Raw genomic sequence first — 115,343 nt, 5'->3', positions numbered from 1 at the left:
TGATACGCGGTGTCTAAGCCGCTTGCAAACCGTACGGCTTCACCCTGTTAGTGTAATATCAACAATAAAGTCAACTGGGAGCAACACGACTTATCCTGGCCTGTTGGCCGAACGAATGGAAATAGCACTCAACGAGCAGAAAAAGCTGGATCTGCGGATCTACTACCCGTTAAATTCCCGACGTTAGTGTGGCCTGTAGCTTGCGTGCAAACTCTTTCTTTCCCCATTTATTACGACTATTTTTGCGCAGCTTAGTGATTTAGATCATATTTTTATGTCACTTTTAATTAAATAAAAACGACTTTATGTTACATTAATGCCACATTTTCGGTGGGGGCAATACAACCTCAGGAGCGAAAAATGAAAAAAGAAATTATCGTGATAACTGGTGCGTACGGTACCGATACTGTCCGTCAGCTTGGTGGTCAGGCAGCTATATTGCCCATTATCTCTGCTGCGGGAGCCGATGGCGTGGAAATTCGCCGCGAATTGTTTTCCGAACATGAATTGGCGTCTTTGCCAGAACTGGCGCAGGAAATTGAACGCCAGCAGCTATTTGCCGTCTATTCCGCTCCAGAAGCATTGTTTACCGAGCAGCATGGGGTGAACCCTAACCTGCCGGCGTTGCTGGCTGAGACCCAGACACTGAACGCACGCCAGTTGAAGCTGTCTCTCGGACACTATCAGCCAGGTTTTGATTTTACCGAACTGAAGGTAACGCTGGAGCAACACCCGGTTAAACTGGTGGTGGAAAATGACCAGACGCCGGACTGCGGTAGCTTGTCGCTGCTGAGCGCCTTTTTCCATGAAGCGGAAAATAACTGCCTGCCAGTTCGCATGACCTTCGATATGGCCAACTGGCAGTGGGTGGGGCAAGATGCGTTAGCCGCCGCTGAACACCTGGCGCGCCACGTTAGCTATGTGCATGTCAAAGCTGCCACCCTTGGCCATAGTGGCTGGCGTGCCATTGCGCTGGCCAAGGGGGGCCATTGGCGTGATCTGCTGGCTCGCCTGCCGCAGGAGGCACCACGTGGTCTCGAATTCCCATTGCAAGGCGACGACCTGGAAGAGGTGACCCGACACTATGTTAACCTTCTGCGTGCCGAGTAGATCATGATGACAACGCTATCAATGGTGTGTACGCGTCGTTGGATGTGATCACGCTGGGTGAGGCGGGGGCAATGTTCGTGGCGGTTAAAACCGGTGATCTCGCAGAAGTGGAAATCTTCACCAGGTGTATCGCTGGTGCTGAGCTGAACGTAGTCATCGGCCTGGCGCTGGCATAACCTGTACATGTTGGTTCTGACATGCCAGTGCTGTAAAACGCGCGTCGACCCCATGTACAAGCCGAACAATGTTTTAGCGTCCCTCATTGTGATCTGGACTGTGGCGCGGTAGTTGATGAGTAAGCGCTGATTAGAGCTTTGCAAAACAGTACGCTTCATGTCAGCCGGGTTGGCTGTCGTCGAGAAAGAGCTGTTGCTGATATCTTCCACGCTGCTGCGGCTTCCAAACGTAGTGGCGGGTTCTTCCACCCCTGAAATGCGCTAAGCATGGCAGAATGTGCGTTAGATAACCTGACCGCTGCGCTGACAGGCACGGTGAGAGAAAACTTATTGCAAAAGTAACTCAGCATGGCCGCTTATCTGTAGATAGCTGGCTATGATATTCTGCTTGCTCCGCGTGTCCAACCATTCGGCGATCGACCACTACAGCAAGCAACGTAATATCATATGCTATGAGGACATATTTATCGTAATTTATGCAAAGTGTTTGATTTATTAGCTGTATTGCGCCGGAATTTATCTGGCGGTATGATGGATAAATCCCTACTAAAAACACTATTTCTATTTATGACTTTTTCACTTTTCGGCGACAAATTTACCCGTTATACGGGTATCACACGCTTGATGAATGATCTAAACGAAGGCTTGCGTACCCCCGGTGCTATCATGCTTGGCGGCGGCAATCCTGCGCAGATCCCAGAGATGGAAAGCTACTTTAAACAATTATGTCAGGATATGCTCGATCAGGGCAAACTGAGCGAAGTACTGTGTAACTACGATGGCCCGCAAGGCAAGGACGCGCTGCTGAAAGCGCTTGCCAATCTGCTGTGCGATGAACTCGGCTGGCAGATCTCTCCACAGAATATTGTGCTAACAAATGGTAGTCAAAGCGCGTTTTTCTACTTGTTCAATCTGTTCGCTGGCCGCTACGCCAACGGTTCATGCCGACGCGTGTTGTTCCCACTGACACCGGAATACATCGGTTATGCCGATGTTGGGCTGGAAGAAGAATTATTCGTCTCAGCCAAACCTAATATCGAACTGCTGCCGGAAGGCCAGTTCAAATATCACGTTGATTTCGAACACCTGAGTATCGGCGACGATATCGGCATGATCTGCGTTTCGCGCCCGACCAACCCGACCGGTAACGTGATTACCGATGAAGAACTGATGAAGCTGGATTTACTGGCGCAGCAGCGCAATATTCCGCTGGTGATCGACAACGCCTATGGCGTACCCTTCCCCAGCATCATCTTCAGCGAGGCCACACCACTGTGGAACTCGAATATCATTCTGTGCATGAGCCTGTCGAAACTTGGTCTGCCAGGCTTGCGCTGCGGCATCGTGATCGCCGACGAGAAAGTGATCAGCGCGCTGACCAATATGAACGGTATCATCAGCCTGTCCCCTGGCAGTATGGGGCCAGCGATGGCAATCGAAATGATCGAACGTGGCGATCTGTTGCGTCTGTCGAAAACGGTGATCCGCCCGTTCTATAAACAACGCTTGGAGCACACTATCGAAACAATCCGCCGCTACCTATCGCCAGAACGGTGCCTGATCCACAAGCCGGAAGGGGCGATTTTCCTCTGGCTGTGGTTCAAGGATCTACCGATTACCACTGAAGTGCTATATCAGCGCCTAAAGAAGCGCGGCGTGCTGATGGTGCCAGGGCATTACTTTTTCCCTGGGCTGGAGCATGAGTGGTCGCACACCCATCAATGCATGCGTATGAATTATGTGCCGGAGGCAGAGAAGATTGAACGTGGCGTGGCGATTTTGGCGGAAGAGATCGAGCGCGCTCATAAGGAAGCCGGGTTCGGAGTGCCAGCGCTGTAAAGAACCACGTTTATGAGCTAACTATTACCGCTCTTTTTGTCGATTATTCGGTGTGCTGTTGATGCGCTGCGGCAGCAGCGCTTCCGGTTCGGTGTAGCAGATTGATGTGCAACAAGCCGTCTTCAAATTTAACGTCGGAGACATCTCTACAGCCTGGGTGACCATGGGCACAATAGCGTAAAATCATTAACGGAATGTTTTAGACACGGTGTTCAGGAACACCATGGCGTGATTTACCTGAGCGATATGGCCCACGGAAAACCCTTTACAACCGTTTTAATCGGTGGTCGAAGTCGGGAGTGATTAAATTTATTTTTAACTGGTTACTTTTATACCTTGATGCTCATGGTCTTGTTGACTGCTCTGCCAGCGCTCTGGATGGTCGCTCACGCGATGGTTATGGCACCAAAATCCATATGGCAACAGATGGAAGCGGTATCCCGTTAACTATCGTGCTGAGTCCCGGACAGGCCCACGAAAGTCAGTTCGCGTTACGCCTTCTGGACGGCATTGGCGTGCAGCGTGAAGACGGCAGCATGAAATATCGTGGACGTGCGGTACTGGCTGATAAAGTTTACTCCGGGCATACACAGCGTAACGGGCTGAAACGCAGAGAGGTAAAACGGTTATCCCCCCGAAAATCGAACGAAAAATGGTTTCAGATGGACGTTAAAAACTCGTTCATAATGCTTATCGCCACCGCAATATAGTGGAGCGGTGTTTTGGTCGATTAAAGGAATATCGTCGTATTGCCACACGTTACGAAAAAACGGTACGGAATTATCTGACGATGGTGAAACTGGGCTGTATCCGGTTCTTTTACCAAAAGCTATACATTTAAGGGACATAGCCTAGTGGCGGAACGGTATAATAGGGAAAGATAAAGTTGCGCATAAGGCAGCCTCCTAAGGCACTTTAGCGAGGTCTCGATAATAAGCCTGCTACTATTCTGGACAAGCCAATGAGTCGGAACTCCCTTGCGGCGAATGCTTAATCTTGTCTTGTGGTGAAAATGGAGATGAGCCTCATCATTTCATGATAGTGAGCGGCAAAATTGACAATCGGTACTGCGAATATTTTTTTATCACTTACAATAAAGTGAGAGAACCGACACAAAGTGGGGCTTTGTTCCTTCTAAAACGTCAACAGATGTTGTAAATCAGCATATTTCTGGGGAACAGCAACCCTGTAGGATGGATTCATGGCAACGATAAAATTGATAGTGGCCAGTTGCATGCTGTTAGCAACCAGCGGTTGCTCCAGTGTGATGAGCCATACTGGCTCGAATCAGGGTTATTATCCTGGCACGCGAGCCTGCGTGGATATGCTGAAGAGTGACAACACCAGTTGGGTGATGATGCCACTGGTGGCGCTTGATCTGCCGTTCTCAGCACTGGTGGATACCATTTTGTTGCCTTATGACTACCTGAATTCCGGCAACGATGGCACCGCAGACTCGCCGAAAGCGCGCATCCTGCACGGTGAAGAACCAAACCTGGTGACACCCCATAGCACCGACTCTGCGACGTATTAATTATCGCTAGCCTCCGCCACTTTGCTTTATCACCATTGAGTTGTTATAGATTTTTACCTCCATGGTGCGAATATTTTTCGCGCTGATAGACTTGGTTATACAGTTCGCGCGCCCTCCATTCGTGGATTTCGTTGATTGAGTTGTGCCTACATTAACGGAGGCTTCTGGTATCGACCGTATAGCTGAGTACTGAAAGCTTTTATCCCTATGCCATCAGCTGTTTTAGCAAGCAGGAATAATTGTATCCTACAAACTATTATCTACGTCTTTCTTTTTTTGCTTTATGTCTCACTCAATCTTCCCTAATAAAAGAGTAAATAGTGAGTAAAATCATATCAATACATTATCCTATAATAGGGTGCTATGGGATTCAAAACGCCTCATGTAATAATCCATTATCAGAGCCAAGTATTATATTTAATGAAAAAATCCATATAAATAATAATTTATTTCTAGCGTGGCTGTCAGAATGGGTTTAAGTATAGATATGACTAGGGTGATAATTAAATTAATATGGCTTCATTGCCGAATAAAAATAGTCTCACCATTCTTTAACTCGATACGCGTACTGTTTCTATACAATAACCAATCAAGTCCTATCCCAAGAAAAATTCCTACAGTCATTTACGAGCGCCGATAGTGCGGTGAAAAAGGTTTCATCTTTAACCCCAGCCCCCTTAAAGGCTATATTAACGATTTGCTCTTTAACGCTGGACTTATAGGTCAGTTGGAATACGGAGCGGCATTCACGGCAGTGGAAGCGCACCAGATCTTTAGGGTTCTGACCATGGCGATAAACCAGAGTAGGATCACAGCGGGGACAATGAACGTTAACGTGTAGTGGTCAACTAAAACTGGCCACCGCGTTAGAGTTTTTCCAGTATCGGTTTTCCGATTCGTTTGGTGGTAACCCACCGTTATATTCATGCGGCCTGAGCGCGCTGTAATACCCAACGATATAGTCCGTTATTGCGTGGGCTGCATCGCTGAAGTTTATGTAACCCGTCACCGGTACCCATTCGTTCTTCAGACTCCTGAAGAAGCGCTCCATTGGGCTATTATCCCAGCAGTTTCCACGCCGACTCATACTCTGTCTGATCCGATACCTCCACAGTGACTGCCGGAACTGTCTGCTTGTGTAATGGCTGCCCTGATCGCTGTGGAACATCACTCCGGCTGGTTTTCCCCGGGCCTCCCACGCCATCTCCAGCGCTTTGATGGTCAGCCTGCTGTCCGGTGAGAACGACATTGCCCAGCCCACCGGTTTTCTCGCGAACAGGTCGAGAACAACGGCGAGGTAGGCCCAGCGCCTGCCTGTCCAGATATAGGTCACATCGCCACACCACACCTGATTAGGCTCTGTCACTGCGAACTGCCGCTCAAGGTGATTCGGGATAGCGATGTGTTCAAGGCCACCGCATTTATACCGATGAGTGGGCTGTTGACAACTGACCAGCCCCAGCTCTTTCATGAGCCTGCCGGCGAGCCATCGTCCCATCCTGAAGCCCTTCATGGTTGCCATAGTTGCGATACTCCTTGCGCCAGCAGAGCCATGGCTGACGCTATGCAGTTCCAGTACCTGGCTGCGTAATACAGCTCGTCTGCCATCTGGTTTTTCAGGACGGTTTTTCCAGTATTTGTAGCTGCTGCGATGAACCCCGAACACGTGGCAGAGTGTGACCACCGGATAATGCGCTCTGAGTTTCCCGATTATCGAGAACTGTTCAGGGAGTCTGACATCAAGAGCGCGGTAGCCTTTTTTAATATTTCGTTTTCCATTTCAATACGTTGTATTTTTTTCCTCAGCTCACGTATTTCAATTTGTTCAGGAGTAATGGGAGAGGCTTTAGGTATTTTTCCCTGCCGCTCATCACGCAACTGCTTCACCCATCGCGTCATTGTGGAAAGGCCGACATCCATAGCACTGGCTGCATCTGCCACGGTGTAGTTCTGGTCAACGACCAGTTGAGCGGATTCGCGTTTGAACTCTGCACTGAAATTTCTTTTTTTCATTGAAGCACCTGTAATGTCCTGAGGTGAGCATATCACCTCTGTTCAGGTGGCCAAATTCAGTGTGCCACTACACCATGAACGGCGGTTCTTGCCCATAGGGGCAGGAGTGTCAGGGCCGTCCCCCACAACGTCGCCTATAATGCGGAGCAGCGACATATCCGCAAGCTGGAGAAACAAGTTCGCCGCCTGAGCGTGTAGGCTACTTAAAAAGATCGCTCTGTTGTTGTAGATCGTCACTGTATCAGCGCCAGACATACTCAATACGAGATTAGGGCTTTGCCCCTATTCACTGTTTGTGGCCTAACAATTGAAAATCATTCGCCATTGTTTTGGGAAAACGCTTCTTTTTCTGGGCAGTAGCGCGCTAACGGACGATGAAAAGTTGCTCTGACGTTGGGAACGTCGCAATATCTTGCACACAGGCCGGTAACGCAACGAGAGCACAAAAAGCGAGGTGAGCAAGCCGTGGGTGGTTTGGTCGGGAGGAACTGCCATTGGTGCCAGTAAGAACCTATCCCATTAGGCTATTTTATTTGCCATTTTCGCCCTGGGCAGTGTTCACCCTCCTCACGGACTCCCTATAGGCTGCGGTTGTTGCACGCAGTCCTGGTTCAAACTGGCTGCAATAATGTACGCCTACCGGGATAGGCTCTAAGCTGATTAAAATTTATGTTGATGTTATCCAAGCACTATGGTGGTGACAACCCAAAATCGTAGCAGTAATGTGGGCAGATTAGCTAGAATTTGTTAATCTAGCCGAAAGCAGTGAAGCACCTTGAAATCAGACAGTTAAATAAATGTAGGTCAAAATAAAGGTTTTCTCATGAATGCATTAACGCATTTAAATCTACTATGAATCAACGGTGTAATGGCTTGCATGAAATACCGTGACTTACGTGATTTCCTCTCATTGCTGGAAAAGAGAGGGGAATTAAAACGCATCAGCCAGCTAATCGATCCCTATCTGGAAATGACAGAAATTGCTGATCGCACGCTGCGTGCGGGTGGCCCGGCACTGCTGTTTGAAAACCCGAAAGGCTATGACATGCCAGTATTGTGCAACTTGTTTGGCACCGCCAAACGCGTGGTGATGGGCATGGGGCAAGAAGATATCAACGCGCTGCGCGAAGTCGGCAAGCTGCTGGCGTTCCTCAAAGAGCCTGAACCGCCAAAGGGTTTCCGCGATCTATTCGCCAAAATGCCAAAGTTCAAGCAAGTGCTGAATATGCCGACTAAAGTGCTGGGGTCTGCACCGTGCCAGCAGCAGGTGTGGCAGGGCGATGATGTCGATCTCAGCCGCATTCCGGTGATGCATTGCTGGCCGGAAGACGCTGCGCCGTTGATCACCTGGGGGCTGACAGTCACTCGTGGCCCGCATAAAGAGCGTCAGAACCTGGGCATTTATCGCCAGCAGGTGCTGGGCAAGAATAAAGTGATCATGCGTTGGCTGTCGCACCGTGGCGGCGCGCTGGATTATCAGGAATGGTGCCAGGCGCATCCCGGTGAACGCTTCCCGGTGGCGGTGGTGCTCGGTGCCGATCCTGCGACCATTCTCGGTGCGGTAACGCCAGTGCCGGATACCCTGTCCGAATACGCCTTTGCAGGGTTACTGCGCGGCAGCAAAACTGAAGTGGTCACTTGCCTCTCCTGCGATTTGGACGTGCCCGCCAGTGCGGAGATTGTGCTGGAAGGTTACATTGAACCGGGTGAAATGGCCCCAGAAGGCCCATATGGCGATCATACTGGTTATTACAACGAAATTGACAACTTCCCAGTGTTCACCGTTACTCACATTACTCAGCGCCGCGACGCGATTTATCATTCCACCTATACTGGCCGGCCGCCAGATGAACCTGCGATTCTGGGCGTGGCGCTGAACGAAGTGTTTGTGCCGCTTTTGCAAAAACAGTTCCCGGAAATCGTTGATTTCTATCTTCCGCCAGAAGGGTGCTCGTATCGCCTGGCGGTGGTGACCATCAAAAAACAGTATGCCGGTCATGCCAAGCGCGTGATGATGGGGGTCTGGTCATTCCTGCGCCAGTTTATGTACACCAAGTTTGTCATCGTCTGTGATGATGATGTCAATGCACGTGATTGGAATGATGTGATCTGGGCAATGACGACCCGTATGGACCCGGCAAGGGATATCGTCTTGGTAGAGAATACGCCGATCGACTATCTGGACTTTGCTTCGCCGGTTTCCGGATTGGGTTCAAAAATGGGGCTGGACGCTACTAATAAATGGCCGGGTGAAACTGAGCGCGAATGGGGCCGTCCGATTCGGATGGATGAAAAAGTGCGGGCGCGCGTCGATGAAATCTGGGATGAGCTGGCAATTTTCACTGGTAGGGAACCGACGCTCTAATGTCAGGCTCTGTTCTCAGTTTTGTATTGATGACCCGATAGAGGGAATGCATGGCAATATTGAGTTGTAAAGTGACCTCGGTAGAGGCCATTACCGATACGGTCTATCGGGTACGTTTAGTACCTAAGATGCCGTTTTCGTTCAAGGCTGGGCAATATCTGATGGTGGTGATGGATGAGTGCGACAGGCGCCCATTCTCTTTGGCATCAACGCCATCTCAGCAGGAGTACATAGAGCTGCATATCGGCGCTTCGGAACTGAATCTGTATGCCATGGCGGTAATGGAGCGCATTTTGAAAGAACAGGCGATCACTGTCGATATACCGCATGGTGACGCTTGGCTGCGTGAAGAGGGCAACCGTCCGCTGGTGCTGATCGCCGGAGGTACTGGGTTCTCCTATGTGCGTTCGATTTTGCTGACCGCGTTGGAACAACAGCCGGATCGTGATATCTCAATCTATTGGGGGGGACGAGAACTGAAACATCTGTACGATCAAAGCGAATTGGAAGCGCTATCACAGCAACACCCACACCTAAAGGTGATCCCGGTGGTGGAGCAGCCGACAGATGAGTGGCATGGTCGTAGCGGAACTGTACTCAGCGCGGTGCTGCAGGATTTTGCTACCCTGGCGGATCACGATATCTACATTGCGGGTCGTTTCGAGATGGCAAAAATCGCTCGCGAACGTTTCTGCACCGAACGCGGCGCACAAGAGGCGCACGTGTTCGGCGATGCATTTTCATTTATCTGAGACATGGGATGAGTCTAGAACGGGGAACTGCCCCGTTTTGAAACACCACTCATACTGATTTATATTAGATTTTTCATCAGGCCGTTCTGGTCATCAATAATTGGTCTTCGCAAAGTTATGTGCTATCTGCATTTGCCCGAATCAGTGTTTCATGACGGGGATCAGAATGAGTCAAGTGACATGTGTGACGCGGTGCTGCTTGAACATTCATGGGAGCTGGCGATGGCGTGACTCGGCTTGTTCAACAGGCTGATTGTTAAGCTGTGGATGTCGCGTTGAATTGCGAACTGCTCTGCATGCTATAACGTTGTATGGGGCGCGCCTGGGCGCTGTGTTAAGATGATTTTTTCGTGCTAAGGATACTGTGATGGCAACGCTGGCTTCTTTGTATAACGACCACCTGGCAGAGTGGCAGAAACGTACGCGCGAAGTGCTGAAACGCCACGCACTGGATGCGCTGCTGATTCACTCTGGAGAACTGCAAAAGGTCTTCCGCGACGACCGTAGCTATCCGTTCAAAGTAAACGTGAATTTTATAGCCTGGGTACCGATAACCGCAGTGCCGAATTGTTGGCTATGGGTTGACGGCGTTAACAAACCGAAACTGTGGTTCTATTCACCGATCGATTACTGGCACAGTGTCGAGTCGCTGCCAGACAGTTTCTGGAGCGCATCCTTCGAGATGATGCGGTTGGCTAATGCCGATGACATTGCACAGCAACTTCCGGCGCAGCGTGGACGCGTGGGCTATATCGGTTATGCGCCGCAGCGCGCCCGCGATCTTGGTATTGTCTCGGAGAACGTCAACCCACAAGCGGTGTTGAACTACCTCGACTTTCACCGTTCGATCAAGACCGGCTACGAGCTGGCTTGCATGCGAGAAGCGCAGAAAACTGCGGTCATGGGGCACCGTGCAGCACATGAAGCCTTCTTGTCTGGCATGAGCGAGTTCGATATCAACTTGGCTTACTTGACGGCAACCGGCCACCGCGATACCGACGTGCCTTACGACAACATTGTGGCACTGAATGAGCATGCCTCGGTACTACACTATACCAAGCTGGATCATCAACCACCGGCTGAAACGCTGAGTTTTCTGATCGACGCGGGTGCGGAGTATAACGGTTACGTCGCTGATTTAACTCGTACCTATGCAGTGCACGGTAGCAGTGAGTTCGCCTGTCTGGTGAAAGACCTCAACAACGAACAGTTGGCGCTGATCGCTACCGTCAAAGCTGGTATGCATTATACCGATTATCATGTGCAGATGCACCAGCGTATCGCCAAACTGCTTAAAAGCTACCAGCTAGTGAGCGGTATTAGCGAAGACACGATGGTTGAGCAAGGCCTCACCACGCCATTCCTGCCACACGGCTTGGGACACCTTTTGGGGTTGCAAGTGCATGACGCTGCCGGTTTTATGCAGGATGAGCATGGTACTCACCTGGCAGCCCCATCCAAATATCCATTCCTGCGCTGCACCCGCGTATTGCAGCCGGGCATGGTGTTGACTATCGAACCAGGTTTGTACTTTATCGAATCACTGCTGGCACCGTGGCGCAGCGGAGAGTTTAGCCGCCATTTTGCCTGGGATCGCATCAATGCGTTGAAGCCGTATGGCGGTATCCGCATCGAAGACAATATCGTGATCCACGAGCAGCGTATCGAGAACATGACGCGCGATCTGAATTTGGCCTGATGCAGTCTTACCCGATAGCTACCTCCCCGATCAGCATCAATGGAGCAATTAAGACGCGTCGCTTTATCATCTTGCTGACCACGGTTAATCGTGTAGAGGCAGCAAAAACGTTTATCCAGCAAGTTCGTATGTTTTGCCATGTGGCTGGCGTTGGTGGGAAATTTGTTACAGAAAGCCAAAGGTCGGATACTACAGGATGAATATGGCAGCACTTTCTTGCTACATCTGGATTTATTGGCAACCTGCGTTGCGCTGTTTGGCAATAAATTACGTGCTCTCAGTCGCAGTAATTTGCAATGAACGCCTATTTCACAATAATTCCTCCCAACTGAATTACTAAGGATCGTGCTGAAATGCATTTTCGCGCTATAACCCGTATCGTTGGTTTGCTGGTCATCCTGTTTTCCGGGACGATGTTTATTCCCGGGCTGGTTGCATTAATATATCGCGATGGAGCAGGGCGGGCATTCAGCCAGACTTTCTTTGTGGCGGTGACTATTGGGCTGATACTGTGGTGGCCCAACCGCAAGAAAAAACATGAGTTAAAGCCGCGCGAAGGTTTCCTAATCGTGGTGCTGTTCTGGACTGTACTGGGCAGCGTGGGGGCGTTGCCGTTTCTGTTCTCGGATCGACCCAATCTGTCACTGACAGATGCCTTCTTTGAGTCTTTCTCCGGCCTGACAACGACTGGCGCTACTATGCTGGTGGGGTTGGACTCATTGCCAAAGGCTATTCTGTTCTATCGCCAGATGCTGCAATGGATGGGCGGAATGGGGATCATCGTGTTGGCGGTGGCGATACTGCCAATCCTTGGTGTCGGTGGTATGCAGCTGTACCGGGCGGAAATGCCCGGTCCGCTGAAGGACAATAAGATGCGTCCACGTATTGCAGAAACCGCCAAAACTCTGTGGCTTATCTATGTATGGCTGACTGTCGCCTGTGCGGTAGCACTATGGGGGGCGGGAATGCCAGTGTTCGATGCTATCAGTCACAGTTTTTCGACCATTGCTATCGGCGGTTTCTCCACCCATGATGCCAGCATCGGCTATTATGCTAGTCCAACCATCAACACTATCATTGCCATCTTCCTGCTGATTTCCGGCTGCAATTATGGCTTGCACTTCGCGTTATTGAGTGGACGTAGCCTTAAGGTCTACGGGCGGGATCCTGAATTCCGCATGTTCATCTTGGTACAACTGACGTTGGTGGCAGTGTCTACGCTGGTGCTTTGGGAACATGGTGTCTATAAGACCGGCATGGAAACGCTGAATCAAGCATTTTTTCAGGTGGTATCGATGGCGACGACCGCAGGCTTTACTACCGACAGCATTGCCAAATGGCCACTGTTTTTGCCGATGTTGTTACTGTGTTCCGCTTTTATCGGCGGTTGTACTGGCTCGACTGGCGGTGGCATGAAGGTCGTCCGCATGCTGCTACTGTATCTGCAAGGTTCCCGTGAGTTGAAAAGGCTGGTACACCCGAACGCCGTTTACACTATTAAACTGGGCAACCGCGCACTGCCGGAGCGTATCCTTGATGCGGTATGGGGGTTCTTCTCGGCCTATGCGCTGGTGTTTATTGTTAGCATGCTGGCGATTATCGCCACCGGCGTTGACAATTTCTCTGCTTTCGCCGCCGTAACGGCGTCGCTGAATAACCTAGGGCCGGGGCTAGGCGTAGTGGCGGACAACTTCACCGCCATGCCGCCAGTGGCTAAGTGGATACTGGTGGTGACGATGCTGTTCGGGCGTCTGGAAGTGTTTACACTGCTGGTTCTGTTCACGCCGACGTTCTGGCGTGAATGATCCTGACATTAAGGAGTAACGTCATGAAAGCACTGATACTTTATTCAGGTCGTGATGGGCAGACACTGTCTATTGCTTCTTATATAGCAAGCAAATTGCAGGACAGACTTCGTTGTGAGGTCATTGACCTGCTGCAAGCAGAGAACGTTGACCTTAGCCAGTATCAGCAGGTTATGATCGGCGCTTCCATACGCTATGGCCATTTTAATTCGGCTTTGGATAAATTTGTGAAGCATCGTGCTGAGCAGTTGAACCAAATGCCAAGTGCATTTTTTGCCGTTAACCTGACGGCCCGTAAACCGGAAAAGCGTTCACCACAGACTAATGTCTATACCCGTAAATTTCTGCTTGCCTCACCTTGGCAGCCAAAACAGTGTATGGTGTTTGCTGGAGCACTACGTTATCCGCGCTATCGATGGTTCGATCGCATCATGATTCAATTTATTATGTGTATGACGGGTGGAGAAACGGATACCAGCAAGGAAGTAGAGTACACGGATTGGCAGCAAGTCGAACGCTTCGCTCAGGAGTTTAGCCAGATTAAGTACGAAAAGCGACCTAAATTCGTCACTTTCACCCCTCTTGCTTAAAAAAAACGCGCTTGAAAAGTTTTTTGCGTTTAGGGGTTGCGGGCTGCCGAGAACGCCCTATAATGCGCCCCCACTGACCCGGTATTTCGGCAGATACGCCGCCGGATCAGCAAGGGAAAAGCCAAAATAATGGCTTGACTCTTCAGAGGGAAAGCGTAGTATACGCCACCTCAAGTTTGCCGCCGTGCTGCGGCTGACTTACCGCTCTTTAACAATTTATCAGACAATCTGTGTGGGCACTCCACAAGACAATATCCCGTCCCTGTTGGGACGAAAAAATATCAAGTCTTGAAGAGTGACTACCTGAAGTAACATTCATGCAGTAAATCTTTGAGCAGCGCTTCACAAGTTGAAGCATATCAAGCTTTGAATTGAAGAGTTTGATCATGGCTCAGATTGAACGCTGGCGGCAGGCCTAACACATGCAAGTCGAGCGGTAGCACAAGAGAGCTTGCTCTCTGGGTGACGAGCGGCGGACGGGTGAGTAATGTCTGGGAAACTGCCTGATGGCGGGGGATAACTAGTGGAAACGGTAGCTAATACCGCATAACGTCGCAAGACCAAAGTGGGGGACCTTCGGGCCTCACGCCATCAGATGTGCCCAGGTGGGATTAGCTGGTAGGTGGGGTAACGGCTCACCTAGGCGACGATCCCTAGCTGGTCTGAGAGGATGACCAGCCACACTGGAACTGAGACACGGTCCAGACTCCTACGGGAGGCAGCAGTGGGGAATATTGCACAATGGGCGCAAGCCTGATGCAGCCATGCCGCGTGTGTGAAGAAGGCCTTCGGGTTGTAAAGCACTTTCAGCGAGGAGGAAGGGTAATGTGTTAATAAGACATTGCATTGACGTTACTCGCAGAAGAAGCACCGGCTAACTCCGTGCCAGCAGCCGCGGTAATACGGAGGGTGCAAGCGTTAATCGGAATTACTGGGCGTAAAGCGCACGCAGGCGGTTTGTTAAGTCAGATGTGAAATCCCCGCGCTCAACGTGGGAACGGCATTTGAGACTGGCAAGCTAGAGTCTTGTAGAGGGGGGTAGAATTCCAGGTGTAGCGGTGAAATGCGTAGAGATCTGGAGGAATACCGGTGGCGAAGGCGGCCCCCTGGACAAAGACTGACGCTCAGGTGCGAAAGCGTGGGGAGCAAACAGGATTAGATACCCTGGTAGTCCACGCTGTAAACGATGTCGATTTGGAGGTTGCGCCCTTGAGGGGTGGCTTCCGTAGCTAACGCGTTAAATCGACCGCCTGGGGAGTACGGCCGCAAGGTTAAAACTCAAATGAATTGACGGGGGCCCGCACAAGCGGTGGAGCATGTGGTTTAATTCGATGCAACGCGAAGAACCTTACCTACTCTTGACATCCAGAGAACTTTCCAGAGATGGAGGGGTGCCTTCGGGAGCTCTGAGACAGGTGCTGCATGGCTGTCGTCAGCTCGTGTTGTGAAATGTTGGGTTAAGTCCCGCAACGAGCGCAACCCTTATCCTTTGTTGCCAGCGATAAAGTCGGGAACTCAAAGGAGACTGCCGGTGATAAACCGGAGGAAGGTGGGGATGACGTCAAGTCATCATGGCCCTTACGAGTAGGGCTACACACGTGCTACAATGGCGTATACAAAGAGAAGCGACCTCGCGAGAGCAAGCGGACCTCACAAAGTACGTCGTAGTCCGGATTGGAGTCTGCAACTCGACTCCATGAAGTCGGAATCGCTAGTAATCGTAGATCAGAATGCTGCGGTGAATACGTTCCCGGGCCTTGTACACACCGCCCGTCACACCATGGGAGTGGGTTGCAAAAGAAGTAGGTAGCTTAACCTTCGGGAGGGCGCTTACCACTTTGTGATTCATGACTGGGGTGAAGTCGTAACAAGGTAACCGTAGGGGAACCTGCGGTTGGATCACCTCCTTACCGAAAGATATTGATTTGTGTGGCGTGCTCACACAGATTGTCTGATGAATGTCGATGAGCAAGAAAACCCTTTCGTTGAAAGGCGCTAGAGGCGACTGAGTGGTTAACACCGTGGTTGCTTGACTTTGCCAGCAGAGTTGCGCCTTTACACGGAAATAGCCAATCAGCGATTTGCCAGGCAATTTCTGTGTCCCCATCGTCTAGAGGCCTAGGACACTGCCCTTTCACGGCTGTAACAGGGGTTCGAATCCCCTTGGGGACGCCATTGTGATAATGAGTGAAAGACATTATCACCGACTATCTCAAAGCTGACTTGCGAGTCGGATTTGAGATAGTGCTCTTTAACAATCTGGAACAAGCTGAAAATTGAAAAATGACGGCTGAAGCTTATCCCTGCGTAGAGGTATTGGGGTAAGGGTCAAGCTGTCATGGTGACACTCACCTGTTTGCAATGCGAAGTGAGACACCTTCGGGTTGTAAGGTTAAGTGACTAAGCGTACACGGTGGATGCCTAGGCAGTCAGAGGCGATGAAGGGCGTGCTAATCTGCGAAAAGCACCGGTAAGGTGATATGAACCGTTATAGCCGGCGATACCCGAATGGGGAAACCCAGTGTGATACGTCACACTATCGTTAAGTGAATACATAGCTTGACGAAGCGAACCGGGGGAACTGAAACATCTAAGTACCCCGAGGAAAAGAAATCAACCGAGATCCCCCCAGTAGCGGCGAGCGAACGGGGGCCAGCCCAGAACCTGAATCAGCGGGTGTGTTAGTGGAAGCGTCTGGAAAGTCGCGCAGTAAAGGGTGATAGCCCCGTACACAAAAATGCACTGGCTGTGAGTTCGATGAGTAGGGCGGGACACGTGACATCCTGTCTGAATATGGGGGGACCATCCTCCAAGGCTAAATACTCCTGACTGACCGATAGTGAACCAGTACCGTGAGGGAAAGGCGAAAAGAACCCCGGCGAGGGGAGTGAAAAAGAACCTGAAACCGTGTACGTACAAGCAGTGGGAGCACCGTTGAGGTGTGACTGCGTACCTTTTGTATAATGGGTCAGCGACTTATATTTTGTAGCAAGGTTAACCGCATAGGGGAGCCGTAGGGAAACCGAGTCTTAACTGGGCGAAGAGTTGCAAGGTATAGACCCGAAACCCGGTGATCTAGCCATGGGCAGGTTGAAGGTTGGGTAACACCACCTGGAGGACCGAACCGACTAATGTTGAAAAATTAGCGGATGACCTGTGGCTGGGGGTGAAAGGCCAATCAAACCGGGAGATAGCTGGTTCTCCCCGAAAGCTATTTAGGTAGCGCCTCGTGAATTCATCTTCGGGGGTAGAGCACTGTTTCGGCTAGGGGGCCATCCCGGCTTACCAACCCGATGCAAACTGCGAATACCGAAGCATGTTATCACGGGAGACACACGGCGGGTGCTAACGTCCGTCGTGAAGAGGGAAACAACCCAGACCGCCAGCTAAGGTCCCAAAGTCATGGTTAAGTGGGAAACGATGTGGGAAGGCCCAGACAGCCAGGATGTTGGCTTAGAAGCAGCCATCATTGAAAGAAAGCGTAATAGCTCACTGGTCGAGTCGGCCTGCGCGGAAGATGTAACGGGGCTAAACCATGCACCGAAGCTGCGGCAGCGGCGCTGATGCGTTGTTGGGTAGGGGAGCGTTCTGTAAGCCGTTGAAGGTGTCCTGTGAGGGGTGCTGGAGGTATCAGAAGTGCGAATGCTGACATAAGTAACGATAAAGCGGGTGAAAAACCCGCTCGCCGGAAGACCAAGGGTTCCTGTCCAACGTTAATCGGGGCAGGGTGAGTCGACCCCTAAGGCGAGGCTGAAAAGCGTAGTCGATGGGCAACAGGTTAATATTCCTGTACTGGGTGTGACTGCGAAGGGGGGACGGAGAAGGCTAGGCAGGCCGGGCGACGGTTGTCCCGGTTTAAGCGTGTAGGGGGGCGTTTTGGGTAAATCCGGAACGCCATACAGAAACCCTGAGGCGTGATGACGATGCACCAAGGTGCAGAAGCTGTTGATGCCCTGCTTCCAGGAAAAGCCTCTAAGCATCAGGTCACCTTTAATCGTACCCCAAACCGACACAGGTGGTCAGGTAGAGAATACCGAGGCGCTTGAGAGAACTCGGGTGAAGGAACTAGGCAAAATGGTGCCGTAACTTCGGGAGAAGGCACGCTGGCATGTAGGTGAACTCCGTATCGGAGGGAGCTGAAGCCAGTCGCAGAGACCAGCTGGCTGCAACTGTTTAATAAAAACACAGCACTGTGCCAACACGAAAGTGGACGTATACGGTGTGACGCCTGCCCGGTGCTGGAAGGTTAATTGATGGGGTTAGCCGCAAGGCGAAGCTCTTGATCGAAGCCCCAGTAAACGGCGGCCGTAACTATAACGGTCCTAAGGTAGCGAAATTCCTTGTCGGGTAAGTTCCGACCTGCACGAATGGCGTAATGATGGCCAGGCTGTCTCCACCCGAGACTCAGTGAAATTGAACTCGCTGTGAAGATGCAGTGTACCCGCGGCAAGACGGAAAGACCCCGTGAACCTTTACTATAGCTTGACACTGAACATGGAGCCTTGATGTGTAGGATAGGTGGGAGGCAGTGAATCGTGGACGCCAGTCTGCGAGGAGCCACCCTTGAAATACCACCCTTTAATGTTTGATGTTCTAACTTTGCCCCGTGACCCGGGGTGAGGACAGTGTCTGGTGGGTAGTTTGACTGGGGCGGTCTCCTCCCAAAGAGTAACGGAGGAGCACGAAGGTCAGCTAATCACGGTCGGACATCGTGAGTTTAGTGCAAAGGCATAAGCTGGCTTGACTGCGAGAGTGACGGCTCGAGCAGGTACGAAAGTAGGTCTTAGTGATCCGGTGGTTCTGAATGGAAGGGCCATCGCTCAACGGATAAAAGGTACTCCGGGGATAACAGGCTGATACCGCCCAAGAGTTCATATCGACGGCGGTGTTTGGCACCTCGATGTCGGCTCATCACATCCTGGGGCTGAAGTAGGTCCCAAGGGTATGGCTGTTCGCCATTTAAAGTGGTACGCGAGCTGGGTTTAGAACGTCGTGAGACAGTTCGGTCCCTATCTGCCGTGGGCGTAGGAAGATTGAGAGGGATTGCTCCTAGTACGAGAGGACCGGAGTGAACGCACCGCTGGTGTTCGGGTTGTCATGCCAATGGCATTGCCCGGTAGCTAAGTGCGGAACAGATAAGCGCTGAAAGCATCTAAGCGCGAAACTGGCCTCGAGATGAGTCTTCCCTGGGTCTGAGAGGTCCCTGAAGGCACGTTTAAGACGAAGACGTGGATAGGCTGGGTGTGTAAGAGCAGCGATGCTTTGAGCTAACCAGTACTAATGAGCCGTGAGGCTTAACCTTACAACACCGAAGGTGTGTTATAGGCAGGGGTGGAGTTATTTTCAGCGAGTTCCGAGATTGGTTCTGGTGGTTACGTGAGTAACGGCCGAGAATGAAACAGACTTTGCCTGGCGGCGATAGCGCGGTGGTCCCACCTGATTCCATGCCGAACTCAGCAGTGAAACGCCGTAGCGCCGATGGTAGTGTGGGGTCTCCCCATGTGAGAGTAGGACACTGCCAGGCATCAAATAAAGTAGAAAGCCTCATGCGAAAGCATGGGGCTTTTTGCTTTGTGAGTTACCGAGAGTGAATGGCCTGGGCCTGTGCAGGTGAAACGAAAGAGTCGGGAAAACGTTAGGCGTTGCTTGACAGCGACCTGAAGGGGAGTGAGCAGGAAAGCCCGCTGACGGGCCTTCACCTGCGGCGATATCCGGTAGGTGTGAGCTTAGAATGAGCTGAACACTGTTGGTATCAAATAGAACGAAAGCCCACGTGAGAGCCTGGGGATTTTTGTTTCGGTGCCGAAAAACGTAGCTACGGTGTTCCCTGCCCCTGCCTGTCCAATATGCTCAGTCCGGTTTGTGAACGCACAAACTGGGAGCGAAAGTGTTGGCGCTCCTGTTGTCCGGCGAACGAGCTGTCGGTAACAGAGAATAGCCAAGTGCCGACAAAGGCCACGAGCATTGAAAACAGCGCAGGGTATTCGTAAGGGTAAATGGGTTTTTCATGGACAAGGATTTGCACCCAGATGGTTGGTCCAATAATCATCAGGATCACAGCGGTTAACAGGCCCAGCCAGCCGCCAATCATGGCCCCACGGGTAGTCAGGCGTGACCAGTACATCGATAGAATGATAATCGGGAAGTTACAACTGGCGGCAATGGAAAACGCCAGCCCGACCATAAAAGCGATATTCTGTTTCTCAAACAAGATCCCCAGCGCGATAGCTACAACACCTAGTACCACTACGGATATTTTGGATACCTTCAGTTCGTCACGTTCGGTTGCCTCGCCGTTTTTAATCACGTTGGCGTATAGATCATGGGATACCGCAGAAGCGCCTGCCAGTGTTAGGCCAGCAACCACCGCCAAAATAGTGGCGAAGGCGACTGCCGAGATAAAGCCGAGGAAGAGGTTGCCTCCGACCGCATTGGCCAGGTGTACCGCCGCCATGTTAGTACCACCCAGCAATGCACCGGTGGTGTCTTTGAACGCCGGATTAGCGCTGACTAGTAGGATCGCGCCGAAGCCGATAATAAAGGTCAGGATATAGAAGTAACCGATAAAACCGGTGGCGTAGAACACACTCTTACGGGCTTCTTTGGCATCACTTACGGTAAAGAAGCGCATCAGAATATGCGGTAGGCCGGCAGTGCCGAACATTAGCGCTAACCCCAATGAAAGCGCCGATATCGGGTCAGCGACCAGTCCGCCGGGGCTCATGATGGCGATACCCTTCGGATGTGCTTTTACCGCTTCGGCAAATAATGTGTTGAAATCGAAGCTGACCGATTTCATCACCATCAATGCCATAAAGCTGGCACCCGCGAGCAGCAACGCCGCTTTGATAATTTGTACCCAGGTAGTGGCTAGCATGCCGCCGAACAGCACATATAGCACCATGAGAAGGCCAACCAGAATTACCGCCACATGGTAGTGAAGCCCGAATAGTAGCTGAATCAGCTTGCCAGCGCCGACCATCTGTGCGATCAGATACAGCGCCACTACCACCAGGGAACCGCAGGCTGACAGAGTGCGAATAGGCTTCTGCTTTAACCGGTAAGAGACGACATCGGCAAAGGTATAGCGGCCGAGATTACGGAGGCGTTCGGCAATCAGGAACAGAATGATCGGCCAGCCGATCAAAAAACCGATAGAGTAGATCAGGCCATCGTAGCCAGAGGTATACACCAGGGCGGAGATACCGAGGAAGGAGGCGGCAGACATGAAGTCGCCGGCGATCGCCAGCCCATTTTGCAGGCCGGTGATGCGTCCGCCTGCGGTATAGTAATCTTGGCGTGAACGGGTGCGTTTGGAGGCCCAGTAGGTGATATAGAGGGTAGCGCCGACAAATAGGACGAACATCATGATCGCTTGGATGTTTAGCGGCTGGCGATGCACTTCACCGCTAATAGTGTCGGCGTAGGTTAGCCCCGACAACATCAGCAAAGCAGCAGCGGAGAGTAAAGGCTTCATTGTTTCACCTCTTGTAAAATCTCTGTCGTCAGGCGGTCAAATTCCCCATTGGCACGAAACACGTAGATCCCGGTCAGTACAAAAGAGATTACGATAAGGCCAACGCCTGCCGGGATACCACGGGTAATGGATGATCCTGTGGTGATTGGTGTGCCCAGCCACTGAGGATCAAAGGCGATCAGTAAGATAAAGCCAACGTACAATGCTAACGTAATCAGCGAAAGCAGCCAGGCGAAGCGGCCACGTTTTCTCACCAGTTCCTTAAAGCGCAGATTTTCCTCAATCCGTTGATAAATAGTGTCATTCATCAGATCATCTCCAGTAGATGTTGGCAGGGTGCGAACTATGATGGTAGTTTTACCGATTGTTTTTCTTCCAACAGCTTGTCAACTACGGCTGGATCAGCCAGCGTTGAGGTATCCCCTAGGTTGCTAGTATCATCGGCAGCGATTTTGCGCAAAATACGCCGCATGATCTTGCCGGAACGCGTTTTGGGCAGTGAGTCTGTCCAATGCAGCATGTCCGGTGTGGCGATCGGCCCTATCTCTTTACGTACCCAGTTGCGCACTTCGGTATAAAGCTCTGGCGTTGGTTCTTCACCGTGGTTAAGCGTGACATAGGCGTAAATTGCCTGACCTTTAATGTTATGTGGGATACCAACTACTGCCGCCTCGGCGATTTTCGGGTGTGATACCAGGGCGGATTCAATCTCGGCGGTGCCTAGACGGTGGCCAGAAACGTTCAGCACGTCATCAACGCGGCCAGTGATCCAGTAATAGCCGTCCTCGTCGCGGCGTGCACCATCACCGCTAAAATACATACCTTTAAAGGTGGAGAAATAGGTTTGCTCGAAGCGTTCGTGATCACCGAACAGGGTGCGTGCCTGACCAGGCCAGGAGTCGATGATCACCAGGTTGCCTTCGCAGACACCTTCTTGCGGCGTGCCAACATTGTCGACCAGCGCGGGTCGCACGCCAAAGAATGGCTTTGTAGCGGAACCGGCTTTCAGCTCGGTAGCTCCCGGTAGCGGAGTGATCATGAAGCCGCCAGTTTCGGTTTGCCACCAGGTGTCGACGATCGGGCATTTGCCATTGCCGATCTTGTTGTAATACCATTCCCAGGCTTCTGGGTTGATCGGTTCGCCGACTGAACCCAAGATGCGCAACGAATCACGCTTAGTGTGCTTGATCGCTTTATCGCCTTCGGCCATCAGCGCGCGGATGGCGGTTGGCGCGGTATACAGGATATTGACCTGATGCTTATCGATAACCTGCGACAAGCGGTTAACGTCAGGGTAGTTAGGCACGCCTTCGAACATCACAGTGGTAGCACCACAGGCCAGTGGGCCATACAGCAGATAGCTATGACCAGTGACCCAACCGACATCGGCGGTACACCAGTACACATCGCCATCGTGATAGTCGAACACGTATTTGAAGGTCATGGCAGCATACACCAGATAGCCGCCAGTAGAGTGTAGTACCCCCTTTGGCTTGCCGGTCGAGCCGGAGGTATACAGAATAAACAGCGGATCTTCTGCATTCATCTCTTCCGGTGGACAATCGGCAGAAACGCCGTTGGTCAGCTCATGCCACCACAGATCGCGTCCTTCCTGCCAGTAGTCCAGCTTGCCTGTACGTTGGAACACCACCACGTTGGTAACGCTGGTCATGCCGGGAGCCTTCAGCGCGTCATCGACGTTTTTCTTCAGCGGTACAGCACGGCCTGCACGTCGTCCCTCGTCGGCAGTGACCACCAGTTTGGCATGGGAATCAATGATGCGCCCGGCGATCGCCTCTGGCGAAAAGCCGCCGAATATCACCGAGTGCACGGCACCAATGCGTGCACAAGCCAACATGGCGACGGCCGCTTCCGGTACCATCGGCATGTAGATAGCCACCACGTCGCCTTTCTTAACGCCTAGCTTTTTCAGCACGTTGGCGAATTGGCAGACATCGTGATGCAGTTGTTTATAGGTTATTTTTTTCGACTGGGCGGGATCGTCGCCTTCCCAGGTAATGGCTGTCTGATCGCCGTGTTTGGCTAGGTGACGATCAAGGCAGTTAGCTGCCAGGTTGAGGGTGCCATCTTCGAACCAGCGGATGCTAACGCACCCCAGATCGAACGAAGTATTTTTTACTTTGGTATAGGGTTTGATCCAATCTAGGATCTTGCCATGTTCCCCCCAGAAATCCTCCGGGTCTTGCACAGACTGTTGATAGTACCGCTGATATTGTGCTGGAGTAATCAAGGTGTGCTCTGCAATTGCAGAAGGAACAACGTGTTTGTGCAATGGGTTCATAACTTTTCTCCTTAAGATTGTTAATGATATGTCAACTCAAGGTTAAGTATAGTTTGCTATGATTGTTTGTTTCTTTTTTGCGCAGTAGATCACGTAAATTGTGATATTGATTTGTAATTAATGAACTGGATTCGATCATTAATAAATATATCATTTTTATAATATTAATTATCACCATGACAATATTCGATAAGAATATACCTCCTGACTGAGTAAATTAAAGCGACTGAATAACATAGTCAGTTATTGCTAGCATGAATGACACATGATCCGTGCACTTATTAAATACCGAATTGTTCATTTTTTACTCTTTGATTAAAGATTCGCTTTACTGTTCAAGGGAATGTTACTCGTTCATCCCCATTGCCAGCACCTTCTTGTAACAAAATAAAAACATCTCCTGTAGACTAAATATGCAAAAAGTGCAAAAAATAACGCATGCTAGTTTTGTATAAAAAAACATCTAAATGGTATATTGAAGTTCACCCTAAGTAAAATTACATGTTTAATAACAATGTATTATATTTTTTGGGGTGCGGTGCAATATTTGTGTGATTCGATGCAGTACAGGGGCCTAACAAATCAAAGCTTGCAGACGAGGCCTCTCAGATGGTACAGATTTGTACTGCGTCACACTAAAATGGCAGGTGAACGCATTCATTGAATTAACATAGGCCTGTATCAAATAATTAAGTATTCTCTTTGTCGCACGGTGGTTAAATGTGGGGAGGAGAGTCTCTAAGGACTTTTGGGTATGAAAAGTGTAAAAATTAGCCTTGCATGGCAAATACTGATAGCGTTGGTGTTGGGTATTATTGTCGGTGCGGTATTGCATAATCAGGTCGAGTCGCGTGAGTGGTTGGTCAGCAATATTCTCAGCCCTGCGGGCGATATTTTTATTCGTCTGATTAAAATGATTGTCGTGCCGATTGTTATTTCCACGTTGATCGTCGGCATTGCTGGGGTAGGAGATGCGAAGAAGTTAGGGCGCATCGGATTAAAAACGATTATATATTTCGAAGTGATCACCACGATCGCCATAGTGGTAGGGCTAACACTGGCCAATTTTTTTCAACCCGGTCACGGCATCGATATGTCGACGCTGACCACAGTGGATATCTCGCAGTACGAGAAAACCACCGAGCATGTGCAGAGTGGTTCGCATAGTCTGGTGGTCACCATCCTGTCGTTGATCCCATCTAACGTCTTCTCATCAATGGTCAAGGGGGACATGCTGCCGCTCATCTTCTTCTCGGTGTTATTTGGCCTAGGCTTATCTTCATTGCCGAAGGAAACCAAAGAACCGTTCCTGAAGATGTTTAAAGCGGTTTCAGAGAGCATGTTCAAGGTCACCCACATGGTTATGCTTTACGCGCCAATCGGGGTGTTTGGCTTAATCTCGGTGACGGTGGCGAACTTCGGCTTCACCTCGCTGCTGCCGTTGGCTAAATTGGTGCTCTTGGTGTATTTCGCCCTCGCCTTTTTTGCTTTCGTGATATTGGGCGTGGTTGCGCGTTTATGCAACCTACGCATCTGGATGCTGATCCGCATTCTGAAGGATGAATTGATCCTAGCCTACTCTACCGCCAGTTCAGAAACGGTGCTGCCGCGCATCATTGAAAAGATGGAGGCTTATGGCGCGCCTAAGTCGATCGTCAGCTTTGTGGTGCCTACCGGATATTCCTTCAACCTGGACGGATCAACCCTGTATCAAAGCATTGCCGCTATCTTTATTGCACAGCTGTATGGGATTGAGCTGTCGCTGGGCCATGAAATCATCTTGGTACTGACCTTGATGGTCACCTCAAAGGGTATCGCGGGTGTACCCGGCGTTTCCTTTGTGGTGTTGCTTGCCACATTGGGCAGCGTTGGCATCCCGTTGGAGGGGCTGGCGTTTATCGCTGGTGTTGACCGTATCCTTGATATGGCGCGTACTGCTTTAAACGTGGTGGGTAACGCATTGGCGGCGCTGGTCATTGCCAAATGGGAGCACCAGTTCGATCGCAAGAAGGCGCTGGCTTATGAGCAGGAACTCCTCTCGGATAAAGCCCAATCGGCCAATTAGCCTTAATCCGCGAACGCCCCCAGCCTCACTCTGGGGGCGTTTTGTTATCCGCTATTCCCCCATTAAAAAACTGAGCGGAGGTCGGCATGAAAAGGGGCAATGCCCCTTTTCATTGGTTTATGGCTATCGGAAATGGCTGTTAATGCTAAGGTAATAGGTTCGGCCCGGTTCGTTGTTGGTAGCCGCACCTGCACCGGCAATGTTAATTAAGCCGGTTGTTGGGTTACCGGTGTTCTGCGCGTTGCCAGCGCGGAACTGGCGTTTGTCGAACAGGTTCTCGATCCCGGCGGTGACGCTAACGTTTTTGGTCAGGCCATCGCTGGCACTGGCCCCCACGATGGCGTAAGGGCTGACTTCATGTTTTTCAGATCCAGTAAGCGGTTTGCCCTGATAATTGTACTTTTTCGGCTTTTGACGGCCGTACCAAGTCAGAGTGGATTGTATCGACAAATCCTGGGTGGCCTGCCAGCTCAGGGGCGATTTGAGGGTGAACTTAGGGATCACCGAGAGGTAATCGCCGGTGCTCTTGTTCTGGTTTTCGATCATGTAGGTGGCGTTGTTGCTCCGGGAGACGCTCTCGCTAACAGGTACGTTCAGCGTACCTTCCAGACCTTGGACTACCGCTTTCGGCACGTTTTCCCACGGATAAACTGCTGTACCGGAGCTGCTGGTGGCGATCCTGGCCCTGCCCGCTTCGTTTTTTTTCGTGATAGTCGTTGCCGAAGTAGGTTACGTCAGCCAGCGTTATGGAACTCCAGCCCGAGTTCCTTATTGACGCTGGTTTCCGCTTTCAGATTGTCGTTGCCAATCAGGTAACAGCTATTGACGATATCGCTGCCCACGCAACCTTGGCCTTGGCTGTACAGCAAATAATTTTTGTTGGTCTGGAATAGGTTAGGTGCCTTATAGGCGTGGGCGATGCCCATTTTCAGGGTGAAGTTGTCGCCTACTTCCTGCGACAAGTTCAGTGATGGGCTGCAGTTGTTGCCAGCCTTGGAGTGCATACCGTAACGCAGGCCCGCGTCAACATGGTACTGTCGGTCAGTTCCAGATTGTCTTCGGCGAACAGTGAAAAGACATGGGCAGAAGCATAAGGGCTACGAGTGCCGCTCTCTCGGCCGGGTAAGGTTCTTCCCACCAGCTTTTGACTGGTTGACGATGCATCTTTCATGTGCTGCTGGTTCCATTCGGCACCCAGAGTAGCGGTTTGTGTTACGCCGAGTTCAAGCGGCATATTGACTTCGCTGTGTGCCAGGAAACTGTCCAGTTTGGTGGTCCTGAAACCAGGATCCTTGAGATTAAAGATGCCCTCGGGGCCGCCGGCCAACCCTTCGTTCAGGCGGGTATTGCGGGTGCGCTCAAATTGCACGTAGTTGTTGGTGCTGACGCCATTGTGCACCGTGGTAGTTCAAACCGTAGTTTTCGCGATAAATGCGGTTGGTCTCTTTACCGGAGTTACTTTGCACCAGCGCAATGGTGTTGGTGTTCTGGGTATCCCCGGCATACAAATTGCCCTGGCGGTCATAGGCATATTCGAACTCCAGCGACTGCAAATGGGCGAAGTCCCAGTGAAGCAGTGCATCAATGTTTTTATTGATGACGCCTTCGCGCCCAGCGGGAATGCTATTGATATGGGTAGGTACACGTTCAGATTTATAGGGTGCATTGATATCCCATGCATCGGCCTGCCTTTTGCTGTAGCCGCCAAACAGACGGAAACTCAATTGATCACTCAATGGGCCGGACAGGCTGAAGTCGGTGCGCTTAGCGGCACCTTCCTGCTTATGCTGGGGTAGGTTGAAATAGCCGTTCAGCGTACCGTGTAATGCGTTGCTGGTCTTCTTGGTGATGATATTGATCACGCCGCCAGCAGCACCACTGCCATAACGCGCTGCTGCGGGGCCGCGCAGCACATCAATGCGTTCGATCATTTCAGGCGGCACCCAGGCGGTATCACCGCGTGTATCATGCTCTCCGCGCCAGCCTTGACGCACCGAGTTGCGGCTAGAGGCGGGTCTGCCGTCGATCAGGATCAAGGTATTTTCTGGCTCCATGCCGCGAATATCGATCTGGCGGTTGTTGCCACCTTGGCCACTGTTGGCGTTGCTCGTCAGGTTAACCCCTGGCATGGTGCGGATCAATTCGTTGATATCACGCGCCGGCGGGCGTTTCTTGATGTCTTCGGCGGTGATGGTGGAAACCCCTGGTGCCTGCAAGTTCTGCCTGGCAGCGGCCACCACGATGGTGTCTTCCGCTCGTAGTTTTTTATCGGCTGAACTGGTGTTTTCTTCGGTGGTGGTGTCTGTCTGCTACGTGGCGTTGGCCATCGCTGATGTTAGCCCTAACCCAATGATAGTGGCTAAAGAATAACGAGATAATGTGCGGTTCGTTGGTGTGTCCTACTTTGCTGCTATAACCCGCGCGAAGCGGGAAGAGTGGTGGTAGTTTTTGCGTGGTTGAGGCATTAAGAAATCAGCTGCGGCAGGGGATATAACCTTGTGTATCTAGCATCCCTCGCCATTGTGCAATTTCTGCACGGTTTCCAAGGTTAATACACCATTGTAAATGCAAATAAGTATCAATATTATTCTTCTTATTGCGTTACATTGCGTCTAGGCTAGTTCTCCTATCGTTACGGATAAGACCAATGTTTATCTGAACCGCCAACGACAAAACGGATAGGCATTGTGAATATAGAAAGCAGCAAATTATTGACCAGCCCCCATGCCGGTAGCCCGGGCTGGTGGTTGCAAGTGGTTCGTCGCGGCACCCCGTGGATGGAACCAGCGGATAATGGCCGATGGCGAGTTACGTTTTTCTGGCGTGATCCCCAGGGATGCGAGTTAACTTCCAACTGCCAGCGGGTATGGGTGCACATTAACTGCCTGACTGACCATCATCAGCCGAATCCCCCACAGAGCTTGCAACGTCTGAATGGTACCGACGTCTGGTATTGGCAGACAGAGCTGAACGGTGACTGGCGTGGTAGTTACTGTTTTATTCCCTGCTTTGATGAGTGTCTGCCAGAGCTCAGCAGCGATGACGCCCACGGCAACATGCACAACATGCGCCACTGGTGGTATCAGGTGTCTGCCAGCGCCACGCATGATCTACTCAATCCTCGCCGTGCTTGGTCGGGTACTAGCGGCCACTTTCTCTCTGGCCTGCATCTGCCGGAAGCGCCGCCGCAGCCGGCATGGCGCGCATTCGATGAGTATGAGATCACCAGCGGGCGTTGTACGCCAGCACCGCCAGCGCGTCTGCAACGTCATACCTGGTGCAGTGAGCGGCTGGGCAACAGCCGCAACGTCTGGATCTATACCACCGGCGATAGCCAGCCAACCGAACGCCCACTGGCTATTCTGCTCGATGGTCAATTCTGGGCGCAGCAGATGCCGGTGTGGGAACCGCTGATGCAACTGACACGCGGGGGCGCGCTGCCGCAAGCGGTATATGTGCTGATCGACGTTATCGATCTGAAGCAGCGTGCGCGCGAACTGACCTGCAAAGAAGATTTCTGGTTGGCAGTGCAGGAAGAACTGATGCCGCAGGTGGCCGAGTGGGCGTCATACAGCGACAGCCCCGCCAACACAGTAGTCGCGGGGCAGAGCTTCGGTGGGCTGTCTTCCCTGTATGCCGGGTTGCGTTGGCCACAGCGCTTTGGCGCGGTGATCAGCCAGTCCGGTTCATTCTGGTGGCCACGGCGCGACATGCTACAGCAGCCGACCATGCCGGACGATGCTGGTTGGTTGATACAACAGGTGGAAAAACATGGTTTGGGTCATTCCGGTGCGCTGAAAGTGTTTATGGAAGCTGGCTCGCATGAAACGCTGGTGTACCGAGTCAGTGGCCAAATGGCGACGCTGTTGAGCCATGCCGGGCATCGGGTGCATTACCGGGTAGTAGAAGGAGGACACGATGCGCTTTGTTGGCGCGGTGGTCTAACCGACGGATTACAGGCGGTGTGGGCCGTATCCTTTGCTACCAGCGGTCCCGTGCAGTTGGAGCCAGCTCTTTCATCAACACAAGGGGGGCAGAATGGAAAACCTGAATCCATTCGATGAACCACAGCAACGTAGCCTGGTGCTACGTAACGAACAACAATAACAATACAGCTTGTGGCCGGATTTCTGTGCGGTCTCTGCTCACTGGACGGTAGCATTCGGGCCAGCGGCGCGCACCGAGTGTGCCGAGTGGTTGGAACGGCATTGGCAGGATCTTCAGCCAGTATTACCGCCTAGCGCATAATCGGTATCAAGCAATAAAGGGAGCAGCAACATCGTGCATATCCCCCATGTCTACCCCTGGGCTAATTGTCGGCGAAATGCCGCTGGTTGCGGATCAGCCCGGCATCTGGATGGCCGATCAAATTTCCTCGCACTGTAACGCCTATACCGTTGCACATTATGTTGAATTCAACGGATCGATCGACTCAGCCCGGCTGTTGCAGGCTATCGGATTGGGTCTCAACGAAGTGGATACGCTGCGGCTGCGCTTTGAGGAACGCGACGGTGTGCCGGTACAGTGGCTGGATGAGTGGCTGACGGTGCGTGAACCGGAATTTGTCGATCTGGCGTCTTCACCGGACGCTGAGGCTGCTGCGCGGGGGCTGATGGATATTGACCTTTCCGATGAGTTACGCGCTGCGAATGGCAAACGGCTGTACCGCCATGTGCTGATGCGTTTGGCAGATAATCGCTGGTTCTGGTATCAGCGCTATCATCACATGCTGGTGGATGGCTGCAGCTTTACCGCCATCGCTCGCCGCATCGCTGCGATATATACCCACCTTTGCTGCGATGAGCCGCAGGAGCCGACACCCTTTACCCCGTTCAGCGAGGCAGTGGCGGAGTATCAGGCTTATCAGCAGGCACCCGCATGGCAGTGCGATGCCGATTTTGGGTTCGACAAAGCGCGCCAATTACCGCCAGTGACGACGATTTGCTCGCAGCCGCTGGCTGGCCAAGTGCCAACGCCGCGTATTCACCGCCTCGAACAGCATTGCGATAAGCAGGCATTTGCCACGTTGGTGTATACCGCTGGCCAACAAAAGCTGAACGCTACTGATGTGGCGGTGGCGTTGCTGGCGCTATGGGTATCGCATCTGAGAGGTCAACCCTGCTTCAGCGCCGGTTTTATATTCATGCGCCGTACCGGCTCGGTCGCGCTGTGCGCCGCTGGGCCAGTGATCAACGTGCTACCGATGGAAATGCATCTCGAACTCCAAGCCACACTGTATCAGGCCGCCGCGCGCATTAGCCGCGAGCTAAAGGGTGTACGCCGTCACCAGCGTTATGACGCTGAACAGGTGCAGCGTGATCTGGGGCATATCGGCGATGCCGAGCCACTGTATGGCACGGTATTCAACTTCAAGATGTTTGAATATCAACTGGATTTCGCTGGCATTGCAGGCATTACCCATGATCTGGCCTCCGGGCCAGAGCGTGATCTGGAGATCGTGCTGTTTATTGGTGAGAACAATCAGTTGAAAGTTGAGCTGCTGGCTAACGCTGAACGCTACAGTCACCAGGAATTGCAGGCTCATCTGCAACGCCTACCGCTGCTGCTGGCACCATTTGCTGCTCAGGCGGATCTACCGATCGGCGAAGCCGACATGCTGACTCCTGAAGACCACGCTTTGCTGGCACGGATCAACGATACCGTGCATCCGGTACCAGCGACCACCCTCAGCGAACTGCTGGCGCAACAGGCCCAGCGCACGCCGCAAGCACAGGCATTGGCGGATGCCCACGTCAGCTTCACCTATCGTGAAATCCGCGAGCAGGTTGGTGCGTTGGCGCGTCAATTGACTGCTCAGGGCGTGCGGACAGGAGATATTGTGGCTGTGATGCTGCCGCGTTCGGTATTCCTGTCGCTGATGGCCATTGTCGAGGTGGGAGCCGCTTACCTGCCGCTGGACACCGGCTATCCAGACGCACGGCTGGCAATGATGCTGGAGGACGCTGCACCGCGCCTGATCGTCACCCACCCGGCTCAGCAAGCGCGCTTTGCTGGTCAGCGCGACGTCCTGCTGTACGATGCGCCGCTGCCGACTGACCACGCAGCCGGGGTGGTGGTTACTGGCCCGACGCCGGATCACGCGGCCTATATCATCTTTACCTCAGGTTCCATGGGCCGGCCGAAAGGGGGGCTGATCAGCCATCAGGCGCTCGTCAACTGACTACTGTGGATGCAACATCAGTATCCGTTGGTGGCGGATGATGTAGTGCTGCAAAAAAAGCCGTGTAGTTTTGACGTGTCGGTCTGGGAGTTCTTTTGGCCGCTGATGGTAGGTGCACGGTTGGTGATGGCACCGCCAGAGGCGCACCGCGATCCAGAACAGCTACAGCAGTTGATCGCCCAGAACCGGGTTACCACTATGCACTTTGTGCCGTCGATGTTGGCAGCGTTTGTCGCCACGCTGGACGGCAAACAAGCGATAGCTGCTTGCGCCTCATTGCGTCAGGTATTCTGTCGTGGTGAAGCGCTGCCAACAGAGTTGTGCCGTCTGTGGCAAAGCCGCACTGCGCTGCCGTTGTATAACCTGTAAGGCCCGACTGAGGCGGCGGTGGATGTCACCTGGCATCCTACCTACGGCACCGCGCTGGCGCGGGTGACCGGTGCCAACGTGCCGATTGGCCAGCCAGTGTGGAACACCAGCCTACGTATTCTGGATGCAGGCCTACGGCAAGTAACGCTTGGCGTGGCAGGCGATTTATACCTGACTGGTATCCAGTTAGCGCGGGGCTACCTTGGGCGGGCAGAATTGACCGCTAGCCACTTTGTGGCTGATCCCTAAGGCGAGGGCGGCCGAATGTATCGCACCGGCGATGTGGCGCGTTGGCTGCCGGGTGGCGAGGTGGAATATCTGGGGCGTAGCGATGATCAACTGAAAATTCGTGGGCAGCGCATTGAGCTGAGTGAAATCAATCATGCATTGCTGTCACTACCGGGTGTGCGCCAAGCGGTGACCCATGCGTTAGTGCTGCAAGGTACGCCAGTGCAGAGGGGGGGGACGCGCGCCAACTGGTGGGGTATCTGGTGGCACAACCGGGCGTGGCATGGGATCTGGCGGTGCTGCGTGCGGTGCTGGCCGATCGCCTGCCACCGCATAGGGTGCCAGTGGCGCTGGTGGAAATGGATGAACTGCCGCTGAGCGCCAACGGCCAGATGGATCGTCAGGCATTACCGCAGCCGCAGAATAGCGATCGCAAGATTGGCCGCGAGCCACAGGCCGGGCGGGAAGCTGACATTGCTGTGGTGTTTGTCCGTTTGTTACAGCGTGAGCAGGTGTTCGCTGACGACGATTTCTTCGTCTTGGGTGGTCACTCGCTGCTGGCGATGCGCTGGGCGTGCTGTTGCTCGGAACGATGGGGGCATTTATGCTGCCAGCGATCAGCGCCAGCAGCTTTGGCACCGTGGCTTGCGGTATTCTGCTGGCCTTCACCATGACCGGGCTGCGCCAGGTTCGGTTAAGTAAGCCGGAGGTGCAACCCATTAGCGGTTAAAAGTCACATACCGCATAAAATGAGCTGTAGATTTAAATAATAATGCTTATCATTGGCATGTTGAAATCCACCGTCTCTATAGCGTTCTTTTGATGTGTAGGATGTGGCTAGATTTATTGACACGGCGAATCTCAGAGAACAATTTATCGTATAAATAATTATCATTATCATATTTATCAGTCAATAAAATAAGGTGTTGCAATGAGCATTACCGCGAAGGGTACTAGTCTACAGGCACTGCAAAATAGCGTTGCTAAACAATGTTGCACTGACATTTCCCCTACATCAGGCTTCTTCTTTACCTCTCCCTTCCGCAGCCTGATCACCGCTGGCTGTTTTACTCAAGTGACGCAACCGGCGGCAGAAGGTGGTGATCTCCAAGGTAAATTTCAGCAGCAGGTGCGCCAGGCATTTGCCGAAGCGCGCGTGGCGGGCATAAAGCAACCGCTACTGTGTGGTGCTATCCCGTTCGATACCCAGCAGCCTTCCGCATTGTTTATCCCGTATGAAAGCCGCTGCTTTGACCGTGCCGCCTTTGTAGCGGGTTTATCGCCGCTGGCGACCGGGCCAGAAATCGCCAGCATTGCCGAAGTGCCGACCCAGCAGTCTTTTATGCAGATGGTGAGCGATGCGGTCGTGGCGATGAAAACTGAGCAATTGGACAAAGTGGTATTATCGCGCCTGCTGGAGATTGAGACCTGTCAGCCGGTGGATTGCCATGCGCTGATGGCGCGCGTTATCGTGCAGAACCCTCACGGCTTCCATTTCCATGTGCCGTTGGAACGGGGGGCGTTACTGGGTGCCAGCCCTGAGTTGTTGCTACGCCAATCTAACGGACGCTTCTATTCTAACCCGTTGGCTGGCTCTGCCCGGCGTGTGGCCGATGCTGAATGCGACCTAGTGGTTGGGCAGCAATTGATGGCCTCAAAGAAAGATCGTCACGAGCATCGCATCGTCACCGAAGGCATACGGCAGGTGCTGGCCAGCCGCAGCCACTACCTGAACGTGCCTCAGTTCCCTGAACTGTTGACAACCACCACGCTGTGGCATCTTTCCACCCCGATCGATGGAGAAGTGGCCTCGCGCGACGAAAGCGCATTGTCGCTGGCCTGCTTGCTGCATCCAACCCCAGCGCTGTGTGGCATGCCAGCCGCAGCCGCGCATGCCTTGATCAAACAGTTGGAACCGTTTGATCGTGGCCTGTTCGGCGGCATTGTGGGTTGGTGCGATGCTGTGGGCAACGGTGAGTGGGTGGTCACTATCCGCTGTGGCACTGTCGACGGCAACCAAGTGCGGTTGTTCGCTGGAGCTGGCATCGTGCCTGGCTCTTCCCCCGAATCTGAATGGCATGAAACAGACACCAAACTCAGCACCATCCTGCGTGCTTTTGGGTTACATCAAGGGTAGTAACAACATGAGCATTATCTTTACTCCCTGGCCAGCAGAATTTGCCAGCCGATATCGTGAGCGCGGTTATTGGATTGACCAGCCGCTAACAGATATTCTTGACCGTCAGGCCACCAACGACGCTCTGGCGATGACCGATGCCCGTTGTAGCCTGAGCTACCGCGAACTGAACCAGCTTTCCGAGCGTTTAGCGGCGGCGTTGTTGCGCCGTGGTGTGCAACCCGGTGATACCGCCTTGGTGCAATGGGGCAATGTGGTGGAATTCTACGTGGTGTTTTTCACGTTGCTGAAAATTGGCGTAGCGGCGGTCAATGCACTGTTCAGCCATCAGCGCAGTGAATTGAACGCCTACGCAACTCAGATCAAACCGGTGCTGTTGATTGCCGATCGTGAACATGCCTTGTTTGCCGACGATAGCTTCCTGAAGCATTTTCGTGCGCAACATTCGTCACTGCGCGTAGTGGCACTGCGCAACCAACAGCAGGGTGAATTGGCGCTAACCCACTGGCTGGAAGAGACCAGCGACGGCTTTGTCGCTGTGCCCTCTGCCGCCGACCAAATGGCATTTTTCCAGCTTTCCGGTGGCCGCACTGGCACACCGAAGCTGATCCCACGGACCCACAACGACGACGACTACAGCAAGATCCGCCGTTTCGACCAACAGACCCGCTACCTGTGCGCCTTGCCGGTCGGCCATAACTATCCGATGAGTTCGCCGGGAGTGCTAGGGGTGTTTTACGGTGCCGGGCAGGTGGTGTTTGCCACCGATCCCGATGCCACGCAGTGCTTCCGCCTGATCGAACAACACCGTATCAACGTGACGGCGCTGGTGCCGCCAGCGGTGACGTTGTGGCTACAGGCGATCGAAGAGTGGGGCAGCAACGCCGCGTTGGCCAGCCTGCAACTGCTACAGGTGGGCGGTGCCAAACTGGGGGAAACCCTGGCAGCACGCATTCAGACCGAAATTGGCTGCCAATTGCAACAGGTATTCGGCATGGCGGAAGGGCTGGTGAACGACACCTGCCTGGACGATGATCCGCAGCATATCCTGACCACTCAGGGACGGCCGATGTCGCCAGATGACGAAGTTTGGGTCGCGGATGATGATGGCAACCCACTGCCAATAGGGGCTGTGGGGCGCTTGATGGTTCGTGGCCCTTATACCTTCCGTGGCTACTACCGCAGCCAGCAGCACAGCACCAGTGCCTTCGACGCTGAGGGTTTTTACTGCTCTGGTGACCTGATCAGCCTCAGTGAAGATGGCTACCTCACCGTACAGGGGCGCCAGAAGGATCAGATCAACCGTGGCGGTGAGAAGATCGCCGCTGAAGAGATCGAGAACTTGTTACTATGTCATCCAGAGGCGATCAACGCGGCGCTGGTATCGATGCCGGATGCGCTAATGGGCGAAAAAAGCTGTGCTTATATCATCGCTGACACCCCATTGAAGGCGGTGGTGCTGCGTCGTCACTTGCGCGAGCAGGGGGTCGCGGATTTCAAATTGCCAGATCGTTTTATTCAGATAGACAACCACCGTTGACAGCGATTGGCAAAGTGGACAAAAAACGCTTGCGCCAGCGCCTTGAAACGCAACAACAGGCTTAGAGAAATGAATTGATGACTATTCCAGAACTGAATGATTACGCGCTGCCTACCGCCAACCAATTGCCGGACAACAAAGTCAACTGGCGACTGGAATCGCCGCGCGCCGCGCTGCTGATCCACGACATGCAGCAGTATTTCCTCAACTTCTGGGGGACAGACAGCTTGCTGATCAAACATGTGGTAGAAAACATCGCCAACTTGCGCCGCTATTGTAAACAGCAGGGTATTCCGGTGTTTTATACTGCCCAACCGAACCAGCAAAGCGATGAAGATCGCGCGCTACTGAACGACCTGTGGGGGCCGGGTTTGAACAAGCATCCAGAGCAGCAGGCAATTATCGCCGCGTTAGCGCCGGATGAAGATGACAACGTATTGGATAAATGGCGCTACAGCGCCTTCCACCGTTCGCCGCTACAGGAAATCCTGCACTGTGCTGGCCGCGATCAACTGATCATCTGCGGTATATACGCTCACATCGGCTGCCTGACCACCGCCATCGATGCCTTCATGCGCGACATCCAGCCGTTTATGGTGTCCGATGGCCTAGCGGACTTCTCGCGTGAAAAACACCTGATGGCGCTGCGTTACACCGCCGAGTGCTGTGGGCAGGTAGTGACCACAGCTTCTTTGCTGCCGGGCATCGTCAGCAAAGAAGCGCTGCGCCAGCAGATCCTGCCGTTGCTGGATGAAGATAGCGAAGATATGGGCAACGATGAAAACCTTATCGACTACGGACTGGATTCGGTACGCATCATGGAACTGGCCGCCCGTTGGCGTGATATCGACTTTATCGCACTTGCCCGCAATCCGACCATCGACAGTTGGTGGGCGCTGCTGTGCGCAGACAAAACCTGATATTGACACAAATGCTGTTACCGTTGCCCGGCGCTGGTTGGGCAGCACATTGATTTTCACTATACGGAGATGACAATTAAATAATTGATTAAAAAAGGAAAAAATGCGACATTCCCGCTGATGCTGCTGTCTATAGTGCTATTTTCCGGCTCACTGTCGGCGCAAACCGCGCGGGAAGTACTGCGTAAGCCGATTGGCAAAGGTGCCTGTGAACTGGTGTATAGCCAGGGCGAGGATGCACTGTATCTGGCAACCTCGCAAAGTCGCAAACTGGACAAGGGCGGCGTGGTCTATCGCCTGAACCCGGCCACACTGGATGTGACGCAGATTATCCATAATGATATCAATCAGTTAGGCGCTTCCATCAACAACAAAACCAATATGTTGTTTTTTAGCAACAGGGTGAACAGTGCGATAACTGCTATCGATACCAAAACCGGTAAGGTCATGAGACGCTTGGTGCTGGACTCGCGCAAAGGCAGCGAAACTGTAAAGCCATTGGCACCGTGTGAGTTGGTGGTGGATGCCGACACCGATACCCTATACATCACTGGAGTGGGCGGATCTAGCGTAGTATGGGTAGTGAATGGCGAGGATCTGACCCTGCGTACCACCATCACTCATACCGGTAAGTTAGGCACTGGCCTGGCGTTGGACTCGGCCGCCAACCGCCTGTTTGTGACCAATGCTGACGGCGAACTGGTGACCATCGACACCAAAAGCAACAAGGTGTTGTCGCGTAAAAAGCTGGACGCATCCAAAGAACACTTTTTCTTGAACATCAGCTTGGATATCGCTACCCATCGTGCATTTATCACTGACTCCAAGCAGCCGCAGGTGCTGGTGGTAGACACCCGCAACGGCAACATACTGGGTAAGATCGATGTGCCTGAATCGCTGGCAGTACTGTTCAACCCTGTGCGCAATGAAGTCTATGTGACCCCCCGTCAGGCGGGCGAAGTGAGCGTGATCGATGCCCAGAGTCACCACCTGCTAAACACCATCAAAACGCCGACCCACCCGAATAGCTTGGCGTTGTCTGCGGATGGTCAAACGCTGTATATCAGCATCAAACAGGCTGCCAGCCGCGAGAAAGAAGCCAGTGCGCCGGATGATGTGATGCGCATCGCGCTGAAGTAACGGCTCTCGCGGCTGCTCATTTTGCGGCCTTCCCGCGCGAGTTTCAGTAGCCGGTTCTGGTGAACGGTTCTCTCCACACCTTCCGGTATCGCCAGTGCTTCGATGGTGTTAAGGCGATTTATATGTTGCAGAACATTCTTTCCATTGATTTTTCCTGGAGGCTGAAGCAACCATGTCAAACGGGAGATTTGTTTTTCAGTTGTCACCAGTAGCGCCTCAAGCGCTGATTTGCGCATTCAACGTGGTATAAACCGCTTTATCACCCAGCGTCATTGCTTCAGCACAGGTACGTTCCACAACATCAATACCAGGAACAATAATTCGCCGTTGGTGCAGATGCATCAGTAATTCCTCTGCGATCAACATGCCCCGATCTGTTCTGGTGGCCTGAGGGAGCAGATACTGGATGCATTCTTTCTGAAGCGCCCCGTTAAAGGTCTTCAGTTCCAGATAGCGATAAAGTTCACTCAGGTGCTCACGCCGGGTGGTATCACGGCTGGAAATATATTCCGGCCAGAGTTCTGCTGAAAGTTTAAGGTGGGCACCGATGATCCTGAGTAATTCTGCGTGAGGGGACGATTTTTTATCCGGAGCAAAACCGACATTTTTTAGATAACAGAGAAGAACGGCAAAACCAAACCGACTGGTGGGTTTACGGTGAGCATTAATAAATGCCAGATCCTGCTCACTGAAATACGCCATTCGGGTCAGCGTTAACTCATCGTCGGGTAATGCCAGTAATGATTCTCTTTCCGACAGTGAAAGGATCTGCATCCGTGCCATATAGTTTACTTTGTAAATTATTACACTCAGTATCTTTAACAAAAATGGTTATCGCATAAGGGTACACCCTGACGGCATAACCAAAACGTGGCGACACACGGTGAATGACATAACCTATATGCGATAGAGTAAATGCAATAACCTAAATGCGATAATGCGGTGAAAAATGTTCATCAGAGCTTATTTAAGGGCATCGACGGAAGATCAGTTCGCCGATCGGGCAAAAGAGATGCTGGAGCAGTTCGTCCAGGAGCGGGGACATAAAATCGCCAGCTACTATCGTGAAAACATTAGTGGGACAAAACTTGACCGCCCGGAACTGGGGCGCTTACTGATGGACAGTCACCGCAATGATATTTTGCTGGTCGAGCAGATAGACCGCCTGACCCGTCTCAGCAACAGCGACTGGATGACGCTGAAAAAGCAGATCGAACAACACGAACTGCGGATTGTCAGCCTGGATGTCCCCACTTCATTGCAGGCGCTGTCAGAGAAAGACCCTTCGCAAGCTGACCCGATCACCCGCGCCGTGATAACCGCCATTAATAACATGCTTATCGACCTGATGGCCACAATGTCACATAAGGACTGGCCGAGTCGCCGTCAGCGGCAAAAACAGGGAATTGAACGCGCACATACGTTGGGGAAGTACCGGGGTAAACAAGCCGATAGTGAGCGTCACCAGAAAGTCCTGTACTACCGGCAGATTAAGAAACTGAGTATTAGTGAAACAGCTGATGCTACCGGATATAGTTGTTCACAAATATGTCGAATACAGGCTATATATAAGCAAAATAAATTATTTAATACTCTTAAATAATTTTCGATATCCAAACTGACCCAAACGAGAACCCGCCAATATTTTGCCTGGTGTGAAAAACAAGATTATAAAGGTATAGTGTGACAAAATGGCATATTAAAGTGAGTGGGTGAACGATGACGGGATTCGAGTTGAAACTTTGGCGGATGGGGCTTGACTGGACGTAGGAACGGGCAGCGGAGGAATTTGGTATATCGATGCGTACCTACATCCGTTATGAGCAGAGTAAGCCGCCAAGGACGATTGTGTTGGCTATCCAGGCATTGTCCTTGGTGACCATGCTACCGGACATTGAGACTCTGCCGGTTGAGACTCTACGCCAGCGGATCAGAACACTGGCGGGCGACAGCTCCACTGGCTAAAGAGACAAATGTCGCATTTTGCAGCTTCGCCCCATAGAGCCAAATAAGTTGTCGCCAGAAGTGACAATCGAGGCGGAATTTTCGGGGGTTCCGGCATAGACGTCATTTTCGATGTATCTGGGTTTTCGTCTGTAAATCCATGAGCCGATCGGCAATCCGTATCAGCCCCTCATGAACATAGTCTCGTTGCATTGGCATGACGTTCTCATCGGCATTCAGTGCTTTCCTGAAGTTTTCGACGCATTCCTGCCAGTGGCCCAGCCGGATTATTTGTTCATCAAACACCGACAGGGCATTGCCCTGATAAGCGAGGTATCCCCGTTCCAGGGTTGCGGTCGTGGTGAGTATCTGTTCCATCGTGTGTTTATTGACGCGCATTAAGCGATGGCCCCTCGGCCAATGCGGGAGGGCCTGCGTTACTTGCCGCCTGCCAGATCGATAAAGCTTCCCGTCACGTAGGATGCCTTGTCCGACAGCAGCCAGACGATAGCCTGCGCCACTTCTTCCGGCGTACCGCCTCGCTTCATCGGTATCAGTTCCCTGACCCGATCAACCCGCCCCGGCTCTCCGCCGTCAGCGTGCATATCGGTATAGATAAAGCCGGGCCGAACCGCGTTGACGCGAATGCCCTGCGCCGCGACCTCTAGAGAGAGGCCGGTGGTAAAGGTGTCGATGGCGCCTTTCGACGCCGCGTAATCCAGATATTCATGCGGTGCGCCTAGCCGTGAGGCCGCCGAAGAGACGTTGACGATCGCACCGCCCCGACCACCGTGGCGCTGCGACATGCGTTTTACCGCCTCGCGTGCGCAAAGGAAGCTGCCCGTCACGTTGGTGGCGAACATCGCCGCCAGCCGTTCGCTGGTTAACGCTTCGATTGAAGCCTGTGGGCACCATGGCGGCATTATTTACTAGACCTGTGAGGGGACCAAGCTGCGCATCGATCCGCCGGAACAGCGCGACAACCTGCTCTTCGCTGGCGATATCGGCCTGAATCGCCAGCGCCTCGCCGCCAAGTTGACGAATGGCTTCAACAACCTCCTGCGCGCACGCCTCGCGCGTACGATAAACGATGCAGATCGCCTCGCCTCGCCTCTGGCCGCCAGCGCCTGCGCCGTGGCACGGCCAATACCGCGCGAGCCGCCAGTAATTAGGGTAACGTTTTTGTTCATTGATGTTATTCCAATCGGGTATTGGTTGCGGATCGATTAATCAGTAGCAACGCGGCAATAGTGAGGCAACCGAACGCCATAACGCAAAAAACCGCTTTTCCGTACCACTCCAGCAGCGCACCGCCTACAAACGGTCCCAGAGATAAACCTAATATAACCAGCGTAGACGCGCCGAGGTAGGCACCACGATGTTTTTCCGGCGCCAGCCGATCGAGCAGCACACTGAGGTTGGGCAGCAAGATCGCCTCGGCAACGCTGAATATCACAGTGACAAATCCCCACCAGAGCGCGCTGGTAGAGTCATTAACCCAGAAAAGCAGCTGTGAAAACGCGAATATAACCGCGCCGGTAACAATACGCTGGATCAGCGACATCGTGCCCATCAGATGTACCAGCCAGAGCTGCATCTTCTTCGGCAGCGACCATGGTGGTGAGCGCGGCGCACCGCTGTACGGCCTGATCGGTACGTGCAAACTCAACGGAATCGACCCGGAGGCTTATCTGCGTCATATCCTGAGTGTACTGCCGGAGTGGCCCTGTAATAAAGTGGCCGAACTTCTGCCCTGGAAAGTGGATCTCACTTCTCATTAACCGTTAATACGGCACTGCCTTTACGCTTACAACCGATCCGGATTTGACAAATAAAAACGCTCACTAAACGGAAAGAAAATTTTTTTGCCAATCATTAACGATAAAAATGATCAATAAACAAAAATTAATTCCTTTTACTGTCCGTTAATAAGTTCATCATATCTATTATTTCCCATAAACGCCCCAACAAACACATAAAAGAGGTGGTTTTTAGTAGATGTGAGCAACTAAGGCGATAATGCTCAATTTTATTCTAACGGTTTTATCTGTTCTTGCTGGGAATAAAATTCACCGTTCGACTTTACTCATGCATGGCCGGAAAGAAGGGGGTATTTATAAATAGAGCACAAAAATAAAAGGTAAAATAACCGATAAAATAGCAACAATAATTAATAAAATAATAAAATAATAAAATAATAAAATAATAAAATAATAAAATCAGACATGCTTACTCCATCTATATTTAGGCATTAATTCTAATTAGCTATAAAATAAACTTCTCTAATATCATCAAACTACCAAACTACCAAACTACCAAACTACCAAACTACCAAACTACCAAACTACCAAACTACCAAACTACCAAACTACCAAACTACCAAACTACCAAACTACTATTATTCTAAGTGTGGAAAAAATATAATATAAATCAATATGTCATTTATCCGAAATAAGACTTAGTCCTAGAACAGGGAGATTTCCCCCATCCTGGGGAGATAGGATGATGAATGACAACAACAAAAGTCACTCCGCAGGCCATGCAAGATTGTTGCGATAAGCGTACTCTGAACCTCATGTGAGCCGATAATACGTGACGAAGTTCAAATAAACAATAAACGCTCATCTATCAGTTTATAAAAGTGTTGTCAAACAAAGTAAGCCATTATCTACAGCCCAGTACCTGCTGAACCTTCTACATTACTACTCAATTGATTAATAAGGAACTATTGCATACAGTAGCCCAGGCGTTGTGTCTTATGAAGGGGGAAACTTCAGAGATCCACTAAGCGTATTGCATTCTGTTGCTTGATATCTTCCTAGCGTCTCGCGGTACATGGTGCTGTGTTCGAGATTGGAAGACCCATTAGAACAGCCGGAGACCCCTGTCTCCGGTAGAGTGATCTGTTATGCGTTTACTTAAACTAAGAACCTTTCTCATGGGGTTATTTTATTTGCCATTTTGGCCCTGGACAGTACTCCCCTTCCTCACGCACTCCCTGTACAATGCGATTGTTGTGTACTGTCCGTGTTCAAACTGGCTATGTCTCAGCCAATAGTAAATGTAGCGTCCCAATTGGCAGCGAGTAGTTACAGCATGCGGTGCAGAATCGCTTTTTTCTCAATACAGTGGTGTTTTATCACTGCCGCCACGTGGAGTATAATCATTCCCGCCAGCGCCATGCATGAACCGCGATGTACGCTAAAAAAGAATCTGTTTACTTCCACGTTGCTGATCGGCCTTGGGAAGTCTATAACGCCAAAAATTTGAAATCCTTTTTCCAGCATTAAAAACCCACTGATAAGCACCACGAAAATAAGCAGGTAGAAAATTTCGTGCAATAAATGCACCAGCCCCTTGTCATGCCCTTTCAGCATCTCGCCATAGGGAACTGCTGGCCTGAAATAACGCCAGAGGAAGCGTATCATCATCAGCGGCGTCAATGCTGTTGCCAATGACATGTTGGTTTCTGAGAAAAAGGTATACACCTGCTCATTTGGTATAAAATGCAGTGAATATCCGATGATCATAACGTAAATCATCACCACGGCAATGCTCCAATGCAGTATTCGGCTAAAAAGATCATAACGGGTGCGAACGTTAGGCACCCTAGTTTGGTGTTGCATAAATACCCCTAAAAAAAGCTATCGCTATATACTGAATATATTTTTACTGATATGGGATTGGGGTGCCCGCCAAATTGATAATGAACGGTTGCCCAACTGGATAGAATAATCGTGTAGGGGGATAATTTACCCCATACGCCTTAGAACCTATCCCATTAGGCGATCTTGATTTGCCATTTTGGACTTGGGCAGTGATCGCAACTCTGACGCTCTCTATCTACGCTATGGTTGTTGCGCGCTGTCTGTGTCCTAACTAGCTGTAACAAATGTACGCCTAGTGGGATAGGATCTTAGTCATCCTGCGGTTGCTGTGTGGCATACCCGCTCTGATTATTACAGTCATCCCTTCATGACTAAATTAATAGCCGGTTTCCATACCGGCTTATCTGGGGGCGCTTATGGCACGGTTTGCCACAAGGATTGCGCTACGCCGGGATTCCAATGCGCCATGGCCATATGACTTTGTAGACAAACGTATTTTTTACCCTGGTAAGTAACAAAATCGCCTCTCTTATAATTGACACCGACCTTCCAGTCGCTTTCTGTGGCTTCTGGTATCACCGGGTCATTGTGTGTTTTCACCCGCAACGTGCTGCTGGCTAGAGACATAACCCCAGTATCGCTTTCTGCAATGATGTGGTAGGTGTAGGTTTTACCTGCGGCCAAGCCAGTATCCAGAAATTGGTTGTCGGTCACAGTCCGCAGCTCTACACTGTCGCGCCAGACGTGATAGTGCCTGATCGTTACGTTGGTCACTGGTTCCCACTTGATGCTCAGGCTGTTTTTAGCGGCAGATACCACGTGCAGGCCCACCGGTGTGTTCGGTTTTATCTGCTCTGCGGACTGCTGGATTTTCTCCACCACCTCGTTACTGGCGTCAGAAAGGTTACCTGCGGCATCCCTGGCTTTAACCAAGTAACGATACTCCACATTGGGTTGTGCGGACTGCTCAACCCAATGGGTGCTGGAGGCACTGCTATAGTTAACGCCATCCCGGTAGATTTGGTAACCTACCACGTCTTTACCTATTGGTGCGTGCCAACTCAGTGAGATGGTGCCATTTTCGACTGTCGCTTTCAGCTCAGTGGGGGCGGAAGGCTTCACTGAGTTGTCATGGCCTGTGGCTTCGTTGGCCGCTTCTTTCATCGCGTTAAGGTAATTGATCTGATCGACGAAAGAGATGCTGTGATTGTTTGCACCCAAAGTCCAGACGAAGAAACCACCGAAGTTATTACGCGCCTGCCACGCTGCGCGCTCTATGTTATTTTGATAACTTTCGAAAAAGTTCCCCTCAGGCCCCCATTGGGCATTGATGGTCGAACCCAGAATAATTTTCGCTGGATTGCCAACGGCGCGTGCATAGTTATTCATCGCGACATCGAATTTAAAGTATTTGCCCGCGTCATAAGCCATAACATTAAAGAAGTCGAAAATGTTTTTGCCCTTTTCAAGGATCGGCAGCACTTCGCCATGGTGACTGGAGCGGGCTGGTTCGACATAGGAGCAATTCTGGGATATTGCCGGATTAGCGCATTCCAGCGGATCGGCACCCACATGATAGGTTGTCAGGCTCAGCAGCTTTTTGCTCGGCAACGCCATGGTTTTTTGACGCACGCGCTTAGCCAGATCCAACAGATTGGCATTCTCTTCCGGCGTCACACGCGCCGCTTTTTCAAAATCAAAATCGATCCCGTCCAGTTGGATGCTAGCGACTTTCTGGTATTGACCGTTCCCTTCCAATTTTTTGAATACCGGGAAATCCTTGCTCAGTAAATTCACCAGGCCTTGAGCAATCTTTTCACGGCTTTCAGGGGTAGTGAGGTAGGCCCAGATAGATTCATAATTTTGGCCACCGAACGCCACCATGATTTTTCGGCTCGGATTATCATGTTTGAATTGCGTCCAAGTTAAGTAAGAGGAAGGGATCCAATAGGAATTGGTAGGAATGTTAGCCATCTCGTCTGAGATTTGAATATTCCCGTTTGCATCCCACTGGCCGAAGGACAACAGCAAGGTGTCAATGCGGCTGCGTGTTATTTCTTTTTCTGCTTTTTCTGGAACTCCCCAAGAAGTTAGATAGCTAATAGCTCGATTATCTTGAGCGGAAAAAGCTGAGGGTGTGAGCAGCGCACTGCTGATAAGTAGGAAAGCAGTCATTTTCTTCATAGAGCATCCTTTTAATTTTAAACGTAAATTAAACATACTAAGAGCGAAAACCGTTTAAATCTGAAAAGAGAGCAAACTATATGTCAAGGCAGCTATATCTGTAGTAGCTGTCCACATAATATAATTTTTCTTATTGTTCTAGTATTGGGAATAAAGAACTGTTGATAGGGGGGATTGTCGACACTTATAAGAACTATCTTTATTTGGTGATGCATCTAATTAGTAGAATTATGTGTTTTTCTGATCTTGACCTGCTATATCCAGACAGCTTTTGTCTCTAAGTTAACGTTATCCGCTGGCTCCGGTATTCCCTCGGCGAGAGGTATCCCAGGGCACTGTGTGAATGGTTTTCATTGTAATGCTCGAACGCTGCCGCCAGGTTTATCAACGCCGTTCTCACATCCGGTTTTGGCATGAAGGTGATATAGCCACTTTTCATCGTTTTTACGAACCGTTCAGCCATACCGTTGCTCTGTGGACTGCTCACTGCTGTTGTGCACGGCTCCAGATTCAGTTCCCTCGCGAACCAGCGAGTTTCATGCGCTACATAAGCCGAACCGTTGTCCGTCAGCCACTGGATTGATTTTTCCGCTAACTGATTACCGAACCGCTTTTCCACTGCACCCAGCATCACATCCTGTACCGTGCGGCTGTCGTAACCCCCTGTGCTGGCAGCCCTGTCTATGGTTTCTCTGTCGCAGCAGTCCAGCGCGAACGTCACCCGCAGCTTTTTGCCATCATCACAGCCGAACTCGACGCCATCTGAACACCAGCGCAACTCGCTTTCTGCCACCGCGACTTTACCATTATGCTCCCGCTGCGGACATTGTGGTTTGTCGTGCAGCAGCAACAGGCGGTTCTCACTCATCACACGATAAACCCGTTTGGCATTCACGGGAGGAAGCCCTTCATTGCGCGACTGTTTCCGCAGTATCGCCCACCCCCGTCGATAGCCATAACCCGGCATATCGCTGATGATCGCGAGGATACGCGGCAGCAGTTGTGCATCTGCTTCCTCATTCCGTCTGTTACAGCGCCCGTCCTGCCAGCCGACGGGACGATCGACCCGAAGGGATAACTGCGCACGCGACACGCCTAAAGCCCGGCTAACCTGTGCTATTCTTTGTCCTTTGGTAACCAGGGCGCATGCGCTATCCATTTTCGCGACTGACCGCACTCCACCGCTTCTTTCAGGCTCTCGTTCTCCATTGTTTTCTTACCCAGAAGGCGCTGAAGCTCACGGATTTGTTTCACAGCGGTGGCTAACGCTGAAGCAGGAACGACCTCTTCACCAACAGCTACTGCCGCGAGACAGCCTTCCTGGTACTGCTTTTTCCACTTGAACAGCAGACTGGGCTTCTTGCCCTAACAGTATTCCGGTCATCTAGCCCACCCGTGGCCTCCATCAAAACCAGCGCGACGGCCTCAGTCCGGCAATAATGACATCAAAGCTGTCAGAGTCATTACTGACCGTAAACTGTGCAATATCACTGTTGGCAGCGATGTCCAGCGTTGCCTTGGAAACATTAATGCTCACACAAAGTGGATTTGGCAGACTCGTTATTGCCCCTCCTTGCAAATACGTCATGGAATACGGAAAACGGTTCGGGTTACAGATGAGTGGCTCAACGTATGCGTCAGTCGCTTAATTACGGGCTTAAAACCCCACGGGGAGTCGGGTTGCATACGCTGTGCCAAATCCATTCATCACTATAGTAACTAAATTTCAAGATACAAGGGGGTCATCTGCATGGGCGATGGGCAAAGAGATTATTCGCTTCGGCGCGAGTTTTTAAAGTACGGATAACCGAGTTGATACCGATGTTAAGCATTGTTGCTGTATCGCGAACCCCAGCGCCACATCAACGATTTGCTCTTTAACACCGGGCTTTCTATTCTGATATGTGTAGGGTAGCTGGAATTTGAATATACACTGGCACTCATGACAGCGGAAGCGCTCCTGGCCTTTAGGGTTCTGACCATGACGGTAAATCAGAGCAGGATCACAACGGGGACAATGAACATTAACGCTGGCTATGAGAAACCTCACAAACCGTATTGTACAACAGATCCAACCAATTAGAGGCCTCACCCGCATAGTTTACTGCTTGCATAATGATAGAGTTATTCCTTAGATGAAATTAAAAACCATGATCTTGAGTTGGATGATCTTCAGCCAGATTGATTTTATGCTGGCCTTATTAAACCTACAGGTTCGCGATGTATGGAGCCTGTCTTCGCTGGTGTGGTTTCCTGGCGGTTTATTGCAGGGAATACTTTTCGCATTGGCCCCGCGCAGCTGGTTGTTATGGGTGGCGACCAGTCTACTGATCCACCTCACCGCGAGCCAACTTTATGGACGTCCAGTGAGTGTCTCGCTGATTTTCGCTCTATTTGATGCATTGATGATGATGATGGTGGCGCTGATCTGGCAATTCTTTTATGGTGCGATGAAAGCGCCCAAAGATATCCGGCAAATTGCCATGTTGATCGCACTGTGTACGATAAGTGGCATTATTGAGCGATTTATCACCAAATGGACGCTTTATTTGCTGGATTATCCGATCGATAGAACGGTTTCTTTGCTAAACATTGTGGGCTATGTCCTGAGCTACTTGCCGTTGACATTCTTTGTCGTTTATTTAATTACACTGAAAGAGAGGTGGATAATAAACGCGAAATCTGCCGTTTTGGCTGCCGCTGGGTTAGCTGCAGTAGCGATTTTGTTTAGCGGCGTCTGGCCGTCTGACGACAGCATTCATTGGCAACATGTGGCGTTATTCTTTTCTTTTTGCCTGCCAATGCTGTTGGCGCTAAGTGGCAATCTGTTAATACTGAGCGGATTTTTGTCATTGTGTGCGGTGGGTAGCGTGGGGGTGGCGCTCTGTAAGCTGGGACCTTTCGTCAATCCATTGGCAAGCCCGCAGCAAAATGTGTTGATAGCGGCCTGGTACAGCGCCTCGCTGACTCTGCCAGCATTGTTGTGTTGCAGCTATTCATCGGCCTTGGCAGCGCGGTGGCAGTATTGGAAAATGCGTTTCTTACTGTTGAAGGTGGCAATAGGGGAGGTATCGCTCAGTCAATTTCATTTGGACGGGGGCCAGTGGCTTGATTGGCAAGAGGGTCATCGCTGGTGTTCATCAGCTCAAACGCCTGCCACCTGGCCACAACTGCTTGCGTGGATCCATTGTGGCGATCGTCCCGCTGTAGAGGCACTGAAAAATGCCGTATCATCTTCCCCGCAAGCGCTACGGGTGCACATTGCCGATGGGAAAGGAGGTGAAAATCTAGCCATACTCGTGCTTGCCACTTGTCGCAGTAAGCCCGGCGCTGGCATTGTTGGCGTCATAAATGAAACGGTAAGTGACGACAATTTGGAGAAGAACTAATGGCGATCCGAGTCATTATTGCCGATGACCACCCCGTGTTTTTGCTGGGGCTGCGTGCGGTGTTGGCGGCAATGCCTGAAGAGTACTTGATCGTAGGTGAGGCATATGACGTTGAGTCGCTTTTTTTCTTGTTGGGATCTCAAACGGTGGATTTGTTGATCACCGATTTCAGCATGCCGGGGGGTGAAACGGAGGACGGGGTGCGCATGATCAGCAGGATTTACAGTCAATATCCGGCGTTGCCGATCGTAGTGATCACCATGATTAGAGACCAGCGGCTGCTCTCTTTACTGGCTGGCTACCGTGTTAGGGCCGTGCTGAATAAAAACAGCTTGTCGGAGGAACTGGCAAAAGGCGTCGTGGGAAACAAAGAGGGTGATGTTCCTTACTTCAGCGAGATGTTTCGTGGGGCGACAGTCGGACAGTGCCTGACCGGTAAGGAACTGGAAGTGATGAAATTGCTGGGCCAGGGATTGGGTGTTAATGACATTGCTGCGCGCCTGTTTCGTACCAAACAAACTATCAGTGCACAAAAAATCAGTGCCATGAGAAAGCTGAACCTGCCTAATGATGCGGAATTGTACCGTTTTTTGCATCAGATCGGGCTATGACGATGGAACAACCGCGTAGAATACGGCGGTGGCTAGCGCTGCTGTTGCTGCTATTTGTGGGGCATGCCGAGCGTCTGTTTGCGGTCGATGATATGCAGACATTGCCACCAGAAGGGCGTTCTGCGGCGTTTTATTCGAGGGTCGCTCAAGACGCGGAACTCCCGACCGTGCCGAGAGGGAAAACGTTGCCCCAATATCCCACGTTGAAGATCGGTGTACTTAGCTGTAGCGACTCGCCGTTGCTGATGTGGCGTTGGGACGGAAAAATTGAAGGCATCTATGCCGATTACTTACGCTTGCTTGAGATCATGCTGAAAAGGTCGGTTGAACTTCGGCTGTATGGCAATTGGGCGCAGGCTAACGACGCTTTGCAGCAAGGAAAGATACAGCTATTGATTCAGTCATCCTCGTCGCTGATCAGCCGAACGAGCCAGAAGAACCCCATTTTGGTGCAACCGTACGCCTTGATGGTACGCAATGCCAACGTGAACACCAAGCCCGCCGAAATGACTATCATGGTTGCCTCGGATATCAGTGCAGAGGATGTCATCCGCTTACAAACTTATTATCGACGCGTTGAAGTGGCTAAAAGCCAACAGGCAGCGATAAAAGCGGTGGCTGAGGGGGAGGTAGACGGCTATCTGGATGGGCAGCTCCAGATAGCCAATCTGGAGGCTTTTCACCCAGTGTCAGGATTGGTCTACCGCAGGGAAGAATCGATGGGTGAACAATTTCACTGGTTTTCCGGCAGGCCGGATGCTGGGGTGGAAAATAGCATCAGCGCGATCTTGGCTACCATTCCCCATACGATAAAAAACGAGATCTACCAGCGTTGGATCTCCGGCTTGGCGTTGGGTAATAACAATGCTGCGCCCCGTTTTCTTCCGCAAGAGGAAAACTGGATGCGTCAGCATTCGGTGATCAATGTGGCGATTAACAGCATGGCTCCACCTTACTCTTTCCTCAACAAAAATAACGAGCTGATCGGCCTGGACGTGGATGTGATGCGTTTGCTGGGTGAAAAAAACGGCCTCCATTTCAACTTTATTCCGGCTGATGGATTGCCTGCGGTAAAGGCGTTGCTGAAAGCCGGTAAAGCGCAGATGACCCCATCATTGGCGGCAACGACGCAGCGGCGTGGCTGGCTCAATTTCAGCCAGCCGATAGGCACGATCGAATGGGTAATGATCACGCGTAATGAACACAGTGCCCCCTATACCTTTGATCAGCTTAAGCACCTTCGAGTGGCGATCTTGCATGACCATGCTTTGCTTGCCACCATCAGACAACATCCAGATGTTGCAGTGGTGCTGGTCAACACTATGGATCAAGCTATCCAGATGGTATTGGCTGGTGCGGTTGACGCCACCTTCGATAGCCTGGGCAGTGCCAACTATCAATTGGCGAGCCGTTATGGCAGCCGACTTGTCATCCAGGCGCTTAAAAACGCCCATCAGCCCGAATTGTACGCCGTTTTGCCTAATTACCCGCAACTGCTCACCATCCTCAATAAAAGCATTGAGGCACTGGGGCCGGATGAACTACGCATGCTGCGCCTGCGTTGGCTTTCTGTCGCCAATATCGTGACCAATAGTGACGATAAGATATCCCCCTGGGTTCTGGTATGGTTTGGCGTATTATTTATCGTGGCGCTGAGTTCGGTATTTTGGGGCAGCTATCTCGCGCACCAAATCAGGCTGCGTCAAAAAGCTGAAGGGCGGTTGCAGGCATTGCTGAGCGATTGGGAGATATTGTTCAACAATATGCCGACACCGATGTTTATCTGCGATCCCACCATGCGCATTACTGCAGCAAACTTGTATTTCTGCCGTGAGTTTGGACACCCAGATACCCCAGTGGTCGGGCAAACCCTACCTGAGCTTTGCTTCCTATCACCGCAAGATGAAAAAGAGTTGAGTCTGGTGTTCTTACGTTGTTTGGCTGGCGAGCCGGCGCATTTTTCCGATCGGCGCATCGTCATTAAAGGACAAGGCAAGGAGGTTTATCTTTGGCTAGAGGGATATAACAATACGACAGGGGTGAGTCCAGGGATCATCGGCGGTTGGTTTGATGTGACCGAACGCAAGCTGTTGGCGCGTGAGCTAAGGCACGAACGGGATAAAGCGGAAAACGCCAGCCAAGAGAAATCAGCATTTCTGGCGCGAATGAGCCATGAAATCCGCACGCCGTTACATGCGATTATCGGCATTCTTGATTTGGAGGTGCATAAAAAAGTCTCTTCCCCACAGTTGCAGATCGCCTGGCAAGCGGCGATGTCACTGCAAGGGGTGATTGGCGATGTGCTCGATTTCTCCCGGATCGAATCAGGGCGCATGACCTTGCATCTGCAACCCGCGTCGTTGACTGAAACGCTGGAAAACTGTGTGGCCACTTTCACTCAACGGGCAACCGAGAAAGGGTTAACCTTTTGCCAGCAGTTGAATTTGCCTTCAGGTGTGAACTATGAGCTAGATGTGACGGTTGTGACTCAAATCATCAATAACTTGTTGAGCAACAGCATAAAATTCACCGACAAAGGCGGTATGGAACTGCGAGCCGATTGCCGTGAGTGGGTCACCAGCAAGCATGACGAGGTGACGTTGACGGTGACAGACAGCGGTTGTGGCATACCGCAGGAGATGCATCAGGCTGTGTTGCAGCCTTACGTGCAGGCAGGGCATCATCACACAGGCAAAGCCGGGTCTGGATTAGGGTTGTCGATCTCCGCCCGGTTGACTGAACTGATGGGGGGGGCGCTGAGCATCGAACACGCGCCTAAGGGGGGAACAAGGGTGAAGGTGGTGCTGCCGCTGACACGCAGTCACGCGCAGCGGCCAATGGAAGCCGAATGGCCGGTGTTGATGGAGTCGCTGAACATTTTACTGGTGGACGATTCTGCTGCCAACTTGCAGGTATTGGCATTACAACTTGACGCTTCAGGGCATCAGGTCACGCTGGCGGAAAGTGGTGAAAGAGCGCTGCAACTGATGAATCAGGTCTATTTCGATATGGTGCTCACTGACTGCCAGATGCCCCGGATGAACGGTTATACCTTGGCACGCCGCCTGAGACAGATTGAGCAGGAAAGGCAATTGCCACCGTTACTGATTTTGGGTTGTACAGCGAATGCCTTCGTTGCGGAAAAAGATCTGTGTCTAGAAGCGGGGATGAATGGCGTGCTGATTAAGCCGATGACGCAGCGTAAATTGCTGTCAGAGATTAACCACTATTACCGTCAGGCGACAGAAGAGGATTCACTGCATTTTTATGAACTCCAGGCTTTAGCGCAGCATGATTGCAGTCAAGAAATCAAGTTGTTGTTGGCGCTGCGGCATGGGGTAGAAGAAGATATTGCGGTACTTAAAAATAACTCGTCTTCTTCACAACTGCTTGTTCGCTGCGCGCATCGCCTGCAAGGCGCGTTCGCTCTGTTAAACTATCGGGCGGGTATTCGTGTTTGCCTAAGGATAGATAAAGGTGGTCGATGTGACGCACAAACGTTGGCACTGTTGCTAAGTCGAACGGAGGAGTTCCTACAGGTGTTGTGGCAGCGTATGAGTGAGCTGGGCGAGGAGGAAACTTAGCGTCTATCCCGCGACGCACATTGTTACAGCCAGTTTGGACACGGACAGAACAACCGTAGCATACCTGGAATAGGTGAAGATGGTGAGCACTGTTTAGGTACAAAATGGCAAATAAAATAGCCTAATGGGATAGGTTATAACCCCTCCCCCGAAGGTTTCGGGGGAGGGGGGGGGAGATTAGAATGTTACGTGAAGTGAACCCCAAAGTGTGCGTCCTGGCTCTGCAATACGGCTAGTACCCGCGAAGCTAAAGTTTTTATTTCCTGCCATATTCAAATGTTCCGAATATTGTTTATTAAGTAGGTTATCAATGCCCGCGCTAAGACGAATGTGTTTGGAGAAAGTATAATCGGCATTCCAGGAAAGTACGCCAAAACCAGGGCTGGCACTGAGATCCTGACCCACTACGTTGCCTTGACCTACCGCGACGCGGTGTTGTGCGGATACCAACCGCCAGAGTAGCGCACTACTCCAGTCAGCGTTATGATAACTGAGCGACAAGCGAGCATCTAGCGGTGGCATTTGCGGCAGCGGTTCGCTTTCGGTCATGTTATAGCCCCGGTTGTAAGCCAGGCTGGCCTCGCTCTTCCAGTGTTCGTTCAGATGATAGGCTCCCCCCAATTCACCGCCAACAGTACGTGCCTTAATGTTGCGTGCCTGGCTGGTTGGAGTGCGGTAATCGAATAAAATGTAATCATCAACCTGACCGACATAGGCCGAAAGCCAAACTTCCAGCTCCGTGGTGCGATATTGTGTACCGATATCGAGCTGGGTGGTTTTTTCATTGCGTAGGGTGTTGAGATCCGGATTGCCACTGCGTCCGGAGAACAGCTCCCAATAGTCTGGGAAACGCTCGGTATAACCCAAAGCGACGTAGCTCATCAGCGGCAGGTCGGCGGCGCGATACTCATAACGGGAAAATCCCCCCTTCAGCAGGTCGCTGCGGGTTTGATGATCGCGGCGAAAATCATTGGCTTGGATCTTATCTACCCTAGCACCCGCCACGACATTGCCCTGAGATCCTGATTCGGTGCGCCACTCTGCGAACAGCCCGCTTTGCTGATACTGAGCATCTTTCAGCCAGCCGTCGACAGCGGAATTTTTGCGGTGCGTACTGTTTTGTATGTCGAATCCGGCCGCGAGCTGGCCAGCTTGCCATTGCCAGTTACTGGTCAGACGCGTACCCAAAGTTTCGCGATCCACATGGCCGGACATCTTCATGCCGTTGAGTGGTTGGCGTAGCTGATAGTTATCCATGATGTGGTCGGCGTGATTGTAGTAGGCCAGCCAGGTTAGAGAATCGAGATATTTACCGATATTGCGCTTTTCCAACCGTAGGGTGCTGCTACTGCGTAAGAACTGCGAACCATCCATGCCGCGCCCAGCATAGCGGGCTTCACCATCACTGCCTCCCAGGGTTAACTCTGCCAGCGAATCATTATCTGGCGTCCAGCCCAAGGTCGCCTCGGCATTCCACTTGTTCCAGTAGCCGGGCACAGGATCGCTGTTGCCATCCCGGTAATCGCTAGCACGCGACTTACCGCCGTTGATACGCAGATAGCCTTCTTGGCTACCCAGGGTTGCATCAACATTCTGGTCGATGCGGCCGTGCGAACCGAACAGCAGATGGGCCTCGCCCTGAAGGCTTGGTTGGTTAAAACTGGGTTTCTGGTGTTCAAACAGGATGGTACCAGCGGGAGCCATAGGTCCCCACAGCACGGTTTGTGGGCCTTTTAACACTGAAAGCAGGTTGAAATTGCTAGGAGAAATATAGGAAGTTGGGGCATCCATACGCGAACCACAGCCGCCATACAGGGCACCGCCATTGGTAAGAATATTCAGTCGTGAACCAAACATGCCACGTAATACCGGATCGCCATTGCTCCCGCCGTTGCGTATTTGGGCGAAACCGGGAATGGTTTTCAGAAGATCCGCGCCGTCACTGGCGGGGATCGGCTGGCGTGGTGCCTTAGGATTGGTGATGGTGGTCAATGGTGTATCAGTTGGCGCTGCTACGGTTATCACCTCCTCGTAGGAGACGGGGGCTGCCAGTGAGGCCGCAGGCAATGCGGCAGCACAGCAGGCTAGCCACAAAGGAGAAAGCAGGCAGCACTGGGCGCTTCCCAGATTAGGTTTGACGATATATTCAATAGGTTTTTTACGCATAATTATATAAACGGCTATATAGCTTCCTGGTTTGGTTCATGAACAATGGTTGCCACAATGTTATTTCGCGCGTAAAGACTGAAGCGTGAATGGATCATTACAGCAAATAAAATGCTTCTAGATGTTACGGATTGCTTCTGGCTGAAGAAAACCTTAATACTTGAGAATGCCTTGCTAAAAAATGAGAAATATCTCTGTCGCCTGAGATTAATTTTATTTCCCACAGAAGTTACGAATGAATTATTTTTTGCGAGTTTTTTAGGTCGGAACATTTTTTTGTTAAATACCAGAAAATAAAAATGATCTGATTAAAGATAATGTAACCGACAAAAACACATCGCCCACTTATTTGGGCAGGGAGATAATGGCCCTGGCCGTGCACCTCCAGGGGAGCGCCTCTATTTTTGGCAATTTGGCGGGCCTAGTGCCAGTAATAGGGTTAAAACGCAATATCGAACCACTGTGTTTTGGCTAACAGGCAGTAAAGTTGGCAGTCGGAATTGACACCTAATTTACTCATTGCGCGTAGCTTATGTGCACTAACGGTTTTGATACTGAGGTTCATGCGAGTAGCAATATGAGTCAGGTTCAAGCCTTTACACAGTAGGCGCAACACTTCAGATTCCTTGGCGGTAATGTTTGTTATGTCTTGTTGCTGATTGTTGAACAAGGACTTCATTAGATGTCGCTCAACATAGACTTCATTGTTCATTGCCGTGCTGATAACGCGCTCTAACGTTTTCTCGCCTACATCCATGCTGATATAGCCGACGGCCCCCAACTCCAGCATCATGCGTATTAGGCTAACGTGTTTGTAGGGGGAAATAATAATTATTTTTAGCCGTGGATATTTGCTGATCAACCATTTTGTTAAAGCATAACCGTCCATTGAGGTGAGTGGATTGCTGCTGCTATTGTCACATGTATTCAAAGAGTAGCCCAGCAACAGCAGGTCGACGCTGTTTTTTGCTAGCATGTTGATCAGTTCTACAGGTGTCGAAATAGCACCAACAATGTTGAAATGAGCGCTTTTATCTCCAGTATTAAGTTGTCCTTGATGCATGTTTTCAATCATGGACTTTATTCCGCAGCTAATAAGTCGCTGTTCTGTCGCGATGACGACGTTGGTTGTCATAAGAATACTCTCTGGTGTAAGTAATGTTTCTATCGATATGGATTGTATTATTCTCCGATTAGGGGGTAAATAAAATTCACATATTGTGAGAAAAAATCAGATTATTAGGCTATCTTTATGTTTTTATTGAATTATTATTTTTTATGGTGCGTTATTTTTCTGACTAGTCAGATTTCAATAATGATGTAAACTGTATTATGATTACTGTTTTTCCAGGGCTGTTTGTTTTTTATAAAATATAATTTTTGGTAAATATCTCACTATGAAATCAGATTTCAAAAAAATAGATACTTTTTTAGCTGTTGTCGAAACGGGCAGTTTCGAAGGCGCAGCAAAAAAGCTCTTTATTACCTCTTCCGCAGTTTCTTTGCGGATCAGTACGCTTGAACGCACCATGGGTATACCGTTGTTGTTGCGTCGTCGGCCTTGCGTACCGACCCCGCAGGGCCGGATTTTTTATCAGCACGCGGCCCAACTGACAAAAATGAAACAACTCTTGGAAAGCGAACTGGCGAACTGGCGAACTGGCGGCATGGCACGGAGTATGCCATTGTGAAGCAGGGTTGTTCAGCCCATCTCTCAAGTCATTTGGCATCGTTTGCATCCCAATAGGCTTTTGCTTGATTAAAGTGATGCGGCGGGCTGGGTAGGTATCAAAATTCTTACTACACCGAGTATAGGGAGATCTTTTGTCCTAGGGATCTCCTGATCGCTGTATCTCTTTTAGCACATCCAACTAGGCAGAGTTCGTAGTGCTAGCGTCGCCTTGCAGCGTATTTTCCTGATTTTTGCCGTGTTGCGGCCCACAGGGGAACGGTGATGATTTTCTCCTAAGATTGGTTAGCCTTTTACGACACTACGCATTATAAGGCTATGGTATCAGAATTCCTCGGCACACTGATGGTTTTCAGCGGCATCAATACTGTGCGGTTGGCGCGACGGTTACGCCGGATGCAGGAAGATATCTCAATTTTTGATTTGTTGACACCGACCACAGACAGAGAATATAGCATAAAAAAATCACGATTCGCCACAACATGACGCCGATACTCCTCGCGTCAATGTTACTGAACCGTTGACCGTTCATATCTGGACGCCTGAAGGAACGGCCAATACCTCGAACCTCTCCCGGACGGTGATGAAATGCTATATTGCTGCGGTAGATTCCGCAGGGATTATATCCATTGGGCATGCTGCGCTAGAACGATTGCCGAGTGTCTCTATTAGCCTGTATCCCGCAGTGGATATTGATCGTTCGCTTCCAGAATTTCTCAATATTATGAAAGCCACTAAAGATAATGACGTTCCTGGTATATTCCAACCGAACTATGCCAGCGAGGCGGCAAGCTGGTGTGATTCTGACCGCAAAATCTGCTTCCACGACTACAACAGTATGGTGTTAAGGCGTTATTGGAACGCATACAAACAGACGAAAACTTACAATCTGACCTATCGTAATTGTTCCAGTAGTGTCGCGTATGCTTTGGAGGTAGCGCTGGATGGTGTGCTTTCAAAACAGAGCCGAAGCGGGTTAAAGAGACTACAGACGTTGATGATGCTTGAGCTTGGGATCGCCGCGCGGTTACGTATACGTGCGTTATCGATGGCCTGGATGCCTGGATTACTGATGGACTATGCGCGGGCGATGCGTAGCATTATTCATCCTGTTCTTGAGCCGTGGTATCGGCGGGTGTCGAGAAAGTGGTGTTTTAGGGAAAAAGGTTAAAAATCGCCCGTAACCACGGATAGAGTGCCTCTCTTTGCCTTCTGGGAGGTGTTCTGTCATCGGCAGCCAGCAACGTTCTCATGGGTTATTGCGCAACGCAGCCTAGAAGGAGCATTGGGGCCGAATAGACGGATTAGTGTAGAGCCTTACACTGCTTCGGCGGAGGGGCATTCGCATCCTCTTCCACTTTGAATCTCCAATCGGCATAGCTTTTCGCGTTTTTAAAGTATTTATCATAGCGGGCGGCGAAGCCGCTTTTTTTCAGTGGAACCCCTTTGCCCTGGCTGTAAATCCCCACCCAATGCTGTTGCTTATCATAGATCATCCCCCACTCTTGGCTGTTGGTGAAGGGATCAAGGTACCACCTACGTAATTTACCGTAAGAGTCGCTTAACAGTTGCTGAAAATCTGTGGGGAAACAGGCGTGATTAATGGGATTTTTGCGGTAATTTTCGATGGCGTTACGGATTTGGTCGCCCGCGAACAGCAGTTGGTCTTCACGTTGCTGACGCCACAGGGTGAGGAGATGTTCTTCGCTGCGCAACATCATGATGGCCAACACGCTCAACCAAGCCAATAGCAGCAAGTAGCTAAACCCGGCTTGCCGATCACCATGTGGCATAAGTGTTGCCCTCCAGCGATTTTTGACTAGAGCCACTGTGTACGTCGATGATTTGACTGTGCTCATCGTTATTCACTGTCCAGCTATCATTTTTATTGGTCATGGGATCGAGCGGCAACTGGCGCAGATAGCCTTGCTCTACCAACTCCTGCAAATCTTTCGGCCCGTGAAGATGGTCGCGTCGAAACTGATCCAGCGACATACGTAGCGTATTCAGATTGTGCTTCAGCACCACTTCCCTAGCCCGTTCGGTTTGTTGGAAATAGCGTGGTGCTACCAGCGTCATCAAAACGGCGATGATCGCCATGACCACCAGCAATTCGATCAGGGTAAAGCCTTTTTCACCATTGCGCATAGGGTACTCCGTTCAACCCGATAGCGGTGCTGGATGAGGCTATGTCATACACATCCTTGCCGCCACTGAAATCATTCGGCGCTGCGGTTGAGCTACGGATGCGCCAGGTTTCGGCATCCGATGTACTGGCGCAGTCACACATTGGATCGCGCGGGATGCGGCGCAGGAAATAGATCTTGCTCTTATTGGGGGATTTTTTGTCGGCGACACCTTCCACTAAAAGGGGCAGATCTTTGGGATAACCCGAGGCATCAATGAGCTTTTCTATATTGCCGTCAACACTGGCCTGATGGTAACGATCCAGCGCCTCACGGATCTGACGCAGTGCCACGCGTAGCTCTTCCTCTTTTTGCCGTTGCCCGTACTTTTCTACCAGTGGCAGCGCGGCGGCGCTAAGGCAGGCCAATAAGGTGAGCGTTACCATCATTTCCACTAGCGTGAAGCCGCGTTGATGTTTGATCATGGGATCAGTTCCTGCTGTCATTCATTGAGTTCCACCGGTGGTGGTAGTTCGCCGGATGCTGGGGAATAGTGGGTAGGCGGTGCCAGTGGTGGCACGCCATCGCTGGCATCAGTGAACTGGAATTTGCCGACTGAGCGCAAAGTGGTATTCCGTTCGCCTGGCAGTTCTTCGGTGCCGGCAGGAATAGTACTGATATGGCTACCCGGCAGATCGAGATTACGTTCAATGTGTGGCGTGATTAACAGGATTACCTCGGTGCGCTTGTCATTTTTTTCAGAGGTGCTGAATAAACGGCCAAGCAAAGGGATATCGCTGAGCCAGGGGATGCCACTTTTATTACTCTTGCTTTCCTGGCTGATCAATCCTGCCAGCATCTGGGTTTCGCCATCGCGGCTGCTAAGCACAGTCTTGGCCATCCGGTTATTGGTGCCATAATAATCCAAGCCATTTTTGCTTCTTTGCGCTTGCCCTAAACTGCTGAGGGTAAAGTCAACGTCCATGCCGATCTCCCCGTCCAAGCTGATGTCGGGCGTGACTGCCAGTTTGAGGCCAACATCCTGATAATTGACCTGCTCGGAGGTGTGTTCACCATTGAGTATAGCGGTAATCACTGGTAGCTTCTCGCCGATTTCGATCAGGGCTTTTTTGTTGTTTTTAACGCGAATGCGTGGATTCGCCAGCACTTGTGCGTGGCTGCGGATCTTCTTGATGTCAATGTTTACGCCTTTACCTTTGCCCAGGTTGATAAACAGGTTGCCATGTCGGAAGGCGTCCAGTGGGATAGACTCACCGTTACTACCGGGTGCCTGGAGACCGACCCCGATGCTTTGTGGGTAGTTAATGCCAAGTTTCTGCGCGTCATCGTTGCTGATCTCCAGTACTTCCACCTCAAGCATCACTTCGGCTTCTGGCCTATCCAGCGTTATCAGGAGCCGTTCGACCATATCCACAATTTCACGCGCACCCCGTACTGTAATGGTATTTGTGCGCTCATCTACATGAATATCCCGAATTTTCAATATATTGCGGACGGCAATATTAACGTCTTTGGCCTTGACATAGCCGAGGAAGAAGGTCTTCACCACGATATCTTGATAGATTTTGTCTTTGCCCTGGCTGGCTGGGTAGATCAGTAGTGTATTACCGCTTAGCACTTTTTTGCGTAGCTGATTCGACATGAGCAGCAAATTGATGGCGTCTTCTGCGGTGGTGTTATCCGCCATGATACTGGCGACGGCGTTCCTCGGTACATCGTTGTCGAAGATAAAGTTGACACCGGTCATCTGAGAAATAACAGTGAAAATCTGCATTAGATTGTGTGAAGTGAAGTGCAAAGAAACCGGTTTTTGCAACTGCGAGTCCATGACATCGGACGAGCTATTGCTGGCGGAAAGTTTGCGTAGCAGGTGGTCGCGCAGTGCGGTGGCTTGTGCCCAGCTTGGTTCCTCCTCCAACACCAGCTTGATTTTTTGCAATGCTTGTGCAGGATCATTGGCCGCAAGACTGACAGCCTGGCGGTACAGCGCGTCCAGAGAGCGCAAAGTATTGATGCGTCGCAGCCCTTGCAGTGCGCGCATGTTGCCAGGATGATAGCGCAGTGCGCTACGCCACAGTTGCGCCGCCTGTTGATAATCGTTCCGTTCGGTGGCGGCATCTGCCTGCTTGAGGTACATATTCACTAGCAGGGTACTTTCCAACTGCTCACGGCTTTTCAGTTCCAAATCCTGCGGCGCGGCGCGGCGCTGTTTTGCCAGGTTGTCCAGCGAGCGGATCAGTTGCTGTTGCTCATTGAGTTCGGATGGGGGTGATGGTGGTGGTGCATCAGCACAGCCAGCCAGTAGTATTGAGCCAATGGCCAATACTAGCGTTTTTTTTATCAGCATCATTATAATTTCGGTTTGGAAGTCATATTACCCAGCGCTAGGCGCTGATCTTTTTTTTGTGGCAGCCAGCGAAAGGTCAGGAAGTCGGCACCGACCTCGACTAACTGCCAGCCCTGGCCCAAGTTCGCTCCAATCCAAATCTTGTCCCGTGCCCGGCATTGTCGGCAGATGATCCATTGTTGTATGCCGTCAGTGAGCACCAGCGCGCGCTGGTGCTGATCCCACCAAGCACCGTTGACCTGGAATGGTAACGGTGGTGTGCTGGGAACCGCCATTTTTGGCATGACTACTGGTGGTGGTTCGGCTTTATCCCCTTGAAAAGGGAATAAATTCAAGGTGTTATTCTTCCCGGTTGCCGTAGGCTCGACGCGCGGGGCAGAGCCAGTGGTGGGTGCGGGCGCAATCGTCGTCGCGCTCGTTACTGGCTGCGTCTCTGGCACCGAGAAAAATTGCCACAGGCTCAGAGCGCAGCTCAATGCGAGAGCTATCTGCAAATAGCGTGGTAATTTCATGGCAGCGCCTTCATCAGTGTCACGCGCAGCAACATATTCAGTTGAACATTGTCTGGCTTAGTACGGCTGATCTTCAGGGAATCAACCCGCAGCGGTAGGGTGGCATTTAATTCCTGTAATGCCGAGTACAAATCAGGATACTCGCCGATCAACGGGATTTCTAGCGCTAATAGGTCGGTAGTAGATTTGCTGGTGTCAGTCAGCAACTGGTAGCGGCCCTCTTTTGCCAACAGGCGGTGTTTTTCCATAATGACAAATAGCGCTTTGACCTGCTGATATTCAGTGGCACTGAGTTTTTGGTTTTCCGCCTCGACTTCCGGCTCTATGGGCGGCAGGGCAATGGCGAGTAACCTCTGGGTTTCTTGGTGCTGGTTCTGCATTTCCGCTATTTCTGGGCGTAGTATGCTGCACCAATAAATCACCAATATCAGCCAAAAAGTGCCAATCAATAGCGGTAGTGCGCCGATAAGTTCATATAACCGTGCAGCATGCCAGCGTATCATGATATACAGCCCATACGGCTGGCACAGGAGCTTAGGATCAAGACGCATGGTTATACTCCACATGCAGCGTGCCGCTAATTTGCCATGGCGGTATCAACGAGGGATTGCGGGTATGATTTTCCAGCCAGACTTTCGCTGGCGCTTCCTGTAGACGCGCGACAAAATCAAGCAGTGCCCCTAAGGAATGGCTGGCCAGTTCGATACGCATCCGCTGCGAGTGGGCATCCAGATCCAGCGAAAGCAGTGCTACGTCGTTTCTCCATGCCTTAGCTAATATCTCCAGGCCCACCAAACGCGGCGGGGATTGCTGCTGTTGGTGGGTATGCGTCTTCTGGCGCAGGCGGAGGGCTTCTGCCGCTTGCTGGTGCGCCAAGAGTTGCTGTTCCTCACCGACCAATTGAACGCGTAGCTCGCGCTGTTGCTGCCATTGTGCATGGATGCCTAGCAGCACAGGTAGCGTCAGTATCAACAGCAGTAGGCTGGATTTGATGGCCCACGGTGGCAAGGTGTAAAAATAATGATTGTTCATGATAATAATTTCGTTCCCGCAGGAGGAAGCTGTTTTTTCAGGATGCTTGTCTCTTGTTGCGTATGCATGACGTAGCGCTCTAGCGGCGGCAAGCCGACCAGAAGATTGGCGATATCAAGGTGTCGGACGCTTTCTCCCGTAGGTAAATTCAGGCTGAAAATACTGTGCCAGCGGCCCTGATAGCGAGCGGCGAAGTTGCCCTCGTCTTTACTGATGCAAGCGAATAGCGCCTTGCTCGGCAGGGTGTTGCCGAACATGCCCAACATACGGCTAAATGGGGTACTGCATCCGCGAAAACGCAGCCGGTGCCGTTTGGCGGCGGCCTTTAGCTCATTGAACAGGCTAGGGTCTAACGCGGCAGCAAAGGCGTTGGCACCGTAATGGGGGCCGATGAAGCTGATCATGTTGTCTTGCACCGCAGTGCCGTGCTGCTCGGCCAGTAACTTACGGGTGTATTGCCGCAGTTCTGCTGGTGTGACGATGCCCTGAGACCAAGGCGTTAGCAGATAGCTTATATGAGGCGTATCAAGCTCAAAGCCAATGCTATTTTGCCAAGGTAGGCGGCAATGTAGGGGTGACAACATGTGATCGAGCTGCTCGGCAAGTGGCATATCCGGTTGCCAACTCTGCTGCTCCTGTAATCTATTCCCCTGATAAAGCTGAATATGGTGCCGCTGCAATTGGCAACGCCAGCGGTCAGTGCGTGGAAATAACACGTTTAACCTCCTGTAGCGTGGTAAAGCCGTTGCTGGCGGCGTTTAGGGCGATTTGTTGTAAAGGGATAAAACCCTGTTGTAAGGCGCACTCGCGTAACTGACGCAACGGTGCCCGTGCCAGCAGAGCTTCTTTCATGGTATCGCTAAATTGCAGCACTTCCGCCAGCGCCAGCCGCCCGTGATAACCGCTGTTGCGGCAATGCTCGCAACCTTTGCCAATCGCCCAGTTTCCTTGCGCCAGTTGCTGAGGCGTCAGTTGCCACGATTGTGCTTCCTGCTGCTGCAACTGATGGGGTTGGCGGCAATGTGGGCAAATTTGCCTGACCAGACGTTGGGCGACGATGCCGTTAAGGGCGGTGATCAGGCTGGCCGGTTCCACCTGCATATACAAAAAACGTTCAAGCACGCTGAAAACGCTGTTGGCGTGTACCGAGGAGAGCACAACGTGGCCGGTTAGCGCCGCCTGCACCGCAATGCCTGCGGTTTCGCCATCACGGATCTCCCCGACCAAAATAATATCGGGATCGTGGCGCAGTATGGCGCCTAGCCCACGGGCAAATGTCAGCCCTTTTTTGTCGTTAACCGGGATTTGCAGTACCCCTTCCAGTTGATATTCCACCGGGTCTTCAATGGTGATAATTTTGCTTTCACCGGTGTTTAGCTCGCTAAGGGCAGAGTACAGCGTGGTTGATTTACCACTACCGGTGGGGCCGGTGACCAACACCATGCCATGCGGGATCTGCGTCAATTGGCGGATGGCTTTCAGGGTGTGAGCATCGAAGCCCAATGTTTCCAGACGCAGTTTTTTTTCATGCGATTTGTCGAGTACGCGCAGTACTGCGTCCTCCCCATGAATGCTGGGCATAATGGAAACGCGGAAATCGACATTGCGCTGCTGGATGTGCGCTTTAAAGCGGCCATCTTGTGGGATGCGGCGTTCAGAGATGTCCATATTGCCGAGCACTTTTAGGCGTGAAATCACCTGTTCCGCCGTCTGTCCACCATTGCAGCGTGTGATAGCGTGTAAAACACCATCGATGCGGTACTTCACTACCAGGCCGTCTGGTATGCTTTCCAAATGAATATCGCTGGCGCGGCTTTGCAAGGCATCGTACAGGGTCGCGTTCACCAGTTTAATCACTGGGCTTTGCTCCTGCGAAATACCGACCATCGAAATCTCCAGCGCGATTTCCTCTGCGGTACTGTCGAAACCTTGGGTATTGACCTGATCCATGGTGCGTTGTTGCCGTGACAAGGCGTCCAGTTGTTCATGCACCCAGCCCGGAGGCCCCAACGCCAGACGTTCGGTATGGCGTTGCGCCCACTGCCGCTGCGCTAAAGAAAACGGATCGGCCAGCAGCAGATAATCATGGCCGTCAACCTTGAGCGGCAATAAGCGGTGAGACAAAGCTTGAGGCAAGGTAACCAGGGAAAAATTCAGCTCAGCCTGGGTGAGACGCTCAAGGCTGAGTGGATACAGACCGAGTTCGGCCGCAAACGCTGGCAGGTGATCCGGGTGCTGGGTCAGCATGTTTTCCAGTTGCGCGCACCGGGTTTCAGGGGGGAGTTCTTGCCATACGGTAAGGGTATTTGCAAAGGATGAGGACATCATGAGAGACCCCCGGCAATTTCAAAGATCGGCATGTAAAGTAAGAACACCACCAGGCCGACCAACCCGCCGACGATCAGCATTAACACTGGTTCGAAAACCTTGCTGAATGTCTCTATGGCTCGCTCCAAGCTCTCATCATAAAATGCGGCAATACGTTCACACATGGCAGGTTGATCGCCACTGCGTTCACCGACCACCAGCAGGCGGCTAGCGACCGGGGTGGTGAGCTGTTGTGATTCCAGGCTGGATGAGAGTGCTTTGCCAGCCTGAACCTCGGTCAGCACCTGATTCAGGTTCTGATGATAACGCGGGGGCAGCAGGCTACCGGTAAGCGTCAGAGCGGTTACTACGGTCATCCCCCCCTGTAGCAACAAACCTAAAGTACGGTAAAAGCGCACCAGAATGGCCAGTTCGTACTGATGCTGCAATTGTGGAATACGTAACAGTTGGTTGAGCAGCATCTGGCGGAGACTTTTATCGCGCAGGGCGCTGACCAGCAGGATCGCGCCAGCGATGCTCGATACCAGTAGCAGAGTGCCATGGTTTTGAGTCAGATGGCCCCACCAAACGATAAATTGCGCACTGCCGTTCAGGTTCTTCATACCCTCAAAGACAATGGCGAATCGGGGAATGATAAATCCGAGCAGGAAGAACAAGATCAGGCAGCCGACGCTAAGGACAACGCTGGGATAGAGCAGGGTGCTGCGGATACGTTTACGCAATGTCTCCATCCGCTTTTCATAATGCAGGAAACGGCCGAGTGCTATAGCCAATTGCCCTGTTTGTTCCGATGAAGCAACGGTACTGATCAACAGGGGAGGAAAAAGAGCCGGTTGTTCCGCCAGCGCCTGAGAGAGCTGACGGCCACGGTGCAGTGATTGCATCAGCACGCCGAGCACTCGCTGCTGTTCAGCATCGCGGCTGCTTTCACTCAGCGCCTCAATGGCTTCGACAATCATCAGGCCCGCATCCAGCAGGGCGATAAGTTCCTGGATGAACAACGTCAGGGGGAAGGGCTTGGTGCGTCGCGTCAGGCGGCGGCAAGGTTTTATCTTTAGTACCAGAGCACCGCTACATTCGACCTGCGTGCGAGCTTCTTCCATGCAGGACGCTTGGATCTGTTGTGTGCTACGCGTACCGTTGAGCAGCAACGTCACTTCGAAACATTTCATTATTGAATGGCCCTATTCGGTGCCTGCTTTTGCTGGAGCAGCAGATAGTTAGGCAAGACGCGATAGACGTAACGCTGGCGTAAATAGCCACGTTGCGGGGTACTACCGGCGTTATAGGCACCGACGGCTTCCCAGTTGTAGCCATGCCGGCGTATAAAACTGGCCAAGATCCATGCGCCAGTCATGACGCTCAGGCAGGGATCCTCCAGTAACCGGCGCTGTGTGATCCGGTATTTATTCAGCGCTGGCAAATGGCGGCTGTTAATTTGCATCAAACCGATATCGTAGCTGCCGTCGTTGTTTTTGTTTACCGCTGAAGGGTTCATGCTGGACTCGGTGATAGCGATGGCCTGTAGCAGGATTGGCTCGATACCATAGCGCTTACCGGCTTGGCTCCAACAGGTGGCGCTGGTTGGCAATGCGAGCAGCAACAGGGTAAACAAAGCGGTACGCATCGTTAGAATCCGTAGTTTATAGTTTTACCATCATTGCCAGTGGCCAGCAGTTCAACTTCATAAACCGCATTTTTGTTGCGCGTCGGATTGTGCCATTGATAAGGGTTGCCCCAAGGATCGTTAGGAACGCTTTTGCTCAAGTAGGGCCCGCGCCAACCGGTAACGCCGCTTGGACGGTCGATCAGCGCCTTTAGCCCCTGAGTTTCACTGGGATACTGGCCAACATCAAGCCGATATTGACTTAGCGCGTCGGACAAGCTTTTCATTTGATTCAAAGCTGTTTTATCCTTGGCTTGATCAACCTGTGAAAAAAGACGTGGGCCGACAAAACCAGCCAGCAGGGCGATAATCATCAGCACCACCAGTAACTCAAGTAGAGTAAAACCTTGTTGCCGTCGGTAGTGCATTAATAATTTTTCTTTCATAAAATATTCACGTTTTTAATGATTGTGGAGGCTGATTTTTCTTTGAGCATTATCCAAATAGTTAAATAGAGTTTAAATGACATCCCTCTTTATCTGAATGGGAATTCTGGTTTAGTAATACAGAGTTTTCTGATTTTTCTGTTGTGGTGCATGTATCGTGGTGATAAGCGTGGTGATATATTTACCCAAGCAGTGGTCATGTGTAAAATTGACGCATTGGCGGCAGAATTTATGACTCCCATCAAGGTATCTATATCTTAATACTATCGGTAACGATATTCCAGTATGGCGAATTTATTCATATGCATATTATGCTATTTATGGCACTGGGTGCCATTATCGGCAGTTTTCTTAACGTGGTGATTTATCGTTTGCCGTTAATCATGGCGGGCGAAAAAATGTCGTTAAGCTATCCAGCTTCGGGGTGCCCGCTTTGTGGTGCCAAAATCCGTTGGCACCACAATTTGCCTCTGTTAGGCTGGCTGTTATTGGCTGGGCGTTGCACCGATTGCCATCATCCCATTTCATGGCGCTATCCTTTGGTTGAATTGTTGACTGCCGCGCTGTTTGCTTTGCTGATCCATCGCTATGGTCTGACGTTGCAAGGCGGATATGTTCTGGTTGCGGCTTGCCTCTTGGTGGTATTAGCCGGCATCGATCAGTGTACCATGCTACTGCCCGATCGCTTAACGTTACCGTTGTGTGGGCTTGGCATCGTCTGTGCCTTTTTAGGGGAAGGCCGAGTGAGCGGCATCGAATCTCTGGCGGCGTCTGCATTGGGGTTTTTGGTTCCCTGGTTACTGGATCGCCTGTTCTACCTATGGCGGCGTCATCCAGGGATGGGGATGGGCGACATGAAGCTATTTGCTGCGCTGGGGGCGTGGTTTGGCATGACGGGTTTATGGCGCATCCTAGCCTTTTCCCCTCTGCTGGCATTGCTCAGCGCATTGCTGGTATTACGCACTAAACTGGGGGAACCTTTCCCCTTTGGGCCTTATCCGATCGCGTTAGCGCTAGCGATGTTAGTGTGGGGATAAAAGCACCAAGGCCCATACCAGGCTAACTCCTGGTATGGGAGTTAATCTGGTCAAATTAACCACCCTATGGCCAGGTCTATGTGCATAGTGTTTCATTCGATCTAGGTAACCCTCTGAAAGGTTGTGTATTAATATTTTCAGCGTTTTTTCCTATCATGCACTCCCTAAATCTCACAGACTTTACCAGTGTTCTCCATTTTTTAAAGAATATGCCCATGTCTGTTTGTTACATAAAACGTCAAAATGATCAAGCTTGTGAAGGGGATCATCACGGCAAAAAAGATATACAGATACCCCAGCCAGGAAATACCTTTTAATTGCTTAATGAGGATTTATGAAACTTAATAAAATTGCAATTGCCGTTGCATCGCTCTTAGTTAGCGGTGCCGCATTGTCACATGGTTATGTGATGGACCCACCAGCACGCGCTTATTTGTGTTCGAGTAATGCTGTTGGGTATTCTCCTGTAACAAACAAAGGCTGTGGCAATATTCAATACGAACCGCAAAGTCTGGAAGCACATAAGGGCTTCCCGCACGGTGGAGTGGTCGACGGCCAGATTGCCAGTGCGAATAGAGTGCGCGGTGGCGAGTTGGATGTGCAGAATATGGATCGCTGGGCTAAAACACCTATCTCAGCGGGGAAAAACCAGTTTCATTGGACCTTTACCGCAGCTCATCCAACCACCAAGTATGAGTATTTTATTACCAAAAATCATTGGAACCCGAATGCACCATTGACGCGTGCCAGTTTTGAGACCACGCCATTCTGCACCATTCAGAGAAATGGCGCTGTACCAGGACGGGGGCCATCTGAGGTTCATACCTGTGATGTGCCAGCACGTGAGGGCTATCAAGAGATTTTGGCCGTCTGGACTGTCGATGACACCTCTAATGCATTCTACAATGTCATCGATGTCGAATTTGCTGGCAACAACAATGCAAAGCCAGAGCCTACACCACCGCCAAAGCCAGAGCCTACACCACCGCCGAAGCCAGAGCCTACACCACCGCCGAAGCCAGAGCCTACACCACCGCCGAAGCCAGAGCCTACGCCACCGCCGAAGCCAGAGCCTACACCACCGCCGAAGCCAGAGCCTACACCACCAAAGCCTGTTCCAGGGGGGGCTGCTTGGGATCAAAATAAAGTCTATGCGACTCCATGCGCCAAAGTCACTTACAACGGCAGCACTTGGATAAATGGTTGGTGGACTCGTGGCGATAAACCAGACAACAGTGGTGAATGGGGCGTCTGGCGCAAGTTAGGCTCCGCAAATATGCACGGAGGTTGCAGATAATTTCCTGGGAAGATGCTGTAACGTCTTTATAAGGTAGATTCAGAGGGGATGCACTACAGAAATGTCCCCTCGTAAATCTATAAAAATAGACGCAGGTACCCCGGTTAGATAATTTTTTTAATGAGGATTTATGAAATTAAATAAAATTGCAATTGCTGTTGTATCGCTCTTAGTGAGCGGTACCGCGTTGTCACATGGTTATGTGATGGACCCTCCAGCACGCGCTTACTTGTGCACGAAAAAGGCACATGATGCGAATTTTCCTGCGCTAAACTCAGGCTGTGGCAATATTCAATACGAACCGCAAAGTCTTGAGGCTCCTCAGGGTTTCCCGCGCGAGGGGGTGATCGACGGTCAGATTGCCAGTGCGAATAGAGTGCGCGGCGGTGAATTGGATGTACAGAATATGGATCGCTGGGCTAAAACATCTATCACAGCAGGAAAAACCCAGTTTCATTGGTTCTTTACCGCGCCTCATCCAACCAACAAGTATGAGTATTTTATTACTAAAAACAACTGGAACCCGAATGCACCATTGACGCGTGCCAGTTTTGAGAGCAAGCCATTCTGCACCATTCAGAGAAATGGTGCCGTACCAGGACGGGGGCCATCTGAGGTTCATACCTGTGATGTGCCAGCACGTGAGGGCTATCAAGAGATTCTGGCCGTCTGGACTGTCAATGACACCTCTAATGCATTCTACAATGTCATCGATGTCGAATTTGCTGGCAACAATGCGCAGCCCGAGCCTAAACCAGAATCTAAGCCTGAGCCTAAACCAGAGTCTAAGCCCGAGCCTAAACCAGAGTCTATCCCACTGCCTAAGCCAATGCCAGAGGGCTCTGCGTGGGATCAAAATACAGACTATTCTACTCCATGTACCAAAGTCACTTACAATGGCAGCACCTGGCTAAATGGCTGGTGGACTCGTGGCGATAAGCCAGGCACCAATGGTGAATGGGACGTCTGGCGCAAGTTAGGCTCCTCAAATATGCACGGAGGTTGCAAATAATTTCCTAAAAGGATGCTGTAATGCCTATGTGGATAGATTTAGATGGTATGCTGCACAGAAAAATCGCCCTGTAAATCTACATAAGCGCTACCGACTCGGTGACAGTATCTGCGAAGCTTTAAAACTAACCGCAACGGCAATGTTGCGGTTTTTTTCTCGCCCCAGGTTATGGGTAAGCGTTAAGTGAACCTTGTAACTACCCACGATTATAGGCTTTGTTGAATAAATCAGACTCAGCGACAAGAGCCTCCAAGGCAGAGCGATTATTATGCGATGCGGGTCATGTCCGGCATCCCCAACAGCGTCATCCGATTAAGCACTTTGTAGTGGTCAACTAAAACTGGCCACCGCGTTAGAGTTTTTCCAGTATCGGTTTTCCGATTCGTTTGGTGGTAACCCACCGTTATATTCATGCGGCCTGAGCGCGCTGTAATACCCAACGATATAGTCCGTTATTGCGTGGGCTGCATCGCTGAAGTTTATGTAACCCGTCACCGGTACCCATTCGTTCTTCAGACTCCTGAAGAAGCGCTCCATTGGGCTATTATCCCAGCAGTTTCCACGCCGACTCATACTCTGTCTGATCCGATACCTCCACAGTGACTGCCGGAACTGTCTGCTTGTGTAATGGCTGCCCTGATCGCTGTGGAACATCACTCCGGCTGGTTTTCCCCGGGCCTCCCACGCCATCTCCAGCGCTTTGATGGTCAGCCTGCTGTCCGGTGAGAACGACATTGCCCAGCCCACCGGTTTTCTCGCGAACAGGTCGAGAACAACGGCGAGGTAGGCCCAGCGCCTGCCTGTCCAGATATAGGTCACATCGCCACACCACACCTGATTAGGCTCTGTCACTGCGAACTGCCGCTCAAGGTGATTCGGGATAGCGATGTGTTCAAGGCCACCGCATTTATACCGATGAGTGGGCTGTTGACAACTGACCAGCCCCAGCTCTTTCATGAGCCTGCCGGCGAGCCATCGTCCCATCCTGAAGCCCTTCATGGTTGCCATAGTTGCGATACTCCTTGCGCCAGCAGAGCCATGGCTGACGCTATGCAGTTCCAGTACCTGGCTGCGTAATACAGCTCGTCTGCCATCTGGTTTTTCAGGACGGTTTTTCCAGTATTTGTAGCTGCTGCGATGAACCCCGAACACGTGGCAGAGTGTGACCACCGGATAATGCGCTCTGAGTTTCCCGATTATCGAGAACTGTTCAGGGAGTCTGACATCAAGAGCGCGGTAGCCTTTTTTAATATTTCGTTTTCCATTTCAATACGTTGTATTTTTTTCCTCAGCTCACGTATTTCAATTTGTTCAGGAGTAATGGGAGAGGCTTTAGGTATTTTTCCCTGCCGCTCATCACGCAACTGCTTCACCCATCGCGTCATTGTGGAAAGGCCGACATCCATAGCACTGGCTGCATCTGCCACGGTGTAGTTCTGGTCAACGACCAGTTGAGCGGATTCGCGTTTGAACTCTGCACTGAAATTTCTTTTTTTCATTGAAGCACCTGTAATGTCCTGAGGTGAGCATATCACCTCTGTTCAGGTGGCCAAATTCAGTGTGCCACTACACCCCTAATCACCCAACTGCCGAGGATATTAGCCTATCGGTGGACAGAGCGAGGTTGCGTCACCTTCACAACATCACCATGCTACTTTTTCTGCACATGCACAACTTTGTGAGCGTAATTGTACCCTATTCGCATCATTTTGTTGTCATTTTAGCCGCTCTGATGCGGTCGCATCAGAGCGGATGAGGGTATTATTAACAGCCAGCGTGCATATTGGCACTTCCTTTTTTACGCCATACGCCCCATGGGCTTTCGCTATCTGGAGCCTCGTTTTTCGTCCACCAACCGTTCTTCCATATACTGCCGTTATATCGGACTTCGGTGCAGGGGGTACTGTAAACTTTATCCTTATCCCATGCTGGAGTGCCGGTGAGGTCGTCTAGGGTAATCTTCACCCGGTGTGTTGCTTGAGCATGGCGCTGGCCTTTATCACTGCGGGCCTCAACCTTAACGATATAGTCACCTGCCGGTAAGTTGGATTTGATGATACCGCTGGCGTTGATGCCCTTGGGTACGTTCTGACCGTCTTTGGACAGGCTCCAGTTATACACCACTTGGTCAAAATTGGCGCTCGCTTTCAACGTCAAAGGGTGGATGGATTCCATAATGCTTGTACCAACAATGGTCACCTTTGGTGAGGTAACGTTAATCTCAACATCAGATCCCGCCTTTTTCCCCTGTGAATTCGTCGCTGTGACGCGAAAACGCGTTGAAACGTTCTCAAGGTTTTTAGGGATCACCACCTGAGTTTCAGCCGCACTGCTGTCCTTAATAAAGATGCGGCTATCGCCGGAGATACGTTCCCACTGCCAGTTCACATTGCCCTGCTGATTGCTTGTCGCGGAAATTGGGTAGAGAACTTCAGTGTCGTGGGCGACCACAGCGTTTATTGTACTGCGACTGACTGCAACCGTTGGTACTTCCACTTCGCTTAGCAAGATTTTCTTAAATGCTTTCTCCAGGTTAGGTTGCGTACCCACTTTTGCAGAATCATTATTGGCCAGTGGCATACCAGTTTCCACCAGTATGCGGCGCAGTTCTTTGGGTTTCAGTATCAGGTTGTGGGCTTTTGCAAAGCCGGAAAGACTGGCGGTGGCACCGGCGACGATCGGATTTGCGGAGGATGTACCGCCAAAATAGCTCATGTATGAAGCATGCGGTTTTATCCACAGGTCGCCTAATTCTGAGGAGGTGGTAGTCACCACATGATCTCCCCAGCTTGCGTTGTCAACGCGCGAACCCTAAAAGGAAAACCAGGCCTTACCACCGGTTTCTGGATCAAGGGCACCCACGATAATTGCACCAGAATCACGATAATTTCGATCAAATTTGTGGTTAAAGTCTGGGTGGTCGAGATTCACATTGCCGTTTCCTGCCGCTTCGATGACGTGAATGCCTCTATCCGTTAATGCACGGATCTCATCAAACCGGTGAGGTGTATATTCATCTGGAACAAAGCAGTAACGCTGACAGTTGGCAACACTGCCAATATCGATATGAAGGCCGACCTGAACTACATCGCCTGGCTTAAGTTTATCTATGAGCTCGTAGAACACTGATGCGTTATATGCGGCATAACCAAAGGTGGCCTTGTGAGCGATACCCACTATACCAGCGCCGTTATCTTTTGCTGCCATAATGCCCACGGCGGCAGTATCGTGATAATGTACATCGACACTTCCGGCGCTAAATGCCCTAGGAGGGAGATCGACATGTTTATCATCCCATGCGCCAATTTCCTGAGATACCACAGTGATACCTTCACCTTTTCCACCATAGTATTGCCAGGCATAATCCGCATTAATACCGCCTGCTTTAAAGCCGGGGGCAAGCGTTTCGGATGAACGTAAATAGTACTGTATGGCAGAGAAATCCGGAATATCGCCAGACTTTGCGGCCATTTTCACTGTGTTAGGTCGGCTGAGATCTCGTACGACCGGCTTGGCATTTGGCTAAGCAATTTCAACGATATCCTCTTCACTTAACTGTGTCAGCAAGTGGTTAATATACTCGATGTCTGTTGATTTGCTTCCTGGCAACATAATTTGATAATAGCGATCAAATCCATATTGTTCATCTAGCCGCATGGCAGATGCAGCATTATACTTTCTTTTTTTCTCCGTATCATACAAAGGAATGGTTTGGAGGGTAGTCCCCGGCAAAATAAACTGTTGATTTTGCATGATGGAACGGGCGTTTACACCAGATTTAGCCTCTTCAGGTCTTTACCTTCCGGGCGTGGACGTCGCTGGCCGTTTGAACATATTTGCGAACTGCTGCGCGCGCTCGTAAAGTATTCACCGGGTGACTTTGGTTATCAGCGTTCCCGCTGGCGTACTGAACTGATGGCAATAAAAATCAATGAGATAACCGGATGCCGGTTGCATGCCGGAACAATCCGGCGCTGGTTCTCCGTCGCCGGGCTGGTATGGAGACGCGCAGCGCCCACTCTCCGTATCCATGACCCGAATAAAGAAGAAAAAATGGCGGCGATAAGCGAGTCACTGGTGCAGTGCAGTCAGGAACATCCCGTGTTTTACGAGGATGAGGTGGATATCCATCTTAATCCCAAAATCGGAGCCGACTGGCAACTCAGGAGGCATCAAAAAAGGTCGTCACGCCGGGTCAGAATGAAAAATATTATCTGGTGGGAGTCCTGCACAGTGGTACCGGGAAGGCCAGTTACGCGGGCGGAAGCAGTAAAAGTTCAGTGTTATTTATCAGCCTGTTAAAGCATCTTAAAGCAACATACCGGCGGGCAAAATCTATCACGCTCATCGTCGATAACTACATTATTCACAAGAGCCGGGAAACGCTGCGCTGGCTGAAACAGAATCCAAAGTTCAGGGTGATTTACCGGCCGGTTTACTCGCCGTGGGTCAATCATGTTGAGCGCCTGTGGTAGGCCCTGCACGATACCATTACACGTAATCATCAGTGCCGGTCAATGTGGCAACTGTTGAAAAAAGTACGCCACTTATGAAAACTGTCAGCCCGTTCCCGGGCGGCAAACATGGTCTGGCAAAAGTGGAGCGCTATTAGACGCAGCTATTTAGGGTGCACAGAGAGCACGAAACAAAAATCAGGCAATTGCCTAATCTCGTATACAGTCTCCATCTCGCGGCTATTTGGCAGCCACTCAGGCTATGAGTGGCCACGATACTTTTTAATAACTGCTATCCCTCCAAGCTCAATACTCCTATTGCTCACTTATCCGCGTTTCACACAATCCTATTCCTACTATCCTGCTCTATCAAATGCCGGGATTAAACCCCTGGTCACAATCTCGTAATCAATCAGCATTAATGACTAGGCGGTGCCCGCATTTGAGCGCCATTGGTCGGTCAGGTGCGGGGCAAGCCAATGTCCTGGCATAACCCAGTTCAGTCTCCCCCATGTGGGTATAACGCCGTACCCAGGGTATCAGGGGGTAGGCAGGTTATTTGGCGATCTTCTTGTACTTGATACGATGCGGTTCTAGCGCTTCCGCACCTAGAGTACGCTTTTTGTACTCTTCGTATTCGGAGAAGTTGCCTTCAAAGAATTCCACCTTGCCTTCGTCCTGGTAATCCAGGATATGGGTGGCGATGCGGTCGAGGAACCAACGGTCGTGCGAGATAACCATGGCGCAGCCAGGGAATTCCAACAGGGCGTTTTCCAGTGCACGTAGGGTTTCAATATCCAGATCGTTGGTCGGTTCGTCGAGCAGCAGTACGTTGCCGCCCACTTGTAGCAGCTTGGCCAGATGCAAACGGCCACGTTCACCACCAGACAGCTCACCCACACGTTTGCCCTGATCGACGCCTTTGAAGTTAAAACGGCCAACGTAGGCGCGGCTTGGCATTTCGGTATTGCCGATGCGCATGATGTCCTGACCACCGGACACTTCTTCCCATACGGTTTTCGCGTTGTCCATGCTGTCGCGAAACTGATCGACAGAGGCCAGCTTGACAGTATCACCCAGCACGATGCTGCCGGAATCCGGTTGTTCTTGGCCGGACATCATGCGGAACAGCGTGGATTTACCCGCGCCGTTCGGGCCGATAATGCCGAGAATAGCCCCCTTCGGCAACGAGAAGGAAAGATCGTCAATTAGCACGCGGTCGCCATAAGATTTGCACAGATTATTGATTTCCAGCACTTTATCACCCAGGCGTGCTCCAGGTGGGATAAACAGTTCGTTGGTTTCGTTACGCTTCTGGTATTCGGTGTTGTTAAGCTCTTCAAAGCGTGCCAGACGCGCTTTGCCTTTCGACTGACGGCCTTTGGCACCCTGGCGTACCCATTCCAGCTCTTTCTCGATTGACTTGCGACGTGCGGCTTCGGCAGAGGCTTCCTGCGCCAGACGGGCGTCTTTCTGCTCCAGCCAGGAAGAGTAGTTGCCTTCCCAGGGGATGCCCTCGCCGCGATCCAGTTCGAGGATCCAGCCAGCGACATTATCGAGGAAGTAACGGTCATGGGTGATCGCCACCACAGTACCTTCAAAATCGTGTAGGAAGCGTTCCAACCACGCGACTGACTCGGCGTCCAGGTGGTTGGTCGGTTCGTCCAGTAGCAACATGTCTGGCTTTTCCAGCAGCAGACGGCACAGTGCAACGCGGCGACGTTCCCCACCGGAAAGGTGGGCGATTTTTGCTCCCCATTCTGGCAGGCGCAGGGCATCGGCGGCACGCTCAAGCTGGGCGTTAAGGTTGTGACCATCGTGAGCTTGAATGATCTCTTCCAGGCGACCCTGTTCAGCGGCCAACTTATCAAAGTCGGCATCCTCTTCTGCGTACAGTGCGTAGACTTCATCAAGGCGCTTCAGCGCAGCGACCACCTCCGCTAACGCTTCTTCTACTGATTCACGGACGCTGTGCTCCAGGTTGAGTTGCGGCTCCTGTGGCAGGTAACCGATTTTAATTCCCGGCTGTGGACGCGCTTCTCCTTCGATATCGTTATCGATGCCGGCCATGATGCGCAGCAGGGTAGATTTACCGGCACCATTCAGACCTAGTACGCCAATTTTGGCACCGGGGAAGAAGCTCAGGGAAATGTTTTTCAGAATGTGACGCTTCGGTGCAACCACTTTACCGACGCGATGCATGGTATAAACGTATTGAGCCACGTTGCTCTAGCCTCTTTATTTCAGTTTTTATAGGATCTCTGGTTGCGAGTGTAGCCCGTTTCAATCACGGTTCCCAGACATCACCCAGCGATCGCTAAGTATAACTTGCAACATGCTCGGAAATGCGTACTACCTTGCTCTTTCAAACCGCAATTATGCTCGCAGCTTTCCTACACTGGCCCAATCTAGTGGCCGCTTATGGTGTGACGATGATCGCGACGCGGCGGTTTTGCGCAGGTCTTTTGGCGGTGCGGTTGTTGGTGACGGGATTGCGTTTACCCATACTACGGGGTTCGATACTGGCGCGCAGAATGCCTACGCTGGCCAACAGATTGGTCACTGTGGTGGCGCGGCGTAGAGAAAGTCGGTCATGATAGCTATCTTTACCTTAGTTATCAGTATGATCGTCCGAACAGAACTGGGGGATGCCGACGCTCAGCAACGTGCGCCCCATCTCTTGCACTCTCCTGATGCCCTTTGAGTTCAGTGTGTCGATGTTGTTACCAAGCAGCACTTTGCGAGACAAGTCGGACTCCCAGCCGTTATCCGTCAGTCTAAACCCTCGTGATTGCAACAGCGCAATCTACTCAGGCGTCAGACCTTGCAGTTTGTTCTGGCAGCCAGTGAGCGCCAGGAGAGCGATAAACATGATGGTCAGTGGTGAAAATGGTGTTTTAGCCTGTGTTGCATCATAATCAAGTCCCTAATTTAAATTTAGGTTGGCGCTTTTATTTATGTATGGTTGGCGGCTAGCCGCCATTATCTCTATTAAAATGAAGCTTTGCCTGATACATTGCATCGTCGGCTTCGTGCAGAAGTCCTTGCGGCGTCATCGCGTGATCAGGGTAAAGCGCAATGCCGATACTCAGAGAAGTCATCACCCGCTCATCGTTTGGCAAAATTACCGGTTGGGTCATGCAGTCGATAATATTATCGGCGATCTGTAACACATCTTCGGTATTGTTAATGGGGGCCAGTAGCATGGCGAACTCATCCCCGTCCAAATGCGCCACCCAATCGCTCTCGCGTAGTTGTGCGCGAATGCGGTCAGCAATGGTGGTCAGCACCGCGTCGCCAGCCGCATGGCCCTAACTGTTGTTCACCTCCTTAAAGCGATCGCCGTCGATAAACAACACTGCCAGCTTTTCCGCTGGCTTGATATTCCCCAAAGCCCGGCTCAGCCGACCTTCAAAGCAGGCACGGTTCGGCAGCCCGGTCAGGCTGTCATGCATCGCTCGGTGGGGCAGCGCGTTATTTTCCTGTTTGAGATGAGCCTGCCAAGTTTCCATCTCGTCGAGAAGGCCGTTAAAATCGCTAATCAATTCATGTAGTTCAGCGATCGTTGCTGATGGCACTCGCAGCCCGAAGGTGCGATCGCAGCGTACCGCCTGCGCTACACTAGCGATATCATCCAGCGATCTGACGATGCCGACCAGCATCCGGCGGGACAATACCAGCGCACACAGGGTACTGAGCACCAGGCAGGCGATCATGCCGACCATGCCGCGCAGCAGGAAGCGTAACAGGCTACCGCCGTGGCCGTTTAGGCATACTTCGCCGACCAGTTTGTTTTCATGGATGATCGGCAGTACGACAGTTTTTGGCAACGCCCAGTGGGCGACAATCTGTTCCATGCTGTGCAGTGGTCCATCTTTGGGGTGGTGCCAACTGGCCAGCACCTTGCCGTTGTTGCCCAGGATACTGGCTTCCGATATTTCCTCTTTGGAGGCGATCAATATCAATGTCTCGTTTGTGGCGGTGCGGTCTGCAAACACCACGGCGGCTTCGACAGCGTAGCTGATGGAGCGTGCGATCAGGTGCAGGTTGTGGTTAGCGTAGGCATGCAACGTAAACAATGCCACCAGCGTCAAGAAGACGCCCGCAGTGCTGGCAGCAATCAGTGCCAAGCCAAGATGCGCCTGTTGCAGTACCCGCCCCAGCGTTGGGCGCACGTTGTTGGCAGGTTTTTTGCGCGACAGCCTCATAGCGGCGGTGCCTTTTTACGTGCCAGTTGCAGCACGTTAGGGTGAACACGCACTCCGCTGCGTGCCAAGGCATCCAGGTTGGCCTTGAAGCTAGCTTGATCACCGACGATCTGTAGGCAAAAAACGCTACCAGCGGCGCATTCAATATCGTTCTCGCTGATGCTAAGAATGGAATGGCCAGCAATACGCCGTATAAAATTCTGTTTCTGCACCTGGGGGATATCCCCCAGATAAATCACGTCACAATGGGTACTCAGCCGTGGGCTGTTATGGGTCAGACGTGCGGTTTTTATCGGATGGGGAGCTTTTAGCAGAATCGGACCGAACAAACCTTCGGCGTAGCGGGGCGAGGCGGTGACGTACAGGCGGATAGGGTTGGGTCTACTGGCCCAACGCGCTTAACTGATAATGTCTACCACAATGGTGGACACCGCGTGCGTTTTTGGTAGAGATCATTGGGGGTAGGGTAGGCCTGACAGGGAAACGCCAGCAGTACCAGTATGACGATCAGCAGACGGCCAAAACTGCTAAAGAAAGCCTGAAATAGGTTTTTTGTGCAGTTCGTCAATCCTGTGGTATTTTTCGCCATTATCATCTGCCATTCCCGCGTGGAAATGCCGCCAGCATGCGGTAATTTATCAGTGGGAAATCTGGTTCAGACATGGGGATAATCAGCCTGGCTGAAAGCTTTCAATCGCATTGTCTATAATTTTGGTGCGGATTGTATTATAAGATGCATCTATTACGCACCTTATAGGCCATTTTTTTATAGGCTTCTCAATCATGCTCGGCGATGTATACCATATAGGCTAGTCGTACTCTCTCTATTTCTATTATTTCCAAGAAAATAATTAAAATTATTTTCTTGATTCTATGCCGTAGGCGCTTAATCGTGTCAGTCATAATAAGGCCAACGGAAGAATGTTCAACATGACTGTGACCAGCGCTGCCATAATGTATTAGTGGAGATAATGTTTTTTACCGCGCGCCTACCGTGACGGCACATCTCTTCTACTACAGTAGTATTGAATGGATAAGCGTTTGCGCTGTCTATGGAAAGTTTCTGCTTCCGGGTGCCAAGCCCGGTATTATTTTCCCTAAGCGCCCAAATGCGGCAGGGCAGCCCATTTTTCGGGGGGATGGGTTCAGCAATCCGTTGGTCGCTGTCGCGGTGCTAAGCTCACCCCTGGCAGCATAACCAGCGAGGAAAAAGCAAATATGATCAAGGTGGACAAACGGTGGTTTTTGGCGGTAGGGCTGTGCCTGACAGCGTTTTCCGGCGTGACGCTGGCAGATTCTTTGAATGCCCAACGTCAACGCTACCAGCAAATCAAACAGGCATGGGACAGCAATCAGAGAGCCGTGGTGGCACAACTGATGCCAACGCTGCAAAATTATCCGCTTTATCCCTATCTGGAATACCGGGCATTGACGCAGGATCTCAGCCAGGTTGGGTTTTCTGAAGTAAACACTTTTATCAAGCAAAACCCGACGCTGCCGCTGGTGAAATCGTTGGTACCGCGCTTTGTCAATGAGCTGGCACGCCGTGAGGACTGGCGCACTCTGTTAACGTTCAGCCCACAGGCACCGAAACCGGTGGTGGCACGCTGCAACTATTACTACGCCAAATGGGCGACCGGCGATCAGCCGGCGGCATGGCGCGGTGCCGATGAGTTATGGCTGAGTGGTAAAACACAGCCGGGGGCGTGTGACAAACTGTTCAACGTTTGGCGCGGTGCGGGTAAGCAAACGCCGTTAAATACCTTGGAACGCATGAAACTGGCGTTGAAAGAGGGCAACAGCATGCTGGTCAACAGCCTATATCGCCAATTGCCGTCAGATTATCAGGCCATGGGCAATGCCCTAGTGCGTTTGCAGAATGATCCTACCACGCTTGAGGCTTTCGCCCGCAATGTAGTGCCAACCGATTTCACCCGCGATGCCATCGCTATCGCTTTTGAACGCCTGGCGCGGCAAGATGTGCAAAACGCCCGTGCGATGCTCCCGATCCTCGCGCGTTTGCAAAAAATGAGCGACAGCAGACGCATGGCGTTGGAAGAAGCAGTGGCGTGGCGCTTGATGGGCAGCGATGCCACCGATGAACAGGCTCAGTGGCGCGATCAGGTTATTTTGCGTAGCCAGTCGCCTGCATTGTTAGAGCGCCGGGTACGCATGGCGTTGGGCGATGGTGATCGCCAGGGTGTGGCTACCTGGCTTGCGCGTCTGCCAGTGGAATTGCGTAATAAGGATGAATGGCGTTACTGGCGCGCCAACATGCTGCTGGATGCTGGTAAACGCAGTGAAGGCGAAGGGATGCTGCGTAACCTCATGACCGAACGTGGCTTCTACCCGATGGTGGCGGCGCAAAGACTGAATATTGCTTATCCGGTGAGGGTAGCGGTTGCAGCCAAGCCGCACGCCACGTTGGTGGGTGCGCCAGAAATCGCCCGGGTGCGCGAGCTGATGTATTGGAATATGGATAATCTGGCGCGCAGCGAGTGGAGTGCATTTGTTGCTAGCCGCAGCCATATTGAGCAGGAAGCACTGGCTCGCTATGCTTTTGATCAAAAATGGGCTGATCTCAGCGTGCAGGCGACCATCGTTGGCAAATTGTGGAGCCATCTGCAAGAGCGCTTCCCGCTGGCTTGGCCGCAGGAGTTCCGCCGCGCCACCGATGACAAGGGGATAACGCTGAGTTATGCGATGGCCATCGCCCGGCAGGAGAGCGCCTGGAATCCGAAAGCACAATCTCCCGTGGGTGCCGCCGGGCTGATGCAGGTGATGCCGCGCACCGCCCAGCACACGGTGCAGATGTTCACTATTCCGGGGTATGTTGGTGCGAGCCAACTGTTTGATCCTCAGACCAATATCACCATCGGCACGCGCTACCTGGAGTACCTGTATCAGCAGTTTGGCCGCAACCGTATTTTATCGACGGCGGCTTACAACGCTGGGCCATCGCGGGTGAATACTTGGCTTGGCAACAGCGCGGGGCGGGTTGATGCGGTGGCGTTTGTCGAAAGTATCCCATTTTCTGAAACCCGCGCCTATGTTAAGAATGTGCTGGCCTACGATGTGTTTTACCGCTATCTGAGCCACCAGCCAGCAAAAGTGCTGACCGACGCCGAGTGGCAGCGGCGTTATTGATTTTGACTGCCCTATGGTATGCTGCTGTACTAGTTAAATAGTATGGTGGCTGCCATGTCGCAATTATCGCTAAATGACCCCGCTCTTTCACCACAAGGCAATGAGGATTGGCTACGCTTCGTTGCGCTGTTGCAGCAAGCATTTGCACAGGGATTGCAACAGCCGCTGATGCAGCTCTTACTGACATCAGATGAGCGAACTGCACTGGGTACCCGGGTACGGATTATTCAGGAATTGATGCGCGGTGAAATAAGCCAGCGTGAGATAAAAAATGAACTGGGGGCGGGAATAGCCACCATTACCCGTGGTTCGAACAGCCTGAAGGCAGCCTCGCCAGAGTTGAAACAGTGGCTGAAGCAACAACTGCTGGATCAGGCGCAATAGCCTGGGCTATTGGCTATGTTGCTGGTAAATCGGGTTGTGGAATGGCACCAATGCTAGCAATAGAGCCTGATGATAGACGCTAGTGCGACTCAGTTGCCCGTTGGTAAATATGCCTATCGCACCGCCCTGACGTTTCACTTCGGTGTTGCCGGTGATCTTCGCCATTTCGCTACCCAGTTCGCGACCAGCGCGGATACCCTGTAAAATGGTTTCGGGCAGCATTAAGCTGGCGCAACGTGACTCACCTTGGGTATGCGGGTTTTCTATTGTTATCCAGGCAAAGGTCATGTTCTCCTCAATTCCGGCCTCCACGCCGATCCAGAAATCGGCTTCTGGCCGCATTTTACGTGCTTCAATCACTCGCTGGCGAGCGCCGGTGCGGGTTTCATCGGTGCCCAGCGGCTGAAGCGAAACGCCGCTGGCGACATCGACGGATTCAGTATGGCAGTGGCCTGCGCCAAAGGTATCGTCAAAGGCTAATTGAATAGCCTGGAGCTTTGCCGGGTTGGTTGTTGCAGCGACAACATGGTACATAACGGATCTGATATCCTTCTAGTCGATATGTTGGCGGTGGTATAACGGGCCGCCCGGCGCTGATAAATTCAAGTTTCACGGAGTAAAACGGAAACCAACAATGTTACAGGTATATCTTGTCCGCCATGGCGAAACGCAATGGAATGCGGCTCGCCGCATCCAGGGACAGTCTGACAGCCCGTTAACTGCCAAGGGTGAACACCAGGCTCATCTGGTCGCCAGACGTGTCAGCACAGTGGGTATCACGCATGTGATCACCAGCGATCTGGGACGCACTCGCCACACCGCACAAATTATCGGCACCGCTTGCGGCTGCATGGTGATTAACGATCAACGCTTGCGTGAGCTGCATATGGGGGTTTTGGAGGGACGCCTGATCGACCGCCTGACGCCGCAGGAAGAACAGTGGCGCAAACAGATGGTTGATGGTACTCCTGCTGGACGTATCCCTCAAGGTGAATCGATGGAAGAACTGTGCGAACGGATGCGTGCTGCACTGGAAAGTTGCCTGATGTTGCCAGCAGGCAGCAAGCCGTTGATTGTCAGCCACGGCATTGCCCTGGGATGCCTGATCAGTTCGGTGCTGGGGCTGCCAGCCTATGCGGAACGCCGCTTGCGCCTACGCAATTGTTCGCTGTCGCGCCTTGATCATCAGCAAAGCCCGTGGCTGGCTCCCGGCTGGATCGTCGAAAACGCGGGCGATATTACTCATCTGGAGATGCCCGCATAGCATTAGCGACGGATCGGGATTAAATAGTCGCAGTTGATCATCAGTCAGTGTTTGGGGGGGCTGTCGATCACCTTCTGGATAAAAGCGCTCTATGTCGTGCCTCTTGCGACGCCTCAACTTAAGCATTGGCAGACAGGAGCCATAGACCATCTGGATAAAGTCAAACAGGCCCAAACTAGGCCGCTGGCCTGCTGGCATTTTCTCCGGTAGGTAATGCGGCTCCAGCGCGGTGGTGTACACGGCGGTTTTGGACAGCTTTCTGGTTTGGATGAAGCGCCGAGGGTGTATCGGTAAGGTCTTTGAACATCCGCTGTAGATGCCATTTGGAGTAGCCCGATTTTGTCGCCACGTTGTCCAGTGACAAGGGGTGATCCAAATTTTTTTCCAGCCAACTAAGCAAATCGCGAATGATACCGGCTTGATCCATAGATCTTCCTCGTAGAGCTTTAGGGCTGTTGATTCATCACGCCAGTGCTTGCATTATTAGACCATGTTGTATTGCACTCCTTTGCCTCTTGCAATGCACAGTGCGCAAGAGTTTGATTGGAGCGCTCTCTTAGAGAGCGCTGATAAGAACTTATCCCAATAGACGATTTTATTTGCCATGTTGGATCTGGGGAGTACTCATCATCCTCATTGACTCCCTGTATGCTGCGGTTGTTGCGCGCTGCCTTGTGCAAACTGGCTGCAACAATGTGCGCCTACTCTAATGGGATAGGCTCTAAATAACGACGCCGTATAATAGCAATTTTTTGCTGCGAGACCGCCAAAGCGCCAAAGATTTTTTTCACGCTCCTTGCTAAAAGGAGTACGGTGGGCCAGAAAAATTCTGATTGCTGAGCCTGTTGCGATAAAGTAATGCTTGTGGGAGTTAAGTAAATGAGAAAAGAGTGGCTATTTTTTTTGGGTTTCGGTTGTGCAACGATAAACAGCGCGCAGGCGGACCAGGTGGGATCGGTGGATACAGTATTTAAACTGGTGGGGCCGGATCACAAAATTGTGGTGGAGGCGTTCGATGATCCAGACGTTAAAAATGTAACTTGTTATATCAGCCGCGCCAAAACTGGCGGTGTCAAAGGCGGGCTAGGGCTGGCGGAAGATACCGCAGATGCGGCCATTTCCTGTCAGCAGGTAGGGCCGATCGCCTTGAGCGATAAGATCATAAACGGCAAGGCAGAAGGTTCGGTGGTGTTCCAGAAGCGAACCTCACTGGTGTTTAAGAAGCTGCAAGTCGTGCGTTTTTATGATGCCAAGCGCAATACGTTGGTCTATCTGAGCTATTCGGATCGGGTGGTTGATGGTTCACCAAAAAATGCACTGAGTGCGGTTCCGATCATCCCATGGGGTGAGGTGAAATAACAATCGGGATCCAGCAAGCTGAACTCCGATTGTTTTGAAGCGGGCATTACGCTTGCAGATCGCCGCAGAAACGGTAGCCTTCACCGTGGATAGTGGCGATGATTTCCGGTGTATTTGGTGCCGACTCGAAATGCTTACGGATGCGGCGGATGGTAACATCGACGGTGCGGTCATGCGGCTTCAACTCACGGCCAGTCATCTTCTTCAGTAGTTCGCCGCGTGACTGAATCTTGCCTGGATTCTCGCAGAAGTGCAGCATGGCGCGAAATTCGCTACGCGGCAGCTTATACCGTTGCCCCGCCGGGTTGACCAGCGAGCGGCTGTTAATATCTAACTCCCAGCCGTTGAACTTATAACTTTCCACCAAGCGACGTTCTTCGCCGACGCTACTCAGGTTCATGGTACGCGACAGCAAGTTACGTGCGCGAATGGTTAATTCACGCGGGTTGAACGGCTTGGTGATGTAATCATCGGCCCCGATTTCCAGGCCGAGAATTTTATCAACCTCGTTATCGCGTCCAGTCAGAAACATTAGTGCAACGTTGGCTTGTTCGCGTAGTTCACGGGCCAACAACAGGCCGTTTTTGCCTGGCAAGTTAATGTCCATGATGACCAGATTGATATCATTTTTAGACAGGATGTTGTGCATCTCTGCACCGTCATTGGCTTCGTGAACCATGTAGCCTTCCGCCTCGAAAATGCTCTTTAGGGTGTTACGCGTGACTAACTCGTCTTCGACAATCAGAATGTGCGGGGTCTGCATATTTGCTACCTAAAATTGCCAACAAAATAAAAAATAGGAAGTACAGAATTCTTTGTTTTTAAGAGGAGGGCAGAGATAGCGCCACGTTCCCTCTTATCAAATGACTAAAGTACGTAAACTCATTCTTGATACACTTTCCATTATGTGTCAACAAGAACGCTAGCGTGCTGGGGATACGCGTCTCTACAGCCGCCTGTCTATGCCTGTTAACAACAGTATAACAGAACATCGAATTTATCACCCAAAAAAACCATGGTTATGTTGACATATATCAAATTCAATTGTAGCACGTTAACATATTGGTGAAAAACACTTACAGAATTGCCTGCTTAAGTCACAAAACCTCGAATTTTATGAACGATTCTGCTTCATCGGCAGCAATAGGGTACAATTTACAGCTTACTGTTCTGCAAGTTATTTTAATGTGTTGATTAATATTAACTGTAAAACATAGAACGATAATGGTAGTTGTTGTACAGAACAATAATCTGTTGAATCTGGTTTGGATCAATCAACGTGATTTTGTTGCGTAATTGTAAATGTAGGTGAGCTATGCGGAACAGTCAAAACCGCGATCCCTTTTCGGTGGAGTTTCGATGCAGCTTTATATTGTTTTAGTGGCTCCGACCCGGCCAGAAAATATTGGTGCCGCGGCGCGGGCGATGAAAACCATGGGCTTTACTGCGTTGCGCATTGTCGCCAGTGAAGCGCACCTACAGCCGTCGGCACGCTGGGTGGCACATGGTGCCGGTGAGATCCTTGATGGCGTCCAAACCTTCGCCACGCTAGAGCAGGCGCTGGCGGATGTGGATTTCACCGTCGCCACTACTGCCCGTAGTCGGGCGCGCTTCCACTACTATTGCACGCCGCCGCAGTTGCTCAAGCAACTGACTGAACGCCAGCAGTGGGCGAGACAGGCTGCTTTGGTGTTCGGTCGTGAAGACTGCGGTCTGACTAACGAAGAACTGGCCCTGGCGGATTTGCTTACCGGTGTGCCGATGCAGGCGGATTACCCTTCGCTTAACCTCGGTCAGGCGGTGATGGTGTACTGCTACCAGTTGGCGGCATTAATGAATGTCAGCGTGGCGCAACAGCCGCCAGCCAATACCGGCCAGCTAAACGCTTTGCGCCAACGTGCTGAGGGATTATTGAGCGTGTTAGGGGTCAGTGGCGATCAAAAATTGTGCGATTGGGTGCACCAACGGCTTGGGGCACTGCAACAGCGGGATACAGCTATGCTGCACAGGCTGCTGCATGACATAGAAAAAAAACTCGCCAAATGTTTATCCCTATTCTCTGGGAATGACTCAGTGTGATCTCCTGCAATAGCGCGGGTAGGCTGCTTTTTTATTCTGTATATTTTGCTTTTCTATGGGCCTTTTGCGCATTCTTTAGGCTGAATAGAGCGTGAGCAAATAAAGAAATAATTTGACTTGGGGTAGCGATTGCTTTAACCAGTAGAGCGGAGATCATATTTATTGAGACAAACAGCATGCAGCCCCTCAGCCTGAATAGCACAATGATTACCACCACCGATACCACAGGTAACGGGGCGGGCTGACGCATACAGGAAACACAGAAAAAGCCCGCACCTAACCAGTGCGGGCTTTTTTTTGGCTTAAATTTGGGAGAGATCAGAAATGCGAGTGCTGAAATTTGGTGGAACCTCGGTGGCGGATGCGCAACGTTTTCTAGGCGTTGCTGACATTATAGAAAGTAACGCCCGGCTGGGGCAGGTGGCAACGGTATTGTCTGCACCCGCCAAGATCACCAACCATCTGGTGGCGATGATTGAAAAAACGGTGGCGGGTCGCGATATTCTGCCGGATATCAGTGACGCCGAACGCATCTTTGCTGATTTGCTAAGCGGCCTGGTTAAGGCACTGCCGGCTTTTGAGTACCAACGGCTAAAGCGTGTTGTCGACCAGCAGTTCGCCCAGCTCAAGCAGGTGCTGCACGGCGTGGCGCTGTTGGGGCAGTGCCCGGATAGCGTGAACGCCTCGATCATCTGCTGCGGCGAGAAACTCTCCATCGCCCTGATGGAAGGTGTATTTCATGCTAAAGGTTTCCCGGTGACGGTGATCAACCCGGTGGAGAAGCTGCTGGCGCACGGGCGCTACCTGGAGTCCTCGGTAGATATCGCCGAATCCACGCGACGCATTGCCGCAGCGGCGATCCCGACTGATCATATCCTATTGATGGCGGGCTTTATCGCCGGTAATGACAAGGGCGAACTGGTGGTGCTGGGGCGCAATGGCTCCGACTATTCCGCCGCCGTGCTGGCCGCTTGCTTGCGCGCCGATGGTTGTGAAATCTGGACTGATGTCGATGGTGTTTATACTTGCGACCCGCGCACTGTACCGGACGCCAAACTACTGAAATCGATGTCGTATCAGGAGGCGATGGAGCTTTCCTATTTCGGAGCCAAAGTGCTTCATCCTCGCACTATCGCCCCGATCGCCCAATTCCAAATTCCTTGTCTGATAAAAAACACGGCTAACCCACAGGCTCCCGGTACGCTGATCGGCGAGGAAAGCAGGGATGAGAATATGCCGATGAAGGGTATCACCAGCCTGAATAATATGGCGATGATTAACGTCTCCGGCCCAGGCATGAAGGGCATGGTTGGTATGGCGGCTCGCGTGTTTGCGGTGATGTCGCGTGCTGGCATCTCGGTAGTGTTGATCACTCAGTCCTCTTCCGAGTACAGCATCAGTTTCTGCGTGCCACAGCATGAGCTGCGGCTCGCCCGCCGGGCGCTGGAAGACGAATTTTATCTGGAACTGAAAGACGGTGTGCTAGAACCACTGGATGTGATGGAGAAGCTGGCGATTATCTCGGTGGTTGGCGATGGCATGCGCACCTTGCGCGGTATCTCCGCGCGTTTCTTCTCCGCACTGGCGTGCGCCAACATCAACATCGTCGCTATTGCCCAAGGCTCTTCCGAGCGTTCCATTTCGGTGGTAGTCAGCAATGATGCTGTCACCACGGGCGTGCGTGTCAGTCACCAGATACTGTTCAACACCGATCAGGTGATCGAAGTATTTATCATCGGCGTGGGGGGGGTCGGTGGTGCATTGATCGAACAGATCTACCGGCAGCAGCCGTGGCTGAAGCAGAAGCATATCGATCTGCGGGTGTGCGGCATCGCCAACTCGTGCGCCATGCTGACCAATGTGCACGGTATCCCGCTGCAACGCTGGCGCGACGAACTGGCCGGGGCGCAGGAACCGTTCAACCTCGGCCACCTGCTCCGTCTGGTGAAGGAGTATCACCTGCTGAACCCAGTGATCGTCGATTGTACCTCCAGCCAGGCGGTGGCCGATCAATACGCCGACTTCCTGGCTGACGGCTTCCATGTGGTGACGCCGAACAAGAAAGCCAACACCTCGTCAATCGCCTACTATCATCGGTTGCGCGCTGCCGCTGCCGGTTCACGCCGCAAATTCCTGTATGACACCAATGTGGGTGCCGGTCTGCCGGTGATCGAAAATCTGCAAAACCTGCTGAACGCTGGCGATGAGCTAACGCGTTTTTCCGGCATTTTGTCTGGTTCGCTGTCGTTTATTTTTGGCAAATTGGATGAAGGCGTGTCGTTGTCGGTGGCTACCCAACAGGCCAAGGCCAACGGCTACACCGAGCCAGATCCGCGCGATGACTTGTCCGGCATAGATGTGGCTCGTAAGCTGTTGATCCTGGCGCGTGAAGCTGGCTACCGGCTGGAAATGGACGACATTGAGATCGAACCGGTATTGCCGCCATCCTTTGATACCTCCAGCGATGTAGAAACCTTTATGACGCGTTTGCCTGAACTGGACAAAGCGTTCGCCCGTCAGGTGGCCAATGTCGCCAAACAGGGCAAAGTATTGCGCTATGTCGGGGTTATTGAAGAGGGGCGCTGCCAAGTGCGCATTGCAGCGGTAGACGGCAACGATCCATTGTATAAAGTGAAAAACGGCGAAAACGCGCTGGTCTTCTACAGCCGCTACTATCAGCCGTTGCCGCTGGTGTTGCGCGGCTACGGTGCCGGTAATGATGTGACCGCAGCGGGAGTTTTTGCCGACTTGCTGCGCACACTGTCATGGAAGTTGGGAGTTTAATATGGTTAAGGTGTATGCACCGGCCTCAATAGGCAATCTCAGCGTCGGTTTTGATGTGTTGGGTGCAGCGGTATCGCCGATTGACGGCACCCTGCTGGGCGATTGCGTCAGCGTTGCAACTGCCAGCGAGTTCAGCTTACAAAATGCTGGCCGCTTCGTCAGCAAGCTGCCGGACGATCCGAAAGAAAATATCGTTTATCAGTGCTGGGAACGCTTCTGCCAGGAGATTGGCCGCGAAATCCCGGTAGCGATGCAGCTGGAGAAAAATATGCCGATCGGTTCTGGCCTCGGCTCCAGCGCCTGTTCAGTGGTCGCTGGCCTGGTGGCGATGAACGAGTTTTGCGATCGTCCGCTGAACAAAATGACTCTGCTCGGTCTGATGGGCGAGTTGGAAGGGCGCATTTCTGGCAGCGTGCACTACGACAACGTCGCCCCTTGCTACTTGGGAGGAGTGCAACTGATACTGGAACAAGCAGGCACCATCAGCCAGGCAGTACCCGGCTTTAACGACTGGTTATGGGTGATGGCCTATCCAGGTATCAAAGTTTCCACTGCCGACGCCCGCGCGATCCTGCCCGCACAGTATCGTCGTCAAGACTGCATCAGCCATGGCCGCTATCTGGCAGGCTTCATCCACGCTTGCCACACTCAGCAACCGCAACTGGCCGCCAAGCTGATGCGGGACGTGATCGCCGAGCCTTATCGTACCCGCTTGTTGCCGGGCTTTGCCGCTGCGCGCAAGGCCGCACAAGATATCGGCGCACTGGCTTGTGGTATCTCCGGCTCCGGCCCGACGCTGTTTTCCGTCTGCAACGATGTCACCACTGCCCAGCAAGTGGCCGACTGGCTGAAAAATCACTATCGGCAAAACGACGAAGGTTTTGTTCATATTTGCCGCCTGGATACCGCAGGCGCTCGACTACTGGGATAACGCATGAAACTGTATAACCTTAAGGATCACAACGAGCAGGTCAGCTTCGTACAGGCGATCAAGCAGGGCTTGGGTAAACAGCAAGGGCTGTTTTTCCCGCTGGATCTGCCGGTGTTCGAACTGACTGACATCGAGCAATTGTTGGAGCAGGACTTTGTCACCCGCAGCCGCCGCCTTTTGTCGGCGTTTATCGCTGACGAAGTGTCTGAAGATGCGTTGCATCAATGCGTAAAAGCCGCCTTTGAATTCCCGGCACCGGTAGTGCAGGTGGCAGAGGATGTGGCCTGTTTGGAACTGTTCCATGGCCCGACGCTGGCGTTCAAAGACTTCGGTGGCCGCTTTATGGCGCAGATGCTGGCGCAAGTGGCTGGTGACCAGCCGGTGACCATTTTGACCGCCACCTCCGGTGACACCGGTGCCGCTGTGGCGCACGCTTTCTATGGCTTGCAGAGCGTGCGGGTCGTGATCCTCTATCCGCAGGGCAAAATCAGCCCGCTGCAAGAAAAGCTATTCTGCACGCTGGGTGGCAATATTCACACCATGGCGATCGACGGCGATTTCGACGCCTGTCAGGCGCTGGTAAAGCAAGCCTTTGATGATCGGGCGCTGAAAAAAGCGCTGCACTTGAATTCTGCCAACTCGATCAACATCAGCCGCCTGCTGGCGCAAATCTGCTATTACTTTGAAGCGGTAGCACAATTGCCGCAGGATGCGCGCAATCAGTTGGTGATCTCCGTGCCGAGTGGTAATTTCGGCGATTTGACCGCCGGCCTGCTGGCCAAATCGCTGGGCTTGCCAGTGAAGCGTTTTATCGCCGCCACCAATGCCAACGACACCGTGCCGCGTTTTCTAAGCAACGGCCAATGGCAGCCGCACCCCACGGTGGCGACATTATCTAACGCCATGGATGTCAGCCAGCCGAACAACTGGCCACGGGTGGAAGAGCTGTTCCGCCGCAAAGTCTGGCAATGGTCAGAGCTAGGACACGCAGCGGTGAGTGATGAAACCACCAAAGACACCCTGCGTGAGCTGGCTGAACGGGGCTATATCTCCGAACCGCACGCGGCGACTGCCTACCGCGCGTTGCGCGATCAGTTGCAGCAAGGGGAATTTGGTCTGTTCCTGGGCACTGCGCATCCGGCTAAGTTCAAACAGAGTGTCGAAGCGATCCTCGGCCAGAAACTGTCGTTACCGAAGGCGCTGGCGCTGCGTGCTGATCTGCCGCTATTGTCACACCGCTTGCCAGCCCGCTTCAGCGAATTGCGCCAGTTTCTGCTGTCATTACCTGCCTGAAACCCTGCGCCATAAAACGACAAGCCGTCTTTGCGACGGCTTTTTCATTACTGCTCAGGGCGTTTGAACACCCGTTCGTTGCCCTGCGATGCGCTCTCGTCAAAGGCATAGCCTTCCAGATTGAAGTCTAACAGTTGTTCGTGCTGGGTCAGGCGGTTCTTGATGATAAAGCGGCTCATCAGGCCACGTGCCTTCTTGGCATAGAAGCTGATCACCTTGTACTTGCCGTTCTTTTCATCAAGGAACACTGGCTTGATCACTGAGCCGTATAGCTTGGCTGGCTTGACTGACTTGAAGTATTCGTCGGAGGCCAGATTGACCACCACATCATCCCCCTGCTGTTCCAGCGCCTCATTTAGCTTTTTAGTGATTTGCTCGCCCCAGAAGCTGTACAGATCCTTGCCATTGGCGTTTTCGAGTTTGAGGCCCATCTCCAGCCGGTAGGGCATCATCAGATCGAGCGGACGCAGCACGCCGTACAGGCCGGAAAGTATGCGCAGGTGCTGCTGGGCGAAATCGAAATCGGCTTCGTTGAAGTTTTGCGCCTGTAGGCCGGTATAGACATCGCCCTTGAACGCTAGCAGTGCCTGGCGAGCGTTCAAGGGCGTGAATTTGGGTTGCCAGTCGCTAAAACGTGCGGCGTTCAGCCCGGCCAACTTGTCGCTGATACCCATCAGGCTGGCGATTTGTGCTGGCGTCAGCGCGCGGCAACTTTTGATAAGCTGCTGTGACGCATCCAGCAGTTCAGGCTGTGTATAGCGTTCTGTTGCCAGTGGGCTTTTATAATCAAGCGTTTTAGCAGGTGAAATAATAACGAGCATGAGCACATCCTGTTTATCCGAGTGTCGTTACTGTAGCAAAAAGCGTGGGGAAAAAGACAACAAGCCTGATAAGCACGGTGCCCGGCAAAGTTAGCGTGTTGGCTGCGGGTTACTCCAGACGAAAGATATCCGCGTAAACGGGTGCCCGGTCAAAGATAAAACCTGCACCGCCAGGTTGCGTCTTTCCAGCCTTGCTCCGGGCTTTACGCATGTTATTATCAGGAAAAGGCATGGTTGAATAATGCCAAAAGTTTACGCACAAACGATGAGATAATGCCAACATGACCGACAAATTAACTGCTTTGCGCCAGTTCACCACAGTAGTTGCGGATACGGGCGATATTGCGGCAATGCAGCTGTATCAACCGCAAGATGCTACTACCAACCCATCGCTGATCCTTAATGCAGCCCAAATTCCTGAATATCGCCAACTGATTGATGAAGCCATCGCCTGGGCGCGCGAGCAGAGCAGCGATCGCGAGCAGCAGATCGCCGATGCTGCTGACAAGCTGGCGGTCAACATCGGTTTGGAAATCCTGAAGCTGGTTCCGGGCCGCATCTCCACCGAGGTGGACGCGCGCCTGTCTTACGATACCAAAACCAGTGTCGCCAAGGCAAAACGCCTGATCAAGCTGTACAACGAAGCTGGCATCAGCAATGACCGTATCCTGATCAAATTGGCCTCTACCTGGCAGGGCATCCGCGCAGCGGAGCAACTGGAGAAAGAAGGCATCAACTGTAACCTGACGCTGCTGTTTTCCTTTGCACAGGCGCGTGCCTGTGCCGAAGCTGGCGTTTACCTGATCTCGCCGTTCGTTGGCCGTATCCTCGACTGGTACCAAGCGAACGGCGACAAGAAAGAGTTCGCACCGCACGAAGATCCGGGCGTAGTTTCCGTTACCGAGATCTATCAGTACTACAAACAGCACGGTTACAACACCGTGGTGATGGGGGCCAGCTTCCGTAACCTTGGTGAGATCATCGAGCTGGCCGGCTGCGACCGTCTGACCATTGCGCCTGCGCTGCTAAAAGCGCTGGCGGAAAGCGAAGGCACGCTGGAGCGTAAACTGTCCTATACCGGTGAAGTGAAGGCGCGTCCAAGCGCGCTGACCGAATCTGAATTTTACTGGCAGCACAACCAGGATCCGATGGCGGTTGAGAAGCTGACCGATGGTATCCGCAAGTTCGCCGTAGATCAGGGCAAACTGGAGAAAATGATCGCCGATCTGCTGTAATTGTTAAGGGGCGCGCAATAAAAAGGTGGCTCCGGCGACCTTTTCAATGCCTGTGGCAATCGGCAAACGCCTTTGACCCTAAATAATTCGAGTTGCAGGAAGGCGGCAATGCAGCGACAAATCGGCCGGGAACCGATTTGAGCGGCGCTTGCGCTGGGCTGCGGGCTGAACCTCAGGGAAATCCCCAGGCGCTTACTCCGGTAAGTGAATGGGGTGAGTGAGGAAAACTCACGCACAGGCAACTTGAAGGAAGTATGACGGGTTAGACCCTCAGCATCATCAACCGGGCGTGAAGCGCCCCATCAGGCTGGTTGACATTACCCATGAATATTTTACGTATTGGTTTGGTTTCCGTTTCTGACCGCGCTTGCGGCGGCGTTTACCAGGATAAAGGCATTCCGGCGTTGGAAGCGTGGTTGAACGTTGCACTGGCGACGCCGTTCAAGCTGGAAACTCGCTTGATCCCCGATGAACAGCGGCGTATTGAACAAACGCTCTGCGAACTGGTAGATGAGCTGGGTTGCCATCTGGTGCTAACCACCGGCGGCACCGGCCCGGCACCCCGCGATGTGACCCCCGATGCTACCCTGGCGGTCGCCGATCGCCTGATGCCTGGCTTTGGCGAGCAAATGCGCCAAATCAGCCTGCATTATGTGCCAACGGCAATTCTTTCACGTCAGGTGGGTGCGATCCGCAAGCAGGCGTTGATTATTAATCTGCCTGGGCAACCGAAATCGATCAAGCAAACGTTGGAAGGAGTGAAGGATGAGCAGGGCAATACGCGAGTGCACGGTATCTTTGCCAGCGTGCCTTATTGCATCCAACTGCTCGAAGGACCTTATGTGGAAACGCATGGGGCGGTGGTGGTCGCATTTCGTCCTAAGAACGCGTATCGCGAGATAACTCTCTAAATTTCCGCGATCGGTGAATGCTAAACGCGGCGGTTATTCTTAGAACCTACACCTACAGGGATAGGCGCTAATCTTGCCAACTGCAAGCACCGTTAATTTTGTCTCGTTGGTCTATTGCAAAGATGGCTTTATGCCAGCCAGCGCTGGCCATCGAACGTGTCACTGCCCCATTGAATTGGGTATGTACACTCACGCGGATATTATCATTGCCCTTGCTGGCAAAAATCCTCGTTTGCTGTTGTACGCTGTGGGAGGTGCTGTGCATGTGGTTGCGGATCAGGGGGAGACTGATATCCAAGGTCACATTGCCGCGTTTGCGAAGATAAGTTTGAAAGAAAAGTAGTCAGTGTTAAAGTAGTAGCCCGGCCAGCAGCGACTTTTGCATCCGTTGTCTGGCCGGAACTGTTTTCCCTGGTGTTGGTTAAATTGGCCACCTGACCTCTCGGTCAGGTTTTTTTTTGCCATTTGCCAAGCGAGAGTGATTTTACGCTGTGCTGCCTAATCCGTAAATTATACTTAAGTACAGTTTCTCTCGCTGGCATCGTTGTCGGTCATTATCGACCGATGTGCTAGAAGCGAAAGAAGCACAGCTTGCCAGCGCGCCTTATCTTGTAGGCAAAAGCATGCGGATGTGGGAAAACCATGATCTGGATGACGATAAAAAAGAATTTTTTCGCTTTGCCCCTTGATGCTGAGTTGGATGGCCCCATCTTATTTTCAACCGCAGTTGCTAACCGCAGGTAAAACTGAAATATCGGGCAGTTGAAAAGTAAAAGACTGCCTGCTTGCTAGATTAGCAACCTGATCGATTATTAATTATTAGTGGAGACGTTTAGATGGGCAAAATCATTGGTATCGACTTAGGTACAACCAACTCTTGTGTAGCAATTATGGATGGTGCTAAGGCGCGCGTGCTGGAAAACGCCGAGGGTGACCGCACCACTCCTTCTATTATCGCCTATACTCAAGATGGTGAGACTCTGGTTGGTCAACCAGCTAAGCGTCAGGCTGTTACTAACCCCCAAAATACCTTATTTGCGATCAAGCGCCTGATTGGCCGTCGCTTCCAGGACGAAGAAGCGCAGCGCGATAAAGGCATCATGCCATACAAAATCATCGAAGCTGACAACGGCGACGCTTGGCTAGAAGTGAAAGACCAGAAAATGGCACCGCCACAGATTTCTGCTGAAGTGCTGAAGAAAATGAAGAAAACGGCTGAAGATTACCTGGGTGAACCGGTAACTGAAGCGGTGATCACTGTACCTGCTTACTTCAACGATGCACAGCGTCAGGCGACCAAAGATGCTGGCCGTATCGCTGGCTTGGAAGTAAAACGTATCATCAATGAACCGACCGCCGCAGCCCTGGCCTACGGTTTGGATAAAGAAGTCGGCAACCGTACCATCGCGGTTTATGACTTGGGTGGTGGTACTTTCGATATCTCCATCATCGAAATCGACGATGTTGATGGTGAAAAAACCTTTGAAGTTCTAGCGACCAACGGCGACACCCATTTGGGTGGTGAAGACTTCGACAGCCGCCTGATCAATTATTTGGTGGAAGAGTTCAAGAAAGAACAAGGCATCGATCTGCGTAATGACCCGTTGGCGATGCAGCGTCTGAAAGAAGCCGCAGAAAAAGCGAAAATTGAGCTGTCTTCCGCTCAGCAAACCGACGTTAACCTGCCGTATATTACCGCAGATGCGACCGGGCCAAAACACATGAATATCAAAGTGACCCGCGCAAAACTTGAGTCATTGGTTGAAGATTTGGTTGCGCGTTCCATCGAACCACTGAAAGTGGCGCTGAAAGATGCGGGTCTGTCGGTCTCCGACATTCAAGATGTGATCCTGGTAGGGGGTCAGACTCGTATGCCTATGGTGCAGAAGAAAGTCGCTGACTTCTTCGGTAAAGAACCGCGTAAAGACGTTAACCCAGACGAAGCGGTCGCTGTGGGCGCTGCGGTGCAGGCTGGCGTATTGGCGGGTGATGTGAAGGACGTATTGCTACTGGACGTTACTCCGCTGTCGTTGGGTATTGAAACTATGGGCAGCGTGATGACCCCGTTGATTACCAAAAACACCACTATCCCGGCCAAGCACAGCCAGGTGTTCTCGACTGCTGAAGACAACCAGTCTGCGGTAACCATCCATGTGCTACAGGGTGAACGTAAACGCGCCAGCGATAACAAATCTTTGGGGCAATTCAACTTGGATGGCATTCAGGCGGCACCGCGCGGTATGGCGCAGATCGAAGTAACTTTCGATATCGATGCTGATGGTATTCTGCATGTGTCCGCCAAAGACAAGAATACCGGCCGTGAGCAGAAGATCACCATCAAGGCTTCTTCGGGTCTGAACGAAGATGAAATCCAGAAAATGGTACGCGATGCTGAGCTTAATGCTGAGTCTGACCGCAAGTTCGAAGAACTGGTACAGACCCGTAACCAGGCGGATCACTTGATCCACGGCACCCGTAAGCAGTTGGAAGAAGCAGGCGACAAACTGTCGGCGGAAGACAAAACGGCTATTGAAACGGCGCTACAAGACTTGGAAGCAGCGTTGAAAGGCGAAGATAAAGCTGCGATCGAAGCTAAATCCCAGGCATTGGTGCAGGTTTCTGGCAAGTTGTTGGAAATGGCCCAGCCTCAGCAAGGCGCTGACGCCGGTGCTGACAATGCGGCACAGAAGGACGACGATGTCGTAGACGCTGAGTTCGAAGAAGTTAAAGACAAAAATAATCGCCCTTAAGCGGGCACGGAACGGCGGCGAAGCCGTTACTGGAAACCAGCACGGGCGTCGAGGTAACTCTACGCCCGTGCATGCATGTTCAGGGTAAGAAAAAGAATGGCTAAGAAAGACTATTACGAGATTCTTGGTGTCAGCAAGACGGCAGATGAGCGTGAGATAAAAAAAGCGTATAAACGCCTGGCGATGAAATATCATCCTGACCGTAACCAGGAAGAAGGCGCTGAGACCTTATTTAAGCAGAGCAAGGAAGCTTATGAAGTGCTGACTGATAGTCGAAAGCGTGCGGCATACGATCAGTACGGGCACGCGGCCTTTGAACAAGGCCACATGGGTGGTAGCGGTGCAGACTTTAGCGACATCTTTGGCGACGTATTTGGCGATATCTTCGGCGGGGGTCGCCGGAAACGTGCCACCCGTGGTTCAGATCTGCGCTATAATCTGGAGCTTTCCCTTGAGGAGACGGTGCGTGGCGTTACCAAAGAGATCCGCATTCCGGTGTTGGTGGAGTGTGATGCGTGCCACGGTAGTGGTGCCAAGCCAGGTAGTTCGCCGATCACCTGTCCTACCTGTCACGGCCAGGGGCAAGTGCAGATGCGCCAAGGTTTCTTCAGTGTGCAGCAGGCGTGTCCGCACTGCCATGGCCGTGGGCAGATCATCAACGATCCCTGCAACAAGTGCCATAGCCATGGCCGGGTAGAAAAATCCAAGACGTTGTCGGTGAAAATCCCGGCAGGTGTGGATACTGGCGATCGTATTCGTCTGGCAGGTGAGGGAGAAGCGGGCGAGCATGGCGCTTCAGCGGGCGATCTGTACGTTCAGGTTCAGGTTAAGGCTCACCCGATCTTCGAGCGTGAAGGCAACAACCTATACTGCGAAGTGCCAATCAGCTTTGCTATGGCGGCGCTGGGCGGTGAGATTGAAGTGCCGACGCTGGATGGCCGGGTGAAGCTGAAGATACCTGCAGAAACCCAGACCGCCAAGTTGTTCCGCATGCGCGATAAGGGCATCAAGTCAGTGCGTGGCGGTAGCCAAGGCGATCTACTATGTCGCGTGGTAGTGGAAACCCCGGTTAATCTAAATGACAAACAGAAACAGCTACTGAAGGAACTGGAAGCCAGTCTCGGTGGCCCTTCTGGCGATAATAACAGCCCGCGTTCGAAGAGCTTCTTCGATGGGGTGAAAAACTTCTTTGACGACCTGACTCGCTAATTCACTGTTTTTAATGGTGAGTGATTCAACCCCAGGCTTATACCTGGGGTTTTTATTTGTTGTTATCTGCATAAGATGTGTAACTTCTGTGGTGAGTTGATTGGTTTGCGGATATATCCCGTATAGGAGAACACAATAACACCGGCTCTGGCTGTTGCGTATTGGGACAAATAGGGGTGAACATTGCCTGAAACAGGAAAAGGACATTTGTCGAAGCGAAACGTTATGGAGAACTGCTCATGAGCATGTCGCATATCAATTTTAATCACCTTTATTACTTCTGGCAGGTTTGCAAGGCAGGGTCGGTGCTGCTGAAGTACTGTTTCTGATTACTGGTCAGATTAAGGTGGTGGAAGAACGCCTGGATGGCAAGCTGTTGATCTCCGGTCAGCGTTCTGGGGCATAAGTTGCTCAACTGGTTCAACACCCAGGGTACTCAGGTCGAGATCCTGGGCGAGTTCGACGATGCCGCGCTGATGAAGGCGTTCAGTATGTATTCAATGCGATCTTCGTTGCGCCGACGTTGTATGTGCAGGATACCAATAACGAAGACCGTGTGGTGGAGATTGGGAGGATTGATAGTATACAGGAAGAATATTACATCATCTTTGCTGAGCGTATGATCCTGTATCCTGCGGTGCCTGCAGCGGTTGTGCAACAAAGACTTTTCGGTGCTGTTTTTTGCTAGCAGGGGAGAATCGGGGCATAAAAAAACCGGCCTGAACCGGTTTTTTTATCAAGCAAATAACCTAATGCTTACTGCATTGCGTTGATACGTGCAGTCAAGTTTGACTTATGACGCGCTGCTTTGTTTTTGTGGAACAGTCCTTTAGCCGCTTGACGATCCACAAGTGGTTGCATTACGGAGAATGCGTTTTGTGCTGCTTCTTTGTCGCCTGCTGCGATAGCCGCGTCTACCTTCTTGATAAAGGTACGCACCATTGAGCGACGGCTAGCATTGTGCTTGCGGCGTTTCTCAGACTGTATGGCGCGTTTCTTAGCTGATTTGATATTAGCCAAGGTCCAACTCCCAAATATATTCTATTGAGGACAATTCAAAGGCCGAGGAATATGCCCTTTTAACCTTCGTTTGTCAATGGATTTGTGCAAATAAGCGCCGCTTGTACGGGCGGCACTTGCTACGTTGTGATGGCGCAGGATTTTAACAGCTTAAGGCATGGGAATACAGTGTTTCCGCGAAAATTCGCCGAGGATTTGCTGCGATGAGTGCCAACTGCTGGTTGGGGGCGCTTATTGGCTTTAAGACGCAGGATAATTTGCGGCTAAGCCGTTTCACCCACCGATGATCTCCGGTATGGTATGCCTATGACATAAAGGCACCAATCGCGGGTTAACCTTACCGACTGTACAAGGTATAATCCGCCGATTTCCATTGTTTTGAGCCAGCTATGCAGCTAATTCGCGGCATCCACAATATTCAGGCGCGCCACCATGGTTGCGTGCTCACCATCGGTAATTTTGACGGCGTACACCGAGGCCATCAGGCAGTGCTGGAGCAACTGCAGCAAGAGGGACAACGTCTTGGGTTGCCGGTCATGGTGATGATCTTTGAGCCGCAGCCGCTGGAAATGTTTGCAACGGATCAGGCACCGGCTCGCCTTACGCGTTTGCGTGATAAGGCGAAATACCTGGCGCAAGCGGGGGTAGACTACCTGCTGTGTGTCAAGTTTGATCCACGTTTCGCCGCCAACACCGCACAGGCGTTCATCGCTGAATTGCTGGTGGAGAAGCTGGGCGTTAAGTTACTGATAGTCGGGGATGATTTTCGTTTTGGCGCAGGCCGCCAGGGCGATTTCACGCTATTGCAGCAGGCTGGGAAAGAATACGGCTTCGAGGTGGTCAGCACATCGACCTTCCGTGAAGGTGGGCAGCGCATCAGCAGCACCGCCATTCGCCATGCCTTGGATGACGGTGCCCTACCGCTGGCAGAAAATTTGCTGGGTCACCCGTACAGCATTTCTGGCCGAGTGGTGCACGGCGATGAACTGGGGCGCACCATTGGTTTTCCTACCGCCAATCTACCGCTGAAACGTCTGGTGGCACCCGTGAAAGGAGTCTATGCGGTGGAGGTTTACGGCCTGGGGCCTGATCCGCTCCCCGGCGTGGCCAATATCGGCACGCGGCCGACCCTTGATGGTGTGTGCCAGCAGCTAGAAGTGCATCTGCTCGATGTCACAATGGATCTTTATGGGCGTCATATTGACGTGGTACTCCGTATGAAAATGCGCAACGAACAGCGTTTTGCTTCGCTCGATGCGCTGAAGCAGCAAATCGCCGATGATGTGGTGACAGCCCGGAAGTTCTTCGGGGTAAAAACATGAGTTTAATCGTTTACCCTAGTGAACGGGCATTCAGTAAGCGATCTGGGTGAAAAATCTGCCTAAAGCAGATTTGAACGCTGCTTGCAGTGGCTCCGTAAGGAATGAGGCCCACATGATGGGCCGAATAGACAGGCAACCAACTAACAAAGAAAGATGTAACTTGAAATATCACCGGTAAATAGCCAAAAACGGAAACGAGAATCTCATGAGTGACTACAAGAATACCCTGAACTTGCCGGAAACAGGGTTCCCAATGCGCGGCGATCTAGCCAAGCGTGAGCCTGGCATGCTGCAACGTTGGTATGAACAGGATCTGTACGGGATGATCCGTACTGCTAAAAAGGGCAAAAAAACCTTCATTTTGCATGATGGCCCGCCGTATGCGAACGGCAGTATTCACATTGGTCACTCGGTTAACAAAATTCTCAAAGACATTATCATCAAGTCGAAAGGGTTGGCTGGTTTCGATTCACCCTATATTCCAGGCTGGGACTGCCATGGCCTGCCGATTGAATTGAAGGTTGAGCAGTTGTACGGCAAGCCGGGCGAAAAGCTGAGCGCGGCCGAGTTCCGCCAAAAATGCCGTGAATACGCCGCTGAACAGGTTGAAGGCCAGAAGAAGGACTTCATCCGCCTGGGCGTGCTTGGCGACTGGGAACGTCCGTACCTGACCATGGACTTCAAAACCGAAGCCAACATTATCCGCGCGCTGGGCAAGATCATCAGCAACGGCCACTTGCTGAAAGGTGCCAAACCGGTGCATTGGTGTACCGATTGCGGCTCCTCGCTGGCGGAAGCGGAAGTAGAATATTACGACAAAACCTCTCCGTCGATCGATGTGGCGTTTCACGCGGCTGATGCTACTGCGGTCGCGGCCAAGTTCGGCGTGAGCAACTTCAGCGGTTTCATCTCGCTGGTGATCTGGACCACCACCCCATGGACGCTGCCCGCTAACCGCGCTATCTCGCTGCACCCTGATTTCAGCTATCAACTGGTGCAAGTCGATGGTCAGTGCCTGATCCTGGTGGCTGAACTGGTGGCAAGCGTGATGAAACGCGCTGGCATCACCGAATGGACGGTGCTGGGTAGCTGCAAAGGTGCCGATTTGGCGTTGCTGCGTTTCCAGCATCCGTTTATGAGCTTCGACGTGCCAGCGATCCCAGGTGAGCATGTGACGCTAGATGCGGGTACTGGTGCGGTGCATACCGCCGGTGGTCATGGCCCGGACGACTTCGTTATCAGCCAGAAATATGGCCTGGAGATCGCCAACCCGGTGGGGCCGAACGGCTGCTACCTGACAGGCACTCACCCGCTGCTGGACGGTAAGTTCGTGTTCAAGGCCAATGAGCTGATCGTCGATCTGCTGTGTGAGAAAGGCACGCTGTTGCATGGGGAAAAAATGGTGCACAGCTACCCATGCTGCTGGCGTCATAAAACGCCGATCATCTTCCGCGCCACGCCACAATGGTTTATCAGCATGGATCAAAAGGGGCTGCGTCAGCAGTCGCTAGAAGAGATCAAAGGCGTGCGCTGGATCCCAGACTGGGGACAGGCGCGCATCGAAACCATGGTGGCCAACCGCCCGGACTGGTGCATCTCGCGTCAGCGTACTTGGGGAGTGCCGATGTCATTGTGGGTGCATAAAGACACCGAGCAGTTGCACCCGCGTAGCGTAGAACTGATGGAAGAAGTGGCCAAGCGTGTCGAGCAGGGCGGTATTCAGGCGTGGTGGGATTTGGACGCAGCCGATATCCTCGGTGCCGACGCCGCTGATTACCAGAAAGTGCCGGATACCCTGGACGTCTGGTTCGACTCCGGCTCGACTCATGCTTCGGTGGTAGACGTGCGTCCTGAGTTTCACGGCTACAGCGCCGATATGTACCTGGAAGGATCTGACCAACATCGCGGCTGGTTTATGTCATCGCTAATGATTTCCACCGCAATGAAAGGTAAAGCCCCTTACAGGGAGGTGCTGACTCACGGTTTTACCGTTGATGGTCAGGGGCGCAAGATGTCCAAGTCGATCGGTAACACCGTCAGCCCGCAAGAGGTGATGAACAAACTGGGCGGCGATATCCTGCGTTTGTGGGTGGCGTCTACCGATTACACCGGCGAAATCGCGGTATCCGATGAGATCCTCAAGCGTGCAGCCGATTCTTACCGCCGTATCCGCAACACCGCGCGTTTCCTGCTGGCCAACTTGAACGGGTTCGAACCCAGTACCGACTGCGTGGCACCGGAAGAGATGGTGGTGTTGGATCGCTGGGCGGTTGGCCGTGCGCTGGCAGCGCAGCAGGATATCGAACAGGCTTACGCCAATTACGATTTCCACGAAGTAGTGCAACGTCTGATGCAGTTCTGCTCGGTTGAAATGGGATCCTTCTATTTGGATATCATCAAAGATCGTCAGTACACCGCCAAGCGTGACAGCATCGCCCGTCGTAGCTGCCAGACCGCGCTATTCCACATTGCGGAAGCACTGGTGCGCTGGATGGCACCGATCATGTCGTTCACTGCCGATGAAATCTGGGGCTTCCTGCCAGGCAAACGCGCGCAGTACGTATTTACTGAAGAGTGGTATAGAGGCCTATTCGCCCTGGCGGAAGGCGAAAACATGAACGATGCTTTCTGGGCTGAGCTGCTGAAGGTGCGCGGCGAAGTGAACAAGGTGCTGGAGCAGGCGCGCGCCGACAAACGCCTCGGCAGCCCGCTGGAGGCGGCGGTGACCCTGTACGCCGACAGCGAACTGGCAGAGCGGCTGAATAGCCTACAAGACGAACTGCGCTTTGTGCTGCTGACTTCTGCCGCGCATGTTGCACCGTTGGCCGATGCACCAGTGGATGCTCAGGCTACCGAATTGCTGAAGGGGCTAAAAATCGCCGTTAGCACCGCTGAAGGTGAAAAGTGCCCGCGTTGCTGGCATTACACCACCGATATCGGCTTGGTGGCGGAACACACAGACATCTGCGGCCGCTGTGTGACCAACGTAGCCGGCGACGGCGAAAAGCGTAACTATGCCTGAGAACCCGATACCTGATGAGTAAATTAATCTGTTCGACTGGCTTACGCTGGCTGTGGGTGGTAGTGGTAGTACTGGTGTTGGATTTCGTTAGCAAGCAGTGGGTGCTCAGCTACTTGGTGCTGGGCCAGTCCGAACCGCTGATGCCATGGTTCAATTTGTTCTATGCCCGTAACTACGGTGCTGCGTTCAGCTTCCTGGCCGACCATGGTGGCTGGCAGCGCTGGTTCTTTGCTGGTATCGCCATCGCTATCGTGGCGGTACTGCTGGTGATGATGTACCGCAGCAGCGCGCAGCAGAAGCTAAACAATATCGCCTATGCTTTCATCATCGGCGGCGCGCTCGGCAACCTGTTCGATCGCCTGTGGGACGGTTTTGTGGTCGACTTTATCGACTTTTACATCGGCAACTGGCATTACCCAACTTTCAACCTGGCGGATAGCTTTATCTGCGTGGGGGCGGCGATGATCATGTTGGAAGGTTTCCTGTCGCCAGCGAACCAAGGCGCAAAGAACAAAGGTGAATAATATGGCGGTTCAGGTTATCGCTGGCAGTGCAGTGCTGGTTCACTTTACGCTGAAACTGGAGGATGGCGTGATCGCCGATTCTACCCGCAGCAGCGGCAAACCGGCGCTGTTCCGCCTGGGTGACGGCAGCCTGTCGGCACCGCTGGAAGAGCAACTGCTCGGTTTGCATGCAGGTGACACATGCACTTTTACCTTACCGCCGCAAGCAGCCTTCGGCGCAGAGAACCCGGATCTGATCCAGTTCTTTTCACCTCGCGACTTTACGGAAATCGGCGTGCCGGAGGTAGGCACCATCATGCTGTTTACCGCTATTGATGGCAGTGAAATGCCGGGCGTGGTGCGTGCAGTAGTGGAAGATTCGATCACTGTTGATTTCAACCATCCATTGGCAGGCCACCCGGTGACCTTCGATATCGAAGTGCTGGCGATTGACCCACAGCAGGAGGCGAGGCATGCAAATATTGCTGGCTAATCCACGTGGCTTCTGCGCCGGTGTCGATCGTGCGATCAGTATCGTTGAGCGTGCTTTGGAGCTTTACGGCGCGCCAATCTACGTGCGGCATGAAGTGGTGCACAACCGCTATGTGGTCGACAGCTTGCGCGAGCGCGGCGCGGTGTTTATTGAAGAGATATCCGAAGTGCCGGACGGGTCGATTCTGGTCTTCTCGGCACACGGGGTATCTCAGGCGGTGCGCGCCGAAGCCAAGGCGCGTGATCTGACCATGCTGTTTGACGCCACCTGCCCGCTGGTGACCAAGGTGCATATGGAAGTGGCACGCGCCAGCCGCCGTGGTACCGAGGCCATTCTGATTGGCCATGCCGGTCATCCTGAAGTGGAAGGTACCATGGGCCAGTACAGCAACCTACAAGGCGGCATGTACCTGGTGGAATCGCCGAAAGATGTGTGGCAGTTGCAGGTGAAAGATGAAAATAATCTGTGCTTCATGACCCAGACCACGCTGTCGGTAGACGATACCTCAGACGTGATCGACGCTCTACGTCAGCGTTTCCCTAGCATCATCGGGCCGCGCAAGGATGATATTTGTTACGCCACTACTAACCGCCAGGAAGCCGTGCGTAATCTGGCCGATGATGCGGATGTGGTGTTGGTGGTGGGATCGAAGAACTCCTCCAACTCCAACCGTCTGGCAGAACTGGCCCAGCGCGTCGGCAAACCTGCCTATCTGATCGACTCTGCGTCGGATATTCAGGAAGCCTGGCTGAGCCAGGTGAGCAACATCGGCGTCACCGCTGGCGCTTCTGCACCCGACGTGCTGGTGCAGGAGGTGATCAGCCGCCTGAAAGCACTGGGCGGTAAGGAAGTGCATGAAATCAGCGGCCGTGAAGAAAACATCGTGTTTGAAGTGCCTAAAGAGCTGCGTGTGGATATCAGGCAGCTTGACTAAGCCGGTAAACGCTGATTACAACCTCCCCGTTTTACGTTCAGACGGGGGAATAATCCATTTCTGTGCTATGACACCACTCTCAGTGTCTTTTTGATGCTTTTTCTATCCAAAGTTAGAATATCACCCAATACAGCATGCTTGAATTTAATCCTGTCGGAGCAATTTCCCAGATTGGTGCGGGGAGCGTTGGTATTGTAGAGTTTGGTATTGATAGCATAATTTCAAATCAAAAACCGCAAGGGGTAATGGTAAGTAGCAACCGGGTACTTCTGTGTAGTTGCATGCCATCGCTTGAGACTGGCTCTGAATTTTCCAAGATCGACCAGCTTGAGCATGTCGCTTAGGTATCATGCTCTCACTGACACGAAAAACAGCATGTCTGTTTCGAACCTATCATGATGTGAACGGCTAATCTGAATCCACTTACCGAAGTCGTTCTGGCGATAGCGGGTCTGATAGACTCTCAGTTTCCGCTGAAAATAAGGGGCCTAAAGGCTATCAGCGTCATCCAGCGACGCAGCGTTTCATCGGATAAAGCGACATTTGTGGCGCTCTGATCGTTTTTCAGCAGCAAGAGTTAAGGCCGAAATCAGAGTAGTTCTGCCTCACAAGAGTCAGTACCTTAACTTGGGCTTAGCACACTTTAAACTGGCTTTCCTAGCAGCGTCTGAAAGTCGGACGTCGTTGTCCTGGTGTTCGCTAAAGTCATGTTGTGCTGCCGCATCACGGAGACGTCATTGCTTTTCGCACACAGCTTCGCTCACAGTAAGCGGATTCAACTCTTTATCTGACATCGCCACTAATATCCAAAAGTCCCTGTGACAGGAAGAGTAAGACCGCTATGCCGGAAAAAGGAACAAGACGAAATAGAGCTAACATTTCTTAAGAGTCACTGCATGATTATGTACAATCTTCTCAGGTACCTGCATTGGCTGAATATTAACCCATTGGCAGTGTTGCTGATGAAAAGGGGAGATAACATAATTATCTAATTATGCGAAGGATCCTCTGGCGGTAATCAAGGTGGGGTCATTACCCTGAATGTATAAACCCGTGATACTTGAAGTTGCATCGGTGTTGGCCGCACTCATTGACCTGAACAAGTTCATCGGGATAAGCCACCTTGATGCAGCTTCAATTATCTGGGGTGCTGAAATCAAATTAACAAGAGAGCGAACATGACTGGTTCACATATACGTATGGCGATTGCGGGCGCTAGCGGCCGTATGGGGCGTCAACTGATCCGGGCGGTGCAGCAGGCGGAAGGCGTAGTGCTGGGGGCAGCGTTGTCGCGTCCGGGTTCTAGCCTGGTTGGCGTCGATGCTGGCGAGCTGGCGGGCATTGGCACAGTGGGCATTACCCTAAGTGACAGCTTGGACAAAGTGGTAGATGACTTCGACATCCTGATCGATTTCACCCGCCCAGAGGGTACCTTGAGATACCTGGATTTCTGCGTGGCACAGCGCAAAGCGATGGTCATTGGCACCACGGGTTTCGACGATGCTGGCAAGCGGGCGATCCGCAATGCGGCGCAGCATATTGGCATCGTGTTTGCCGCCAACTTCAGCGTTGGCGTCAATTTGGTACTGAAGTTGCTGGAGAAGGCTGCTCAGGTGATGGGTGACTCTAGCGATATCGAAATTATTGAGGCACATCACCGCCATAAAGTGGACGCACCATCGGGAACTGCATTGGCGATGGGCGAGGCGATCGCCGGCGCGTTAGGGCGCGATCTGAAAGACTGTGCAGTCTATGCGCGTGAAGGCCATACTGGCGAGCGCGATCCGAGGAGTATCGGCTTCGCTACCCTTCGCGCTGGGGATATCGTTGGTGAGCATAGCGCCATGTTCGTTGATATCGGCGAGCGGGTGGAAATTACCCATAAAGCCTCCAGCCGTATGACTTTTGCCAGCGGTGCGGTACGTGCCGCATCCTGGCTGTATAAGCACGATAAAGGGCTGTTTGATATGCACGATGTGCTTAGTCTTGACCAATTATAATTGATTATTGTGCTGGCGTGATAAAGTTGTATTGGTTATATCTGGTTGATAAAATGGTTATTTTATTATCGCCATTTTATTTTTTTATTAAAATAGTCATCATGGTAAAAATTTATGTTCAAGTTGATATTTTCATGTTTTTTATTGGTTGTGGATGGCGATTTTCCCCGCAAAAGGTATTCTTCAACTGATTTTAGGGCCGCAATACGTTGATTTTCTATTATTGCGTCTCGCAAACCATTTACCCACCCAAGTTTAGCGGTATTTTTATCGCTGCTGAGCTGATTAAACGGCGAAAGCGGCAAAAATAAGGGAGGAAATGGTGCTTTGGGTAGACAACAGCGGTACTCATCATTAAAATTGCGCACAATTTACCGAAAATTGGCCTCGCGGACGGATTTTTGCATTGATTTGGAACGTGACATCTGAATTAACATGCAAGCATTGCGATTAATTATTCCTTGGAGGGTATTTTGATTAAGTCAGCGCTGTTGGTTCTGGAAGACGGAACCCAATTCCACGGTCGGGCCATCGGGGCAGAGGGTACGGCGGTAGGGGAAGTGGTCTTCAATACGTCGATGACCGGCTATCAAGAAATCCTCACTGACCCTTCCTACTCCCGCCAGATTGTTACTCTTACTTATCCTCATATCGGCAATGTCGGCACTAATACTTGCGACGAAGAATCCTCCGCTGTTCATGCCCAAGGGCTGGTTATTCGCGATCTCCCACTGATTGCCAGCAATTACCGCAATGAAGAAGGTCTCTGTGCATACCTCAAACGTCATAATATTGTGGCGATCGCCGATATCGATACCCGCAAGCTGACCCGTCTGCTGCGTGAGAAAGGTGCTCAGAACGGCTGCATCATTGCCGCCGACTCGCCGGATGCTGAGCTGGCGTTGGCCAAGGCGCGGGGCTTCCCCGGCCTGAAGGGCATGGATCTGGCAAAACAAGTCACCACCAAAGGATCTTATCGCTGGCAACAAGGCAGTTGGCGGCTTGAAGGTAACTTACCAGAGGCCCAAACCGCTGAGGCACTGCCGTTCCATGTGGTGGCTTACGATTACGGTGTCAAACGCAACATCTTACGCCTGCTGGTGGATCGCGGCTGCCGCCTGACCGTGGTGCCGGCGCAAACTCCGGCCGATGAAGTGCTGAAGATGAGTCCTGACGGCATCTTCCTATCCAACGGCCCAGGTGACCCAGAGCCGTGCAACTATGCCATCGACGCTATCAAACAGTTCCTGGAAACCGATATTCCTCTGTTCGGCATCTGCTTGGGTCACCAACTGCTGGCGCTGGCCAGTGGGGCGAAAACCATAAAGATGAAGCTTGGCCACCACGGCGGCAACCACCCGGTGAAAGATCTGGACAACAACTGCGTGATGATCACCGCCCAGAACCACGGCTTTGCGGTAGATGAGAACAACCTGCCAGCGACCTTGCGTGTAACGCACAAATCGTTGTTTGACCAAACGGTGCAGGGCATTCACCACACCGATAAAGCGGCGTTCAGCTTCCAGGGCCACCCAGAGGCCAGCCCAGGCCCGCACGATGCCGCGCCGTTGTTTGATCACTTTATCGAGTTGATTGAGACTTACCGTTCTAACGCCAAATAATCAGGAGCAATAAAAAATGCCAAAACGTACCGACATAAAAAGCATCTTGATCCTTGGCGCTGGCCCGATCGTTATCGGCCAGGCGTGTGAGTTCGACTACTCAGGTGTTCAGGCGTGTAAAGCGCTGCGTGAAGAGGGTTACCGCGTCATTCTGGTCAACTCCAACCCAGCCACCATCATGACCGACCCAGAAATGGCCGATGCCACCTATATTGAGCCAATCCACTGGGAAGTGGTGCGCAAAATCATCGAGAAAGAGCGTCCGGACGCGGTGCTGCCGACCATGGGCGGCCAGACGGCGTTGAATTGCGCGCTGGAGCTGGAACGTCAAGGCGTGCTGACCGAGTTTGGCGTGACGATGATCGGTGCCACTGCCGATGCTATCGACAAGGCTGAAGACCGCCGCCGTTTCGATATGGCGATGAAAAAAATCGGCCTGGACACCGCGCGTTCTGGCATCGCCCACACCCTGGAAGAAGCGCTGGCAGTGGCTGCTGAGGTGGGTTTCCCCTGCATCATCCGCCCTTCTTTCACCATGGGCGGCACTGGTGGCGGCATCGCCTATAACCGCGAGGAATTCGAAGAGATCTGCCAACGCGGCCTCGACCTTTCGCCGACCAAAGAACTGCTGATCGACGAATCGCTGATCGGTTGGAAAGAGTACGAGATGGAAGTGGTGCGCGATAAAAACGACAACTGCATCATCGTCTGTTCGATCGAAAACTTTGACGCCATGGGCATCCACACCGGCGACTCCATCACCGTCGCGCCAGCTCAGACCCTGACCGACAAAGAATACCAAATCATGCGTAACGCTTCGATGGCAGTGCTACGCGAAATCGGCGTAGAAACTGGCGGCTCCAACGTGCAATTCTCGGTCAACCCGAAAACCGGCCGTCTGATCGTGATCGAAATGAACCCTCGTGTGTCACGTTCTTCTGCGTTGGCCTCGAAAGCCACCGGCTTCCCGATCGCTAAGGTTGCCGCCAAACTGGCGGTGGGCTACACCCTTGATGAACTGGTGAACGATATCACCGGCGGTCGCACGCCAGCGTCATTTGAACCGTCCATCGACTATGTGGTGACGAAAATCCCTCGTTTCAATTTTGAGAAATTCGCCGGAGCCAATGACCGCCTAACCACCCAAATGAAGTCGGTCGGTGAAGTGATGGCCATCGGCCGTACTCAGCAGGAATCGTTGCAGAAAGCGTTGCGTAGCTTGGAAGTGGGTGCCACTGGCTTCGACCCGAAAGTGAGCCTTGATGATCCAGAAGCATTGACCGTCATCCGCCGCGAACTGAAAGATGCCGGTGCGGATCGCATTTGGTACATCGCCGATGCCTTCCGTGCTGGCTTGTCAGTCGATGGCGTATTCAACCTAACCAATATCGACCGCTGGTTCCTGGTGCAGATTGAAGAGCTGGTACGTTTGGAAGAGCAGGTGGCGGAAGCCGGCATCAATGGCCTGACACCGGGTTTTTTGCGCACCCTGAAGCGCAAAGGTTTTGCCGATGCGCGTTTGGCAAAACTGGTGGGTGTCGCCGAGAGCGAAATTCGCAAGCTGCGCCACAGCTACAGCCTACACCCGGTTTACAAGCGCGTAGATACCTGTGCGGCAGAATTCGCCACCGACACCGCCTACATGTACTCCACCTATGAAGAAGAGTGCGAATCCAACCCGACCCACGGCCGCCGAAAAGTGATGGTGCTGGGCGGTGGGCCGAACCGTATCGGCCAGGGTATCGAGTTCGACTATTGCTGCGTACACGCCTCGCTAGCGCTGCGCGAAGACGGCTACGAGACCATCATGGTTAACTGTAACCCGGAAACCGTCTCTACCGACTATGACACCTCCGATCGTCTGTACTTCGAGCCGGTCGCACTGGAAGACGTGTTGGAAATCGTACGTATCGAGCAGCCAAAGGGGGTGATCGTGCAGTATGGTGGCCAGACCCCATTGAAGCTAGCGCGCGAGTTGGAAGCAGCAGGCGTGCCGATTATCGGCACCAGCCCGGATGCGATTGACCGTGCCGAAGATCGTGAGCGCTTCCAGCAGGCGGTTAACCGCCTGGGCCTGAAGCAGCCAGCTAATGCCACTGTGACTACCGTCGAGCAGGCGGTAGAGCAAGCAGCCAGTATCGGTTATCCACTGGTGGTGCGTCCTTCCTACGTGCTGGGTGGCCGGGCGATGGAAATCGTCTACGATGAAATCGACTTGCGCCGTTACTTCCAAAATGCAGTCAGCGTCTCTAACGATGCTCCGGTGCTGTTGGATCGCTTCCTGAATGACGCAGTGGAAGTGGATGTCGATGCTATCTGTGATGGTGAGCGTGTACTGATTGGCGGCATCATGGAACACATTGAACAGGCAGGTGTGCATTCTGGTGACTCCGCGTGTTCTTTGCCAGCCTACACCCTAAGTAAGGACATTCAGGACATAATGCGCCAGCAGGTGGCAAAACTGGCGTTTGAATTACAAGTACGCGGCCTGATGAACGTGCAATTCGCGGTGAAAAACCATAAAGTCTACCTGATTGAAGTTAACCCACGTGCCGCACGTACTGTGCCGTTCGTCTCCAAAGCTACCGGTGTGCCGTTGGCCAAGGTTGCTGCACGGGTAATGGTGGGCAAAACACTGGCTGAGCAGGGTGTCACCGAAGAGGTAATTCCGCCGTACTACTCGGTGAAAGAAGTGGTGCTGCCATTTAACAAATTTCCTGGTGTTGATCCGATCCTCGGGCCAGAAATGCGCTCTACCGGGGAAGTGATGGGGGTGGGGCGCACCTTTGCTGAAGCCTTCTCCAAGGCGATGCTTGGCAGCCAGTCAGGCATGGAGAAACAAGGCCGTGCGCTGCTATCGGTGCGTGAAGGCGACAAAGCGCGGGTGGTGGATCTGGCTATCCACCTATTGCGGCAGGGCTTTGAGCTGGATGCGACCCACGGTACTGCGGTGGTACTGGGCGAAGCGGGTATCAACCCACGGCTGGTCAACAAGGTGCACGAAGGCCGCCCGCACATTCAAGACCGTATCAAAAATGGCGAGTACACCTATATCGTCAACACCACTGCGGGTCGCCAGGCGATTGAAGATTCCAAGCTGATTCGTCGCAGTGCGCTGCAATATAAGGTGCACTACGACACCACGCTGAACGGCGGGTTCGCCACCGCAATGGCGTTGAAGGCTGATCCGACTGAGCAGGTGATCTCAGTGCAGGAAATGCACGCGCGCCTCGGCAAGTAATTGCGCGATGCCATAACTCCCGGCCTTCGCCGCGTTGCTTGGGGTGGTGTGGAAGGGGGCGCACATGCTGATGCTGCATGTCGGTATCAACATTAAGAACCTGTCCCAGTAGGCTATTTTATTTGCCATTTTGGTTCTGGGCGGTGCTCACCCTCCTCACGGACTCCCTTGTACGCTGCGGTGATTGCGCGCTGTCCTGGCCCAAACTGGCTGCCACAATTTACGCCTACTGGCATAGGCTCTAAGTAGGCGTTGTTGCTGGTGGCGGTTTTTATCGGCATGATCGGTATCTGCTGGTCGCTAGCCGACCCGAAGGTGTTTACCGTCGCAGCGGTGATCCCAATGTGCCCCGGCATTTCCGCCTATACCGCGATGATTATGGTGGTGGAAATCTCGCACCTGGGCTATAGCGAGGCGTGGATAGAAACCATGATCACCCATTTTCTTAAAGCCAGTGTTATCGACGCTGTACTGTCTATCGTCCTGTGGCTTTAGCCTAAACGCCCCGGCGTATGAAACCCAGCGGCCACTCATCGCTGGTGAGTCAATAGACCTGTAACAGCTATTTCTCTACCCATCTTGCTTGATTCGCCTATCGACGGCAGAGGAGCCTTTACGTATAGTGTGGGCAATTTGCTGCCTACACAGGGTTAAACAATGATTATCAGCCTGATTGCTGCCTTGGCGGCGGAGCGTGTTATTGGTATGGAAAACGCCATGCCGTGGCACCTGCCGGCCGACTTGGCGTGGTTTAAACGCAATACGTTGAATAAGCCGATCATTATGGGGCGTAAAACCTTTGAATCCATTGGCTACCCGTTACCGGGGCGGCATAACATTGTATTGAGCAGCCGTTCGGGCAGCGAGTCTGGGGTCACCTGGGTGAGTTCGCTGGATGATGCATTAGCCGCTGCTGGGAACGTGGAAGAAGTGATGGTGGTGGGCGGTGGGCGTATTTATAGCCAGTTCCTCGCACGCGCTCACCGCATGTACCTGACGCATATTGATGCTGAAGTTGGTGGCGATACTCATTTCCCAGATTATGAACCGTACGAATGGGAAACCTCGTTCAGCGAATTCCACGATGCAGACGAACTGAATTCTCATAGCTATTGCTTCGAGATCTTGGAACGCTGCTGATTGCTGGGCATTCAATCTAATCATGAGGGCGCAAA

Annotated in this window: 78 protein-coding genes, 1 tRNA gene, 3 rRNA genes, 20 pseudogenes and 1 other annotated feature; of the genes and pseudogenes, 59 read left to right on the top strand and 43 right to left on the bottom strand. The window is 52.0% G+C overall.

What is annotated here, in order from left to right; translation table 11 throughout:
• The first annotated feature begins 360 nt into the window (after positions 1-360).
• From SYMBAF_RS14230 to SYMBAF_RS14210, 6 genes and pseudogenes are all read left to right on the top strand, one after another.
• Positions 361-1,110, top strand: a complete 750-nt coding sequence (locus tag SYMBAF_RS14230) for a sugar phosphate isomerase/epimerase family protein (RefSeq protein WP_040264193.1) — start codon at positions 361-363, stop codon at positions 1,108-1,110.
• Between the two features lie 71 nt (positions 1,111-1,181).
• Positions 1,182-1,277: pseudogene (locus SYMBAF_RS14225) on the top strand (sugar kinase); the annotation flags it as partial.
• Positions 1,266-1,628 (top strand): annotated as a pseudogene (locus SYMBAF_RS17915) (NAD(P)-dependent oxidoreductase); the annotation flags it as partial. The pseudogenes SYMBAF_RS14225 and SYMBAF_RS17915, both read left to right, overlap by 12 nt.
• Before the next feature lie 225 nt (positions 1,629-1,853).
• Complete coding sequence (locus SYMBAF_RS14220) at positions 1,854-3,125, top strand: valine--pyruvate transaminase (RefSeq protein ID WP_040264257.1); 1,272 nt, start codon at positions 1,854-1,856, stop codon at positions 3,123-3,125.
• Positions 3,126-3,286: 161 nt separating this feature from the next.
• A pseudogene (locus SYMBAF_RS14215) lies at positions 3,287-3,966 on the top strand (IS5 family transposase); the annotation flags it as partial.
• 360 nt (positions 3,967-4,326) lie between these two features.
• Positions 4,327-4,659 (top strand): YceK/YidQ family lipoprotein, encoded by a 333-nt coding sequence (locus SYMBAF_RS14210; RefSeq protein WP_040264191.1) that lies wholly within the window; start codon positions 4,327-4,329, stop codon positions 4,657-4,659.
• Between the two features lie 658 nt (positions 4,660-5,317).
• Here the strand turns inward: SYMBAF_RS14210 and SYMBAF_RS14205 are convergent.
• A pseudogene (locus SYMBAF_RS14205) lies at positions 5,318-5,494 on the bottom strand (IS1 family transposase); the annotation flags it as partial.
• Between the two features lie 9 nt (positions 5,495-5,503).
• A protein-coding gene (locus SYMBAF_RS14200; protein ID WP_152609001.1) for an IS3 family transposase occupies positions 5,504-6,672 on the bottom strand; the annotation gives its coding sequence in 2 pieces (ribosomal slippage) (positions 5,504-6,423 and positions 6,423-6,672; 1,170 coding nt in all).
• An 868-nt stretch (positions 6,673-7,540) separates the two neighbouring features.
• Here SYMBAF_RS14200 and ubiD point away from each other — a divergent pair.
• The 9 genes from ubiD (at position 7,541) to rrf (ending at position 19,407) form a co-directional block, all read left to right on the top strand.
• Positions 7,541-9,037, top strand: a complete 1,497-nt coding sequence (gene ubiD / locus SYMBAF_RS14195; RefSeq protein WP_040264187.1) for a 4-hydroxy-3-polyprenylbenzoate decarboxylase — start codon at positions 7,541-7,543, stop codon at positions 9,035-9,037.
• 50 nt (positions 9,038-9,087) lie between these two features.
• On the top strand, positions 9,088-9,789 hold the full coding sequence (gene fre / locus SYMBAF_RS14190; RefSeq protein WP_040264184.1) for an NAD(P)H-flavin reductase: 702 nt from the start codon (positions 9,088-9,090) through the stop codon (positions 9,787-9,789).
• A 367-nt stretch (positions 9,790-10,156) separates the two neighbouring features.
• Positions 10,157-11,488 carry a Xaa-Pro dipeptidase gene (pepQ, locus tag SYMBAF_RS14185; protein ID WP_040264182.1) on the top strand — a complete coding sequence of 444 codons (1,332 nt, stop codon included), beginning with the start codon at positions 10,157-10,159 and terminating at the stop codon, positions 11,486-11,488.
• Between the two features lie 353 nt (positions 11,489-11,841).
• Complete coding sequence (gene trkH / locus SYMBAF_RS14180; protein WP_040264180.1) at positions 11,842-13,293, top strand: Trk system potassium transporter TrkH; 1,452 nt, start codon at positions 11,842-11,844, stop codon at positions 13,291-13,293.
• 23 nt (positions 13,294-13,316) lie between these two features.
• Positions 13,317-13,883, top strand: coding sequence for a menaquinone-dependent protoporphyrinogen IX dehydrogenase (gene hemG / locus SYMBAF_RS14175; RefSeq protein ID WP_040264179.1), 567 nt, complete (start codon positions 13,317-13,319; stop codon positions 13,881-13,883).
• 368 nt (positions 13,884-14,251) lie between these two features.
• A 16S ribosomal RNA gene (locus tag SYMBAF_RS14170) occupies positions 14,252-15,793 on the top strand.
• Positions 15,794-15,982: 189 nt separating this feature from the next.
• A tRNA-Glu gene (locus tag SYMBAF_RS14165) sits at positions 15,983-16,058 on the top strand.
• Between the two features lie 215 nt (positions 16,059-16,273).
• A 23S ribosomal RNA gene (locus SYMBAF_RS14160) occupies positions 16,274-19,185 on the top strand.
• A gap of 106 nt (positions 19,186-19,291) precedes the next feature.
• Positions 19,292-19,407, top strand: a 5S ribosomal RNA gene (gene rrf, locus SYMBAF_RS14155).
• Together the 16S, 23S and 5S rRNA genes with 1 tRNA gene alongside form the textbook arrangement of a ribosomal RNA operon.
• Before the next feature lie 291 nt (positions 19,408-19,698).
• Here rrf and SYMBAF_RS14150 read toward each other — a convergent pair.
• From SYMBAF_RS14150 to acs, 3 genes are read right to left on the bottom strand one after another with little or no spacing between them, the layout of a single operon-like run.
• The gene (locus SYMBAF_RS14150) at positions 19,699-21,360 is read right to left on the bottom strand and encodes a cation acetate symporter (protein WP_040262563.1); all 1,662 of its coding nucleotides are present in this window, start codon (positions 21,358-21,360) and stop codon (positions 19,699-19,701) included.
• Complete coding sequence (locus SYMBAF_RS14145) at positions 21,357-21,668, bottom strand: DUF485 domain-containing protein (RefSeq protein WP_040262565.1); 312 nt, start codon at positions 21,666-21,668, stop codon at positions 21,357-21,359. The genes SYMBAF_RS14150 and SYMBAF_RS14145 overlap by 4 nt, the downstream gene beginning before the upstream one ends.
• Positions 21,669-21,703: 35 nt before the next feature.
• Entirely contained in the window at positions 21,704-23,662 is a 1,959-nt protein-coding gene (gene acs / locus SYMBAF_RS14140) for an acetate--CoA ligase (protein ID WP_040262568.1), read from the bottom strand.
• A gap of 754 nt (positions 23,663-24,416) precedes the next feature.
• Between acs and gltP the strand changes: the two genes are divergently transcribed.
• Positions 24,417-25,727, top strand: a complete 1,311-nt coding sequence (gene gltP, locus SYMBAF_RS14135) for a glutamate/aspartate:proton symporter GltP (RefSeq protein WP_040262570.1) — start codon at positions 24,417-24,419, stop codon at positions 25,725-25,727.
• A 123-nt stretch (positions 25,728-25,850) separates the two neighbouring features.
• Here gltP and SYMBAF_RS18120 read toward each other — a convergent pair.
• Positions 25,851-28,054: pseudogene (locus SYMBAF_RS18120) on the bottom strand (TonB-dependent siderophore receptor).
• 360 nt (positions 28,055-28,414) lie between these two features.
• On the opposite strand from SYMBAF_RS18120, the gene fes reads away from it, so the two are divergent.
• From fes to yncE, 7 genes and pseudogenes are all read left to right on the top strand, one after another.
• On the top strand, positions 28,415-29,791 hold the full coding sequence (gene fes / locus SYMBAF_RS14120) for an enterochelin esterase (RefSeq protein ID WP_226020349.1): 1,377 nt from the start codon (positions 28,415-28,417) through the stop codon (positions 29,789-29,791).
• Between the two features lie 52 nt (positions 29,792-29,843).
• Positions 29,844-29,975 carry an MbtH family NRPS accessory protein gene (locus SYMBAF_RS18535; protein WP_404829929.1) on the top strand — a complete coding sequence of 44 codons (132 nt, stop codon included), beginning with the start codon at positions 29,844-29,846 and terminating at the stop codon, positions 29,973-29,975.
• A 46-nt stretch (positions 29,976-30,021) separates the two neighbouring features.
• Positions 30,022-33,080: pseudogene (locus SYMBAF_RS14110) on the top strand (amino acid adenylation domain-containing protein); the annotation flags it as partial.
• A gap of 356 nt (positions 33,081-33,436) precedes the next feature.
• Positions 33,437-34,642 carry an isochorismate synthase gene (locus tag SYMBAF_RS14105; RefSeq protein ID WP_040262574.1) on the top strand — a complete coding sequence of 402 codons (1,206 nt, stop codon included), beginning with the start codon at positions 33,437-33,439 and terminating at the stop codon, positions 34,640-34,642.
• A 7-nt stretch (positions 34,643-34,649) separates the two neighbouring features.
• Positions 34,650-36,247, top strand: a pseudogene (locus SYMBAF_RS14100) ((2,3-dihydroxybenzoyl)adenylate synthase).
• A 12-nt stretch (positions 36,248-36,259) separates the two neighbouring features.
• The gene (locus SYMBAF_RS14095) at positions 36,260-37,102 is read left to right on the top strand and encodes an isochorismatase family protein (protein ID WP_040262576.1); all 843 of its coding nucleotides are present in this window, start codon (positions 36,260-36,262) and stop codon (positions 37,100-37,102) included.
• 120 nt (positions 37,103-37,222) lie between these two features.
• Positions 37,223-38,242 carry a 7-bladed beta-propeller protein YncE gene (gene yncE / locus SYMBAF_RS14090; RefSeq protein ID WP_052447595.1) on the top strand — a complete coding sequence of 340 codons (1,020 nt, stop codon included), beginning with the start codon at positions 37,223-37,225 and terminating at the stop codon, positions 38,240-38,242.
• Here yncE and SYMBAF_RS14085 read toward each other — a convergent pair.
• Positions 38,224-39,025: pseudogene (locus SYMBAF_RS14085) on the bottom strand (DUF4158 domain-containing protein); the annotation flags it as partial. The gene yncE and the pseudogene SYMBAF_RS14085 sit on opposite strands and share 19 nt — an antisense overlap.
• Before the next feature lie 166 nt (positions 39,026-39,191).
• Between SYMBAF_RS14085 and SYMBAF_RS14080 the strand changes: the two are divergent.
• Together SYMBAF_RS14080 and SYMBAF_RS14075 are read left to right on the top strand one after the other, a co-directional pair.
• Positions 39,192-39,845, top strand: coding sequence for a recombinase family protein (locus tag SYMBAF_RS14080; protein ID WP_040262581.1), 654 nt, complete (start codon positions 39,192-39,194; stop codon positions 39,843-39,845).
• Positions 39,846-40,042: 197 nt separating this feature from the next.
• Positions 40,043-40,207 carry a hypothetical protein gene (locus SYMBAF_RS14075; RefSeq protein ID WP_226020348.1) on the top strand — a complete coding sequence of 55 codons (165 nt, stop codon included), beginning with the start codon at positions 40,043-40,045 and terminating at the stop codon, positions 40,205-40,207.
• Between the two features lie 102 nt (positions 40,208-40,309).
• On the opposite strand, the gene SYMBAF_RS14070 is transcribed toward SYMBAF_RS14075, so the two are convergent.
• The 3 genes and pseudogenes from SYMBAF_RS14070 to SYMBAF_RS14060 form a co-directional block, all read right to left on the bottom strand.
• The gene (locus SYMBAF_RS14070) at positions 40,310-40,585 is read right to left on the bottom strand and encodes a hypothetical protein (RefSeq protein WP_040262583.1); all 276 of its coding nucleotides are present in this window, start codon (positions 40,583-40,585) and stop codon (positions 40,310-40,312) included.
• Between the two features lie 38 nt (positions 40,586-40,623).
• Positions 40,624-41,376: pseudogene (locus tag SYMBAF_RS14065) on the bottom strand (SDR family oxidoreductase).
• A gap of 5 nt (positions 41,377-41,381) precedes the next feature.
• Complete coding sequence (locus SYMBAF_RS14060) at positions 41,382-41,750, bottom strand: MFS transporter (RefSeq protein ID WP_082026807.1); 369 nt, start codon at positions 41,748-41,750, stop codon at positions 41,382-41,384.
• A gap of 31 nt (positions 41,751-41,781) precedes the next feature.
• Between SYMBAF_RS14060 and SYMBAF_RS14055 the strand changes: the two are divergent.
• Positions 41,782-41,967 (top strand): annotated as a pseudogene (locus SYMBAF_RS14055) (transposase domain-containing protein); the annotation flags it as partial.
• Between the two features lie 1,308 nt (positions 41,968-43,275).
• Here the strand turns inward: SYMBAF_RS14055 and SYMBAF_RS14050 are convergent.
• From SYMBAF_RS14050 to SYMBAF_RS14035, 5 genes and pseudogenes are all read right to left on the bottom strand, one after another.
• Positions 43,276-43,812: a cytochrome b gene (locus tag SYMBAF_RS14050; protein WP_040262584.1), complete on the bottom strand. Its 537-nt coding sequence runs from the start codon at positions 43,810-43,812 to the stop codon at positions 43,276-43,278.
• A gap of 396 nt (positions 43,813-44,208) precedes the next feature.
• Positions 44,209-46,014, bottom strand: coding sequence for a glycosyl hydrolase family 18 protein (locus tag SYMBAF_RS14045; RefSeq protein WP_082026798.1), 1,806 nt, complete (start codon positions 46,012-46,014; stop codon positions 44,209-44,211).
• A 192-nt stretch (positions 46,015-46,206) separates the two neighbouring features.
• Positions 46,207-47,325: pseudogene (locus SYMBAF_RS14040) on the bottom strand (IS3 family transposase); the annotation flags it as partial.
• Between the two features lie 35 nt (positions 47,326-47,360).
• Positions 47,361-47,566, bottom strand: a pseudogene (locus tag SYMBAF_RS17895) (hypothetical protein); the annotation flags it as partial.
• A gap of 156 nt (positions 47,567-47,722) precedes the next feature.
• Positions 47,723-48,016, bottom strand: a pseudogene (locus SYMBAF_RS14035) (IS1 family transposase); the annotation flags it as partial.
• Positions 48,017-48,113: 97 nt separating this feature from the next.
• Between SYMBAF_RS14035 and SYMBAF_RS14030 the strand changes: the two are divergent.
• Genes SYMBAF_RS14030 through SYMBAF_RS14020 form a run of 3 tightly spaced genes read left to right on the top strand, consistent with a single transcriptional unit; the run spans position 48,114 to position 53,562 of the window.
• Complete coding sequence (locus tag SYMBAF_RS14030; RefSeq protein WP_152608999.1) at positions 48,114-49,367, top strand: hypothetical protein; 1,254 nt, start codon at positions 48,114-48,116, stop codon at positions 49,365-49,367.
• Positions 49,367-49,978, top strand: a complete 612-nt coding sequence (locus tag SYMBAF_RS14025) for a response regulator (protein WP_040262586.1) — start codon at positions 49,367-49,369, stop codon at positions 49,976-49,978. Before SYMBAF_RS14030 ends, SYMBAF_RS14025 begins: the two co-directional genes overlap by 1 nt.
• A 2-nt stretch (positions 49,979-49,980) precedes the next feature.
• Positions 49,981-53,562, top strand: a complete 3,582-nt coding sequence (locus SYMBAF_RS14020) for an ATP-binding protein (protein ID WP_040262859.1) — start codon at positions 49,981-49,983, stop codon at positions 53,560-53,562.
• A gap of 177 nt (positions 53,563-53,739) precedes the next feature.
• Here SYMBAF_RS14020 and SYMBAF_RS14015 read toward each other — a convergent pair whose 3' ends face one another.
• Both SYMBAF_RS14015 and SYMBAF_RS14010 read right to left on the bottom strand, forming a co-directional pair.
• A complete protein-coding gene (locus SYMBAF_RS14015) occupies positions 53,740-55,728 on the bottom strand; it encodes a TonB-dependent copper receptor (RefSeq protein ID WP_082026801.1) in 1,989 nt (662 codons plus the stop codon).
• A 439-nt stretch (positions 55,729-56,167) separates the two neighbouring features.
• On the bottom strand, positions 56,168-56,803 hold the full coding sequence (locus SYMBAF_RS14010; RefSeq protein ID WP_237162884.1) for a LuxR C-terminal-related transcriptional regulator: 636 nt from the start codon (positions 56,801-56,803) through the stop codon (positions 56,168-56,170).
• Positions 56,804-57,125: 322 nt separating this feature from the next.
• Between SYMBAF_RS14010 and SYMBAF_RS14005 the strand changes: the two genes are divergently transcribed.
• Both SYMBAF_RS14005 and SYMBAF_RS14000 read left to right on the top strand, forming a co-directional pair.
• Positions 57,126-57,419 (top strand): LysR family transcriptional regulator, encoded by a 294-nt coding sequence (locus SYMBAF_RS14005; protein WP_052447598.1) that lies wholly within the window; start codon positions 57,126-57,128, stop codon positions 57,417-57,419.
• 582 nt (positions 57,420-58,001) lie between these two features.
• Positions 58,002-58,589, top strand: a complete 588-nt coding sequence (locus SYMBAF_RS14000) for a hypothetical protein (protein WP_052447599.1) — start codon at positions 58,002-58,004, stop codon at positions 58,587-58,589.
• Positions 58,590-58,722: 133 nt separating this feature from the next.
• Here the strand turns inward: SYMBAF_RS14000 and SYMBAF_RS13995 are convergent, their stop codons facing one another.
• Genes SYMBAF_RS13995 through gspG form a run of 12 tightly spaced genes read right to left on the bottom strand, consistent with a single transcriptional unit; the run spans position 58,723 to position 67,836 of the window.
• On the bottom strand, positions 58,723-59,211 hold the full coding sequence (locus SYMBAF_RS13995) for a hypothetical protein (protein WP_040262589.1): 489 nt from the start codon (positions 59,209-59,211) through the stop codon (positions 58,723-58,725).
• Complete coding sequence (locus tag SYMBAF_RS13990) at positions 59,198-59,566, bottom strand: type II secretion system protein (protein WP_040262591.1); 369 nt, start codon at positions 59,564-59,566, stop codon at positions 59,198-59,200. The genes SYMBAF_RS13995 and SYMBAF_RS13990 overlap by 14 nt, the downstream gene beginning before the upstream one ends.
• Positions 59,553-60,029: a type II secretion system protein gene (locus SYMBAF_RS13985; RefSeq protein ID WP_040262593.1), complete on the bottom strand. Its 477-nt coding sequence runs from the start codon at positions 60,027-60,029 to the stop codon at positions 59,553-59,555. Before SYMBAF_RS13985 ends, SYMBAF_RS13990 begins: the two co-directional genes overlap by 14 nt.
• 17 nt (positions 60,030-60,046) lie before the next feature.
• The gene (locus tag SYMBAF_RS13980; RefSeq protein WP_226020343.1) at positions 60,047-61,915 is read right to left on the bottom strand and encodes a secretin N-terminal domain-containing protein; all 1,869 of its coding nucleotides are present in this window, start codon (positions 61,913-61,915) and stop codon (positions 60,047-60,049) included.
• Positions 61,915-62,424: a hypothetical protein gene (locus tag SYMBAF_RS13975; protein WP_052447600.1), complete on the bottom strand. Its 510-nt coding sequence runs from the start codon at positions 62,422-62,424 to the stop codon at positions 61,915-61,917. Before SYMBAF_RS13975 ends, SYMBAF_RS13980 begins: the two co-directional genes overlap by 1 nt.
• Entirely contained in the window at positions 62,421-62,975 is a 555-nt protein-coding gene (locus tag SYMBAF_RS13970) for a hypothetical protein (RefSeq protein WP_040262595.1), read from the bottom strand. The genes SYMBAF_RS13975 and SYMBAF_RS13970 overlap by 4 nt, the downstream gene beginning before the upstream one ends.
• Positions 62,965-63,456 (bottom strand): hypothetical protein, encoded by a 492-nt coding sequence (locus tag SYMBAF_RS13965; RefSeq protein WP_040262597.1) that lies wholly within the window; start codon positions 63,454-63,456, stop codon positions 62,965-62,967. Before SYMBAF_RS13965 ends, SYMBAF_RS13970 begins: the two co-directional genes overlap by 11 nt.
• The gene (locus SYMBAF_RS13960; RefSeq protein WP_040262599.1) at positions 63,453-64,172 is read right to left on the bottom strand and encodes a hypothetical protein; all 720 of its coding nucleotides are present in this window, start codon (positions 64,170-64,172) and stop codon (positions 63,453-63,455) included. The genes SYMBAF_RS13965 and SYMBAF_RS13960 overlap by 4 nt, the downstream gene beginning before the upstream one ends.
• Entirely contained in the window at positions 64,153-65,784 is a 1,632-nt protein-coding gene (locus SYMBAF_RS13955; protein ID WP_173424328.1) for a GspE/PulE family protein, read from the bottom strand. The genes SYMBAF_RS13960 and SYMBAF_RS13955 overlap by 20 nt, the downstream gene beginning before the upstream one ends.
• On the bottom strand, positions 65,781-66,956 hold the full coding sequence (locus SYMBAF_RS13950; protein ID WP_040262601.1) for a type II secretion system F family protein: 1,176 nt from the start codon (positions 66,954-66,956) through the stop codon (positions 65,781-65,783). The genes SYMBAF_RS13955 and SYMBAF_RS13950 overlap by 4 nt, the downstream gene beginning before the upstream one ends.
• A complete protein-coding gene (locus SYMBAF_RS13945) occupies positions 66,956-67,411 on the bottom strand; it encodes a lytic transglycosylase domain-containing protein (protein ID WP_040262603.1) in 456 nt (151 codons plus the stop codon). The genes SYMBAF_RS13950 and SYMBAF_RS13945 overlap by 1 nt, the downstream gene beginning before the upstream one ends.
• A gap of 2 nt (positions 67,412-67,413) precedes the next feature.
• A complete protein-coding gene (gspG, locus tag SYMBAF_RS13940; protein ID WP_040262605.1) occupies positions 67,414-67,836 on the bottom strand; it encodes a type II secretion system major pseudopilin GspG in 423 nt (140 codons plus the stop codon).
• Between the two features lie 302 nt (positions 67,837-68,138).
• Here gspG and SYMBAF_RS13935 point away from each other — a divergent pair, with 302 nt between their 5' ends.
• The 3 genes from SYMBAF_RS13935 to SYMBAF_RS13925 all read left to right on the top strand — a co-directional run bounded on the left by SYMBAF_RS13935 (position 68,139) and on the right by SYMBAF_RS13925 (position 71,182).
• Positions 68,139-68,873, top strand: a complete 735-nt coding sequence (locus SYMBAF_RS13935; protein ID WP_052447601.1) for a prepilin peptidase — start codon at positions 68,139-68,141, stop codon at positions 68,871-68,873.
• Positions 68,874-69,207: 334 nt separating this feature from the next.
• Positions 69,208-70,170, top strand: a complete 963-nt coding sequence (locus SYMBAF_RS13930) for a lytic polysaccharide monooxygenase (RefSeq protein ID WP_052447602.1) — start codon at positions 69,208-69,210, stop codon at positions 70,168-70,170.
• Positions 70,171-70,300: 130 nt separating this feature from the next.
• On the top strand, positions 70,301-71,182 hold the full coding sequence (locus SYMBAF_RS13925) for a lytic polysaccharide monooxygenase (RefSeq protein WP_040262607.1): 882 nt from the start codon (positions 70,301-70,303) through the stop codon (positions 71,180-71,182).
• Between the two features lie 330 nt (positions 71,183-71,512).
• Here the strand turns inward: SYMBAF_RS13925 and SYMBAF_RS13920 are convergent.
• From SYMBAF_RS13920 to SYMBAF_RS13905, 4 genes are all read right to left on the bottom strand, one after another.
• Positions 71,513-72,681, bottom strand: a protein-coding gene (locus tag SYMBAF_RS13920; RefSeq protein WP_152609001.1) for an IS3 family transposase whose coding sequence is annotated in 2 segments (ribosomal slippage) — positions 71,513-72,432 and positions 72,432-72,681 — 1,170 coding nt in all. Because the reading frame shifts where the segments join, the coding sequence is not laid out codon by codon here.
• Positions 72,682-72,946: 265 nt separating this feature from the next.
• Entirely contained in the window at positions 72,947-73,954 is a 1,008-nt protein-coding gene (locus SYMBAF_RS13915) for a S8 family peptidase (protein WP_152609002.1), read from the bottom strand.
• Between the two features lie 39 nt (positions 73,955-73,993).
• On the bottom strand, positions 73,994-74,653 hold the full coding sequence (locus tag SYMBAF_RS13910) for a S8/S53 family peptidase (RefSeq protein ID WP_052447604.1): 660 nt from the start codon (positions 74,651-74,653) through the stop codon (positions 73,994-73,996).
• A 51-nt stretch (positions 74,654-74,704) separates the two neighbouring features.
• Positions 74,705-74,935, bottom strand: coding sequence for a hypothetical protein (locus SYMBAF_RS13905; protein ID WP_052447605.1), 231 nt, complete (start codon positions 74,933-74,935; stop codon positions 74,705-74,707).
• 36 nt (positions 74,936-74,971) lie between these two features.
• Between SYMBAF_RS13905 and SYMBAF_RS13900 the strand changes: the two are divergent.
• Positions 74,972-75,794: pseudogene (locus tag SYMBAF_RS13900) on the top strand (IS630 family transposase); the annotation flags it as partial.
• Positions 75,795-76,191: 397 nt separating this feature from the next.
• On the opposite strand, the gene ettA reads toward SYMBAF_RS13900, so the two are convergent.
• The 4 genes and pseudogenes from ettA to yfiR all read right to left on the bottom strand — a co-directional run bounded on the left by ettA (position 76,192) and on the right by yfiR (position 80,439).
• Positions 76,192-77,859 carry an energy-dependent translational throttle protein EttA gene (ettA, locus tag SYMBAF_RS13895; protein WP_040262611.1) on the bottom strand — a complete coding sequence of 556 codons (1,668 nt, stop codon included), beginning with the start codon at positions 77,857-77,859 and terminating at the stop codon, positions 76,192-76,194.
• Between the two features lie 196 nt (positions 77,860-78,055).
• A pseudogene (gene yfiB, locus SYMBAF_RS13890) lies at positions 78,056-78,508 on the bottom strand (outer membrane lipoprotein YfiB).
• 100 nt (positions 78,509-78,608) lie between these two features.
• Positions 78,609-79,844, bottom strand: a pseudogene (gene dgcN, locus SYMBAF_RS13885) (diguanylate cyclase DgcN/YfiN).
• Positions 79,841-80,439: pseudogene (gene yfiR, locus SYMBAF_RS13880) on the bottom strand (regulatory sequestration protein YfiR). The pseudogenes dgcN and yfiR overlap by 4 nt, the downstream one beginning before the upstream one ends.
• Before the next feature lie 623 nt (positions 80,440-81,062).
• Between yfiR and sltY the strand changes: the two are divergent.
• Together sltY and trpR are read left to right on the top strand one after the other, a co-directional pair.
• A complete protein-coding gene (sltY, locus tag SYMBAF_RS13875) occupies positions 81,063-82,991 on the top strand; it encodes a murein transglycosylase (RefSeq protein WP_040262613.1) in 1,929 nt (642 codons plus the stop codon).
• Between the two features lie 54 nt (positions 82,992-83,045).
• Positions 83,046-83,375 (top strand): trp operon repressor, encoded by a 330-nt coding sequence (gene trpR / locus SYMBAF_RS13870; protein ID WP_040262615.1) that lies wholly within the window; start codon positions 83,046-83,048, stop codon positions 83,373-83,375.
• Positions 83,376-83,381: 6 nt separating this feature from the next.
• Here trpR and yjjX read toward each other — a convergent pair whose 3' ends face one another.
• Entirely contained in the window at positions 83,382-83,909 is a 528-nt protein-coding gene (gene yjjX, locus SYMBAF_RS13865; protein ID WP_040262617.1) for an inosine/xanthosine triphosphatase, read from the bottom strand.
• 100 nt (positions 83,910-84,009) lie between these two features.
• Here yjjX and gpmB point away from each other — a divergent pair, with 100 nt between their 5' ends.
• Entirely contained in the window at positions 84,010-84,639 is a 630-nt protein-coding gene (gpmB, locus tag SYMBAF_RS13860; RefSeq protein WP_040262619.1) for a 2,3-diphosphoglycerate-dependent phosphoglycerate mutase GpmB, read from the top strand.
• A gap of 2 nt (positions 84,640-84,641) precedes the next feature.
• On the opposite strand, the pseudogene SYMBAF_RS18200 reads toward gpmB, so the two are convergent.
• Positions 84,642-85,066, bottom strand: a pseudogene (locus SYMBAF_RS18200) (hypothetical protein).
• A 452-nt stretch (positions 85,067-85,518) separates the two neighbouring features.
• Between SYMBAF_RS18200 and creA the strand changes: the two are divergent.
• Complete coding sequence (creA, locus tag SYMBAF_RS13850) at positions 85,519-85,998, top strand: protein CreA (RefSeq protein ID WP_040262623.1); 480 nt, start codon at positions 85,519-85,521, stop codon at positions 85,996-85,998.
• 46 nt (positions 85,999-86,044) lie between these two features.
• Here the strand turns inward: creA and arcA are convergent, their stop codons facing one another.
• Positions 86,045-86,761 carry a two-component system response regulator ArcA gene (arcA, locus tag SYMBAF_RS13845; protein WP_040262625.1) on the bottom strand — a complete coding sequence of 239 codons (717 nt, stop codon included), beginning with the start codon at positions 86,759-86,761 and terminating at the stop codon, positions 86,045-86,047.
• Positions 86,762-87,357: 596 nt separating this feature from the next.
• On the opposite strand from arcA, the gene SYMBAF_RS13840 reads away from it, so the two are divergent.
• The 5 genes from SYMBAF_RS13840 (at position 87,358) to thrC (ending at position 93,085) form a co-directional block, all read left to right on the top strand.
• Positions 87,358-88,077 carry a tRNA/rRNA methyltransferase gene (locus tag SYMBAF_RS13840; protein ID WP_052447606.1) on the top strand — a complete coding sequence of 240 codons (720 nt, stop codon included), beginning with the start codon at positions 87,358-87,360 and terminating at the stop codon, positions 88,075-88,077.
• A gap of 176 nt (positions 88,078-88,253) precedes the next feature.
• Positions 88,254-88,322 (top strand): thr operon leader peptide, encoded by a 69-nt coding sequence (gene thrL, locus SYMBAF_RS18530; RefSeq protein ID WP_152609011.1) that lies wholly within the window; start codon positions 88,254-88,256, stop codon positions 88,320-88,322.
• Positions 88,261-88,377: a sequence feature (Thr leader region), on the top strand. Its footprint overlaps the gene before it by 62 nt.
• A 24-nt stretch (positions 88,378-88,401) precedes the next feature.
• Positions 88,402-90,861, top strand: coding sequence for a bifunctional aspartate kinase/homoserine dehydrogenase I (gene thrA, locus SYMBAF_RS13830; RefSeq protein WP_040262627.1), 2,460 nt, complete (start codon positions 88,402-88,404; stop codon positions 90,859-90,861).
• A gap of 1 nt (position 90,862) precedes the next feature.
• The gene (thrB, locus tag SYMBAF_RS13825; RefSeq protein ID WP_040262629.1) at positions 90,863-91,792 is read left to right on the top strand and encodes a homoserine kinase; all 930 of its coding nucleotides are present in this window, start codon (positions 90,863-90,865) and stop codon (positions 91,790-91,792) included.
• A 3-nt stretch (positions 91,793-91,795) separates the two neighbouring features.
• Positions 91,796-93,085: a threonine synthase gene (gene thrC, locus SYMBAF_RS13820; RefSeq protein ID WP_040262631.1), complete on the top strand. Its 1,290-nt coding sequence runs from the start codon at positions 91,796-91,798 to the stop codon at positions 93,083-93,085.
• 47 nt (positions 93,086-93,132) lie between these two features.
• Here the strand turns inward: thrC and yaaA are convergent, their stop codons facing one another.
• Positions 93,133-93,906, bottom strand: a complete 774-nt coding sequence (yaaA, locus tag SYMBAF_RS13815) for a peroxide stress protein YaaA (protein ID WP_040262633.1) — start codon at positions 93,904-93,906, stop codon at positions 93,133-93,135.
• A gap of 281 nt (positions 93,907-94,187) precedes the next feature.
• Between yaaA and tal the strand changes: the two genes are divergently transcribed.
• The 5 genes and pseudogenes from tal to SYMBAF_RS13790 form a co-directional block, all read left to right on the top strand.
• On the top strand, positions 94,188-95,141 hold the full coding sequence (gene tal, locus SYMBAF_RS13810; RefSeq protein ID WP_040262635.1) for a transaldolase: 954 nt from the start codon (positions 94,188-94,190) through the stop codon (positions 95,139-95,141).
• 323 nt (positions 95,142-95,464) lie between these two features.
• Positions 95,465-96,052, top strand: coding sequence for a molybdopterin adenylyltransferase (gene mog, locus SYMBAF_RS13805; protein WP_040262637.1), 588 nt, complete (start codon positions 95,465-95,467; stop codon positions 96,050-96,052).
• An 836-nt stretch (positions 96,053-96,888) separates the two neighbouring features.
• Entirely contained in the window at positions 96,889-98,802 is a 1,914-nt protein-coding gene (gene dnaK / locus SYMBAF_RS13800) for a molecular chaperone DnaK (RefSeq protein WP_040262641.1), read from the top strand.
• A gap of 96 nt (positions 98,803-98,898) precedes the next feature.
• The gene (gene dnaJ / locus SYMBAF_RS13795) at positions 98,899-100,011 is read left to right on the top strand and encodes a molecular chaperone DnaJ (RefSeq protein ID WP_006709605.1); all 1,113 of its coding nucleotides are present in this window, start codon (positions 98,899-98,901) and stop codon (positions 100,009-100,011) included.
• 389 nt (positions 100,012-100,400) lie between these two features.
• Positions 100,401-100,784 (top strand): annotated as a pseudogene (locus SYMBAF_RS13790) (hypothetical protein); the annotation flags it as partial.
• On the opposite strand, the gene rpsT reads toward SYMBAF_RS13790, so the two are convergent.
• Positions 100,768-101,031 (bottom strand): 30S ribosomal protein S20, encoded by a 264-nt coding sequence (gene rpsT / locus SYMBAF_RS13785; protein ID WP_006709603.1) that lies wholly within the window; start codon positions 101,029-101,031, stop codon positions 100,768-100,770. The pseudogene SYMBAF_RS13790 and the gene rpsT sit on opposite strands and share 17 nt — an antisense overlap.
• Positions 101,032-101,420: 389 nt before the next feature.
• On the opposite strand from rpsT, the gene ribF reads away from it, so the two are divergent.
• The 6 genes from ribF to dapB all read left to right on the top strand — a co-directional run bounded on the left by ribF (position 101,421) and on the right by dapB (position 109,305).
• Positions 101,421-102,353: a bifunctional riboflavin kinase/FAD synthetase gene (ribF, locus tag SYMBAF_RS13780; protein ID WP_006709602.1), complete on the top strand. Its 933-nt coding sequence runs from the start codon at positions 101,421-101,423 to the stop codon at positions 102,351-102,353.
• A gap of 205 nt (positions 102,354-102,558) precedes the next feature.
• Positions 102,559-105,375 (top strand): isoleucine--tRNA ligase, encoded by a 2,817-nt coding sequence (gene ileS / locus SYMBAF_RS13775; protein ID WP_040262646.1) that lies wholly within the window; start codon positions 102,559-102,561, stop codon positions 105,373-105,375.
• Positions 105,376-105,389: 14 nt separating this feature from the next.
• A complete protein-coding gene (gene lspA, locus SYMBAF_RS13770) occupies positions 105,390-105,899 on the top strand; it encodes a signal peptidase II (protein WP_006709600.1) in 510 nt (169 codons plus the stop codon).
• A gap of 1 nt (position 105,900) precedes the next feature.
• The gene (gene fkpB, locus SYMBAF_RS13765) at positions 105,901-106,371 is read left to right on the top strand and encodes an FKBP-type peptidyl-prolyl cis-trans isomerase (RefSeq protein ID WP_040262649.1); all 471 of its coding nucleotides are present in this window, start codon (positions 105,901-105,903) and stop codon (positions 106,369-106,371) included.
• Entirely contained in the window at positions 106,352-107,305 is a 954-nt protein-coding gene (gene ispH / locus SYMBAF_RS13760; RefSeq protein ID WP_040262651.1) for a 4-hydroxy-3-methylbut-2-enyl diphosphate reductase, read from the top strand. The genes fkpB and ispH overlap by 20 nt, the downstream gene beginning before the upstream one ends.
• Before the next feature lie 1,178 nt (positions 107,306-108,483).
• On the top strand, positions 108,484-109,305 hold the full coding sequence (dapB, locus tag SYMBAF_RS13755; RefSeq protein ID WP_006709597.1) for a 4-hydroxy-tetrahydrodipicolinate reductase: 822 nt from the start codon (positions 108,484-108,486) through the stop codon (positions 109,303-109,305).
• A 65-nt stretch (positions 109,306-109,370) separates the two neighbouring features.
• Here the strand turns inward: dapB and SYMBAF_RS13750 are convergent, their stop codons facing one another.
• Positions 109,371-109,673, bottom strand: coding sequence for a hypothetical protein (locus SYMBAF_RS13750; protein ID WP_152609003.1), 303 nt, complete (start codon positions 109,671-109,673; stop codon positions 109,371-109,373).
• A 105-nt stretch (positions 109,674-109,778) separates the two neighbouring features.
• Between SYMBAF_RS13750 and carA the strand changes: the two genes are divergently transcribed.
• From carA to folA, 4 genes and pseudogenes are all read left to right on the top strand, one after another.
• Complete coding sequence (gene carA, locus SYMBAF_RS13745; protein ID WP_040262653.1) at positions 109,779-110,927, top strand: glutamine-hydrolyzing carbamoyl-phosphate synthase small subunit; 1,149 nt, start codon at positions 109,779-109,781, stop codon at positions 110,925-110,927.
• Between the two features lie 16 nt (positions 110,928-110,943).
• Positions 110,944-114,168, top strand: coding sequence for a carbamoyl-phosphate synthase large subunit (gene carB / locus SYMBAF_RS13740; RefSeq protein WP_040262655.1), 3,225 nt, complete (start codon positions 110,944-110,946; stop codon positions 114,166-114,168).
• A 249-nt stretch (positions 114,169-114,417) separates the two neighbouring features.
• Positions 114,418-114,663: pseudogene (locus tag SYMBAF_RS13735) on the top strand (threonine/serine exporter family protein); the annotation flags it as partial.
• 162 nt (positions 114,664-114,825) lie between these two features.
• Entirely contained in the window at positions 114,826-115,308 is a 483-nt protein-coding gene (gene folA, locus SYMBAF_RS13730) for a type 3 dihydrofolate reductase (protein WP_040262657.1), read from the top strand.
• The last annotated feature ends 35 nt before the right edge of the window (positions 115,309-115,343 follow it).

This window comes from Serratia symbiotica (assembly GCF_000821185.2).
In the GTDB taxonomy this organism is placed as follows: domain Bacteria; phylum Pseudomonadota; class Gammaproteobacteria; order Enterobacterales; family Enterobacteriaceae; genus Serratia; species Serratia symbiotica.
This window is presented reverse-complemented; position numbering and strand designations above follow the sequence as displayed.

Bases quoted from the DNA above. Each gene is read 5' to 3' on its own strand.
- ileS (WP_040262646.1), top strand. From the start codon at position 102,559: ATGAGTGACTACAAGAATACCCTGAACTTGCCGGAAACAGGGTTCCCA.
- SYMBAF_RS13840 (WP_052447606.1), top strand. From the start codon at position 87,358: ATGCAGCTTTATATTGTTTTAGTGGCTCCGACCCGGCCAGAAAATATT.
- SYMBAF_RS13950 (WP_040262601.1), bottom strand. From the start codon at position 66,956: ATGAAATGTTTCGAAGTGACGTTGCTGCTCAACGGTACGCGTAGCACA.
- mog (WP_040262637.1), top strand. From the start codon at position 95,465: ATGAATATTTTACGTATTGGTTTGGTTTCCGTTTCTGACCGCGCTTGC.
- yncE (WP_052447595.1), top strand. From the start codon at position 37,223: ATGCTGCTGTCTATAGTGCTATTTTCCGGCTCACTGTCGGCGCAAACC.
- gpmB (WP_040262619.1), top strand. From the start codon at position 84,010: ATGTTACAGGTATATCTTGTCCGCCATGGCGAAACGCAATGGAATGCG.
- SYMBAF_RS13935 (WP_052447601.1), top strand. From the start codon at position 68,139: ATGCATATTATGCTATTTATGGCACTGGGTGCCATTATCGGCAGTTTT.
- SYMBAF_RS13995 (WP_040262589.1), bottom strand. From the start codon at position 59,211: ATGCCACATGGTGATCGGCAAGCCGGGTTTAGCTACTTGCTGCTATTG.
- hemG (WP_040264179.1), top strand. From the start codon at position 13,317: ATGAAAGCACTGATACTTTATTCAGGTCGTGATGGGCAGACACTGTCT.
- SYMBAF_RS14210 (WP_040264191.1), top strand. From the start codon at position 4,327: ATGGCAACGATAAAATTGATAGTGGCCAGTTGCATGCTGTTAGCAACC.
- trkH (WP_040264180.1), top strand. From the start codon at position 11,842: ATGCATTTTCGCGCTATAACCCGTATCGTTGGTTTGCTGGTCATCCTG.
- tal (WP_040262635.1), top strand. From the start codon at position 94,188: ATGACCGACAAATTAACTGCTTTGCGCCAGTTCACCACAGTAGTTGCG.
- SYMBAF_RS14150 (WP_040262563.1), bottom strand. From the start codon at position 21,360: ATGAAGCCTTTACTCTCCGCTGCTGCTTTGCTGATGTTGTCGGGGCTA.
- SYMBAF_RS13985 (WP_040262593.1), bottom strand. From the start codon at position 60,029: ATGATCAAACATCAACGCGGCTTCACGCTAGTGGAAATGATGGTAACG.
- SYMBAF_RS13945 (WP_040262603.1), bottom strand. From the start codon at position 67,411: ATGCGTACCGCTTTGTTTACCCTGTTGCTGCTCGCATTGCCAACCAGC.
- SYMBAF_RS14010 (WP_237162884.1), bottom strand. From the start codon at position 56,803: ATGATTGAAAACATGCATCAAGGACAACTTAATACTGGAGATAAAAGC.
- creA (WP_040262623.1), top strand. From the start codon at position 85,519: ATGAGAAAAGAGTGGCTATTTTTTTTGGGTTTCGGTTGTGCAACGATA.
- fkpB (WP_040262649.1), top strand. From the start codon at position 105,901: ATGGCGGTTCAGGTTATCGCTGGCAGTGCAGTGCTGGTTCACTTTACG.
- SYMBAF_RS14050 (WP_040262584.1), bottom strand. From the start codon at position 43,812: ATGCAACACCAAACTAGGGTGCCTAACGTTCGCACCCGTTATGATCTT.
- thrC (WP_040262631.1), top strand. From the start codon at position 91,796: ATGAAACTGTATAACCTTAAGGATCACAACGAGCAGGTCAGCTTCGTA.
- SYMBAF_RS13975 (WP_052447600.1), bottom strand. From the start codon at position 62,424: ATGAAATTACCACGCTATTTGCAGATAGCTCTCGCATTGAGCTGCGCT.
- dnaJ (WP_006709605.1), top strand. From the start codon at position 98,899: ATGGCTAAGAAAGACTATTACGAGATTCTTGGTGTCAGCAAGACGGCA.
- ispH (WP_040262651.1), top strand. From the start codon at position 106,352: ATGCAAATATTGCTGGCTAATCCACGTGGCTTCTGCGCCGGTGTCGAT.
- SYMBAF_RS14220 (WP_040264257.1), top strand. From the start codon at position 1,854: ATGACTTTTTCACTTTTCGGCGACAAATTTACCCGTTATACGGGTATC.
- SYMBAF_RS14095 (WP_040262576.1), top strand. From the start codon at position 36,260: ATGACTATTCCAGAACTGAATGATTACGCGCTGCCTACCGCCAACCAA.
- acs (WP_040262568.1), bottom strand. From the start codon at position 23,662: ATGAACCCATTGCACAAACACGTTGTTCCTTCTGCAATTGCAGAGCAC.
- SYMBAF_RS14020 (WP_040262859.1), top strand. From the start codon at position 49,981: ATGGAACAACCGCGTAGAATACGGCGGTGGCTAGCGCTGCTGTTGCTG.
- SYMBAF_RS13980 (WP_226020343.1), bottom strand. From the start codon at position 61,915: ATGATGCTGATAAAAAAAACGCTAGTATTGGCCATTGGCTCAATACTA.
- dnaK (WP_040262641.1), top strand. From the start codon at position 96,889: ATGGGCAAAATCATTGGTATCGACTTAGGTACAACCAACTCTTGTGTA.
- SYMBAF_RS14030 (WP_152608999.1), top strand. From the start codon at position 48,114: ATGAAATTAAAAACCATGATCTTGAGTTGGATGATCTTCAGCCAGATT.
- SYMBAF_RS14005 (WP_052447598.1), top strand. From the start codon at position 57,126: ATGAAATCAGATTTCAAAAAAATAGATACTTTTTTAGCTGTTGTCGAA.
- SYMBAF_RS14080 (WP_040262581.1), top strand. From the start codon at position 39,192: ATGTTCATCAGAGCTTATTTAAGGGCATCGACGGAAGATCAGTTCGCC.
- SYMBAF_RS14045 (WP_082026798.1), bottom strand. From the start codon at position 46,014: ATGTTTAATTTACGTTTAAAATTAAAAGGATGCTCTATGAAGAAAATG.
- SYMBAF_RS14015 (WP_082026801.1), bottom strand. From the start codon at position 55,728: ATGCGTAAAAAACCTATTGAATATATCGTCAAACCTAATCTGGGAAGC.
- SYMBAF_RS14230 (WP_040264193.1), top strand. From the start codon at position 361: ATGAAAAAAGAAATTATCGTGATAACTGGTGCGTACGGTACCGATACT.
- SYMBAF_RS14075 (WP_226020348.1), top strand. From the start codon at position 40,043: ATGCGTACCTACATCCGTTATGAGCAGAGTAAGCCGCCAAGGACGATT.
- sltY (WP_040262613.1), top strand. From the start codon at position 81,063: ATGATCAAGGTGGACAAACGGTGGTTTTTGGCGGTAGGGCTGTGCCTG.
- SYMBAF_RS13910 (WP_052447604.1), bottom strand. From the start codon at position 74,653: ATGGCCGCAAAGTCTGGCGATATTCCGGATTTCTCTGCCATACAGTAC.
- ribF (WP_006709602.1), top strand. From the start codon at position 101,421: ATGCAGCTAATTCGCGGCATCCACAATATTCAGGCGCGCCACCATGGT.
- yjjX (WP_040262617.1), bottom strand. From the start codon at position 83,909: ATGTACCATGTTGTCGCTGCAACAACCAACCCGGCAAAGCTCCAGGCT.
- thrB (WP_040262629.1), top strand. From the start codon at position 90,863: ATGGTTAAGGTGTATGCACCGGCCTCAATAGGCAATCTCAGCGTCGGT.
- fre (WP_040264184.1), top strand. From the start codon at position 9,088: ATGGCAATATTGAGTTGTAAAGTGACCTCGGTAGAGGCCATTACCGAT.
- carB (WP_040262655.1), top strand. From the start codon at position 110,944: ATGCCAAAACGTACCGACATAAAAAGCATCTTGATCCTTGGCGCTGGC.
- SYMBAF_RS14145 (WP_040262565.1), bottom strand. From the start codon at position 21,668: ATGAATGACACTATTTATCAACGGATTGAGGAAAATCTGCGCTTTAAG.
- SYMBAF_RS14060 (WP_082026807.1), bottom strand. From the start codon at position 41,750: ATGTCGCTGATCCAGCGTATTGTTACCGGCGCGGTTATATTCGCGTTT.
- SYMBAF_RS14105 (WP_040262574.1), top strand. From the start codon at position 33,437: ATGAGCATTACCGCGAAGGGTACTAGTCTACAGGCACTGCAAAATAGC.
- yaaA (WP_040262633.1), bottom strand. From the start codon at position 93,906: ATGCTCGTTATTATTTCACCTGCTAAAACGCTTGATTATAAAAGCCCA.
- SYMBAF_RS13930 (WP_052447602.1), top strand. From the start codon at position 69,208: ATGAAACTTAATAAAATTGCAATTGCCGTTGCATCGCTCTTAGTTAGC.
- SYMBAF_RS13970 (WP_040262595.1), bottom strand. From the start codon at position 62,975: ATGCGTCTTGATCCTAAGCTCCTGTGCCAGCCGTATGGGCTGTATATC.
- dapB (WP_006709597.1), top strand. From the start codon at position 108,484: ATGACTGGTTCACATATACGTATGGCGATTGCGGGCGCTAGCGGCCGT.
- SYMBAF_RS14070 (WP_040262583.1), bottom strand. From the start codon at position 40,585: ATGCGCGTCAATAAACACACGATGGAACAGATACTCACCACGACCGCA.
- SYMBAF_RS14000 (WP_052447599.1), top strand. From the start codon at position 58,002: ATGAAATGCTATATTGCTGCGGTAGATTCCGCAGGGATTATATCCATT.
- SYMBAF_RS13990 (WP_040262591.1), bottom strand. From the start codon at position 59,566: ATGCGCAATGGTGAAAAAGGCTTTACCCTGATCGAATTGCTGGTGGTC.
- SYMBAF_RS13925 (WP_040262607.1), top strand. From the start codon at position 70,301: ATGAAATTAAATAAAATTGCAATTGCTGTTGTATCGCTCTTAGTGAGC.
- SYMBAF_RS14025 (WP_040262586.1), top strand. From the start codon at position 49,367: ATGGCGATCCGAGTCATTATTGCCGATGACCACCCCGTGTTTTTGCTG.
- trpR (WP_040262615.1), top strand. From the start codon at position 83,046: ATGTCGCAATTATCGCTAAATGACCCCGCTCTTTCACCACAAGGCAAT.
- pepQ (WP_040264182.1), top strand. From the start codon at position 10,157: ATGGCAACGCTGGCTTCTTTGTATAACGACCACCTGGCAGAGTGGCAG.
- SYMBAF_RS13955 (WP_173424328.1), bottom strand. From the start codon at position 65,784: ATGATGTCCTCATCCTTTGCAAATACCCTTACCGTATGGCAAGAACTC.
- SYMBAF_RS13965 (WP_040262597.1), bottom strand. From the start codon at position 63,456: ATGAACAATCATTATTTTTACACCTTGCCACCGTGGGCCATCAAATCC.
- folA (WP_040262657.1), top strand. From the start codon at position 114,826: ATGATTATCAGCCTGATTGCTGCCTTGGCGGCGGAGCGTGTTATTGGT.
- ubiD (WP_040264187.1), top strand. From the start codon at position 7,541: ATGGCTTGCATGAAATACCGTGACTTACGTGATTTCCTCTCATTGCTG.
- gspG (WP_040262605.1), bottom strand. From the start codon at position 67,836: ATGAAAGAAAAATTATTAATGCACTACCGACGGCAACAAGGTTTTACT.
- gltP (WP_040262570.1), top strand. From the start codon at position 24,417: ATGAAAAGTGTAAAAATTAGCCTTGCATGGCAAATACTGATAGCGTTG.
- thrA (WP_040262627.1), top strand. From the start codon at position 88,402: ATGCGAGTGCTGAAATTTGGTGGAACCTCGGTGGCGGATGCGCAACGT.
- arcA (WP_040262625.1), bottom strand. From the start codon at position 86,761: ATGCAGACCCCGCACATTCTGATTGTCGAAGACGAGTTAGTCACGCGT.
- lspA (WP_006709600.1), top strand. From the start codon at position 105,390: ATGAGTAAATTAATCTGTTCGACTGGCTTACGCTGGCTGTGGGTGGTA.
- SYMBAF_RS13905 (WP_052447605.1), bottom strand. From the start codon at position 74,935: ATGCAAAATCAACAGTTTATTTTGCCGGGGACTACCCTCCAAACCATT.